Consider the following 115,343-nt stretch of genomic DNA (forward strand, 5'->3'; position numbering starts at 1 on the left):
TCGAAAGCGTGCTTGCGCAGATAAACGGCCAGCGGCTCACGAATCTTGCGATGGTCGTCGACCACCAGGACGCGCGGTGCAGAGAATGGAGAAGTCGGATTCATGCTGGCTCGAGGCAGTCGCAGCCTGGGCGACAAGGATGTCTATGCAGAGGATTATCATTTGCATGCCGATGATACGCCAGAGCCCGCTGCAACTGCAGCGGCGTCGCGTCGCAGGCGGCGTATCTGCTTCATTTGATGACGCACGGTTTCGGCCACACGCGCCTCGGCTTATGATGCCCGCCATGATCAAAGACCCGTTCCAACGCCTGAACCTCGACCGCGAGGTGCTCAGCGTCAGCCAGCTCAACAACCGCGCACGCCTGCTGCTCGAAGATGTCTTCGGCGGCATCTGGGTAGAAGGCGAGATTTCCAACCTGGCGCGGCCGGCCTCCGGGCATATTTACTTCACCCTCAAGGACAGTCAGGCCCAGGTGCGCTGTGCGCTGTTCCGACAGAACGCTGCGCGGGTACGCCAGGCACTGCGTGACGGCCTGGCGGTCAAGGTGCGCGGCAAGGTTTCGCTGTTCGAGGGTCGTGGCGACTATCAGTTGATTCTCGACTCCGTGGAGCCGGCCGGTGACGGCGCCCTGCGCCTGGCCTTCGAGGCCCTGAAGGAGAAGCTTGGCGCCGAAGGCCTGTTCGCCGCCGAACGCAAGAGCCCCCTGCCCGCTCACCCCCGGCGCATCGGCATCATCAGCTCGCCCACCGGCGCGGTGATACGCGACATCATCAGCGTGTTTCGCCGCCGTGCGCCGCAGGTCGAACTGAGCCTGATCCCTACCGCCGTACAGGGCCGCGAGGCCACCGCGCAGATCGTCCGCGCCTTGAAGCTGGCGGATGCCCAGGGCTTCGATGCACTGATCCTCGCTCGTGGCGGTGGCTCGCTGGAGGATCTCTGGTGCTTCAACGAAGAGGCCGTGGCGCGCGCCGTGGATGCCTGCGTCACGCCCATCGTCAGTGCGGTCGGCCATGAAACCGATGTGTCGATCAGCGATTTCGTCGCCGATGTACGCGCCCCTACACCGTCAGCCGCAGCCGAACTGCTGGCGCCCCATAGCGATGACCTGGTGCAGCGGGTCACAGTACTGCAACGCCGTCTCACCCTGGCCATCAATGGCCGCCTGGCCCGTGAACGCATGCGCCTCGAGGGCCTTACCCGGCGCATGCGCCACCCCGGCGAGCGACTGCGCCAGCAGGCCCAGCGCCTCGACGATCTCGACATGCGCCTGCGCCGCGCCTATGTGCAGCAGGTCAATGGGCGCGCCCACAAGCTCGCGCAGCTGCAGGCGCGCCTGGCCGGGCAGCATCCGGGGCGTCACCTCAAGCTGCTGCGCCAGCGCCTCGACAGCCTCGCCGAGCGTCTGCCAAGGGCCATGAAAGAAGGGCTCAAGGCGCGCCGCCTGCTGCTGCAGAGCCAGATGCAGACGCTGCACGTGGTCAGCCCGCTGGCCACCCTCGGCCGCGGTTACAGCATCCTGCTCGACGACCGTGGCCGGGCCATCCGCAGCGCCGCCGCCACCCAACCAGGGCAACGCCTCAAGGCGCGCCTGGGCGAAGGCGAGCTGGATGTACGCGTCGAAGACAACCACGTTGCACCGGTCACACTTTCGCTGCTGGACTGACATCGATAAGGAAACCCCATGCGCTCCCTGCTGTTGCTGCTCACCCTCTGCCTCGCCCTGCCCGCTCACGCCGAAGGCTTTATCAGCCGCCTGTTGAACAAACCGGTGCCCGGTGGCGTTGCCGTGGTCGACCTCGGCGCCTCGGCCAGTGCGCCCAGCGCTACCTACCAGGGCAAACCGGTGCTGGTGGTGCATGAAGATCAGCAGCGCTGGATCGCCATCGTCGGCATCCCGCTGAGCGTCAAACCCGGCACCCAGCAGATCGAATCGGGCGGCCAGCGCCTGAGTTTTCAGGTAGGCAGCAAGACCTACGTCGAGCAGCGCATCACCATCAAGAACCAGCAGCAGGTCAATCCCAACGCCAAGAACCTCGCGCGCATCGAGCGGGAGCTGGCCGAACAGACCCGCGCCTACCAGCAGTTCAGCCCGCGCCAGCCCAGCAACCTGATGTTCGACAAGCCGGTCAACGGCCCGCTGTCCAGCCCGTTCGGGCTGCGCCGCTTCTTCAATGGCGAGGAGCGCAACCCGCACTCCGGACTGGATTTCGCTGCCAATCGCGGTACGCCGATCAAGGCACCGGCGGCCGGCAAGGTAATCCTGGTGGGCGACTATTTCTTCAACGGCAAGACCGTTTTCGTCGACCACGGCCAGGGCCTGATCAGCATGTTCTGTCACCTGTCGGAGATCGGCGTGAAGGTCGGCGACGAGCTGCCGCGCGGCGGCGTGCTTGGCAAGGTCGGTGCTACGGGCCGCGCGACCGGGCCGCACCTGCACTGGAACGTCAGCCTCAACGACGCACGAGTCGACCCAGCGATCTTCATTGGCGCTTTCAAGCCTTAACCCGCGCCCGGCGTTGGCGTGTAGAGTGACGACTACTCGCTGATCGCCTGCATGCAGCGCTGCAGATGGCTATCGGCGTCCTCACCGACCGGGAGCCATGATGATCACCGTCCATCACCTGAACAACTCGCGCTCGCAGCGCATTCTCTGGCTGCTCGAAGAACTGGGCGTGGAGTATCAGATCCAGCGTTACGAGCGCGACCCGAAGACCATGCTCGCCCCGCCAGAATTGCGCGCCGTGCATCCGCTGGGCAAGTCGCCGGTGATTACCGACGGTGACCTGACGGTGGCCGAGTCCGGCGCCATCATCGACTACCTGGCTAACCGCTATGGCCCAGCCCTGCTGCCGCCTGCAGACAGCCCCGAGCGCCTGCGCTGCAACTACTGGCTGCATTACGCGGAAGGCTCGGCGATGCCGCCGCTGCTGCTCAAGCTGGTGTTCGACAAGGTGGAAAGCAGCCCGATGCCCTTCTTCGTCAAACCCATCGCCCGCGGCATTGCGCAGAAGGTCAAGAAGGCATTTGTGACCCCACAACTGCAGCTGCATCTGGACTATCTGGAAGGCGAACTGGGCAAGAGCACCTGGTTCGCCGGTGAGCAGTTCAGCGTTGCCGATATTCAGATGAGTTTCCCACTGGAGGCGGCCACGTCGCGAGGCGGTCTGGATGCCAGCCGCCCTCGGCTTAAGGCCTTCCTCGAACGTATTCATGCCCGCCCCGCCTACCAGCGCGCTCTGGAAAGAGGTGGGGAATACGCCTACGCCAGTTAAAGCACCGGCCAGCCTTACATTGCGTACCACGGCCCGTCAGGACTAATCACCCCGCAGCCCAACAAGCAAAGACTCGGGCTCCAGCGTCCTGTTCCTCGCCGCGAATCGAGCTCAACCCTAGACCTGAGAGGCAAGCGTAATGCCCACGCTCGCCCACTTGCAGCCTGCGTTTGCTATGGTACGTGCCCGCCGCGATCCGAGCCTCGCCTCGGACAGTCAATGAAACAAGCGAGAAACGCGATGAAAGAGCACTACCAGTCCACCCTCGAGTGGCTGCAACACTACCCCGAACTGCACACGCTGATCAGCCTAGCCCTGCTGGTAATAGGCGCCTGGCTGGCCAACTGGATCGTCAAGCGCATTCTGGTGCGCGGCCTTTACCGTGGCTTGCGATCCACCAGCATGGGCCAGGACAAGGCCCTGGCCGATTCCCATGTAGTACGCCGCCTGGCCAACATCGTGCCGGCGCTGATTATCACCAGCGGCATCAAGGTCGTCCCGCACCTGCCTACTGCCGTGGTCACGGTGGTGGATAACGTCTGCAGCGCCTTCATTATCCTGACCATCGCCCTGGCCATCGGCGGTGTGCTGAACCTGTTCAACACCCTGTACCAACGCCGGCCGAGCGCGCACCTGAAACCCATCAAGGGTTACATCCAGGTGGTCACCATCGTCATCTATGCGATTGCCGCAATCCTGATGGTCGCGACGCTGATCGACCGCTCGCCGCTGATTCTGCTCTCGGGCCTCGGCGCTATGGCCGCGGTACTGATGTTGATTTTCCAGGACACCCTGCTTTCACTGGTGGCCAGCGTGCAGATTTCTTCCAGCGATATCGTTCGTGTCGGCGATTGGATCGAAATGCCGCAGCTCAATGCAGACGGCGACGTGATCGACATTGCCCTGCACACCGTCAAGGTGCAGAACTGGGACAAGACCATCACCACCATCCCGACCAAGCGCCTGATAAGCGATCCGTTCAAGAACTATCGGGGCATGCAGGAATCTGGCGGCCGTCGCATCAAACGCAGCCTATTCCTGGATCAGACCAGCGTGCGTTTTCTCAGCCCGGAAGAGATCGCCCACCTACAGCGCTTCCTGCTACTCGGTCAGTACCTGAGCAGCAAGCAGAGCGAGTTGCTGAGTTGGAACACCGAGCTGGCCGAAGCTGCACAGGAGCCCGCCAACACACGCCGGGTCACCAACCTCGGCACCTTCCGCGCCTATGTTGAGCACTACTTGCGCCAGCACCCGGGCATCAACCAGAACATGACGCAGATCGTTCGCCAACTGCAGCCCACCGGCGACGGCCTGCCGCTGGAGCTGTACTGCTTCACCAATACCGTGGCGTGGGTGCCGTACGAGGGGTATCAATCGGATATCTTCGACCACCTGCTGGCGATCCTTCCGGAGTTCGGTCTGCGCGTATTCCAGCACCCGAGCGGCGCCGACATGCGCGAGCTGCGGCCGACCCTACAAGCCGGTAGCTGACGGAGCAAAACCTGGCGTGGCACCACGCCAGGTTGCCTGCCGCAATGCAAAAGCTGAAATAACCAAATTACCGCAATAAAAAATCATCTATGACCAAGTCTTGGTGGCTTTCACCAATTTCCAAGACAGGCTTGCCAGCTTTCCCCTCACTGGGTAGGGTTAGCCACATGAATACCTCGCAAACCCTCATCCTCCTCCGGCAACACGCCAATCTATGCCTGGTCGCCCAGCGACTGCGCTAGGGTCTGTTGGCGCCCAAGTACGTCGGCAAACCCGCTCCCCGCTTATCCCCTCTTCATCTTTTTGTTTTCAGTTCGGCCGTTGCCGGCCTTCGTCTTCAGGAATTTTCCATGAGCATGCTCAAAGACCCATCGAACAAGTACCGCGCCTTCACCCCGATCAACATCCCAGATCGCACCTGGCCGGACAAGATCATCGACCAGGCGCCGATCTGGCTGTCCACTGACCTGCGTGATGGCAATCAGTCGCTGATCGAGCCGATGGATGCCGAGAAGAAGATGCGCTTCTTCAAGTGCCTGCTCGCCGTGGGCCTGAAAGAAATCGAAGTGGGCTTTCCGTCCGCCTCGCAGACCGATTTCGACTTCGTGCGCGAACTGATCGAAGGCGGCCACATCCCGGATGACGTCACCATCCAGGTACTGACCCAGGCTCGCGACGACCTTATCGAGCGCACCTTCGAATCGCTCAAGGGCGCCAAGAAGGCCATCGTTCATTACTACAACGCCTGCGCGCCGAGCTTCCGCAAGATCGTCTTCAACCAGGACAAGGCTGGCGTCAAAGCCATTGCCGTTTCCGCAGGCACCACCATCAAGCGCCTGGCCGAAGCCGCACCGGAAACCGCATGGGGCTTCGAGTACTCGCCTGAAGTGTTCAGCTCCACCGAAATCGATTTCGCCGTCGAGGTGTGCAACGCGGTGATCGGGGTGTTCCAGCCGACCCCGGCGAACAAGCTGATCCTCAACCTGCCGGCCACCATCGAGAACGCCACGCCGAACAACTACGCCGACCAGATCGAGTGGTTCGGCCGGCACGTCGACAAGCGCGACAGCGTGCTGATCAGCCTGCACACCCACAACGACCGTGGCACCGGCGTGGCGGCTACCGAGCTGGGCCTGATGGCGGGCGCCGACCGTGTCGAAGGCTGCCTGTTCGGCAACGGCGAGCGCACCGGCAACGTGTGCCTGGTGACCGTGGCGCTGAACCTCTACACCCAAGGCATCGACCCGCAGTTGGACTTCTCCGACATCGACGCCGTGCGCAAGGTGGTCGAAGACTGCAACCAGATTCCGGTGCACCCGCGTCACCCCTATGTCGGTGACCTGGTACACACCGCCTTCTCCGGCTCGCACCAGGACGCCATCCGCAAGGGCTTCGCCCAGCAGAAGGAAGGCCAGGTCTGGGAAGTGCCCTACCTGCCAATCGACCCGGCCGACATCGGCCGCGATTACGAGGCAGTGATTCGTGTCAACAGCCAGTCCGGCAAGGGTGGCATCACCTTCCTGCTCGAGCAGGAGTACGGCATCAACCTGCCGCGTCGCATGCAGATCGAGTTCAGCCAGGTGGTTCAGGGCGAAACCGATCGCCTTGGCCTGGAAATGACTGCCGGGCAGATTCACGGTTTGCTCGAGCGTGAATACCTGCAAGCCAAGGCACCTTACGAGTTGAAAGGTCACCGCCTGCAGGAAGAGAACGGCGACAGCAACGTCGAGGTGCAAGTGCAGGTAGACGGCGCCGTGCAACGCTGGAGCGGTGCTGGCAAGGGTGCACTGGAAGCACTGGTATCGAGCGTACCGCTGTCGGTGGAGATCATGGATTACCACGAGCACGCTATAGGCGCTGGCGCCAACGCCAAGGCGGCCTGCTACATCGAGATCCGCCTCGACGGCCAACGCCCGCTGCACGGCATCGGCATCGACGAGAACATCACCACCGCAAGCTTCCGCGCCCTGTTCAGCGCACTCAACCGCGCCATTCGCCAAGCCGACGGGAAAACCCAGGCAGCCTGACGATTAGCCGGTAACGCACAAAGGGACGCCTCGGCGTCCCTTTGTCGTTTCTGAAGCGATGGCTGTAGCGATGGTTCTGTAGCCTGGGTCGAGCGCAGCGACACCCGGGGAAATCTCCTGGGTATCGCTTCGCTCAACACCAGGCTACGGTCTGTTAGCGCTCAACCCAGGCTACCAGCAGGCTCTTTCACGGGCTTCACCTGCCGCTGCAGGGTGTTGCCGAGGAAGAATGCCGGGGACTGCCAGCGGGCGATGAACATCAGCACCAGGCCCAGCAGCAGAATCACCACGGCGATCACGAACACCAGGCCGAGCCCAGCGATGTGGGAGCCACTACCGAAGTCTGGCGACATGCTGTCGAAAGTGGTCTGCCAGAAGATGATCGACAGCATCACCGCCCCCACCAACGGGCACAGCCCTCGCATGAAAAAGTGGCGGACGCTGTCGAACAGGCTGTGGCGGAAATACCAGACGCAGGCAAAGGCGGTCAGCGCGTAGTAGAAGCAGATCATCATGCCCAGCGCGGTGATGGTATCGGCCAGCACGTTTTCGCTCAGGGTGCGCATGGTCACGTAGAACACTGCCGTGGCGATGCCTGCAGCGATGGTCGCGTAACGTGGCGTCTGCGAAAGCGGATGCACGCTGGCGAAACGCTTCGGCACCGCCCGGTAATACCCCATCGCCAGCAACGTACGCGCAGGCGAAATGAAGGTGGATTGCAGGGACGCCGCCGTGCTCGCCAGCACCGCGATGGACATCAGGATAGCCAACGGCCCCATCACCGGGCCAGCCAGGTGGGCGAAGACGTTTTCCTGGATCTGCGCATTGCCCAGGCCGAGGCCGGTATCGCCGGTGCCCGCGAACTGCAGGGTAGCCGCCGCAGTGAACAGGTAGAGGGCGAGGATAAGCAGCACGGTGATGGTCGCCGCGCGCCCAGGCACCTTCTCGCTGCCCACCGATTCTTCGCTGACCGTCAGGCAGACATCCCAACCCCAGAAGATGAAGATCGACAGCGACAGACCGGCGGCGAAGGCAGAGAACGAGTCGATGTTGAACGGGTTGAACCACTCGGGATGGAAGACCACCGGCGAGCTGTCCGGCGCAGCGGCGAAGGCGGCCAGCGCGAAACCGATCAGCACCACCAGTTGCAAGGCAACCAGCGTGTACTGCACGCCCATGGTCATGCCGATACCGCGGCAGCACACCCACACCGCCATGGCGATGAAGATGCAGCAGGTGACGATGTTCACCAGCAGGTTCTGGGTAAGACCCGCCAGCCAATCCAGCCCGGTCAGTTGGGCGAGAAACAGGTAGAAGAAGTCCACCGCGATGCCCGCCAGATTGGAGAGCACGATGGTCGTGGCAGTGACCAGCCCCCAACCACCAATCCAGCCGATCATCGGCCCGAACGCCCGTGCAGACCAGGTGAACGAGGTGCCGCTGTCCGGCTCGGCCGCGTTGAGCTCCCGATAACCGAGTGCCACCAGCAGCATCGGCAGGAAGCCGACGATGAACACAGCAGGCAGGTAGACACCGACTTCACGGACGGTCGGGCCAAGGGCGCCGGTCAGCGTATAGACCGGCGCGATGGTGGAAATGCCCAACACCACGCAGGCCAACAGCCCGACCTTGCCCTGCGCCAGCCCCTTGGCGGAAGCTCCGGCTACAGGTGTTCCCTGGACGGTCGATGATTCACTCATAAGCCTCTGCCAGCATTTTGGAATTGTTCGTCAGAGCGCCTCGAACCTGACAGGGTTCAGGCGGATTCAGCGTGTTTACCGTGTCAGTGCATATGCCTGGCACGCATCGCGGAAGGCCTGGAACAGCTTCAGCGACTCGGGGTTTTCGCTGAACCGCCATTCCGGGTGCCACTGCACGCCGATCAGGAAACCAGGCGAATTCGCTATCGATACCGCCTCTACCAGGCCATCCGGTGCCTGAGCCTCGATGCGCAGGCTGTCAGCCAGGCGATCGATGCCCTGGCTGTGCAGGGAGTTGACCTGAAACTGCGCCGGCAAGCCGATACGCTCGAACGCCCCGCCCGGCTGCACGGTTACCGCGTGCTGCGCTGCGTACTGCTCGGCAACCGACTCGCGCTGCGGCTCACGATGATCCAGATAGCCCGGCAACTCCTGGACACGCTGGTGCAGGGTGCCACCCAGCGTCACGTTGAGCTCCTGGAAGCCCCGGCAGATGCAGAACACCGGTACGCCCTTCTCGATGGCCAGACGCAGCAACGGCAAGGTATTGGCGTCGCGACGTGGATCGTGCTGAGTGCCTTCCAGGCTAGGCGTGCCCTGGTAATGACGCGGCTCGACGTTGGAGGGCGAGCCGGTGAACAGGATGCCATCCAACTGATCGAGCAACTGATGCGGATCACTCGGCGTGCTGCGCGCAGGCAATACCAGCGGCAGGCCAGCGTAAGCCGCCGCCTCGACGTATTTATCGCCTACGGTGTGCGAATCGTATTTACCAAGTTGCTGCCGGCAGGCAGTAACGCCGATCAGGGGCATGCGGGTCATGGTTTTTTCTCCGGAAAAGCCTGCCAGCGGCTCACGCCGGCAGGCACAGCATCAGATACCGAGGCGATCACGCAACTGGTAGTAAACGGCGCCCAGGGCCGTGAACGGCACCCGCAGCAACTGCCCGCCAGGGAACGGGTAATGCGGCAGCTCGGCAAAAGCGTCGAAGCGCTCGGCCTGGCCGCGCAGTGCCTCGGCCAGTACCTTGCCGGCCAGGTGCGTATAGGTCACGCCATGGCCACTGCAACCCTGGGAGTAGTAGATGTTGTCGCCGATACGACCGACCTGCGGCAGGCGCGACAGGGTCAGCAGGAAGTTGCCCGTCCAGGTGTAATCGATCTTTACGTCCTTGAGCTGCGGGAAGGTCTTGAGCAGCTTGGGTCGGATGATCGCTTCGATGTCCGCCGGGTCACGGGCGCCGTAGACCACGCCGCCGCCGTAGATCAGGCGCTTGTCGGCGCTCAGGCGGTAATAGTCGAGCAGGTAGTTGCAGTCTTCCACGCAATAATCCTGCGGCAACAGGCTATGGGCCAGCTCGTCCGACAGCGGCTCGGTGGTCAGTACCTGAGTACCGCAGGGCATCGATTTAGCTGCCAGTTCCGGCATCAAGCCGCCCAGGTAGGCGTTGCCCGCCACCACCACGAACTTGGCCTTCACCTGCCCGTTCGGCGTGTGCACCACCGGCTGCGGGCCACGGTCGATGCGGGTCGCCGGGCTCTGCTCGTAGATCGCACCGCCCAGGGAGGCCACCGCAGCGGCTTCCCCCAGAGCCAGGTTGAGCGGATGGATATGACCGCCGCTCATGTCCAGCATGCCGCCGACATAACGGTCGGTGCCGACCACTTCGCGGATGCGCCGCTCGTCCATCAGCTCCAGCTGGGTATGGCCGTAGCGCTCCCACAGCTTCTTCTGAGACTCGAGATGGCCCAACTGCTTCGGGGTGATGGCAGCGAATACGCCACCGTCCTTCAGATCGCACTGGATGTTGTACTTGGCGACCCGCTCACGAATGATGCGCCCGCCTTCGAAGGCCATCTCGCCGAGCAGTTGTGCCTGACGCGCGCCGACCTGACGTTCGATGACGTCGATGTCGCGGCTGTAACTGTTGACGATCTGCCCGCCGTTGCGCCCCGAGGCGCCGAAGCCGACCTTGGCAGCTTCCAGCACGGTGACGCGAAAGCCATGCTCGAGCAGGAACAGCGCCGTGGACAGCCCGGTATAACCGGCGCCGATGACGCAGACATCGGTCTCGACGGATTCGCCGAGCATGGGGTAATCGACTCGCGGATTGCGCGAGGCGGCGTAGTAACTATCGACGTGTTGAGTCATGCGAAACTCCCTAAAACCATCAAAGCGCGCAATCGTGATGAAGCCGGCTGCCGGCCTGCCGCACTAGCGTCGGCAAGAGACAAGCGGTTTCTAGTTCGGTGTACTTGGCTAAGGCCGCGCGGCCGTCAGCGTCGTGGCAAGCCCCGTCGTAAAGGCCGGGGCTGGCATACAGGCGGCGCGACGTTAGCAGCCGGTGAGGCTGCGCCGCTCCGTCAGACCGTATGCAGGTACCAGTTGTATTCGAGGTCGGAAATGGTCGTCTCGAACTCGTGCATTTCCGCTTCCTTACAGGCGACGAAAATGTCGATGTACTCCGGGCGGATGTACTTGTTCATCACTTCGCTGTCGTCGAGCTGGCGCAAGGCGTCACGCAGGTTGTTCGGCAGGCTCTGTTCCAACTGCTCGTAGGAGTTGCCCTCGATCGGCTCACCCGGCTCCAACTGGTTGGTCAGGCCGTGGTGAATACCGGCGAGGATCGACGCCATCATCAGGTACGGGTTGGCATCGGCGCCTGCTACGCGGTGCTCGATACGGATGGCATCGCTGCTGCCGGTCGGCACGCGTACCGCCACGGTACGGTTGTCCAGGCCCCAGCTCGGCGCGTTGGGCACGTAGAACTGCGCACCAAAACGGCGATACGAGTTGACGTTCGGGCACAGGAAGGCCATCGAAGCAGGCATGGTTTCCAGGATGCCGGCGATGGCATGGCGCAGCGGGGCGTGCTGCTCCGGGTCTTCGGTGGCGAAGATGTTCTGGCCGGTCTTCTTGTCCAGCAGCGAGATGTGCACGTGCAGACCGTTACCCGCCTGGCCCGGATAGGGCTTGGCCATGAAGGTCGAGTCCATCTCGTGGTCGTAGGCGATGTTCTTGATCAGGCGCTTGAGCAGCACAGCGTAGTCGCAGGCCTTGATGGCGTCTTCGACGTGGTGCAGGTTGACCTCGAACTGCGCCGGGGCACTTTCCTTGACGATGGCGTCGGCCGGCAAGTCTTGCTCCTTGGCGGCTTCGAGCATGTCCTGCAGGCAGTCGACGTACTCGTCGAGATCGTCGATCAGGTAGACCTGCGTGGAGATCGGGCGCTTGCCGGAGATCGGCGAACGCGGCGGCTGCGGACGGCCGTTCACGTTCTCTTGGTCGATCAAGTAGAACTCCAGTTCGAAGGCGGCACAGATGGTCAGGCCCAGCTCGTCGAACTTCTCCACCACTTGGCGTAGCACTTCGCGAGGGTCAGCGAAGAACGGCTTGCCATCCAGCTCGTGCATGGTCATCAGCAATTGCGCGGTTGGGCGCTTCTGCCAAGGCTCCTTGCACAGGGTATCGGGGATTGGGTAGCAGATGCGGTCGGAGTCGCCGATATCCAGACCAAGGCCGGTGCTTTCTACGGTCGAACCGTTGATGTCCAGCGCGAACAGCGACGCGGGCAGATTGATGCCCTTTTCATAGACCTTGTGCAGGCTGGCGCGCTCAACACGCTTGCCGCGCACGATGCCATTCATGTCGGTGATCAGCAGGTCGACGTACTGGATCTCCGGGTGATCCTTGAGAAAGGTGTTCGCCTCGTTGAGCTGGACGACACGGGGGGTAACCGAAGTCATGGGACGCATTCCTTTTGGCTCGGCGCGCCCGCGGAAGATATCTCACGAGCCTGGCGCCTCTTTATTCTGAGTATCCGCAGCGCGGATTTGATTCAAGGCAACGGTCTGAGTATAAGTGGGCGATTACGCAACCGATACTGGCATTTAGACAATTCATGATTGCATCAACGCAATATGAGATCAGCCATGCCGATCTTGCCCTGGTACTCGCTCTGATACGCGGGCGCTCTCTAGCGCGGGCCGCAGAACAATTGCATGTGGACGTTTCCACGGTGTTTCGCGCCATCCGTAAATTGGAGGCCAGCCTCGGGGTTGCACTGTTCGAAAAAAGCCGCCGTGGTTATATGCCGACACAAAGCGCTCAGGCGCTGGCCGAGCAGGCCGAGCGCGCTGAACAAGCTCTGGATGCGGCGCGCATCGCCTTGCAACACGGTGAGAAAGTCATCAGTGGCACCGTGCGCCTGACCTGCACCGACGCGGTGCTGCAAAACTTACTACTGCCCAGCCTGGCCGAACTGATGCCACGCTACCCGGCGTTGTCTGTGGAGCTGACGACCACCAACACCTTCGCCAACCTCAGCCGCCGCGACGCCGACATTGCCCTGCGCCTGTCCAACACTCCCCCCGAGCACCTGGTCGGCCGACATCTGGGGCACACCGCCTACTACATCTGCGGTCGCCCCGAATACCGCGAACTCTTCCTGCAAGCGCCCACTGCGCTGCCGTGGATCACCCCGGACGACTCCATGTCCGACCACATCACCGTGGCTTGGCGGCATCAGGCTCACCCCAGCCTGATGCCGCGCTACCGCTGTAGCAGCATGTCGGCGCTGGCCACACTGGTGCAAGCCGGCCTCGGCGTTGCCGCCCTGCCCGACTTCATGGCTCACAGCCTGGATGGCGTGGAACGCCTGAGCGACGCGTTGGTCGATTGCAATACTGACCTGTGGCTACTGACCCGCCCCGATTGCCTGGCCCTGCGCTCGGTACAAACGCTGTTCGATGAGCTCACGCCGCTGCTGCGCGCCCGTCTCAATAGCCGATAAGCCCGCATCCGTAGCCTGGGTGTAGCGCAGCGATACCCGGGAAAGCCTTGGCTCGCCCCAGGCGACGAAACCGCATGCCTGCTTGCTCGTTCCCACGCTCCGCGTGGTGACCAGACACGGGCGCTCCGCCCCCTGCGCGCCTGCCAGGAAAACCGCACGAAGAGCGTCCTGCCAAGGCATTCCCACCTCGTGCGTAAATAAGCATCGGTGGAGGATCAGGACAGAGCGCAGCAGGATTGTGCAATCGACAATCGAGCGTCCGGCGCTACGCTTATCATCCCCCGCGGCCAACGCAGCCGCATTGCAAACGATAGGAATTGCCCATGACCACCATTCTCGGCTACGCCGCCCAGGACTCCAGCAAACCTCTCGCGCCCCATCGCTTTCAGCGTCGCGCCGTCGGTACCCACGACGTGCAGATCGACATTCTCTACTGCGGCGTCTGCCACTCCGACCTGCACACAGCGCGCAACGAGTGGAAGAACACCCTCTACCCGTCAGTACCGGGCCACGAGATCGTCGGCAAGGTCACCGCAGTGGGCAGCGCCGTAACGACCTTCAAGGTCGGTGATCTGGCTGGCGTCGGCTGCATGGTCGACAGCTGCCAGAGCTGCCCATCCTGCTCCGAAGGGCTGGAGCAATATTGCGAGAGCGGTTTCACCGGCACCTACAACGGCCCGGTATTCGGTGGCGAAAACACCTTTGGTGGCTACTCCGACAACATCGTCGTCGACCAGAAATTCGTCCTGCGCATTAGCCACACCGACAACCTGGCCGCCGTCGCACCGCTGCTGTGCGCAGGCATCACCACCTACTCGCCGCTGCGCCAGTGGAATGTCCAGCCCGGTGACAAAGTCGGCGTGGTCGGCCTTGGTGGCCTTGGCCACATGGCCGTCAAAATCGCCGCCGCCATGGGCGCTCACGTGGTGCTGTTCACCACCTCGCCGAACAAGCGTGAAGACGCCCTACGCCTCGGCGCGGCCGAAGTGGTGGTATCGAAGAATGCCGACGAGATGGCCGCCCACGCCAACAGCTTCGACTTCATCCTCAACACCGTTGCCGCGCCGCACAACCTGGACGCCTTCCTCGGGCTGCTCAAGCGCGACGCCACCATGACCCTGGTCGGCGCACCGGACTCACCGCACCCGTCGCCGGAAGTATTCGGGCTGATCTTCAAGCGCCGCCGCCTGGCCGGCTCGCTGATCGGCGGCATCGCCGAGACCCAGGAGATGCTGGATTTCTGCGCCGAGCACGGCATCGTTTCGGAAATCGAGATGATCGATATCCAGAACATCAACGAAGCCTACGAGCGCATGCTCAAGAGTGACGTGAAATACCGCTTCGTGATCGACATGGCCTCCCTGGCCAAGGACGAGCACGCCGCGTAACGCAGGCCAATCGTCACCCGCGACCGGCCCGGTTTCGCCCTCGCGAACCGGGCCGGTCGCGTTTCTGCGGTATGCCTGCGCTTAGCCAAGGCGTTTACCAGGCGAACCTCGCAGACGGTCGGGCGGTCACACGCTGACGCCCCATCAACTCGAGGAGCATTCGATGTCCAAACGCACTCTCGGTCAGTCCGGCCTCCAGGTTTCGCCCATCGCCTTCGGTGGCAACGTATTCGGCTGGACGCTGGACGAAGCGCAGTCCTTCGCCATGCTCGACGCCATCGTCGACAACGGCCTGGACTTCATCGACACCGCCGACATGTACTCGGCCTGGGCCCCCGGCCACCAGGGCGGCGAGTCGGAAAGCATCATCGGCAAATGGTTGAAACGCAGCGGCAAGCGCGAACGTATCGTGCTGGCGACCAAGGTCGGGATGGAAATGGGCCACGGCGGCAAAGGCCTCAAGGCGGACTACATCCAGAAAGCCGTGGAGGACTCGCTCAAACGCCTGCAGACCGACTACATCGACCTGTATCAGGCCCATCAGGACGATGCCGACACCCCTCTGGAAGAAACCCTGGGCGCCTTCTCCCGCCTGATCAAGCAAGGCAAGGTGCGGGTAATCGGCGCTTCCAACTACAGCGGCGAGCGCTTGCGCGAAGCGCATCAGGTGGCGCAGCGCCTGGGCGTGCCGAGCTACCAGAGCCTGCAGCCGCACTACAACCTGCACGAGCGCAAGACCTATGAAGAGGAGCTGGAGTCGGTGGTGCAGGAACTCGGCATCGGGGTGATCAGCTACTTTTCCCTGGCCAGCGGCTTTCTCACCGGCAAATACCGCACCCGCGACGATATCGCTGGCGCCCGCGCCGACATGGTCAAGGGCTACATGGACGAACGCGGCGTCACCATCCTCTCCGCGCTCGATGAAGTCGCCGCAGCCCGTGACGCGACGCCGGCCCAGGTCGCCCTCGCCTGGCTGATCGCCCGTCCGAGCATCACCGCGCCCATCGCCAGTGCCACGTCGAGCCGGCAGCTGGCCGATCTGGTCGCCGCCACCCGCCTGCACTTGAGCGCCGACGAAGTGACCATGCTCAACCAGGCCAGCGCGTACTGAGGCAATAAAGTAAACGCGCCCTTGCCGTAGGATGGCGTCGAGCGAAGCGATACCCATCAAGGGCTAATCGCAAGGCCCCACAGGTTAGCGCCTGAAATTGTGATTCGCTTCCGCCGAACGGCTTTTGATGGCTATGTGCTATGTGGTTTAATTCGCGGCCTTAAACGACGTTCTTCTTTCAGGGATGAAACTATGGTCTTCCGCAATGGATCTGCGGTGGTATGCCTCTGCCTGTCCAGCTGGTCGCTCCCCGTATCGGCACAGACGCCTCCCATCGATCTGCCCGCGAACCGACCCACGCCGCTGACGCAGGATCTGATCCGCGACCGTCAGGAGCGCCTGCTGGACGAGCAGCAGCAGCGCCTGCAGGAGTTGCAGCAGTTACCCGGCAAGCGCGCCGAGTTGACTGTGCCACCGGTTGCCAAAGACGAGCGCTGCTTCGCCATCGATCAAATCGAGATATCGGGCGCCAGCCTGCTGTCCGAGGCTGACCGCAGCAGCATTCTCGCTCCGTTCGCAGACAAGTGCCTGGGCGTCAGCCAGCTCAACGAACTGCTCAAGGCGATCACCAACCATTACGTTGATCGCGGTTACGTCACCACCCGGGCCTACTTACCGCAGCAGGATCTGTCGGCCCGTACCTTGAAGATCACCGTGGTCGAAGGCCGCCTCGAAGGCCTCGACAGCTCCGCCCTGGCCAGCGACCGCGAACTGGCGATGAGCTTTCCTGGCGAAGCGGGCGAGATCCTCAACCTACGCGAGCTGGAGCAACTGGTCGACAACCTCAACCGCCTGCCGTCGCGTCCGGCCCAGTTGGAACTGGTTCCCGGCCAGCAGGTGGGCGGCAGCCGGGTAGGCCTCAAAGGCGAGCGCAGCAAGCCCTGGCACGCCAACATCAATCGCCACAACGATGGCCAGCGCAGCACCGGTGAGCAGCAGTGGGGCCTGGGCCTGACTTGGGACAGCCCGCTGGGCCTGGCCGATCAATTGAGCCTGCGCGCCAGCCGCGATGCAGTCAGCGACAGCTACCGCCACTCCCATGCGCAGAGCCTGTCCTACAGCATCCCCTATGGTTGGTGGCGCATGGACTACAGCTACAGCCAGAGTTACTACCGCACCCTGGGCCAGAGCAATGGCTTTCCCTTCGAGACCGATGGCGACAGCCAGCAGCATGCCCTGCGCGCCGAGCGCGTGCTGCACCGTGACAGCGTCAGCAAGACTGCCTTCAACACCGGCATAAGCCATGTGCGTACCAACAACTTCATCCTCGGCAACCGCATCGATCCGTCGAGCAATCGCTTAAGCGAATGGCAACTGGGTTTCAATCATGGCCGACGTGTTGGCACTGCCTTCGTCAACGCCGATATCGGCTGGCAGCGTGGCATCGGCGCCCTGGATGCGCAGAACAACGGTGATCCGCGCGGTGACGCACCCGTGGCGCGCTACAACAAATACAGCCTGACCCTCAGCTACCTGCAGCCTTTCAGCCTGTGGGGCGAGCGCTTCAGTTTCGACAGCCTGGCCACCGGCCAGAAAAGTGAAGACGTACTGTTTAGCTCGCAACGCATCAGCATTGGCGGGCTCAACTCGGTACGTGGCTTCAAGGATCAGTCCCTGTCGGGCGACAGCGGCGGTTACTGGCGCAACCAGTTGCGCTGAGCCCGCCCCGTCACCTGGGCACCGCTGCAACCCTTCGTGCAGCAATACGGTATGGCGCTGGCCTACGACGTTGGCGTTATCCAGCGCGGCGAGCACAACGGCCTCGCCAGCGGCCGCATGAGCGGCAACGCCGTGGAGTTCAGCGCCCGTGGTGAGCACCTGGCCGCCGCCGTGACCTTCGCCCATTCCCTGGAACGCCCCGATGTGATCACCGAGCGCGAGCGCCCGGTGTACTTCCGCCTCGACCTGTTCTTCTGACTTCTAATTCGTTTGCGCCCTGGAGCACACTGACATGGACGTTCGCAGCCCCATCTTCCAGAACATCGCCCTGATCGTTGCCGGCGTGATGTTCCTCAACCCCATCGTCGCTTCGGCAGCGCAACTGACCGTGGATGCCCAGGCGGGCGGCAATACCACCCTTGGCCAAGCCGGCAATGGTGTGCCGATCGTCAATATCGCCACGCCAAATGGCAGTGGTCTGTCGCACAACAAATTCACCGACTATAACGTCGGCCAGCAGGGCCTGATCCTCAACAACGGCGCCCAGGCGTTCGTGCCCAGCCAACTGGGCGGCTACATCACCGGCAACCAGAATCTCAAAAACGGTGCCGCTAATGTCATCCTCAACGAGGTCACCGGCAGCAACCGCAGTCAGCTCAAGGGCTATACGGAAGTGGCCGGGCAGCCTGCGCACGTCATAGTCGCCAACCCCCATGGCATCACCTGCGATGGCTGCGGTTTCATCAACACCCCGCGCGCGACCTTGACCACCGGTACACCGGTGATCGAGAACGGCCGACTGGGTGGCTTCAACGTCGACGGCGGTGATATCGCCATCGAAGGCGCCGGCCTCAACGCAAGCAACGTCGACCAGTTCGACCTGATCACCCGTAGCGCCAAGCTCAACGCCGAGATCCACGCCAAACGCCTGAACGTCATCACTGGCCGCAACGACGTGGATGCCGCCACTCTGCAGGCCACCGCCAAGGCCGACGACAGCAGCGATAAACCACAGCTGGCCATCGACAGCTCGGCCCTGGGCGGTATGTACGCCGGGGCGATTCGCCTGGTGGGTACCGAGGCTGGTGTGGGCGTGAAACTGGCCGGCGATATGGCCGCCAGTGCCGGTGATATTCAGATCGATGCCAACGGCAAGCTGACCCTTGGACAAACCTCCGCTAGCGGAAATCTTGCTATCGCAGCACAGGAGGTGGCGTTAAATGGCAAAACATACGCAGCAGGCAAAGTCGGTGTAGGTGCACAAGGCGAACTCAAGGTTCAGCAGAGCCTGGCTTCAGGCGGCGAGATGACCCTCGAGGGAGCGCAGATCTTCAACCTGGGGGTAATCGAAGCAGGTGTCGGCCCGGACAACAACCGAACCGCAGCCGACCTGAAAATTAGCGGCCAGGATGTGCGAAATTCCGGCACGTTGCTTGGAAACGGCCAACTGCACATCGAGGCTGTTCAGCGGCTAGATAACCAGGGAGGAACGCTTAGCGGCAATACGCTGACCCGAATTGAGACCGGGCACTTGCACAACCGACAGGGGCGTGTCCTAGGCCAGGCCAAGTTAGGCGTGGCCACTGGCAGTGTCGATAACCGCGAAGGGCAGGTTTCAGCCCGGCAGCTGGACATCAGCGTACGGAATGAGGGCGCACTAGATAATCGCCAAGGCAATATTTTCGCTGAAGAACGTCTTAATGTCGTCACCGGCAGCCTGAACAACAGTGACAAAGGCTCAGTGGCGAGTAAGGGGACACTGGACATTACGCTTAGCGGTCACCTGGATAACCATGCTCAAGGAACTCTAGCCAGCCAAGGTGCGCAGTCTATCCGTGCGTCCTCTGTCGACAACAGCAGCGACGGATTGATATCCAGCCGCTCCAGCCTAAGCGTGAGCGATGCAGCCATCGACAACCAGAATGGTCGGATTCTTGCTGATGATGCGATCAGTCTTAAGCAGGGCAACCTTAGTAACCAGGGAGGTGTGCTCAGTGGTAAGACACGTATCGACCTTGATCTTGCCCACCTGGACAATCGTAACCAAGGCCGCGTGAGTGCGAAGGGTGATCTAGAGGCTAGGGTCGGCCATCTTGAACAGAGGGGCGGCGGCGAACTGCTCAGCCAGGGAAATCTGAGCCTTGACGCGACCAAGATCGACAACCGAGAGGGCGGTTTGATTGGTGCGGTCGAGGGCTTACAGATCAGCGCTCGCGAGGCATTGCTCAACGCCGCAGGTGAAATCTCCACGCCGGGCAAAGCCCTCATCCGAGTGCAATCTGACGATAGCCAATCTACCGCAGTGCTGAACAACAGTGATGCTGGGTTGATCGTTGGTGATCAAAGCCTGGAGTTATATGCCCAGAGGTTACTAAACAATGCCAAGGGTGTGCTTTCAGGCCGCGATGGTCTGACTCTAAGTAGCGGCAGCCTGGACAATAGTGCCGGTGGTACCCTGACTAGTCGTAATGCGGTCGATGTGAAAGTCGATGGGATTTTGGCTAACCATGATCAAGGCAAGATTCTAAGTGGCGCTAAGTTGCACCTTGAGGCTGGTAGCATCGACAACGGAGCGGGTGGCCTACTTTCCAGCGCCTCCTCACTTAATGTAAAGGTTGGAGACCTGAATAACCAAGGCGGCACGGTTGTAAGCGATCGCCAACTGACCATCCAAAGCAGCAGTTTGGATAACGGCAATGCTGGCGCGATAAGTAGCGGTCAAGCACTGGATATTAAAACCGGGCAGATTGATAACAATAACCAAGGGCTCATCACTGCAACAGACAGTGTTACGGTGAGTGCCAGCCAGTTGAACAACCAGGATCATGGTGTTATCGCATCCAAGGGAGTCGTTGAGGTAACAGCCAGCGCTTTAAATCAACATGGTGGCGGCCAACTGATCAGCGAAACTGCGCTGACCCTCGACTTGCAAGGTGGCGATCTCGACAACAGCAGCAAAGGGCTGATCACCACACCAGGTGCATTGCTGTTGAGAAACCTCGGTAAGGTCAACAACAACGCTGGTGGTGAAATCTCCAGTAATCAAGGATTCCGACTCCAGGCCCGGGAACTCGAGAACCGAGGCGGCAGTGTTATCAGTGCTCAAGATTTGCAATTGCAGATTAGTCAGGCGCTGATAAACAGCCTCAAGGGTGTGCTTTCGGCCAACCATTTGAAAGTTACAGCTGGCAGGCTGGACAACTCATCTGCCGGCGTATTGGCTAGCAAAAGTGACATACAGCTAATGCTCACTGGCGCGCTGTTGAATAGCGATCATGGCCTCATTTCTGCAACTCATGATTTGAGTATTGAGAGCAGTTCGCTGGACAACAGCAACGAGGGTGTTCTGGTAAGTGATGGGGCCATGGAGGTGGTCACCGGAACGCTGAACAACCAGGCTGGCCGTCTGCTTAGCCATTCAGTGCTGGATATCAATTCCGGGAATCTCGACAACCGTGGTGGAGTTTTAAGCAGCCGAGAGGCCTTCACACTCAATGCTGGCTCTGTAGATAACCGTGACAACGGTTTAATCACGAGCGCCGACGCCCTTAATCTCACGGCTACTCGCCTAGATTCCAGTCGGCATCTTGGCAGCCGCGGTGGCGAACTGTCCGCTAAGAAAGACATGCAACTGACGGTGACTGAACTGATTCAGCGACAAGGTCGCCTGATCGGTGAAGCGGGTGTGAACATCGACCTTAACGGCGGCGACCTGGACAACCGCGGTGGCTTGCTCACTGCCAACGGGCCACTAGGCCTGCAGGCACTGGGCAAGCTGGACAACCGCGATGGTGGGGAGATTTCCAGCAAGCTGGGTTACCTGCTGCGCGCTAGTACCCTCGACAACGGCGAGCAGGGTCGCATCATCAGCGCCGGTCAGCTTGACCTCGACGTTGGCAATGGAACTCTGCGCAACGCCTCAGGCGGACTGATCTCCGGTTGGCAAGGTGTGCAGATCGCCGCAGGCAACTTGGACAACAACGTGGGCGGCACCGTGTCCAGTCGCGAGGGAGCACTGAGCGTAAAACTCGCTGGCGGCCAGCGCATACTGAACAACAGCGATGAAGGTGCCCTAGTCAGCAAGGGCGTGCTCGAAGTCGAAGCCGCCAGTCTCAACAATAGCACCAAGGGTATCGTCTCCAGTGGCGGTGACCTCGACCTTCGCCTGACCGGCACCCTCGACAACAGCGACGACGGTCAGATCGACACCCAGGGCGCCCTGACGGTTAATGCCGATACGGTGAACAACAACGCCGGAAAGATCGGCAGTAGCAAAGCCGCTAGCCTGAATGCGGCCACACTAGACAACCGTGCCGGACAGCTCGCTAGCAACGCGGCGCTCGGCATCGCACTCAGCGGCAATCTGCTCAATGACCAGCTGGGTAAACTGGCTAGCGTCGGCCCTTTGGTGCTTAAAGCAAATGCCATCGACAACCAGAACGGCAGCCTGATTAGCCAGAGCCTTCTCGACTTAACTGCCATCACCCTGAACAACGCTAACGGCGGCATCATTGCTGCGCAAACTGGCTTGAACTTGCTGCTGACCGGCGGCCTAAACAATGCCAGCAGCGGCATGATCCATAGCCAGCAGGGCTCCATCGGCATCCGCGCGCAACGGATCGATAACACCGCTGGCATCTTGAGCAGCCAGGGAGATCTACTCCTTGCTCTGGATGGCCAGTTGGATAATCAGAAAGGTCAGATCCAGAGCCGTGACGGCAATCTAGACGTGCAACGCGTCACGAGTGTCGATAACCGTGACGGTGTGCTCAGCAGTCTCAGCGGCTGGCTCAAACTGATCAGTGCAGGGCTTTTCGACAACGACGGCGGTACCACACAGGCACAGACGCTCGGCGTCAGTGCCCAGGGGGTGAACAACCGTGGTGGGCATATCTCGGCCTCGACCGGCAGCACCTCGATTGATCTGGGCGACGCCACTTTCAACAACCAGGGTGGTGGTCTGTATGCCCACCTGTTGCTCGACCTCGTTGCAGGCGACTTCAACAATCAGGGCTCAGCCCCGGGACAGGGTGGCAAGGTCGCGGCCGGGCGGATCGACTTCGGCCTGTCGGGGACTTTGAACAACGCTTACGGCATTGCTGAAAGTACAAGCAGCCTGAGCTTGGTTATCGCTGGTCTCGACAACCGCTTCGGCAGTCTGCGAGCACTGGGCAGCACCGGCGATACCCATATCTCAGCTAATAGCCTGGACAACCGCGATGGTCGCATCGAAACCGCAAATACGGATCTTACGCTCGACGCCGACAGCCTGCAGAACCACGGTGGCAGCATCCTCCATGTGGGCACAGGAAAATTCGGGCTGAGTGCCGCTCAGGTGTTGGGCGCAGGCGGAGATCTGATTACCAACGGTTCGTTGAGATTGACTGCCGATAGTTGGATCAATAGCGGAGTACTGCAAGCTGGTCGATTAGAGCTGAACATCGGCAATTTCACTCAAACTGCCTCTGGCCAGTTGTTAGCCAGTCATTCACTTACCGGCACCGGAGGCACTTGGGTAAACGATGGTTTGCTTGCCAGCGATGGTACTTTCAGCCTCGACCTGACAGGTACCTACAGCGGTGCAGGGCAATTGAACAGCTTAGGTGACTTGAGCTTGAAGGCAGCCGGTATTGATCTGGCGGCAGATGGTCGTATCAGGGGCGGAGCTGTGAGCACCATCGGTAGCACCGGAACGCTGACCAATCGTGGGAGGTTGACCTCGGCAGGTGCTCTGACTGTTAAAGCGAACGTATTAAATAATTACGGCACCTTGGGCGGTGGCGAAACGCTCAAAATCTATTCGCCGACCATAACCAACGAGAATGGCCTTATTTTCAGCTCTGGAAACATGGCGCTCCGGGTGGATGATCTTACTAATAGATATGCAGACATATACGGTCTTGGCGAAATTGACGTTGCCAGTGATGATTATGGAACATGGTCAAGGGAGTTTAGCAACCTATCCGGAAATGTAGAAAGTGGTGGTGATTTAACGATTAAGTCGAGACTTCTTGAAAACAAGAAAGATCAGTTTGAAGTTGTGCACGTTAACAAGTCATCGGCAATAGGAATTCGTTGCTCTTCTTGCTCAAGCTCTCTTGGTGTAGTGGATAGAAATTCACATTTAGTTTGGGTTAGCGAGTTCGAAACTCAGATCCTAGAAGATTCGCCAAGCGCCAATATTGTCTCGGGGCGAGACTTTCAATTGGATGCTCAAGAGTTTTTAAACTCTGCTTCTCAAGTGAGCGCCGGGAGAGATTTCATTGCCCGCGTGGGAAGTTTTGAGAATTCATCTATCGCCACCAATAGCGGAACTAATTATAAATATATAAAGCTGAATCCGTCGATGGACATGTGGCGGCAAATAGTAAGCTATAACTCTTACAATGATGCTAGTTATGCACGTGATTTTCGATTCTGGAATTCTTCAGGAGTTGAGTCGAGGGTTAGGCCTTTTACTCGCGTAACGGGTGGTGAACCAGCTGGTCGAGACAGATATCAGCGTATCGGGACATTTGAGATATTTTTAGGTTCTAACTATGTTAAGCATCCAGATGCAAATGACCTGGTTATGGAAGGGGGTAAGTACTCTTCAGGTATAAGGGTTGATGCGCCAGGTTTTATTAAAAATGCGACTCCGTTTTCTGATTTTACTGTGGGTAGCACTGGCTCTGGAGCAGCTCAGGCGGTGATACAGGCTGGGCGGAATATTAACATTACGGCGTCCGATAAAATTTCAAATGGCGTAGAACAGGCTGGCTCGACGCCTGGGGAGACTGCGCAAAGAGTTGTTGAAACTAGCGTTAGTAAGTCAGCTAGAACTGTTTTTTATCTCAATAAACAGCTTCCTCCTGATCTACAACAAAAACAGGTAAACCCATTATCGCTTCCCGGCTTCGTTTTGCCCCAGGGTAGCAATGGACTATTTCGTCTGAGCGATCAGACAAGTACCTCTTTGAGCTCCAGCACCGTCCAGGGTGTGCCTGCCGGGGCTAGCCAGGCCAGCTATCAAACTTCGCCGAGCTTCAGTGCCGGCAAAGCCTCTCAGGCTCCCGAGACCATCACCGCTAAACCTCTGAATACACAAAACGATCAGGGTGCAGCGGGTTTGCCAGGTATTGATTTATCCGAAGTGGTAGGCGTTCAAAGTTTGCCTGTCGCATCGGCCCCGCCCGTCCGCCATAAGTATCTGATCGAAACCAATCCTGTGCTGACGGACTTCAAACAATTTGTGAGCTCGGATTATCTGTTAGGCAATCTTGGCTATGACCCCGATAATTCGCAAAAGCGTTTGGGCGACGGTTTGTATGAGCAGCGCCTTGTACGCGAAGCCATAGTAGCGCGCACTGGCCAGCGCTATCTGGCAGGGTTGACCAGCGATGAGGCGATGTTCCGTTATCTAATGGATAACGCTGTTGCGAGCAAGGATCGACTGAACCTAAGCCTGGGAGTGACCTTGAGCGCTGAGCAAGTGGCGGCGCTAACTCATGACATCGTTTGGCTGGAAGAGCACGAAGTCGCGGGTGAGAAGGTACTAGTGCCGGTACTTTACCTGGCTCAGGCGGAGGGTCGTCTGGCGGCCAATGGAGCGCTGATTCAAGGTAGCGAGGTTAAGCTGATCAGCGGCGGTGAGCTGCTCAACCAGGGCACTCTGCGTGCGAGCGAAAACCTCACGGCCACTGCAGGCAACATCACTAACGCCGGCCTGTTAGAGGCCAGCAACCGTTTGCAGCTATTGGCCACAGAAAGTATCCGAAACGCCATGGGCGGCATCATTGCTGGGCGTGATGTAGGTCTTACCGCACAGGCCGGCGATATCATTAATGACCGCAGCGTGACACGTCATGAAGTCAGTTATGGCGGGCACCGGACTGTTCAGGACTTTGCCGATAACGCTGCGCGAATCGAGGCAGTTAATAATCTTCAGATTGTTGCTGGCCGCGACGTTCGAAATGTTGGTAGTTCCCTGGATAGCCATGGTGATTTGGGGATCGCTGCTGGCCGTGACGTAAACATCACCTCGATAGAGTCCCGTGTCAGCCGGTCGATTGGTAGCCGCTTCCTTGATGAGCGAGTCACTCAGCTCGGGGCGGAGGTTAAGGCTGGGCAGGATCTGGATATCCGCTCCGGGCGTGATCTGGCAGTAGTCGCTAGCCAAGTCAATGCATTGCGCGATCTGGACATGAAGGCTGGTGAGGATCTGTTGATCAGTTCAGCCGCCAATGAAAGCCACTTTCTGTCACGCAGCAAGAAAATCACCCAGAGCCGTGATCAGATCACTCAGCAATCGAGCGATATTCAGGCCGGTCGTAACCTCAGCCTCGAAGCCGGCAATGACCTGACCGTCGCGGCGAGCAATGTGCGTGCTGAAAACGACGTGGATATCGATGCCGGCAACGACGTACAGGTGCTCTCGGCCAAGGATGAAAGTGCCTCCTACTACTTCAAGAAGAAAAAGGCTCCTTCGGACGCAGCAAGACCACGCAGACTGAAAGCTACGACAGCACCAACGTCGCCTCGGTGATCGAGGCGGGCAACGACCTCACCATCAATACCAGCAAGGCTACTAACGGCGCCCTGAATCTTGATGGTGGTCGTGACGTCACCGTCATCGGCAGCCAGCTCACTGCGGGTAACGACCTACTGGTTGGCGGCACAGGCGATGTGGCCGTGCTGTCCGGTGTCGAAGAGCATGGCTCCTACTCGAAGAAAACCAAATCCGGCTTCCTCGGCCTCTCGAAGAGTGGCAGCAGCCAGCTCAAGACCAGTGCCACCCAGGTCGGCAGTGAACTGGAAGCGGGTAACGACGTGGTTATCGCGGCGGGTAACGATATTCGCCTGCGCGCCAGCACCACCGATGCAGGAAACGACGTCGAGCTGCGCGCAGGGCTGGTGAAGGACACGGGTGATATCAACCTGGTAGCGGCCAATGACAAAGCGTATAGCCTACAGCAGGAATATAAGCAGAAAGTTGGCCCTTCCTTGTCTGGCGGAATGTTGTCATTCGCGTCGGCTAAGAAGACAGGGCAGGAAGCGCAGAGTAGTACTAGCGTTGGTAGCCAGGTTAGTGCAGAGCGAGATGCCACCCTTAATGCCGAACGCGACATCAATATTGTTGGCAGTGGTGTCAGCGCCGGGCGGAATGTAGCGCTAGGCGCTGGCCGCGATGTAAATATTGTCGCGAGCTCCAGTGAGAGCGCTCAAAAGGTATGGGAGGAAAGTCAACGCATTGGCATCGCGCTGGGTATGAAGTCTTCATCTCCCTATACATCTGAGGAAGAGCGCATCTATGTCGGCGATGCTTACGAGGCGACCAAGAACATTCTTGGGGTTAATACGCAAAGTGTAGCGCCCTCATTGATTCAATCCGGTCAAGATATGCTTATCGACGCCGGGCGCGATGTCCAAGTCAACGGATCGCAGCTGCTATCAGGTGGTGATGCGAAGATCGAGGCTACTCGTGATATTCGAATCGCTTCTTCAACACAAACGCATGAAATCACCGAGACCGACAAGACTCAAAACTACGGTGGTGGATTACTGAAGAGTCCCGCAAAGGGTCCTGCCGGTGTCGGGGTGATGCACGATGTGGATTATCTGGATGGCTACAATCGTGCAACGCAGCAGATAGAAATCCAAAGCGCTATTTCCGCCGAAGGCGATTTAACTCTCAAGAGCGGCCGTGACACTGAAATAGCTGGTGCCAACCTCGTGGCGGATAGCGTCAAGATCGACGCTGGTCGTGATATTCACATCCACAGTCCTGAGAATAAAGACGTACTGTATCGCGATGTTATGCAGGGAGGCGTAGGCCTTGCTGTTGGCTTACGCCCGCACGAAGAGCGTGCGGACATTACGTCACCCAGTATTCAACCTAGCAGTATCGTCGCTACATCTGGTGATATCACGTTAAGCGCTGGACAGGATGTGAAGGCTCAAGGGGCCGCGTTGCTCGCGGATCGCGATGTGGTTGTTGAGGCCGTACGTGATGCATTGTTGAACGGTGCGTCGGTCTCGTATGAAAACCGTAATGACGTAGTCAGCAACTCCATGGCTTCGGTTGATAGAACCCATACCGATTTCAACTCCACCGCGAGTGCGCCGCTGGAAATCCAGGCTGGTCGAGATATTTCCATAAGTGCCGGCCAGGATGTCATTGCCAAAAATCTCCAAGCTGAAGCCGGCCGCGATATAGACGTAATCGCTGGGCGAGATCTGACTGTTGGTGCTACACATCGTGATCGTAATAACACTACCAATAGCCTAGGGATCAAAGGAGATATATTTGGTCTGGGTGAGATGGCGCGTGCATTTAGCGAAGGTAAATCCGCCAGTGAGATTTTAAGTGCGGCCGCTCAATCGAACCCTCTGCTGAACAACATTAATAACATCGCCAAGACCGATGAAAACGAGGATAAGTGGCAAAACGCCGCCGTGCTGGGCTATCGGTTGTATAGCAACAACCCTTCTGCTGGCAGTGGTGAGTCAACTGGGAGCGATACAGCTGCGACCTATGGCTTTGACCTGAGCAGCGGTATCAATGGCCGACTCGGTTACCAACGCAGCCAGTCAGAATGGAATGAGCAAAGCGGGAGCCAGTTGGCGGCTGGTCGTGACATTTATCTGGAGGCCGGAAGAGACCTCGCTCTTAAAGACGGCACCCAAGTTAGCGCTGTGCGAGAAGCCTATCTCGTTGGTGGTCGCGACATCATCATCCGTTCTGCTGAGCACGCTAGCAAGGAGCGCTCCAGCGGCGGTGGCGTGACTGTCGGTTACAACGGCGGTTTCTATTTCGGTGCTGATGGAAATGCAAGCCGTGGTGACAGTGAGCAATACCAAAATGCGAGCGTAACTGCCGGCCAGGCTCTCGTTACTGATAGTGGACGCGATACCACGATCATCGGAGGCAATTTGCATGGCGGCAACGTGCAAATGTCTGTCGGGCGTAATTTGGATCTGATCAGTGAGCAAGGGGCGATAGATCAAAAAAGCGCCAGCGCCTCTTTCACTGTCGGTAGTCAGTACAGCGCCAATGCAAGCGGAAGTACTCGTGATCGCTTAGCGGTTGATAGGCCCGCCACCATCACAGCCGATGATCGCTTGCATATCGATGTTGCACAAAACACCCACCTCAAGGGCAGTCAGATCGATAGCACGACCGGCAATCTGGTGCTCGTTACGGAAACGCTAACACATGAAGACCTGAAAAACAGTGACAAGGCAGGCCAGGGTAGCTTCAGCTATAGCGGCTCTAGCGACGGCGATACTTGGGGCAACAAGGGTAAAGCCCAAGAGGGTACCGGCTTCAACGCAGGCGTTCCTATTGCCAAATTCGAAGGGGGCGATACCAAGGCAGCAATAGGCGAAGGAGCTATTCGTAATCATGAAGGCGAAGAGCTGCAAACTGACATCAGTCGTGACGTTGCAGGAGCGCATGAAGAGACTGATAGCGCAGCAATCAGTCAATACAGCGCGAAAAGCGAACTGTTAGGGATCGCAGCGCAGAAAGGGTTTGAAGCTGTTGGTGATTATGCATCTAAGAAATTAGGTGAGGCGCGTAAGCAAGAAACCTATTCAGACCTCTTGACGCTACGTGCCGAGAAAGCCCGCTCTGAAGGAGATGTTGCCACTGCAGAGCGCTACGAAGCTGAGGCACGTGAGCTCAAAGAAGCAGCTTCCTCAGTAAGAGACCTTTGGGCGGATGGAGGAACAGCGAAGGTCGCCTTACACGCTTTGGTCGGTGGGGTAATTACAAATCTAGCTGGCGGTAGTGTCACAACTGGCGCGTTAGGCGCAGGAGCTGCCGAAGCGTCCCACCAGTACCTCAAAGATCTACCAAGAGATGCTCAAGTTATTGGCAGTACCGTTATAGGTGCCGTAGCTGCTGCTGCAGCTGGTGGCAGCGCTACATCTGGAGGCGCTGTCGCGACAGAAGGAACAGTTCACAACTACTTGGCGCATTGGCAAGAACGGGAGCGCGAGAAGCAACTAGAGAGCTGCGTTGACGCTTGGTGCCGGCTAAAAATTTCGACCTACTGGGAGTTAGTTAGTGCTCAGCAAGACCTGGGAGTTGGCATCGGTGTTGGAGCGGGGATTGGAGTAGTCGCATGGGACACCGTTGAAGGGATTGTACAGGTCGCAACGCATTTTAAAGAAACTGTGGATGGATTGAATGCGATCCTCAACGATCCAGACGTACGGGCTTCCGTCAAAGCGGAAATCCTAGCGGGCTATGAAGAGCGCTTGAACCGCTTAGGACAAGCCAGAGAGGATGCCAACTGGGATGGTGCAATTACGAATGGCGTCGAAGGCGGGCGTTTAGCTGCTGATATAGTTGGTGCTGTAACTGCCGTTCAGGGGGCTGCAAAGCTTATAGGGAAGCTTCCTGCAGCCACACGCGGCACGTTGGCACTACTAAGCCCTACACAGGAAAGTGGCCAGTGGTTTAAAATTGCTACCACTGAAGATATAGCTTTAGTTAGAAATAAGTATGGGGTACCTGAAGGTGATACAATTGCTGTTGCGCGCACTGATATCCCAGGTCTCGATAATGACTTATTTGAGGGGCTTTCCCCAAGATTAAGGAAGCAGGCTAGCTTGCCTAGTTTAGATGAACTTTATGGAGCTGACAGAGCCGTTAAGTCCCCTTATAACAACCCTCTTTTTACGAGACATGCGGAAGAAGACATTTTAAACAATATGGCTCATAAGATTGACTTGACAGCACTGAATAGTGAACAGCTTGCAGGGAAGGTTATAGACCTGAAGATATCTAACATGTCTGGTGTTTGTAATAAGTGCAGTGCAGGATTAGGCGGTACCAGTGAGGTTTCTGGTGTTTTAAAGCAGTTTAGCGAGCGTTATCCTTCAGTCATTGTTCGAGTCACCGCGGATGGTTCGAAAGCAATGCCTAACAAACTTACAGTGCTTGTGCAGGGTGGAAAAATTGTTAACTGATAAAGATAATAGCGAATTATTGCGTCAGCCATGGGCTAGGAAAGCATCTGTTTTGCTTTTGGCAGCGGAGAGAATTTTAAATAATTTAAGCGCCGCACCCGAGACTTATAATGTATGCCAGACGGCAATAAACAAGTGCTGGCTGTGGCTGTCTGATCGGCTGGTGGTTTCAGCTCGTGATCTTTCATATTATATTGATGATGAAGATCTCCAAGGAGGTTGCTTAAATGAAAAAAAATTTACCGATGGAGGTGTAGAGCAAAATACCTTGATATTTACACTCATGGTTGTCGGTTTTTTTGCTAATAGATCTTATGTTGTTTCGGGCATTCCAGAAGAGATGTCAGAGCCTGTGTGCGAGGCTGATGATAACTTACTATCTTTCTTTTTTGATTTCTCTAACAGCCTCGGTGTTGAAGATTTCTTGAAATCTCACCTAATCGGAATTGATGTAAATAGTTAAACACCTTATCCTAGCGATTTTTTTAAAAGGAAAAGAGGAGAAGGGGGACAGATTTATTAGTCAAAAATAAATCCGCCCCTTTCTTGTCCCTTTCTTATTTTCGCGTGAATACAAGCAATACTTTAGTAGCTAAGCCACGGTGGTAACCAACATCAAACCATCTCGGGTTTCCCAATCTCCATACAGATCAGTAACAACTCGCACCAGCTAGCCGTTGCGAATCACCGCAACTCGAACGGATCAGCATCCTGATGAGCTGGAAAACGCTCGCGATAGGCAGTCAATGCAGCGCCATCGAGGCTCTGATGGAACACGCCGGCCTTGTCGTGTGCATCGAGCAGGCTGTCGCCCTGGAAGTCCAGCACCTGGGAGTCGCCGCTGTAGGGGTGATTCTTGCCGTCCACACCGATGCGGTTCACCGCTGCCACGTAGCACAGGTTCTCGATCGCCCGGGCCGGCAGTAGCCGGTTCCAGTGCAGACGCCGCGCCGCGGGCCAGTTGGCGGTGTAGAGCAGCAGGTCGGTGCCCTGAGGATCACGGCTCCAGACCGGGAAGCGCAGGTCGTAGCAGATCAGTGGCCGCACTCGCCAGCCCTTGACCTCGAATACCTCCTGCCGGTCACCGGCCGCGTAGTGCTCGTGCTCCCCGGCCATGCGAAACAGGTGGCGCTTGTCGTAATGCGCCAGCGAACCATCGGGTCGCGCCCACAGCAGGCGGTTGCGATAACTGCCGTCGGCGGCCTGGATGATCAGGCTGCCAGTGATCACTGCGCCGACCCGCTGTGCCTGCGCGCTGAGCCAGCGGCTGGTGGGGCCGCCTTCCGGTTCGGCCAGCTCGGCCGACTGCATGGAAAAGCCGGTGCTGAACATCTCCGGCAGTACGACCAGATCGGCGCCAGCAGCCTGTTGCAGTTGCGCTTCGAAATGCCCGCGATTGGCCTCGGGATCGTGCCAGGCGAGGTCGCTCTGGATCAGCGCCAGTTGCAGATTGGTTGTTTCGCTCATCAATGCCTCTCTTGCTGGATGCGGTTCCGTGCGATGTGAATAAAGCTGCGTTGTCCAGTTGTAGGAGCTGCGACCCCGCAGCGATTATCGTCACGCCCGCGATTCTGCGTGATGGCCACCACCATCGCGCCGGGGGCGGCGCTCCTACAGTTCGCTTCCCCGCGGCGCAATTATATCTGCCGTAGTTTTTCCGCCGCCTGGCGCAGGGTCTCTTCACGCTTGGCGAAACAGAAGCGCACAAGACGCTGCGCCGGATCTGGCGTCTGGCAGAACACCGACACGGGAATCGCCGCCACGCCGTGCTCACGGGTCAGCCATTGGGCCATGGCCACGTCGTCCAGATCAGGGCGGATCACCGAATAGTCGGCCAGTTGGAAATAGGTGCCCGGCGTGCGGCTGAAGGTGAAGCGCGAGTCCCCCAGCAGGTCGCAGAACAGATCGCGCTTGGCCTGGTAGAAGCCGGGGAGTTCGTCCACGTGCTCGGGGCAGGCGGCCATGAAGTCCGCCAGCGCCCACTGCAGCGGGGTCACGCCGCAGAAACTGACGTATTGATGAACCTTGCGCAGCTCGGCGCTCAGCGCGGGTGGCGCCACCACATAACCGGTCTTCCAGCCGGTGACGTGATAGGTCTTGCCGAAGGAGCTGACCACGAAGGCGCGGGCATAGAGTTCGTCATGGCTCAGCACACTGGCGTGCTGGCGACCATCGAACACCAGGTGCTCGTAGACTTCGTCGCTGATCAGATAGATGTCACGGTCGCGGATCAACGCGGCCAGGCGATCCAGTTCTTCGCGGCTGATCAGCACACCGCTGGGGTTGTGCGGTGTATTGAGGATGATCAGCCGGGTACGCGGGCTCAGCGCCGCTTCCAGCCGTTGCCAGTCGATGGCGAAATCGCCGCTGGCCAACGGGACATGCACGCAGCGGCCCCCAGCCAGGGTGACGCCCGGGTCGTAACTGTCGTAGCTCGGGTCGAAGACGATCACTTCGTCGCCGGGGTGAATCAGCGCCTGGATCGCGCAGAAGATCGCCTGGGTCGCGCCGGGCGTGACGGTCACCTCACTGTCCACACCGACCTGGCGGCCATACAGGCGCGCGATCTTCAGGGAGATCTGCTCGCGCAGCGCCGGCAGGCCGGTCATCGGCGCGTACTGATTGTGCCCGGCAGCGATATGCCGGTTGACGGCCTCGCGCAGTGCCTCGGGGCCATCGTAATCGGGAAAGCCCTGGGACAGGTTGATGGCGCCGGTCTGGGCGGCGAGCTGGGACATGGTGGTGAAGATGGTGGTGCCGATCGACGGCAATTTGCTGGTGAACATCGCAGCGTCCTGGGCAATTAGGGCAGACGCCGAGGATAGCCGATGGCGTGAAGCCCACGCACCCGGTAATAATCGCAGGCCAACCGATGAGAAGCCCATGAACGTCGAAGACCTGCGCCTGTTCGTCACTACCCTCGACACCGGCAGTTTCACCGCAGCCGCCGATGCCCTCGGCGTCACCAAACAGTACGTCAGTCGGCGTGTCGCCGCGCTCGAGGCACTGCTCGGCGTGCGCCTGCTCAACCGCACCACGCGGCGCCTGCAGGCCACCGAACTGGGCCTGCTGCTGCATGACAAGGCCACCACCATCCTGGCCGACCTGCGCGACGCTCAGGAACTGGTGTCGGCCCAGGGGGCTTCGCTGCGCGGCACCCTGCGGGTCAGTGCGCCGATGACCTTCGCGACCCTGCACCTGAGCCACCTGTTGCCGCTGTTCATGCAGCAGCACCCGCACATCAATCTGGAAATCGACCTCAATGATCGTGCCGTCGACCTGCTCGCCGACGGCTACGACATGTCGATCCGCATCGGCACGCTGGAAGACTCCAGCCTGATCGCCAAGCGCCTGACCGACATGCAGACCATTCTCTGCGCCAGCCCGGCCTATCTTCACGAGCACGGCACGCCGGAAAACCTCGATGATCTGCAGCGGCATGCCTGCTTGCTTTACGGCCATAGCCGGCATGTCGAATGGCGCCTGCGCGATCAGGGCAAGGCCCGCAACCTGACCATGCGTGGTCAGCTGCGCGCCAACAATGGCGAACTGATCCGTGATGCAGCCATCGCCGGCATGGGCGTCGCCTACCTGCCCACCTTCATTGTCGGTCAGGCGCTGGAAAGTGGCGCACTGGTTCCCATACTCGACAAGCACTGGCCAGCTGCGGCGGCGGTCTACGCGGTGTATCCGCAACACCGGCAATCTGCGCGGGCGGTGCAGGTGTTCTCGGATTTCATCAAGGAACAGGTTCAACACATGGGCGATTGAGCCCTGGATAATAGTCAACCCAAAGAAGACAATCATTCCAATTTCAGCCGGTTAATCAATCCACAGATAGTCAGTAGACTTCTCCCATGCCGCCGAATCAGGCAGCGATCATCAACAGGAGGATTCATCATGCTGGCTATCCGTAAATCGACCGATCGTGGCCACGCCAACCATGGCTGGCTCAACTCCTTTCACACCTTCTCTTTCGCCAGTTACAACAACCCGAAAGAAAGGGGCTTCTCCGACCTGCTGGTCATCAACGACGACACCGTGGCTGCCGGCCAGGGCTTCGGCGAGCACCCGCACCGCAACATGGAGATTTTCTCCTACGTGCTGCAAGGCGCCCTGGAGCACAAGGACAGCCTAGGCACCGGCTCGGTGATCCGCCCTGGAGACGTGCAACTGATGAGCGCCGGCACCGGTGTTTCGCACAGCGAGTTCAACCACTCGCCCAGCGACTCGGTGCACTTCCTGCAAATCTGGATAGTGCCGAGCGAGCGTCAGGCCGAGCCACGCTATCAGCAGGAGCACTTCAGCGAAGCGCAGAAACGCGGTCGCCTGCAGTTGATCATTTCGCCGGACGGCGCCGATGGCTCGCTGACCGTGCGGCAGAATGCGCGGGTGTATGCCGGGTTGTTCGACGGCGCCGAGCAGGCTCAGTTGCAGCTCGACGAGAACCGCTACGCCTACGTTCACGTGGCTCGCGGCAACATCGAACTGAACGGCCAGCCGTTGCAGGCCGGCGATGGTGTACGGCTGCGCGATGTGCGTGATCTGCACCTGAGCAACGGCGAACAGGCCGAAGTGCTGGTGTTCGATCTGCGCCCCAACGAACTGCCGTCGCTGTCCTGACAGGCAGTAGCCCGGCGTTGAACGAAGCGATACCCGGGGGGAGTCCCCTGGGTGTCGCTGCCCGCTTTCGTAGCCTGTCGCTGAGCGGAGCGATGCGCGGGGAGCGCTGCTCGGTCTTGCTGGCTTGAGTAGAGCGGATACCGCTTCCTGGGTTTCGCTTCGCTCTACGCCAGGCTACCAATGCCAATCGCGGCTCTTGTCGCTATCCCCTAGGCGCCCCTATACGCCTGCCTTAGAATGAGCCTCCGCCGCTCGCCGGCCATCCGCTCAGTCGAAATCCCATGCGTTGGTTGCTCGCCTTCACCCTGCTCTCTCTGACCTTCGCTGGCCAGGCTGCCACCTCGCCTGCCTCTCCCGCCGCGACCGTCGACAAGATCCTGGTGGAAAAATCCCAGCGCCGGCTGCTCTTGATCAGCCAGGGTGAAACCCTCAAGTCGTATCGCATTTCCCTGGGCAAGCAGCCCGTGGGCGCCAAGCAGCGCGAAGGCGACTTGCGCACACCAGAAGGTTTCTACTGGATCGACTGGCGCCGCAAGAGCGAGAACTACCAGCTGTCCCTGCACATTTCCTACCCCAACGCCCGCGATCAGACCCAGGCGAAAGCCGCCGGAGTAAAGCCGGGCAGCATGATCATGATCCACGGTACGCCAGTGGACGACGAATACCCCGAGTGGTTCTTCCACACCCTGGACTGGACAGAAGGTTGCATCGCCATGAAGAACGCCGATATGCGCGAGGTCTGGGCAATGGTGAAGGACGGCACGCTGATCGAGATTCGCCCCTGAGAACCTATCCAAAGTCTGCTGCGCGTCGGCCCTGCTGCGTAAAAACAGGCTCGGACTGCTCATTTACAACGCGTAAACTCCGCGTCCTCGCCTGTTTTTGCCTTGCATGGCTCTAGCTCGCGAGACTTTGAAAAGGCTCTTAGGCGAGGCGCTTACCAGCGGATGCTGCGCGCCACCTCGGTGCCGCCCGGCGCCAGCCATTGCGCACTGACCAGCACCGGTTGCAGTGCCGCGCCGGGTTCGACTCGCCCCGTCAACCTGGCCTGCCGGGCGAGCAGATCAGCCGCCAGGTCGGCCTGATGCTGACCAGCCAAGCTCAACTGCCCAGCCAACTTCCAGCCGGCGCGGCAATCGAGCGTCACACGCGCTTGTCCCAGGTCCAGCTGCCAGGGCGCCAGCAGCGCTAGACCCTCTCCCTGTAAATTCCCGTTGGCTGACAGGCAGCGTGTTCCACTGCCCTGCAACTCGATGCTGCCCTGCCACTGCCCTGCCAAGCGGTAACCGGTTACGAACGTATGTAGATCGCTGGCGGGTTGCAACGAGGCATGCCAGGCCCAGGGCCAGCCGGACACCTGCAGTTGCCAGCGCTGCCCCTGATATCCAGCACTCGCCTGCGCGCTGAGCCGCCAGGGTTGCCAATTCCAGCGCAACGGGCCGAGATCGCCCAGGCGCTCGGCCTGCCCCTGCCAGATACTGCCGCTGATGCCTGCCAGCGGCACGGACAGCGGCGCCAACAGCCAGCGGGCGGGCAGCTCGACCAGCAGCGTCATGACAAAGACCAGCAACGCCCACAGCCAACGACGCCGCGTCATCGTTGCAACGCCAATTCGAAGTGCAACGCCGACTCGCCACGCTGCAGGCCCCAACGCAGCGGCCGTGCGCCTTCTCGTTCCAGCTGCAGGAGCCAGTCCTGCAGCACGCGCTCATCTTTCAACTGGCCGCGCACCAGCCACTCTTCGCTGCCGGGGTCCAGGGTTTCGATGCTGATTTCACGGGCCTTGGCGGCCTGCTGCAGGTCATCGGCGGTCAACGTCCTCTCGGCACGCAGCGCCAGGGCCGACTGAGCCAGCGTCTGCCACTGGCCGAACGCCTGCCAGTGCTGCCGGCCTTCACGCCAGGCCAGCAGCGCCAGCAACACGGCGACGATCACGACCGCCAGCAACCGCATACCGCGGCGCTCAAGATTCAGATTCATGATGCGGCTCCCAGGTCGAAGGTCAGATTAAGCTCGTCGCTTGCCTCGCTCACCTGCACCGCTACGCCTATGGCGCTGGCCATCGCCTGCCAGGGTGACTCGTCGATGACCTCATGCCCTTGCAGGCGCAGCGTCCAACGCTGACCGTCGAAGTGAGCAGCGCTCAATTGCCAGCTACCGTTGGCGCGCAGCCAGCCATCGAGTTCGGTCTGCAGGTGCTCCAGTTGCCGCAAGCGAAGCTGTCGTTCATCTGCCCCCTGGCGTTGCTGCTTCAACCGTTGCGCCGCGTCACGGGCAGAAGCGACTGGCCCGACCACTTCTTCCACCTGCGTTTGATAGATGCCCTGCTGCCGCCACTGCTGGCTGGACCACAGGCCAACCCAGAGCACGGCCAGGGCCAGACAGGCGGCAGGCAGGCGCCATAGACCAGGGCCCATCTGGCGAACCTGGCGTTTGGCGCGGCGGCGCTCGAACAGAGTCGGCAGGCCATCCAGCGCGGCGAAACGCTCAGGCCAAGTCCCCTCGAGCGCCTGCATCTCGAGTTCTCCCCAAATGCCACTGGGTGCTGCTGCCTGAAGCTCGATGGGCCAGGCCAGCCAGTGCTGACGTGCCTCGGCGCTGCTACCCACGAACAGGCTCAACCGCGCGTCCCGTTGCCAGCACCATCCAGTGCCTGGATACGGCGCCGGCAGCAGTTGGAACTCCGCCCAGCAGCGCTGCACGTCGAGCTGCCACGCAGCACACTGGTCGAGCCAGCCATCCAGCAGCGCCTGGTCGACGCAGACCAGTTGTAGGGAGCCGGGCTCACGGCCCAGGCATCCGCAGGCCGTCGTCTGAGCGTTCTGCAGCAGGCGATCCTCGAGCAACAACGGCCACTCGTGGCGTTTCAGCCCCGGCGGCGCGGGTACCTGAAAATGGCTGCACAGCTCACCCGGCAGCACCAGCGCCACCCGCGCGCCAGCAATTGGGGGCGGCGCGCCAGAACCAGAGGCCTGCACGTGCCCCAGCTCAATCTGCGCCCACTGCCAGGCCTCGCCATGGGTACCTGGGCGCAGTAACAGCCAGGGACGTGCCGCGCGGCGGCGCCAGCGTTCACGCTTCATGAGCGGCCCCAAGGCAAGGCAAACGTACAAACATAGGGTGCTCCATCACGCTGAAAAGTCAGGCGCACGCCCCTGTCCGGGCGCAACCTGTCCGTAGATGGCCAGGCCAGCCAGCGGCTGTCCTGGCGAAAGGTAAAACTCACCGACTCCACCCGATCCAACTGCTCGCGCAGTGTCCAGACCGGTGCGGCCGCGGCGTACAGATCACTGGATGCCTGCAGCAGCAGATGCTGGCTGCGACGGTCGTAAACGAGGCGCTGACGCTGCAGGCGTGCGCCACCTTCTGCGCTTGGCCAGGCGCCCAGCGCCACCCATTGCAGTTGCAGTTCATCCGGCTTCCAGTCCAGCCAGTTCAAGGCGAGCGGCAAGCGCCGCTCATGCAGCTGACGCAGCACGGTGGTATCGAAACGACGCTCCAGCGCCAGACAAAAATCCAGTACCGGCATGCCTGGCGAGCCCTGTGACAAGCGCTCGCGAACGTTGATCCAGCCATTGACCAAGGCAGCCAGAAGCACACCGAGCAAGGCGGTGAGCGCCAGGGCGACCAGCAGCTCCACCAGGGTCAGGCCACGTTGCCACGTCCTCACGGGCGCACCAGAAACAGTTGATACAGCCCCAGCGACTCGCGGCGATCGCCATCAGCGAACAGGCTCAACTCGGCACGCCGCAGATCCCGTACACCGGTGCCCTGCATTTGCAGTTGCCAGTGGCAGTTCCCGTGGCCCTGGACGAGAACCCCGGTGAGGCTGTTCTGCGCAGGCCATAGCTGCTCGACCGCGAAACGTGCCTCCAGCTCACGAGCACACAACGCCCCCAGTTGATGCTGCTGAACGCTCTGCTGCACGGCCAGGCGCTGGCGCAGGACCTGGCTGCTCATGACCGCCAGCGTGGCGGCGATACCCAGGGCGACCGTCACTTCAAGCAGGGTGAAACCCCGTTGGCGCTTCATGGCAGCGACGTCCGCTGCAAGCGACCGGCGCTGTCCCACTGCCACTGTTCACCGCCCTCCGGCCATTGCCAGCGCAGCGCCTGCGGACGACCGACACCGTTTGGCGTGAAGACCAGACGCGGCTCACCAGCAGCCGGCCAGTCAGGTCTCAGCGCCGCCGGCCACTCGCCCAGCGCTACCGGCTCGACCTGCCAACGCAGTAGATCGTTCTCCCGCACCTGGCGCACGAACTCCGGGCGCAGGCCATTCCAGCGCAGGCCATGAATCTGCCCGGCGTGCAGCGCCACTCCCGCCTGGGTGCGGCTGGCGGCGGCAAGGCGTTCCAGCGCCTGCTGCGCCGGCGCCTGGCCGCTGTCGAGCCAGGCCACGCTGAGGCTGGTCAGCAGGCCGGCGATGAACAGCACGACCAACAGCTCCAGCAGGCTGAACCCGCGCTGCGCAGGCGTAGGGTGGATGACGCGCTTTTCATCCAGCATGGCGGCAGTGGAACGGTGGACGGGTGAAGCGTCGTCCACCCTACGTTGGTTGACTACCATCGCGTTCTGGCAAAGGGTCATAAGCCGCAGCTCAAAGATTCCAGTTGCCCAGGTCGCCATCGATGCCTTCGCCGCCATCGACACCATCGGCACCCAACGAATAGATATCGACCCGGCCGTGCTCTCCCGGGCTGCGGTACTGGTAAGCATTGCCCCAGGGTCCTGCGGCAGGCGGCGGATGTAACCGTCGGCGCGCCAGGAGCGCGGCAGCGGTTCGACGGTGGGCTTGGTCACCAATGCCGCAAGCCCCTGCTCGTTGCTGGGGAAGCGCAGGTTGTCGAGGCGGTACATGTCCAGGGCCTGCTCGAAGGTCGACAGGTCGGCCATCACCTTCTGCTTCATGGCCTTGTCCTGGCTGCCCAGAACGCTGGGCGCGACCACGGCGATCAGCAGCCCCATGATGAAGATCACCACCATGATTTCCATCAGGGTGAAGCCCCGTTGAGTGAAACGATTGCTGCGCATGATGGCTCTCCTCATCACAGTGTCAGGCCCTGATTGAGCTGCATGATTGGCAGCAGCACGGCCATTACGATGAACAGCACCACGCCGCCCATCACCAGAATCATCAAGGGTTCGAATAGCGCCATGGCGGTGTCCACCTGGCGGGCGAAGCCACGCTCCTGGTTGTCCGCCACGCGTTCGAGCATGTCCGGCAAGGTGCCGCTGGCTTCGCCACTGGCGACCATGTTCAGCAGCAACGGAGGAAAATGGCCGCTGGCCTCCAGGGCGCGGTGCAGGCTGACGCCGCCCTTCACCTCGCTGCCGACCCGTTCCAGCGCCAAACGGATACGCCGGTTGTTGACCGTGGCGGTCGCCACCTGCAGGGCTTCCAGCAGCGGCACACCACTGCCGGCGAGGATCGCCAGGCTGCGCGACAGCCGCGCGCTCTCCAGCACCTGCAACAGCACGCCGACCTGGGGCAGGCGCAGTAGCAGATCATCGCGGCGCAGGCACCAGTGCGGCTTGCGCAGCAGCAGCCTGCCGACCAACGCTGCCAGCAGTGCCGCGCCCAGCAACCACGGGCCAAGCAGCACCAGCGTATTACTGATGCCGATCAGCAGCGTGGTGATCCACGGCAGGCTCTGCCCGGCATGGGCGAACTGTTCGGTGAGCTTGGGCACCACGAAGGTCATCAGGCCGATCACCACGGCCAGGGAAACGCCCATCAGCACGGCCGGATAGATCAGCGCGGTGCGGGCCTTGTGCTGTTGCCGCTGGACCTGTTCCAGGTGCTCGGCCAGGCGTTCAAGTACCTGGGCCAGGCGACCGGAGCGCTCGCCCGCCTCGACCAGCGCGCAATACAGCGTCGAGAACACCCCGCCCTGACGCGCCAGGCTGCGGGCCAGGCCAACGCCCTCGGCGAGGGAGCCGCGCACCGCCACCAGCAGGCTGCGCAGGGCTGGCTGGACCAGTTGCCGTTCCAGAGTGCCGAGTGCATCGACCAGCGGAATGCCTGCGCCGGTGAGAGTCGCCAGTTGCCGGGTCAGCTCGCACAACTGCGCGCGGCTGACCCGCTGACGACGTGGCTGCCGGCTTTGCGGGTCGTGACGGTGCAGCTCACGGGCGAACAGACCACTCTCGCGTAATAGCTGCCGGGCGTGGCGCTCGCTGTCCGCCTGCAGACTGGCCTTGTGCGGTTTGCCGGCCAGGTCGACGGCGTGATAGCGATAGGTCGGCATACTCAGCCCTGCACCGCGCGCAGCACTTCGGCGAGGCTGGTGTCGCCGCGTGCCAGGCAGTCGCAGGCCATGGCCGACAGGCTCTGCCGTCGATCCTCGAGGTAGGCCTGCATGCTCACCTCGCTGGCGCCGCTGTACAGCAGCGCGATCAGCCCGGCATCCAGTTCGATGAATTCGTAGAGCCCCAGGCGGCCCTGATAGCCGCTACCCTGGCACTGCTCGCAACCGACTGGATGAAAGCTGTGTTCGAGGTCGGCCAGCTCCGGCATCAACTGCCGTTCGGCGTCCTGCAAGGGTCGACGCTCGGCACAGCTGCACAGGCGGCGAACCAGGCGCTGGGCGAGCACGCCACGCAGGCAGGAGGCGATCAGGAAGGGCTCGATGCCCATGTCGCGCAGCCGCGTCACGGCGCCCACTGCGCTGTTGGTATGCAGGGTCGACAACACCAGATGCCCGGTGAGACTGGCCTGCACGGCGATCTGTGCGGTCTCCCGATCACGGATTTCGCCGAGCATGATCACGTCCGGATCCTGGCGCAGGATCGCTCGCAAGCCAGTAGCGAAGGTCAGCCCGGCACGCGGGTTGATGGCGGTCTGGCCGATACCGGTGATGGCGTATTCCACCGGGTCTTCGACGGTGAGGATATTGCGGCTGCCGTCATTCAGGCTGTTGAGGCTGGCGTACAGGGTGGTGGTCTTGCCCGAGCCGGTTGGCCCGGTGCTCAGCACGATGCCGTTGGGGCGGCCCAGACAGGCACGCAGGCCCTGCTCCACCGCAGGCGGCATGCCCAGATTGGGCAACGCCAGCAGGCTGGCCTGCTTGTCCAGCACGCGCATCACCACCCGCTCGCCGTGAATGCCCGGCAGCGTGGAAACCCGTACGTCGACTTCGCGACCAGCAGCCCGCAGGGTGATACGACCGTCTTGGGGCTGGCGTTTTTCGGCGATGTCCAGCCGCGCCATAACCTTGATCCGCGACACCAGCATGGCCGACAACGCCCGTGGCGGGCGCAGGACTTCGCGCAGATGGCCGTCGATGCGCAGGCGCACCACCAGACTCTGCTCGAAGGTTTCGATATGGATATCCGAGGCCTGCAACTGCAGCGCCTGGGCGAACAGGCCGTTGATCAGGCGGATCACCGGCGCCTCGTCATCGCTCTCGAGCAGATCCTCGATGCGCGGCATGTCATTCATCAGGCTGTCGAGATCGACCTGCTCGCCGATGCCCTCGATCAGCGCCGCGTTCGCCCCCTCGCCGGCCTGATACAGCAGGCCGAGACGTTGCTCGAACTCGGCCCGCGGCAAGCGACACACCGATCCGGGCGCGCCTTCGACACGCAGCAACTCCTGCAGTTGATCGCTATCGGCGTCATCGCACAGCCACAGGCTCCAGCCGTCATCAGCCGGCACCCAAGCCACGCCGGTCTGACGAGCCAGGCGATAGGGCAACAGGCTCATTACCAGAAGCCCTCGTCGAGGCGCGCGCGGCTGGCCGGAAAGAGCTGCTGCAGCCTGGCGTCGCCGTCCAGTGCGGGTAGTTTGAGCGCCGTTTCGCGTTGCAGGTTCTGGTATTTGTCGGCACTGAAACTGGCGATGCTCGGCCCGTCACGCAGAATGCGCGGACGAATGAACACCATCAGATTCTGCTTCACGCCGCTCTTGCCCGTGGAGCGAAACAGCCGGCCGAGCCCGGGAATGTCACCTAGCAACGGCACCTTCTGATCCCTGCTGCTAACTTCATCGCTGATCAGCCCGCCGAGAATGATCAGGCCGTTGTCCTCGACCATCACCTTGGTCTTGATCTCGCGCTTGTTGGTGATCACGTCGCTGGCCGAGGCGAAGTCGGCGATCGACGAAACTTCCTGGACGATATCCAGGCGCACGCTGTTGTCGATATTGATCTGCGGCTTGATGCGCAGCTTCACACCGACTTCGCGGCGCTCGATGGTCTGGTACGGGTTGCTGTTGTTCTGGGTCACCGAGCCGGTGACGAAGGGCACTTCCTGGCCAACCAGAATCGACGCCTCGGCGTTGTCCAGGGTCAGCAGGGTCGGCGTGGACAGCAGGTTGAAGCCGCTCTTGCTCTTCAGCGCGTTGAGCAGCACCGCGAAATTGAACCCTCCACCGAAATGGCCGATGCCGGCGGTCGCGCCGTTGACACCCGAAAGCAGCTCACCGAGAGCGGCGTTGTCACCACTGGCCGCGGCACCGGCGATACCCGCGATGTTCGCGCCGCCCGCACTGAAGTTGACCACCCCGGCGCCAAGTTTCTCGTCGGCGAACAGCCATTGCACGCCCAGCTCCTCGGCACGGGAATCGGAGACCTCGGCGATGATCGCCTCGACCACCACCTGGGCGCGGCGGATGTCCAGTTGCTCGACGATGGAGCGGTAGGCCGCCAGCTCGCTGTCCGGGCCGACCATCACCACCGCGTTGGTACCCTCCTCGTACTCCAGGCGCACGCCCGAATCACTGATCGGCAAGCGCGCAGCCTGGGCGCCCTCCGCCCCCTCGCCGGGTGCCTGTGGCGCCTCCTGACTGAGGCCGCGCAGCACCTTGACCACCTCACTGGCGTTGGCATGGCGCAGGTAGATCACCTGGGTATTGGAGCTGCGCAGCTCGCCACCCGGCCGGTTCAGCTGCGCCAGCAAGGCGCGCACCCGTTCGCGGCTGTCGGCACTGCCGCGCACCAGCAAGGCGTTGCTGCGCGGGTCGGCGATCACCTGGGCGCTGTCGCCGCCCTTCTCGCTGGCCAGCAGGCGAGTGATCAGCACGCTGGTATCGGCAGCGCTGGCATGCTGCAAGGGCATCACCTGCAACGGCTCGTCACTGACCTGATCGAGCTCGGCCAGCAGGCGATCGATTCGTTCCAGATTGCTGCGCCAGTCGGTGACCACCAGCAGGTTGGCGGCAGGATACGGCGTGATGACGCCCACCCGTGGGTCGATCAGCGGCTTGAGGATGCCGAGCAACTGTTCGCTGGCCGCATTGCGCACGCTGAACACCCGGGTGGCGATACCGTCGCCGCCGGCCTGCTGCCCGCCACTGGGGTCCACGGGCACCGGTTCCAGACGTGCGGCCTGATCGGGGAGAATCTTCACGCTGCCGTTAGGCAGGTTGACCGCGGCAAATCCCTGGGCACGCAACTGGGCGAGAAAGATGTCGTAGATCGCTTCGCTGTCATGGCGCTCGACCGTGCGCACGGTGACCTTGCCCTTGACCCGCGGGTCGACGATGAAGGTCGTCCCGGTGATCTGCGACACGCTGTCGATGAACTCGCTGAGCTCGGTGTCGACGAAGTTCACTTCGTATAGCGGCGACTCGGCGACCGGCAGATCCAGCACGTCATCGGCCAGAATCTGGGTAGCGCCCAAGGCCAGCAGAGCGGCCAGGCAATAGCGAACGATCATCTCTTATCCTTGCCGCTTGAAGCCGGTCACGGCAGGCCGTGGCGGCCAGGGCAAGCGCTCGCGCCGCCCCTGGTTATCGAAAATCAGCCCCGTCTCGTCGATGTCCTGCAGCACGACGCCGGGCCCCAGGCGTTGCCCACGGCTGAAGCTGCGCACTTGCTGGCCATAGCGCAGCACCACCACCGAGGCGCTCAGCGGCACGGCACGCAGGCTGCCGAGGTACTGAACCGGCAGGCGCGTCAACGGCAATGCACCGCTGTCGGCGGTCACTTGCCAGTGGCCCACCAGCAGCCCCGGCAGCGCGGCCGTATCGACAGCAACGGCACGGGCCGGCTGCGGTTCACGGCTGAGTTGCAGCACGCACTGCGCCGCCAGCCAGGCACCGAGGGTCAGCCACAGGCCGCCCCACAATCGCTGTGCGCTGATCAACTGACGCCTCTGGGATGCCATCCGGGATGCCCTTGCACATAACGCACGCTGGGCAGATGCAGAGCAGGTAACTGCCAACCGCTCGATTGCGTGACCAACCACGCCTCGACGCGCTGCCACAGCGGTTCACCGGCGTTGGCGTCGTAGGCCATGGAAATACTGCGGCACAGGCCGTGGAGCGGAGCTAGGCCGGAAACACGCTTGCCGGTCGGGCTGTAATTGACCTGCCAGGTTTGCCCCTGCCAACGCGGCAGATCACGACTGTTGTCGAGCAACAAGGGGTTGCCGAACAGCTGATCCGCTGCACTCTCCAGCACGCCTTCGAGAGCCTTGAGCGGCGCTTCCACGACGGGAGCCGGATAGCCACCAGTCAGGCTGATCAGGTGTTCACGGGTGATCGCCTGGCCGGCGGCAACCGGGCTGTCATAACGCAGACCGGGCAACAGCACCTGCATCTGGCCGTCATCGGACAGCGCCTGATGCAAAAGGCGATCCCAGCTGCCACCGCGGGTATCGCGGCGCCACAGCGCTTGTGGCGCCTTCGCCAGAGGCTGATCGAGCCAGGCGGCGTGAGGCGCTCGCTGGCCTTGCAGCTGGGTACGCAAGCGTGCGGCGTGCGCCTGGCCCGCCGGTGAAAGCAACTGCTCGAACGCGGGGTGAAAACGCGCAACGAACTGCCATTGCCCGGCCTGCCGCTGGCACCCAATATGAAAGGCACCGCTGGCCCGACAGCCACCGAGCACTACCGGCACCAGCCTGCCGCTGGTCTGCAGCACCTCGATCGGCGCCGGCCAGAAATCCTGCCCGCGGGCACACAACAGCAGATCGGCATCGCTCAGCCGCTCGGCCAGCCAGAGGCCGGGCCCGGTACCCACATCGGCCAGGGCGATGATCAGATCGGCCTGGGCACGTGCTTTCTTGAAGGCCGGCAGCAGCGATTGGTACCACTGTTTCAGGGAGGCGTTCTGATCGGCGGCATAAGGGTCGGTCACCCCGACGACCGCGATCCGCACCCCGGCGCGCCGGATGATGGTGAAGGGTTCGATGCCCAACGTTTGTGACTGGGCGTCTGCCAGGCCGGCGCCGACGACGGGCCGAGCGAAATGCCGATAAAGACCAGCGCAGCGTTGCGGCCACAGCACGCGCTCATCGCTGCTGACCCGCACCTCGCTGCCAAGCAGTTGGCTGCCCTGTGCGCCACTGCTTCCCTGCGTCAGATAAGCCAGGCCACTGCCGTTCCAGCCCTGACCGTTTTCCAGAGTCAGGCAGCGCTCGGCACCGTGGCGCTGGCGCAGCTCTTCCAGCAAGGCACCCAACACTGCATAGCCGCCCGTGCTGACACCTTCGGCCAGACGTGCATCGAGCAGTGGATTGAGTTCGCTGCGCGACTGGTGGGCATTGCTGCCACTGAGCCAGGGCGCTCGCCCAAGGTGCGAAACCGGTCCCAGCCGAGTCGCAGGCACTACCGGTTGGCCAGGCTGGCGGGCATCCAGCGTATCGGCGAAATACAGCAATTCCAGTTCGGATTGTCCGTCCTGACGCGGGGTCGCGAAGCCCGAGCAGGCGCCAAGCAAAGGCGTCATTGCACCGATGCCCATCCAGCTCATCACTTCACGTCTGCCGATGTTCGTCATCGCCCCACCCGCCTCACCTTTATGCATTGTCGGGGCGGGATACTGGGCAGCTTATGTGACAGTTTAATGGCGGTTATTCGACAGCCCCCGCCTGACCGCCAATGGAAAAAATCAGATAAATCAGAAAGGTAGCGTCACAAAGCTTTCAATAGCCGTTAACAGAACTGCCAGAAAATCATCACATTCGGTCTCTAAAGTCCCGGTTTCCTCAAGCCGCTTCAACAGAAAAAGGACATGACCTGATGAGTCGAGATACCGGCGATAACCTGGACCGTAACCCCAGTGGCAACCTGCCGATGGCATCGGTTCTGGATTCGTACCTGAGCCGCCGCAGCGTGATGCGCGGTGGCCTGGGCGCCGCGATCGCCATGATCGCGGGCACCGGCCTCACCGGCTGTTTTGACAGCGGCGGTTCCAGCAACGACAGCCCCTCCACCGAGCCACCAGCGGAGCCGAAACTGGCCCTCGGCTTCCAGTCCATTGCCGGCTCGCGCACCGATGCCTGTGTGGTAGCTGCCGGTTACAGCGCCTATGTGCTGGCCCCCTGGGGAACGCCGTTCAACAGCGCCGGTGGCACCTGGCAAGCCGATGGCAGCAACACCTCCATCGAGCAGGAAAACTCGGCAGGCATGCACCACGACGGCATGCACTTCTTCCCCATCAACGGCAGCTCCGATGATGGCCTGCTGGCGATCAACTACGAGTACATCGACGAAGACGCCTTGCACCCGAACGGCCAGACCTTCGTCAACGGTCAGCGCCCGGCCGAGGAAGTACGCAAGGAGATCAACGCACACGGCGCTGGCGTCATCCGCATCAGCAAGGTCAGCGGCCGCTGGCAGGTGGTCGATAACGATCCGCTGAACCGCCGCTTCACCACCGCCACCGTCATGGACATCTCCGGCCCGATGCGCGGCACCGATCACGTCAAGACCAAGTTCTCCACCGCCGGCACCGAGACCCGCGGCACCAACAACAACTGTGGCAACGGTTACACCCCGTGGGGCACCTACCTGACCTGCGAAGAGAACTGGCCGTCGATCTTCATCAACACCGGCAACCGCCCTGCCGATCAGGCGCGTATCGGTGTCAGCACCGGCACAGGCCGCTATAGCTGGGAAACCGCTGCCGGGGATGCGTCGGAACAGGACGACGAATTCACCCGCTTCAACATCACCCCGAGCGGCGCATCGGCGACCGACGACTACCGCAACGAAGCCAGCACCTATGGCTACATCGTCGAGATCGACCCGTACGACTCCAGCACCCGCGCCGTGAAGCGTACCGCCCTGGGCCGCATCCGCCACGAAGGCTGCTGGCCGGCACTGCCGGTAGTCGGCAAGCCAGTGGTGTTCTACACCGGCGACGATTCCAACAACGAGTACCTGTACAAGTTCGTCTCCGACGCGATGTGGGATGCTGCCGACGCCAACCCGAGCGATCGCCTGGCCACCGGCGCCAAGTACATGGACAGCGGCACTCTCTACGTCGCACGTTTCGACGCCGACGGCAGCGGTCTATGGATCCCGCTGGTAGCCGCCACGCCGACCAACGATGGCAGCACCCTGGGCACCAAGTTCACTGACCTGCCGGGCATTATCCTCAACACCCGAGGCGCAGCCGATGCCGTGGGCGCGACGCCGATGGATCGACCGGAGTGGACCGCCGTCAACCCGCTCAATGGCGACGTCTACCTGACCCTGACCAACAACAGCGCACGCACTGCGGCGGCAGTTGACGCTGCCAACCCACGCGGCCCGAACCGTCACGGCCATGTGATCCGCTGGCATGACAGCGACGATCAGCTCAGCTTCGCCTGGGACATCTTCGTATTCGGCGCCAACGCCTCGGGCACGCCCGATATCAACCGCTCCGGCCTGACCGAACTCAACCAGTTCGCCAGCCCGGACGGCATGAGCTTCGACAGCCGCGGGATTCTCTGGATCCAGACCGATAACGGCGAATCGAGCGTGACCAGCTACACCAACGACCAGATGCTGGCGGTAATCCCCACCAACCTGGTCGACGCCAACGGCGAGCAGGTACCGGTCAACGCGCAAAACCAGGCGGATCTGCGCCGTTTCTTCGTCGGCCCCAACGGCAGCGAAGTGACCGGCATCGCCTTCACGCCGGACAACAAGACGATCTTCGTCAATATCCAGCATCCGGGTAACTGGCCATCCACCGACGTCGCCACGGACGAAACACCAGCCAGCACCAGCGTCCGCCCACGTGCTTCCACGGTGGTGATCCAGCGCAACGACGGCGGCGAAATCGGCGTCTGACCTACCCACGCGGCACGGGGTCATCCCGTGCCATCTCTCTTTGCCTGGATCGAGCTCCTCGACGTCCAGGCCCTTCTTTCCGTGTATCGCCACGCTCGACACCGGCTACCAAAACACCCGGTGCGCAGCCTGCGATTGGTGGCAACGGCATGCCCATCTGCTCGCATCGCCCGCAAGCGGACTCCTACGGATTAGATCACCATGCATCGTAGGAGCCGCGACCCTGCGGCGAATGGTGGCAACAACGCGGACGTTCAGAATGGCTACCAGCGCATTCGCGCCGAGGTCGACGCTCCCACAAATGTGGTGCCGGACGCTCCTCTTGCAGGCGCCTCGATATTGTAGGAGCCGGCTTGCCGGCGATCCGCGAACGCCCTGTCAATTCATCTGAACAACCGCTTCGTAGCCTGCGATTGGTCGCATCGCCCGCAAGCGGGCTCCTACGCAAGTAGGCGACTTGCGCTACAAAGCGAACGGCAAGGGTTCGCGGCTGATCACTTGCACTCGCTGCACCGGCACCTGTGCGTGCCAGCGCACCACGCCCTGAGCCTGCACCTGGAACTGGCTGCTGATCAGCCGGCCATCCTGCTCGAATTCGAGCTGCAGCATGAAATCACCGCTGTTGAGCAGTAACCCTTCGCTCAAGCGCTCGAAGGTCGGGTCGTCCACGGCGCCCACTGCTTCGCGCAAGGCGGCCACGTCACGGTAACCATTGGCTGGTCGGCCGGTGATGATGCGAGTCAGCAGCGAGCGCGCGAACTCACCTTCGTAGAGGGCATCGAGCAGAGGCAAATGTTCAAGGCTCAAGGCATTGGCATTCAACCGCCAGCCCGACGTCTGCGGCAGCGCACAGAGCTGGGGATAACGCTGCTGTCGCCCAGGTTGCGGCGTGAGCAGCAGATTCAGTTCGCTCATGTCCACCATGGGCTGATTGGCGGCGAGCCGAGGCGGCGTCTGGCGCAGGTACTGGTCGCTTTCGGCGCCGTGCAGGCGGCTCTGGCCGTCGCTGTCGATCCAGTCGGCCAGGGCATGCACCAGTTGTTCGGCGGCCAGGTCGTCACCGAGCAGGTACTGCAGCTGACGCTCGGCACGCTCAGCCTCCTGGCCGGCCAGCGCATTGACGTTGAAGCAACTGTGCAGATCGCGGATGCGCAAGGTCGCCGCACCGCCAGCAAAATCGTAACGCAGCGGCTGCCCACGCAGGGCTTGCCAGAAAAGCGGGCTCTGCCGCCAAGCCGGATCCCTGAGGGCTTGCTCGGCGAAGGCCAGACCGGCGACTTCCATTGCCCGTGCTTGAATTCGCTGCTGCTGCAAGCGCACCGCATCGACCTGCTGCCGCCCCTGTTGCACCATCCACGCCAGCCCACCGGCGAGCATGGCCAAGGCCACCAGTACCATCAATAACGCTGCGCCGCGCTGCCGTCTGCCCCCCATCGCTCACCCCTCGAACCAAGAGTCGACAGTCAACAGGCTGAATGTTGCAGAGACGTGGCAAACGCCCCTTTTCGTCATCACCACGTCACCGTAGCGTCATAAAGCGCAGGCAAATTAGTCCTTCAATTTCATAGTGTTGGAGATTCGCAATGGGCGGCATCGGTATCTGGCAACTGGTCATCGTGCTGTTGATCGTATTCTTGCTGTTCGGCAGCAAACGTCTGAAGACGCTGGGTGGCGATCTTGGAGAAACCATCCAGGGCTTCCGCAAATCCATGGCCAGTAACAGTGAAACAGACGAGACGCCCGCGCAGGTGCAACAACAGGCGCCGTTGCCGGGAGCCGCTCAACAGTCCCACACCCAAGCGGATCGTCAGGCCTGATGTTCGAAGTAGGCTTCACCGAACTACTGCTGGTGAGTGTTGTGGCGCTACTGGTGCTAGGCCCGGAACGCCTGCCGGTCGCAGCCCGTACGCTGGGTCGCGGCCTTGGCCAGGCAAAGCGGGCGATGGGCATGCTGCGCGATCAGGTCGAACGTGAACTGGATGCCCAGGCCGTAAGCAAGGAACTGGACGCTGCGCCGTTGCGGCAACTGGAGCAGGAGCTGCGTCGCAATATCAACCTCCAAGCAGAGCAGCAGCCGACGGCTGCCAAACCCGAGGGCACAATATGAGCAACATGCCAGTGACCGCCCACCTGGGAGAACTGCGCAAGCGACTGGTACGCTGCCTGCTGGTTATTGTGCTGGCGTTCCTGGGGCTGTTTCCGTTCGCGCAGACGCTCTACACGCTGATCTCCGAACCGCTGCGCCGCTACCTGCCAGAAGGCGCGAGCATGATCGCCACCAGCGTGACGTCGCCCTTCCTGGCGCCATTCAAGCTGACCATGATGGTCGCCGTATTCATCTCCATGCCCGTGCTGCTGCATCAGGCCTGGGGGTTCGTGGCGCCGGGGCTGTATCGCCGCGAGCGGCGCATCGCGGTACCTCTGCTGGTCTCGAGCATTCTGCTGTTCTATGCAGGCATGGCCTTCGCGTTCTTCGCGGTGTTCCCGATGATGTTTGGCTTCTTCGCCAGCGTCACGCCGGACGGCGTGGAAATGATGACCGATATCGCCCTGTACCTGGACTTCATCCTGGCGCTGTTCCTGGCATTCGGATTGGCCTTCGAAATTCCGGTGGCCACCTTCATCATCGTCTGGGCCGGGCTGACGGATGTCGACACGCTGCGCCGTAGCCGGCCTTACGTGATCGTCGGCTGCTTCGTGGTGGGCATGTTGCTGACCCCACCCGACGTGTTCTCGCAAACCATGTTGGCAGTGCCGATGTGGCTGCTGTTCGAGGTCGGCCTGCTCGCCTGCGGCAGCATCCAGCGTCGGCCCGAGCAGGAAAGCGAGCAGGAATTGGCAGTCACCGATTAAGGCTCGAAATGGGCGCCTCGAGCGCGGCAAAGATTGCGGAAGTCGATCTATCGATAGCCTGCTGGCGGGCAGCAGGCTGAGTCAGAACTGCAGATCGGACAAACGCCACACTTCGAAAGCGGGCATTTCGTAAGGATGGTTTTTCTTCATTGCCTTGACCGCGTTGTGGATCAGCTCATCGGCGACCACCAGTTCGACTTTCCACTCCGCGAGCGTTGCCAGCTCTCCGCTCTGACCAATGAACGGCGTGCTGCCCTCAAGCGGGCGAAACTGGCCGCGGCCAAGCGTTTGCCAACAGCATTGCTCGTACTCGCCGATACGCCCGCCGCCCGCTACAAATACGGCCGACTTCACGCTTTCCAGATGACTTTCCGGAACGTAGAAACAAAATTTGTACATCAACTACTCCGCTGCAAGTCGCTGAAAACAATAAGCTAATCATGTCACAGAATAATGGCACATTGACACATCCGATGCGTGACACAGCCGACACTGCTGACATATTCAGACTCGCTTCAGGAGGCACCGTTCCCGGCTAGAAAGACGTTGTAATGGGATTGGGCGATGCGTCGCACACTTCGCCTGAAGGCATTGTGGGTCGCAGCGATGGTGGGTTAAGGCGCGACGAAGACCCTGTGGTTTCCCGAGGAGGGTCAGATACCTCCCTTACCCTGCGGATATAGACTTATACGTAGCGCTGAAACGAAAAACGCCAGGCAATGCCTGGCGTTTTTCTTGTCACCGACTGTGGATCAGTCGACCCACACCCGCGCATTGCGGAACATGCGCAGCCAGCCGCCGTCTTCCTGCCAGTCATCCGGGCGCCAGGAGTTCTGCACGGCGCGGAACACGCGCTCCGGGTGCGGCATCATGATGGTCACGCGACCGTCACGGCTGGTGAGGCCGGTGATCCCGCGCGGCGAGCCGTTGGGGTTGGCCGGGTAGTTTTCGGTGACCTTGCCGTGGTTGTCGACAAAACGCATTGCGACGGTGCCGGACAGGTCGGCTTCCAGCAGTGCCTCTTCGCTCTCGAACTCGGCATGACCTTCACCGTGGGCGATAGCGATTGGCATGCGCGAACCTGCCATGCCGCGCAGGAAGATCGATGCCGACTCCTGCACCTGAACCATGGCGACGCGGGCTTCGAACTGCTCGGAACGGTTGCGCACGAAGTGCGGCCAGAACTCGCTGCCCGGAATCAGCTCGTGCAGGTTGGAGAGCATCTGGCAGCCGTTGCACACGCCAAGGGTGAAGCTGTCCTTGCGCTCGAAGAAGCCCTGGAAGGCATCGCGGGCACGGGCGTTGAACAATGCCGACTTGGCCCAGCCTTCACCAGCGCCGAGCACGTCGCCATAAGAGAAGCCACCACAGGCGACCAGGCCCTTGAAGTCGTTCAGGTCGACACGACCGGCGAGGATGTCGCTCATGTGCACGTCCAGCGCAGCGAAACCGGCGCGGTCGAAGGCCGCGGCCATTTCCACCTGACCGTTGACGCCCTGCTCACGCAGCACGGCAACCTGCGGACGCACCCCCTTCTTGATGTAAGGCGCGGCGATGTTGTCGTTGACGTCGAAGCCAAGCTTGACGCTCAGGCCAGGGTTGTCTTCTTCCAGCAGCGCATCGAACTCTTGATCCGCGCAGTCGACGTTGTCACGCAGACGCTGAATGCGGTGGCTGGTTTCAGCCCACTGACGCTGCAGCAGGCGACGCTGACCAGTGAACACCGGCTGGTCGTTGAAACTGATGGCAACATCGCCGTTGTTGACCGGCTGACCGATCACCGCGACACAGTCGGCGAGGCCGGCAGCACTGAACTGCGCCAGCACATCCGGGGTGGCGTCCTGACGAACCTGGATCAGCGCACCGAGCTCTTCGTTGAAGAGGATGGCCGCCAGCTCCTCGCGGCTCTCGGCCAGGCCGTCGAGCTGTAGGTTCAGGCCGCAATGACCGGCGAAGGCCATTTCCAGCGCGCTGACCAGCAGGCCGCCATCGGAGCGGTCATGGTAGGCCAGCAGGTGACCGTCGGCGTTGAGGCCCTGGATCACCGCGAAGAACGCCTTGAGGTCTTCGGCGTCGTCGACGTCCGGCGCCTGACGGCCCAGCTGGCTGTACACCTGGGCGAGGATCGAAGCGCCCATGCGGTTCTGGCCACGGCCGAGGTCGATCAGGATCAGATCGGTCTCGCCCTTGTCCATGCGCAGCTCGGGCGTCAGGGTCTTGCGCACATCGGCGACCGGCGCGAAACCGGTGACGATCAGCGACAGCGGCGAGGTGACGCTCTTCTCTGCGCCCTCTTCGCTCCACTTGGTCTTCATCGACATCGAGTCCTTGCCCACCGGAATGGTCAGACCCAGCTCGGGGCACAGCTCCATGCCGACGGCTTTCACCGTGTCGTACAGACGCGCGTCTTCACCCGGGTGACCCGCAGCAGACATCCAGTTGGCGGACAGTTTGATGTCGGACAGTTTCTCGATACGCGAAGCAGCGATGTTGGTCAGGGTTTCACCGATGGCCATGCGACCGGACGCCGGGGCATCCAGCAGTGCCAGCGGCGTGCGCTCGCCCATCGCCATGGCTTCACCGGTGTAGACGTCGAAGCTGGTGGCGGTGACGGCGACGTCGGCCACCGGAACCTGCCAAGGGCCAACCATCTGATCACGGGCAACCAGGCCGGTGATGGTGCGGTCGCCGATGGTGATCAGGAAGCTCTTGCTGGCCACGGCCGGGTGGCGCAATACGCGCTCGGCGGCTTCGGTGATGTCCAGGGTGCTCGGGTCGAAGTCATCGCCCAGCTCGGCTTCACGGGTTACCGAGCGGTGCATACGCGGCGGCTTGCCGAGCAGCACTTCCAGTGGCATGTCCACCGGGGTGTTGCCGAAATGGCTGTCGGTTACGGTCAGTTGCGGCTCTTCGGTGGCTTCACCGACTACCGCGAACGGGCAGCGCTCGCGCTCGCAGATGGCCTGGAAGCGGTCGAAATCGACAGCGCTGACGGCCAGTACGTAACGTTCCTGGGACTCGTTGCTCCAGATCTCGTGCGGGGCCATGCCCGGCTCGTCGTTGGGCACGTTGCGCAGTTCGAAGCGACCACCGCGGCCACCATCGTTGACCAGTTCCGGGAAGGCGTTGGAGATGCCACCCGCGCCAACGTCATGGATGAAAGCGATGGGGTTCTGGTCGCCCAGCTGCCAGCAGCGGTCGATGACCTCCTGGCAACGGCGTTCCATTTCCGGGTTCTCGCGCTGTACCGAGGCGAAATCCAGATCGGCCGAGCTGGCACCGGTGGCGACCGACGAAGCGGCGCCGCCGCCCAGACCGATCAGCATGGCCGGGCCGCCGAGCACGATCAACTTGGCACCAACGGTGATTTCGGCCTTCTGCACGTGATCTTCACGAATGTTGCCCATGCCACCGGCGAGCATGATCGGCTTGTGATAGCCGCGCACTTCATCGCCATGGGGGGTGCTGATCGACTGTTCGAAGGTACGGAAGTAGCCGGTCAGCGCCGGACGACCGAATTCGTTGTTGAACGCAGCGCCGCCCAGTGGGCCTTCGATCATGATGTCCAGCGGCGTGACGATGCGCTCAGGCTTGCCGTAGGCCTGTTCCCAAGGCTGTTCGAAGCCGGGGATGTTCAGGTTGGAGACGGTGAAACCGGTCAGGCCGGCTTTCGGCTTGGCGCCGCGACCGGTAGCGCCCTCGTCGCGAATCTCGCCGCCAGAACCGGTGGAAGCACCCGAGAACGGCGAGATGGCCGTCGGGTGGTTGTGGGTTTCCACTTTCATCAGGATATGCACCGGCTCCTGCACCGCACCGTACTGGCGGGTTTCAGGATTCGGGAAGAAACGCCCGGCGGTGTGGCCGACGATGACCGACGCGTTGTCCTTATAAGCGGACAGCACGTTTTCGCTGTTCATCTGGTAGGTGTTCTTGATCATGCCGAACAGGGATTTTTCTTGGGCTTGGCCGTCGATGTCCCAGCTGGCATTGAAGATCTTGTGGCGGCAATGCTCGGAGTTGGCCTGGGCGAACATCATCAGTTCGATGTCGTGCGGGTTGCGCTTCAGGCCCTGGAAGGCCTCGACCAAATAATCGATTTCGTCTTCGGCCAGGGCCAGGCCCAACTCGGTGTTGGCCTTTTCCAGCGCGGCACGACCGCCACCGAGGATATCCACGGCGCTCAGCGGCTTGGGCTCGGCATGGCTGAACAGCTTGGCGGCGTCTTCCAGGTTGCTCAGCACCAGTTGGGTCATGCGGTCATGCAGGATGGCGGCCGCCTGCTGCACATCGGCGTCGCTCAGCTCGCCCGAGACGTAATAGGCGATACCCCGCTCCAGGCGGCGAATCTTGCCGAGACCGCAGTTGAGGGCGATGTCACTGGCCTTGCTCGACCAGGGCGAAATGGTGCCAAAACGCGGGATGGTCAGCAGTAGACGACCGCTTGGCTCCTGCACCGGCACACTCGGGCCGTACTTCAGCAAACGGGCCAGCACTTGCTCTTCATCGGCACTCAACGCACCGTCGACATCGGCAAAGTGTGCGAACTCGGCGTAAAGGCCGGTCACAGCGGGAACCTTGCCGGTCAGTTGCTCGAGCAATTTACCGTGACGAAAAGCAGAAAGGGCGGGAGCGCCGCGCAGGATCAACATCGGGGACAGCCTCTGGGAAGGGGGTGTACTTTGAGGCCGCATATTCTAGCCTAAAGCGTCGTTCGCGGCACGCCCGCTCGCGCCGTGCGGCGATTGGCGGGTGACGAGCGAAATACGTCGAAAAAAGCACGTTTGCCTAGCAGAGCGCGGCTTCGCTGTCCAGATATGGAACGGCACGACGTTGGCGTATACTGCGCCGATGCCCTCCCCTTACCTGATTGGCAAGCGCTACGCCGGCTGGCTCTCGGCGATCGGATTACTCCTGATGCTCAGCGGCTGCGCGGAACCTCCCAGCAGCCTTGAGCGTATCAAGGAGGAAGGCGTGCTGCGCGTGATAACCCGCAACAGCCCGGCTACCTACTTCCAGGATCGTAACGGCGAAACCGGCTTCGAGTACGAGCTGGTCAAGCGCTTCGCCGACGACCTCGACGTAAAACTGGAAATCCAGACCGCCGACAACCTCGACGACTTATTTTCCCGCCTAGGCCAGCCCAACGGCCCAGTGCTGGCTGCCGCCGGCCTTGTGGAAAGCCAGGGGCGCCAGCAAAGTGCGCGCTTCTCCGTGCCCTATCTGGAAGTCACCCCGCAGATCGTCTACCGCAACGGCCAACGTCGCCCGAGCCGCCCTGCGGATCTGGTCGGCAAGCGCATTCTGGTGCTCAAGGGCAGTAGCCATGCCGAACAGCTGGCCGCGCTGAAGATCGAGGAACCAGAGCTGCAGTACGAGGAATCGGCCGATGTGGAAGTGGTCGACCTGCTGCGCATGGTGGATGAAGGGCAGATCGACCTGACCCTGGTCGACTCCAACGAGCTGGCCATGAACCAGGTGTATTTCCCCAACGTGCGCGTTGGCTTCGACCTCGGCGATTCGCGCAACCTGGGCTGGGCCGTTGCCCAGGGCGAAGACACCAGCCTGCTCGATCAGGTCGACGGTTTTCTGCGCCGCTCTCAGGACAACGGCAGCCTGCAACGTCTGAAGGAGCGCTACTACGGCCACGTCGATGTACTCGGCTACGTCGGCGCCTATACCTTCGCCCAGCATCTGCAGCAACGCCTGCCGCGTTACGAAAAACACTTCCGCAAGGCGGCACAGGAAAACGATCTGGACTGGCGCATGCTCGCTGCCGTGGGCTATCAGGAATCGCTCTGGCAGCCCGGCGCCACCTCCAAGACTGGCGTACGCGGCCTGATGATGCTGACCCTGCGCACCGCCCAGGCGATGGGCGTGTCCGACCGCCTCAACCCTCAGCAGAGCATCCAGGGCGGCGCCAAGTACCTGGTGCACGTCAAGGAACAACTGCCAGACAGTATTCAGGAACCGGATCGCACCTGGTTCGCCCTCGCTTCATACAACGTGGGCGGCGGGCATTTGGAAGACGCCCGCAAGCTGACCGAAGCCGAGGGGCTTGATCCCAACAAGTGGCTCGACGTGCAGAAGATCCTGCCACGCCTGTCGCAGAAGCAGTGGTACAGCAAAACCCGCTACGGCTACGCCCGCGGCGGCGAACCAGTGCACTTCGTGCGCAACATCCGCCGTTACTACGACATCCTCACCTGGGTGACCCAACCGCAACTGGAAGGCAGCCAAGTCGCTGAAAGCGGGCTACACGTACCCGGCGTGGTCAAGGATCACCCAGAAGAGCAGGACAAGACGCCGCTCTAAGAACGCTCGATACCATGCGCCTGTCACGGCCACATGGCGTCGCTAACGAACGCTTTTCATCACGTCGATAAATCCCCTCAACGCTGCCGATACGTGGCGATGGCCCGGGTAATACAGACGCAGCCCGCCAACCTGCGGCGACCAGCCCTCCAGCAGGGCGATCAGCCCCCCTCCTCCAACCATCGCTGTGCCGCCATTTCCGGCACATAGGCGATGCCCAACCCGTTGACCGCGGCTTCGATCATCAGTTGCGTATGGTTAAGAGTCATGGCGCCGGGCACGTCGACGACAATCTCCTGCCCGCGCTGCTCGAATTCCCAGCGGTACAGCTTGCCACTCGGCAGGCGCTGACGAATGCAGCGATGCGCGCGCAAGTCCTCGGGTGTTTGCGGCCTACCGGCGCTAGCCAGATAACCCGGGGCAGCCACTGCCAGGAAACGAAAATCTTCACTCAGGGCGACTGCGATCATGTCCTGCGGCACAGCCTCTTGCAGCCGAATGCCGGCATCGAAGCCCTCGCGCACGACATCCACCAGTTGACCATCGGTGACCAGATCCAGTGAAACCTGCGGATAACGCTCCAGGAAGGTCGGCACCACTCGCCTGAGCAATACGCGCATGGCCTCCTCGCCGCCGTTGATGCGCAAGGTTCCGGTGACATGACCACCCTCTTCGGTCAGCGCATCGATGGCTTGATCCAACCCCTGCAATACCGGCACCAAGCGCTGCAGAAAATGCTCGCCTGCCTCAGTCGGCGCCACGCTACGTGTCGTGCAGTGCAGTAGGCGGACACCCAGCCTGCGCTCCAGCGCGGCAATCACGTGGCTGAGCGAAGAGCGGGAGATCCCCAGTTCATCGGCAGCCTTGCGAAAGCTGCGGTGCTGCGCCACGGCCATCAATGCGGTGAGATCGGTCAGCGTCGGCCTATTCATTGTTCACTCCCATTCACCAGCTCATGCGGATTAAAGCCGATTATCTCAACAGGGTGAATGATTACAGTGATCTGAACTCACCAAAGAGCGCTAACCATGAACAAGACTTGGCTTATCACTGGAGCCACATCCGGACTTGGCAAAATAATGACCCGCAAACTGCTGGAGCGCGGTGACCGGGTAATCGCCACAGCACGCCGCTGCGAGGCCTTGCAGGATCTACTGAGCGCTTACGGGGAACACCTTCAGGTACTGCCGCTTGACCTGACCGATACCTCACAGATTCATAGCCTGATCGATCACGCCTTCGAGCGTTTCGGCCGTATCGACGTGATCGTCAGCAACGCGGGCTACGGCCTGTTCGGTGCCAGCGAACAGGTAAGCGACGAACAGATCGACCGGCTGCTGGCCACCAACCTGACCGGCTCGATCCAGTTGATCCGCAGCAGCCTGGCGCACCTGCGCGCTCAGGGCGGCGGGCGCATCGTCCAGGTGTCATCCGAGGGTGGGCAGATTGCCTATCCCGGCTTCAGCCTCTATCACGCCAGCAAATGGGGTATCGAAGGCTTCGTCGAGGCCGTGGCGCAGGAGGTAGCACCGTTCGGGATCGACTTCATCCTCGCCGAACCGGGCCCTACCCGCACGAACTTCGCCGCGGCGCTCGATCTGGCAACTCCTTCCGGCGTTTACCAGGACACACCGGCAGGCAAGGTTCACGAGATGATCGCCACAGGCGCATTCGAGATCCGTGGAGATGCCACTAATACGGTCGACGCGATCATACAGGCGGCCGACTCGGCTCATCCTCCCCTGCGGCTGGCTCTGGGCAGTACTGCCTACGAAAACATCCATCGCGCGCTGACCCAGCGCCTCGAATCGCTCGAAGCCCAGCGCGCTGTAGCCTTTTCAGCCGACAGCCAAGGAGCCTGAGATGAGTCTGTATCAGTTAGTCCGAATGACCATAGCCGCTGCACTCGTGCTGGGCGGCGCGAGCAGCGTGGCCGCGCAGGAACCTAACAGGGTCGCCGGCACCTGGAACCTGATCGCCGCCACAATTGAAATCGATGGCATGACGTCTTACCCCTACGGGCCCGAGCCACGCGGCAGACTGGTCTTCACACCGGATATGTACTTCGTGGAATTCCTGCACGACCCACGCATTCCACGCTTCCAGTCCAACGAACGTGGCAGAGGAACCGACGCGGAAAATCGCGCCGTCATAGCAGGCAGTCTGGCGTTGTATGGCCGCTATACCATCGATGCACAAGGCAACTTCAGCGGCAATACCGTGGAGGGTTCATCGTTCCCGAACTGGATCGGCGACGTGCGGACGACCCGGGAACTGCGCATGGACGTACAAGGCAACCAGATGATCGAAAGCTTCCATCGCCCTGGAGGCGCAAAGGTCAGAATCGTTTTCGAGCGTGCCGATTAGCTGCCCGACAGCCTACCCCCAACTAACGATGCCACAGGGAGCGAACCCATCGGGTAGCAGTCTGGTTGCCATTCGCGCAGAAACTCTACGCCTGTTTCTTCGCTATCAGCGAGCTGCCTGCGGCCGATCTTCCGCGATTGCTTTACGCACATCCCCCGCCAGGCTGAAATCGAATGCCTGCTGCACATCCAGCTGTTTCGGTAGCACGCCATGGCGGTGGAAGAAGTCTGCGGCTTTCTGCAGGCTGGTCGCGACTTCCTCGTCCAGTGCGGCGGGCTGGATGCGCGCCTCTTCCACCCAGCGCCGGGCGACGTTCTGGGGAATATTGAGGTCTTCGGACAGCGAGTCAGCCATTTGCTTTGGATGGGCAAGCGCCCACTGCTGGGCCTTGGCCAGGCGAACCAGCAGGTCGCCGATGGCGGCTTTCTTGTCGGCATCCGCCAGGGCTTTTTCGCTGGCCAGGGCGTAGGAATAGCCGCTCATGATGCCGCGCCCATCAGCAATCACCCGCGCGTTGTCGATCAGGATGGCATTGGAGGTGTAGGGTTCCCACGGCACCCAGGCATCCACTGAGCCACGCACTAGCGCGGCACGACCATCGACCGGCCCCAGGAAGGAGAAGGTCACGTCCTTGTCGGTCAGGCCGTTCTTCTCCAGCAGACCAAGAGCCAGAAAATGCCCCCAGCCGCCACGATTCACGGCAATGCGTTTGCCTTTGAGATCCTTCACGCTCTGCGCGGTTGAACCCTCAGGCACCACCAGGGCCACGGTCGCGGTGTTGTAGCGCCAGGCACCTACTGCCTTCAACTGGGCACCGGCAGCATGTACGAACAGAAACGGGATATCGCCGGTGAAGCCAACGTCAAGGGCATTGGCATTCAGCGCTTCGAGCACTGGGGCACCGGCAGCGAACGGTGTCAGCTCGACCTTGTAATCGAGGTTCTCCAGCTCGCCCGAAGCGCGCAGCGAGGCGTAGCGATCACCCTTCACATCGCCGAGGCGAATGGTGACGGGCTCGGCGGCCTGCAACAAACTGCTGAACGACAAGGCGGCGAGAAGAGATGTGACGGTAAAACGGATACGGGACATGTGACAGACTCCAATGGCGATTACGCGACGAAAGCGGCTGCGTGGGTACGCTCACTGGGCTCGAAAGAAACGGTCATGATGTTGCCTGCTCCGCCGGTACGGTGGCAGGCCCTGGCTTACTTGAAGGCGCTGCCAAAAGAGGTGTCGATAACCGCCTTGGTGTCGAATGCCTTGGGCAATGCGCCGGTTTCGACGAGGAAGTCGGCGGTGTCCTGATAATCACGGGCTGCCTGCTCATCCACCGGGCCGACGCTCATGTTGGCCTGGCCGATCCAGTGGCGGGACACGGCAGGATCCAGATTGGCCTTCTTCGCCCACAAATCCGCGTAGGTTTCCTTGTTCGCCTCAACCCAGGCGCGGGCCTTCTGCAGGCGACCGAGGAAATCGGTGATAGCGGCCCGTTTCGTATCCAGCGTATCGGCGTTGGCGGCGATACTCGACAGCCCCGGCATCAGGTCGCGGGCGGTGATGATCGGCTTGGCGCCGGAAAACACGATCTGCTGGGAGATGTAGGGTTCCCACACCGGGAACGCGTCGATACTGCCCTGTGGCAACGCCGCAGCAGCGTCGATGGGCATCAGTTTGACGAACTCCACGTAGTCGCGGGGTAGCCCGGCTTTCTCCAGCGCCCGCAGGGTCAACTGCTGGCTCCAAGCTCCCGGCCAGTAAGCGACCTTTTTGCCTTTCAGGTCAGCGATGGTCTTGGCTGGCGAATCCTTGGGCACCAGCAGCGCGATGGTGTCCGGGTTCTGCCGCGATACGCCGATCAGCTTCACTGGCGCGCCCTTGGCAGCCAGGAAGATAAATCCCGAATCACCGAGAAAGCCCAGATCCAGCGCGCCAGCATCCAGGCCTTCCGCAACCGGCGCGGCGGACTGGAAGTGCTTCCAGTCGACCTTGTAGGGCGCGCCCTCCAGCACACCGGATGCCTCCACCGAAGCGCGGACGTTGTAGTAGTTCTGGTCACCCACGCGCAGGGTGATCTGCTCGGCCGCCTGAACCAGAGGCGCGGCCAGGAACGCGCCAGCCAGCGCGGTGCGCAACAGTGCGGACAATTTCATTGCAAGGTTTCCTCAGGAAGGTTGCCCAGACGGGCGATATGTTCATGAATGGCAGGGATCAGTCCCTGGCCATAGGTGATGGCGTCGCCCAATGGGTCGAAACCACGAATCAGAAAGGTGGAAACCCCGAGCTTGTAGTACTCACCCAACGCCGCGGCGACCTGCTCGGGCGTGCCGACCAGTGAGGTAGAGTTCCAGCGCGCGCCGGTCAGCCGGGCGACGCCCATCCACAAGCGGCTGTCCAGTACCTCGCCTTGCCCCGCAGCCGCCAACAGGCGCTGCGAACCGACGTTTTCGGGGGCGTGCTCGGTGAGTGGCAAGCCCAGGCGAATCCGATTTTCGCGAATCTGTTCGAGTATCTCGGCAGCACGCTTCCAGGCGGCCTCTTCGGTGTCGGCGACGATGGGCCGGAATGACACCGAAAACCTCGGTGTACGGCCTTGCAGGGCGGCTGCAGTTCGCACGCTGGCAACCTGTTCGGCTACCGACGCCAGGGGCTCGCCCCAGAGCATGTAGGTGTCGGCATGCTGCGCTGCGACCTGCACCGCCGCTGTCGACGCACCGCTGAAATAGATCGGGATGTGCGGCCGCTGAGTGCAGCGCACTGCCGGCGAAGCACCCTGAAAGCGATAGAAGTCACCACTGAAATCCACCGGCTGCTCGGCCGTCCAGATCGCCTTCAGCGCCCGCAGGTATTCGTCGGTACGGGCATAACGTTGAGCGTGACTGAGATAATCGCCGTCGCGCTGCAGATCCTCGTCATTGCCGCCACTGACCACGTTGAGCGCCAGGCGCCCACCGCTGAACTGATCCAGCGTGGCGAGCTGCCGGGCTGCCAGAGGCGGCGCGATCACCCCCGGTCGATAAGCCAGCAGAATGCCCAGCTTGCGAGTCGCGGCGGCGGCAAAGGAGCTGACCACCGCGCCTTCCGGGCCGTTGGAAAAGTAGCCGACCAGTACGCGGTCGAAGCCTGCCGCCTCATGGGCCTGGGCAAACCGGGCGACGAACGCCGGATCCACCGCATCGCCCAGTGGCTGATCCACTTCCGAAGCCGGTGCAGCCGTAATCATGCCGATGATTTCAACGCTCATGTCGCAATTCCTGTCACGTGGTCATGTCCGGGAGCCAAGGTTCTGCAGACGCTCACTTATAATTAAAACGTCTTTACTGGCCAATTTTTATAAATTTATAGATAGACAGGAAGGAAATGAAATTCATTTTAGGAATATCCTAATATGCAAAATAATCAAAAATAGCGAGACAGGCTCAAGCCAGGGCTACGCCCACGTGGTGATGATGGAAATGACCCGATCATGAGCGACGGATGAACAGCGCAGGGGGAGAAGGCAAGCCGAGCGACCCACCAAAAAATTACTCAATTCGCATATTAGCTTATGCATAAATTGAATTTTTATAATCAATAGCGGATTGCTACCTTAGGCTTCGAACCGCTACGGATTACCCGCCATGAGTCACCCCACACAGCCGCAACGCCTGAACATCTTCGTTACCGGACTCTCGGAACTGCTGAGTAGCGAGCCCGATGAGGGCACCCTGATCGAACGCGGTGGTGAGCTGCTGCAGCAACTGGTCAACCATGACGACTGGTTGCCGAACGAACTCGCGCAGCCCAGCAGCGAGCGCTACCAGCAGTACCTGCTGCACCTTGACCCAGCGCGGCGTTTCTCGGTGGTCAGCTTCGTCTGGGGCCCAGGGCAAAGCACACCGGTGCACGACCACCGCGTGTGGGGGTTGATCGGCATGCTGCGTGGCGCCGAGGATTCCCAGGGATTCAGCCGCCAGGCCGACGGCAGCCTGCACGCCGATGGCGACGTCGTGCGCCTCGAGCCCGGCCAGGTAGAAGCGGTATCGCCGCGCATCGGCGACATCCATCAAGTCAGCAATGCCTTCGATGATCGCGTGTCGATCAGCATCCACGTCTACGGTGCCGACATCGGTGCGGTGCATCGCGCCGTGTACCGCGAAGACGGCAGCGAAAAACTGTTCATCTCCGGCTACTCCACACCTCCTTCCATTGCCCAGCGGCAGCCTGCCCAACACGAGTCCTGAACCATGAGCCAAGTCGACACCCGCTCTTTCGCCGATATCCGCACCGCCCTGCTGCAACAGCAGGAAGTCGCCCTTATCGATGTGCGCGAAGAAGCGCCCTTTGCCGAAGAACATCCACTGTTCGCCGCCAATATCCCGCTGTCCAAGCTCGAGCTGGAAATCTACGCGCGGGTGCCGCGCCGCGACACCGCGATCACCGTTTATGACGATGGCGAAGGTCTGGCCCAGGTAGCCGCTGAACGCCTGCTGCAACTTGGTTACAGCGACGTAGCCCTCCTGGAGGGCCAGTTGGCCGGCTGGCGCAACGCCGGTGGCGAGCTGTTTCGCGACGTCAACGTACCGAGCAAGGCCTTTGGCGAACTGGTGGAAAGCCAACGCCACACGCCATCGCTGGCCGCCGAAGAGGTACAGGCGCTGCTCGATGCCAAGGCCGACGTGGTGGTGCTCGACGCCCGCCGCTTCGACGAATACCAGACCATGAGCATCCCCAGCGGAATCAGCGTACCGGGTGCCGAGCTGGTGCTGCGCGCCCGCGAGCTGGCGCCTGATCCGGCCACGCAGATCATCGTCAACTGCGCGGGGCGCACCCGCAGCATCATCGGTACCCAGTCGCTGGTGAATGCCGGCGTGCCCAACCCGGTCGCCGCGCTGCGCAACGGCACCATCGGCTGGACTCTGGCTGGTCAGCAGCTGGAACATGGCCAGAGCCGCCGCTTCGGCGAGGTGAGCGCGAAAAACCATGAGCAGGCTGCACGCTCGGCACGCGCCGTGGCCGACAAGGCCGGCGTCGGCCGTGCCACGCTCGAACACCTGAGCCATTGGCAGGCACAACCAGCGCGCACCACTTACCTGTTCGACGTGCGCACACCGGAAGAATACGAATCTGGCCACCTGCCCGGCTCACGCTCCACGCCCGGTGGCCAACTGGTACAGGAAACCGATCACTTCGCCAGCGTACGCGGTGCGCGCATCGTGCTCGCCGATGACGACGGCGTGCGCGCCAACATGAGCGCCTCCTGGCTGGCCCAACTGGGCTGGGAGGTGCACGTGCTGGACAACCTGCCACAGAACGCTTTCAGCGAAACCGGCGCCTGGCCTGTTCCTCTGCCCGCTCTGCCGCAGGCCGAGGAAATCAGCCCGCAGACTTTGCAAACCTGGCTGGCAGCAGGCGATACCGTGGTGATCGACTTCACCACCAGCGCCAACCACGTCAAACGCCACATCGCCGGCGCTCACTGGGCTATCCGCGCACAACTGCCGCAGGCTCTGGAAAACCTGCCGGTGGCCGAGCGTTACGTACTCACCTGCGGCAGCAGCCTGCTGGCCCGCTTCGTGGTCAGCGAATTGCACACACTGACCGGCAAACCGGTGTTCCTGCTCGCGGGTGGCAACGCTGCCTGGTTCGCCGCCGGCCTATCCGACGAATCCGGCGAACAGCACCTGGCCGTGCCACGCAGCGACCGCTACTGCCGCCCCTACGAAGGCACGGACAACCCACGCGAAGCGATGCAGGGTTATCTGGACTGGGAGTTCGGCCTGGTCGAGCAACTGGGCCGGGATGGGACACACGGGTTCAGGGTGATCTGATTTCTCGGTGGATCACGCTCCATTGATCCACCGGCCCATTTCAGCAATGGCTACTGCGCCCACCCTGCAAGCTGTGTGAGCGCAATCAGAACTCCAGCGTACTGGACACTTGAACCTGGCGCGGATCACCCACCGAGACGTTAAGGGTGTTCACCGACGAGCTGTAGTAGGTCTTGTCGAACAGGTTCTTGACGTTGAGCTGCAGCTTGAGCTTGTTGTCGCCGAGTCGGGTGTCGTAACTGGCGAAGGCGTCGGCCACCGTATAGGAAGGCAGGGTGAAGGTGTTGCCCGCATCGCCTTCCCGCTCGCCGACGTAACGCGCACCGGCACCTGCACGCAGGCGGTCGCCGCCGAACAGCGCGCCGAAGTCGTAGACAGCGGAAAGCGAACCGGTCTGCCGGGCGACGTTCTGCAGCCCGTTACCCTTGAGATCCGGATCTTTGGTGACTTCAGCATCGGTCAGCGCGAACGTGCCGATCAGGCTGAGGCTGTCAGTCAGTTGCCCGGTAACGTCCAGTTCCACACCGCGGGAGCGCACTTCGCCAGCGCCGGTAGCGATGGTTTCAGTGCCAATGGTCTGGGTGACGAGGACGTTTTCCTTGACGATATCGAACAGCGCCAGCGTACCGGTAATGCGCCCCGGCATATCCAGCTTGGCGCCGAGTTCCCAGGATTTACCCTCCTCCGGCGGCACGCCATTGATGGTCACGCCGTTGCTCAACGGTGCAATCGTCGAGTTGGGCTTGAAGGACTCGGTATAACCGCCGTACAGCGACAGCTCGTCGTTGAGCTTGTAGACGAGACCCACGCGAGGCACCCAGACCTGGCCGTCGATATCGGTGTTCTTGTTGAACGGCCGTCCACGCCCGGCAAGTTGGTCATACAGCTGATAGCGGGCGCCAGCGACGAAGATCCACTGCTCGTTGAGGTGGATGGAGTCCTGAATGAAAGCTGACTGGGTGACCACACGATCAGTCTGGTCGCTGTCCGAAGCAGCCACCGTCGTCGGCACAGGTACCACGCCGTAGACAGGATTGAACGGATCGAAGCGAATGCCGGTGTTCTGACGCAGCAGGTCGGCGCGATAGAACTTGCGGTACTCGTGATCCACGCCCATCAGGAGATCGTGCTGCATCCCGCCGAGCATCACCTTGCCGTCCAGGTCGAAGGTGGCGAAGTGCGAGGTGCTGACCGCGCCCTGGGTGCCGTCCAGGCGCCTGGTGTAAGTGCCGTCGCTCTCTGCGCGGAAGATTCGCGCCTGGTAATCGTCATAACGATCGCGGTTGTAGCTGTAGGCGAAGTGGGCCTTCCAGTCTTCGTTGAGCTGATGGGACAGGTCGAAGATGGTCAGATGCGAGCGGCCGTCAGTGATGTTGTAAGCCTCGTCCAGACGGCGCTCGGCAGGAACGTTCAGGGGTTTGCCGTCACGGAACACCGTGCCGCGATCGAAAGGCACCGAATATTCGCGGTACTCATGGCTAAGGGTCACCGTGGTGTCCTCGCCGTACCATGCAAGCGAGGGCGCAAAGGTCTTGTCGCGGTTATTGCCGAAGCTGCGCCAGTAGTCGGCGTCGTCGTAATCGGCGACCAACCGATAGGCCAGGCCTGTTTCGCCCAGCGGGCCGGTGACATCGAGGGTGCCGCCACTGCCGTTCTTGCCGTGGCCGAAGGTCGAGGCACGGCCGGTGATGGCGCGGTAGCTTTCCAGCTGCGGCTTCTTGCTGACCACGTTGATCACACCACCCGGATCGAGAATACCGTAGAGCATCGACGACGGCCCTTTGAGCACTTCGACCCGCTCGGCGGTGGCGGTGAAATTGCGGCCCTGGATGGTGCGCATGCCATCACGCAGGATGGAGCCGTCACGGTTGTCACCGAAGCCGCGCTTCATCACCGCATCGAGCGTGCTACCCAGGGTATTGGACTGGGTGATGCCACTGACGTTGGCCAGGGCATCGTCGAGATTCTGGGGTTGCTGATCCTGCAGCACCTGCGCCGGCACCACGGCAACGGCCTGGGGAATCTCCAGCAACGGCGTGTCGCTGCGCATCAGCGAGGTGGTTTCAGGTGGCTGATAGCTGTAGGCCGTGCTGCGTTGCGACTGAATGTTCACGGCATCCAGATTGACCGCGCCCTCGCTGCGCAGCGCCTGCAGCGCCACGGTATTGGTACCGGCCTGGCGGTAGGTGAAGCCGGAGCCGGCCAGCAAACGGGCCAGCGCCTGCTCGACGCTCATGCGCCCCTGCAGCGCCGGAGCCTGCACGGCGTAAGGCGCTTCGTCGGTGTATACCAGGTTGAGTCCGGTGGTTCGGCTGAACGCGTCGAGTGCCTGCGGTAGCGGTTGCGCCGGTATGGCGAACGCGTAGGTCGCCGCCTGATCGGCAACGGCCTGGGCTAGCGCGGGCTGAGCCAGTGGCAGCATACCTGCGCTCAGCAGCAGCGCCGCCAGGCCCACATGTTTCAAGGTGGCATCCTGCCGACGCATGGTGCGGTGATTCATGGCTTTGTTCATCCCGGGTGCTGGTTCTCGTTGCGAAAAAGTCGCATTCAAAGCAGTACACGGATGCCGACAGGGTTTACCTCATCCTCCAGCGAAATTATTTTCAGCGCAGGATGATCAGCCGCCCCAGCACCTTGTGTTGCTCGAAGCCGACCACCGCCTGCAGGGCATCGAGAATGGCCTGGGGATTCTGGCTGGCGAAGCTGCCACTGACCCGCTGCTCACGCAGCTCATCGCTGAGCAGCACTATGCGGCCTGGGTAATAGCGGCGTAGCTCGGCCACCACCTCGCCCAAGGGTGCGCGATAGAAACTCAGGCGACCATCACGCCAAGACGTTAGCGCGTCGACATCGACACCCTGCAGCGTGCCGCTGACCCCATCGGCAAAACTCAGTTGCTGGCCGGCAGTGAGTACCCTCGCCGTGTCCGCGGGGCCACCGCGGACGGCCACTCGGCCCTGCATCACCGAAACCCGCGCGCCGTCATCGAGCCGGCGTACTTCGAAACGTGTGCCGAGCACCCGCGCTTCGCCACCGGCAGCCGCCACGGTGAAGGGAATATCTCCTGGCACCACGCTGAAATACGCCGCGCCGCGCCGCAGCTCGATGTGCCGCTCGCCTGCGCCATATTCGACGGCGATGGCGCTGTCGGCATCCAGCACCACGGTGGAGCCATCGCTCAACGTCACGCTGCGCAGCTGCCCGGGCGCCGAGACAATATCCGCGCCCAGGTCATCGACCCAGCGCAGTGGCTGCCACCCGCCTCCCCAGACCACCAGCAGCAGGCAGGCGGCCAGCGCCAATGCCGAAGCCCAATACGGGCGCCTGCTCGTCGGCGGGCGCAGGTACTGCTGCAGGGCGGCAGCCTCTTCCTCGGCGAGGTGCTGGGCAGCAGGGCGGCTCAGGTGCCAGAGCGACTGCATGCGCACGAAGGTATCGACATGCTCGGGCGCGGCGGCCAGCCACTGTTCGAAGGCCATCTGCACCTTGTCGCCCGGCTGGCCCTGCAAACGGCCGAGCCACAGCCAGGCGTCCTGCTCGATGCGCGACAGTGACTCCTCCTGTAGATATGACTCGTGACTCATGGCGCGGCGCTTCCGTGTGAGTGGCTGGCCGGCGTGTCGATGACGCTGGCCTTGCAGGCTTCCAGGGCGCGCATCATATGTTTTTCCACGGCGCTCTGGGAAAGCGCCATGCTGCGGGCGATCTGCCCGTAGGTCTGACCGTGAATGCGATTGAGCAGGAAGATATGCCGGGTTCGCTCCGGCAGCCGCCGCAGCGCGGCCTCCACGCGGCGCAGATCGCTGCCAGCCTCCAGAGCCGCGTCCGGGGAAACGCTGCTGTCGCCACGCTGTTCGGGCAGCAGCCCGGCTTCGTTGCGAGTGCGCGCGCCCTCGCTGCGCAAATGATCGATGGCCAGGTTGTGGGCGCTGCGGATCAGGTAACTGCCCATGTCCTCGAGCGGCGCACTGGGCCGTCGCCAGAAACGCAGGAACAGCTCCTGCACCAGATCCGCTGCGGTCGCCCGGCAACCGACGCGCCGCCGCAACACCGCTTCCATCTGTTCACGACGGGCGAGAAAGGTGCGCAGGAAGGCATCGCGCTGTACCGGCTCCGTCGCGGACGGATCGGGCTGGCGAGGCTTGGGCGAAGACGGCTGGTCGACCATGAAGTGGAGTTGCTCGTGAAAATGCGCCAGAAGCGTGGCGGCAATTCGGCGAATGATAATGCTTATCAACAAATACTGATAGCGTCACGATGACAGGTAAGTGGAACGATAACGCGCCATGGGCGGCCTAAAAGCCTGCTCACAAACGGAGTTGCCCATGACCTTTTCCATCGTTGCACGCTGCCCGCGCACCGGCCAGTTCGGGGTTGCCGCCGCTACCGCCATGCCTGCCGTTGGCAAACTGCTCAGCCACGCCGCCGCGGGAGCTGGCGCAGTGGCGACCCAGGCGCAGGTCAACCCGTACCTGGGGCTCGATGGCTTGGCGCTGTTACGCCAGGGCCATTCGGCCCCCGCCGCCTTGAAACGCTTGATGGAAACCGACCCGTGCATGGAGCTGCGCCAGCTGGCGTTGATCGACCGCGAAGGCGACAGCGTCTGCTGGACGGGCGAAGAATGCCTGCCATGGGCCGGCTCGCTCTCTGGCGAACAGTTTTCCGTGCAGGGCAATCGCCTGGTCGGGCCACAAGTGCTGGACGCCGTAGCGGATGCCTTTCGCCATGGCGAGAATCGCCCGCTGGTCGAGCGGCTGATCAGTGGGTTAGAAGCTGGAGACGCCCGTGGCGGTGATCGGCATGGCGAGTCCTCGGCGGTGATCTATATCGTCGACCGCGAGGAGTATCCGCTGTGGGATATTCGCGTCGATCATCACCTCGACCCGGTCGCCGAGCTGTGGCGCCTGCACGGCGTATTCGCGCGCGAAGTGCTGCCGGAAATACTCGCCATGCCGACCCGCGAGAACCCGGCCGGCAAGGCGGCCGAAGATTCGGTCTGAAAGATCGCCGCCAACCGGAAAAACCGCCCGCCTCCCCTATCGATGGAGCACAGGCTAAGGTGTAGGCCACCCCCTTCCCACGGAGAACATCATGAGCAAGCGCGCCCTGATTCTGATCGACATCCAGAACGACTACTTCGCTGACGGCAAATGGCCGCTGCATGGTATCGACGCGGCCACCGAAAATGCCGTTCGTGTACTGGCCGCAGCCCGCGCGGCGGGTGATACGGTCATACACGTGCGTCACGAATTCGAAGGCGACGGTGCGCCCTTCTTCGCCGCAGGATCCACGGGTGCGCATATCCATGCCAGCGTGCAGCCGCTGCCGGGTGAGAGCGTGGTGCTCAAGCACAAGGTCAACGCGTTTCGCGACACCGACCTGAAGGCGCAACTCGACAAGGCGGGTATCGAACAGATCACCCTGGTCGGCGCCATGAGCCATATGTGCATCGATGCCGCCGCCCGCGCCAGCGCGGACTTCGGCTACACCACCACGGTGATCCATGACGCCTGCGCGACACGCGATCAGGAATTCGAAGGCAGCAACGTCCCTGCAGCCCAGGTGCAGGCAGCCTATATGGCCGCGCTGGCATTCGCCTATGCGACCGTTATCTCGACCGAGCAATACCTGGCGAGCTGAGCGGCAAACCGTAGCCTGTGGTTGAGCGTAGCGATACCCAGGGAGATCGCTCCCGGGTATCGCTACCCTCAACGCCGGGCTACCGACGGAAAAAGACCGTAGGAGCTGGCTTGCCAGCGAATCGATCTCTGCCCCAGCACCAGCATGGAATCCGTCACCGCTTTCGCCGGCAGGACTGAGCGCGCCCGACTCCTTCAAAGCGCGCGGAGCCTCAGGCCAGCTCTTTGCGCAGCTGACGGGCGGCGGCGACCATGTTGACCAGCGCGGCTTCGGTCTCCGGCCAGCCGCGGGTTTTCAGGCCACAATCGGGGTTCACCCACAGGCGTTCGGCAGGGATGCGGCGCACGGCCTTGCGCATCAGCTTGACCATTTCGGCCGTGTCCGGCACTCGCGGCGAGTGGATGTCGTAGACGCCCGGACCGATTTCGTTGGGGTACTCGAAGGCCTCGAAGGCTTGCAGCAACTCCATGTCCGAGCGCGAGGTTTCGATAGTGATCACGTCCGCATCCATGGCGGCGATGGACTCGATCACATCGTTGAATTCGCTGTAGCACATGTGGGTGTGGATCTGCGTTTCGTCACGCACTCCACTGGCACACAGCCGGAACGACTCCGTGGCCCAGTCCAGGTACTGCTGCCAGTCAGCCTTACGCAGCGGCAGCCCCTCGCGGAATGCCGCTTCGTCGATCTGCACGATACGGATGCCGGCATGCTCGAGGTCGACCACTTCGTCGCGAATCGCCAGGGCCAACTGCCGGGCCTGCACTTCGCGGCTTACGTCTTCGCGTGGGAACGACCACATCAGCATGGTCACCGGGCCCGTGAGCATGCCCTTCATCACCTTGCCCGTGAGGCTCTGCGCATACCGGATCCACTCCACGGTCATGGCCTGGGGTCGGCTCAGGTCGCCAACGATCACCGCCGGTTTCACGCAACGCGAACCGTAGCTCTGCACCCAGCCGAAACGGGTGAACAGGTAGCCGTCCAACTGCTCGGCGAAGTACTCGACCATGTCGTTGCGCTCGGCCTCGCCGTGCACCAGCACGTCGAGCCCCAGGCGTTCCTGAATCTCCACCGCATGGCGAATCTCGCTGTGCATGGCGTCGGTGTAGTCACCCAGCGACAGCTTGCCTTGCTTGAAGGCCTGGCGCGCCAGGCGAATCGCCGCGGTCTGCGGGAACGAGCCGATGGTGGTGGTCGGGAACGGCGGCAGATCGAGGCCGGCTCGTTGCTTGGCGATGCGCTCGGCGAACGGCGCCCCACGCTGGCTATCGCGGGTGGTCACAGCGGCCAGGCGCGCCTGCACCTGCGGCTTGTGGATACGTGGTGACGCCGCTCGACTGGCCTGCACGGTGCGGCTCTCGGCCAACGCGGCGCGCACGTCGGGAGCGTCCGGCTGATTGACGGCGCGAGCCAGCAGCGCCACCTCGGCACATTTCTGCGTGGCGAAGGCCAGCCAGCCTTTCAGTTCGGCATCCAGTTGATCTTCACGCTGCAAATCGACAGGGCTGTGCAACAACGAGCAGGACGGCGCGATCCACAGGCGTTCGCCAAGCCGGCTGTGCGCATGGCCGATCACCGCCAGGGCGCTTTCCAGATCGCAGCGCCACACGTTGCGGCCATTGACCACGCCGAGGGACAGCACCTTGTAGGCCGGCAGGCGGTCGAGGATGGTCGGGTACTGCTGTGGCGCACGCACCAGGTCGATGTGCAGGCCGTCCACCGGCAGGTTGGCCGCCAGACCTAGGTTCTCTTCGAGGCCGCCGAAGTAGGTGGCGACCAGCTTCTTCAGCGGTTCGCGCTGCAGACTGTTGTAGGCACGCTCGAACGCGTTCTTCCACTCCTGAGGCAGGTCGAGCACCAGAATCGGCTCGTCGATCTGCACCCATTCCACGCCCTGTTCGGCCAGACGACGGAATATCTGCCCGTAGAGCGGCAGCAAACGTTCGAGCAACTCCAGCTTGTCGAAACCCTGGGCCTCGCCCTTGAGCTTGCCCAACCACAGGTAGGTCAGCGGGCCGATCACCACCGGCTTGACGTTGTGGCCCAGGGCACGGGCCTCATCCACTTCCTCAAACAGTTGCTCCCAGCTGAGGGCGAACTGCTGGTCTGCAGTGAACTCGGGCACCAGGTAGTGGTAGTTGGTATCGAACCACTTGGTCATCTCTTGGGCATGGGCGCCGCCGCAACAACTGTCGCCACTCACCCCGCGGGCCATGGCGAACAGGGTATCCACGGTCGGCTTGCCGCTGGCAGGCCGGAAACGCTCGGGTATCACTCCGAAGGTCAGGGAATGGGCCAGCACCTGGTCGTACCAGGCGAAGTCGCCGACCGGCAGCAGCTCGATACCGGCATCCTTCTGCACCTGCCAGTGCCGGGCACGCAACTCACTGCCCACGGCACGCAGGCCGGCTTCGTCCAGCTCGCCTTTCCAGAAAGCCTCCTGGGCTTTCTTCAGTTCGCGGTCACGTCCGATTCGGGGGAATCCGAGGCTGTGTGCCAGGGCCATGGCGGTATCTCCAATGCATAAATGATGGCGTGCATTGTCGAGGCCGCGACCGAGTGAAACAAACTCAATCGATTAACGTTAAAAACAAGTTTTACTCACGTTGATCACGCGCGGCTCATCCCGGCCATCCACTTGAGGCCTCAGCCGGAGTCGGGCAAGCTGGCCTCTGCGCCTTGGACGAAACCGGCATGCCAGATATCCCCGACGACCCCGCCCAGACCGAACGCACCCGCGAAACCGTGCTGCGCTATCACTACAGCTGGAAGTACCGTGATCTGGATGCGGTGATGGCGCTCTATCATCCAGAGGTCGAGTACAACGACTTCTTCCTCAACCGCAGCATGGGCCTGGCCGAACTGCGCGACTACGTGCTCAGCACAATGCCGCGCCACCCGGACGAAGCGCTGGAACACACCGACCGCATCCGCATCGACGGCCATACCGCATTCATCCAGTACCGCACCACGCTGCATGGCGGCGAGGGCCTGGTGTCGTTCCGCACCGCTGAAGCCATCACCGTGCGCGACGGGCTGATCTGGCGGGTCAACGAATACGCCTCGCTGGTGCATGAAGGTCAGGACACGCGGCCACCGATACAGACCAGCGCGGCGATCAGCAAACTGGGCCTGTCGACCCGCCAGCTGGGCTTCATGGCGCAGGCAGCCTACAGGACTATTTCCAGCGCCGGCAGCCCTTTCTCGACCCAGCCCTGAGCCTGCAGCAGGTGGCCAGCGCCACTGGCTACAGCCGCAATCAGATTTCCTACCTGCTCAACCAGGTGCTCGGCCAGAGCTTCTACCGCTACGTCAACCAGGCGCGCCTGCAGCACCTGCTGCAACGCCTGCAGGCAGGCAACGACCTGCGGCGCATGGACGAGCTGGCCTTCGAAGCCGGCTTCAATTCCCTGACCGCCTTCTACAGCACCTTTCGCCGCCACACCGGCCTGTCACCCAAGGCCTACCTAAAAGACCTCTACGCGCGGGTACGCGCGCAAGACAACGCCTGATCGGGCTTCTAGTCTTGCTGCATACATTCTGCGTGGAAGCGGTGCATGAACGACTGGCGCAATATCAGCCTGTGGATGGATCAACTGGATGAGCCGCTGACACCGCGCCCATCGCTGCAAGGCGATATCCAGGCAGATGTCGCCATCATCGGCGCGGGCTACACCGGCCTGTGGACGGCCTACTACCTCAAGCGCCAGGCTCCCGAGCTGCGCATCGTCATCGTCGAGGCGAAGATCGCCGGCTTCGGTGCATCCGGGCGCAATGGCGGCTGGCTGATGGGCAACCTGCTCGGCGAGGATCGCCTGCTTTCCGGCCTGACCCCGCAGGCCCGGCGTGAATCCTACGACCTGCTGCATGGCATTCCCGATGAAGTCGGCCAGGTGCTACAACGCGAAGGGATCGACTGTGATTACCGCAAGGGCGGCGTGCTGTATTGCGCGGCCCGCTACCCGGAGCAGGAACTGCGCCTGCGCGAGTACCTGCGCGGCTATCGCGAAGAAGGCCTGGGTGACGATGACTACCGCTGGCTGCCCGCCGAAGAACTCGCCCAGCAACTGCGCATCCCCGGCGCCTATGGCGCACTTTACACGCCACACTGCGCGACCATTCAGCCGGCCCGGCTGGTGCGCGGCCTGGCCCGCTGCGTGGAAGCGCTGGGCGTGAGCATTTACGAAGGCACGCCGGCCCTGAGCTGGCAGGCCGGCAGCGTGCGCTGCGAAGCGGGCGAAGTGCGTGCAGATTGGATCATGCCTGCAGTGGAAGGCTACGCCGCCAACCTGCCGCCGCTCGGCCGCCATCAGATTCCGGTGCAGAGCCTGATCGTCGCCACCGAGCCACTGTCCGCCTCGACCTGGGCGGAGATCGGCCTGGAGCGCGGCCAAGCCTTCTGCGAGACCAGCCGCCAGGTCACCTATGGCCAGCGCAGCCGCGATGACCGTCTGATCTTCGGCGCTCGCGGCGGCTATCGCTTCGGTAGCCGCCTGCGCAGCGACTTCAACCTCAACGACGAAGAACGTGGCCTGCGCCGCTACCTGTTCAGCGAATTGTTTCCACAACTGCGCAATGTGCGCATCACCCACGCCTGGGGCGGCAACCTGGGCATGGCGCGGCACTTCCATCCGCACATGCTCTGCGACCGCGGCAACGGTATCGCCCTTTCCGGTGGTTACGGTGGTGAGGGCGTAGGCGCCAGCAACCTCGGCGGACGCACCCTGGCCGACCTGATCCTCGGCAACGACACCCTGCTCACCCGCCAGCCCTGGGTGCGTCACGACACCCGTGTGCAGGACTTGCCGCGCTGGGAACCGGAGCCCTGCCGCTGGCTCGGCTACAACGCCATCATCCGCAGCTTCGTGCGCGAGGACAAACTGCTGGCTGACCCATCCAGCCGCCCGTGGCAGCGCTACATGGCGCAGCGCGTGGCCAGCCTGATGGAAGGCTTCATGAAGTGAACACCCTCATCCGCCACTCAGGTTGCAAGCCATGACCATCACCCACTTTCGTAATACCGACAGCGTCGCACTCGACCAACACAACCCGGTCGCGGTGCCGCTCAGCGAGCCCGCCGCCGTCACTTCGGTGACCTGCTTGGAGCGCGACGACGGCGTGGAAACCGGCATCTGGGAATGCACGCCCGGGCGCTGGCGCCGACAAATCGTGCAACAAGAGTTCTGCCACTTCATCGCCGGGCGTTGTACGTTCATCCCCGACGTAGGCGAGCCGATCGAAATAAAAGCCGGCGACGCGCTGATGTTGCCGGCCAACACCACTGGCGTGTGGGACATACAAGAAACGCTGCGTAAAACCTATGTACTGATTTTCTGACTGCTGCCTCCAAAACATCGACAACAACAGTTGAGGTCTCCCATGCTGAAATCGCTCATCCCGCTCATGCTCGTCGCCTCGGTCAGCCAGGCAGCGCAGGACGTACGCATCTACAACTGGACGGACTACATCGCTCCCGACACCCTGAAGAGCTTCCAACAGGCCAGCGGCGTAACACCCCACTACGACGTCTACGACAGCAACGAAACCCTCGACGCCAAGCTGATGGCCGGCCGCTCCGGCTATGACGTGGTCTTCCCCTCCAACCACTTCATGGCCCGGCAGATTCAAGGCGGCGCGCTCAAGGAGCTGGACAAGAGCCAGCTGCCCAACTGGCAGAACCTCAACCCGACGCTGCTCAAGGCCCTGGAAGGTAACGATCCGGGCAACCACCATGGTTTCCCCTACCTGTGGGGCAGTACCGGCATCGGCTACAACGTCGAGAAGGTCAAGGCCGTACTCGGCGACGACGTACCGCTGGACTCCTGGGATCTGATCTTCAAGCCCGAATTGATGGCCAAACTGAGCAAGTGCGGCGTGGCGATTCTCGACAACGGCCCGGAAATGCTGCCCATCGCCCTGCACTACCTGGGCCTGCCGCACCACAGCCAGAAGCCCGAGGACTACAAGAAGGCCGAAGCGCTGCTGATGGAGATGCGCAAGAACGTCGCCTACTTCCACTCATCCAAATACGTGGGTGAACTGGCCAATGGCGACGTCTGCATGGCGGTGGGTTTCTCAGGCGACATCATGCAGGCCAGCGCCCGCGCCAAAGAGGCCGGCAACGGCGTCGACATCGCCTACGTGATCCCCAAGGAAGGCGCGCCGATGTGGTTCGACATGGTCGCCATCCCCAAGGACGCGCCCAACGAAAAGGCCGCCTACGCCTTCATGAACTATCTGCTGGAGCCCAAAGTGATCGCCGGCATCAGTGACTACGTTCACTACGCCAACGGCAACAGCAAGGCCGACGCGCTGGTCGACCCGGCACTCAAGGCTGACACCACCGTCTACCCGCCCGATGACGTTATGGAAAAGCTCTATGCGCTGGAAGCCATGCCACTGAACATCGACCGCATCCGCACGCGGATCTGGACGAAAGTGAAGAGCGGTACCTGAGGTATCTGACGTAACGGCGAAGGGCTGGCGTTCGCAATGAGCGCCAGCCCAGCCGTCAGATCCACAGATCGTTTATCGCCGTACGCTCACCGCCCTCCTCTCCGGTATTCAGCACACCCCGCGGCTCGATGAGCATCAGCTTCACCTCTCGTTCGGCGTAAGGCTTGTGCTCCACACCCTTGGGCACCACGTACAGCTCGCCGCTACCAAGCGTTACCTGCCCGTCACGGAAATCGAGTCGCAATTGCCCATCGAGGACGAAAAAGGCTTCGTCTGTCTCGGCATGGGAATGCCAGATGAAATCGCCCTGCAGGCGCACGACCTTGAACTGGTAGTCGTTCATTTCCGCGACCACTCTGGGTGACCACTGATCGTGGATCAGGGCCAACTTCTGCTCGAGATTGACGGGGTGTTTCGACAACGGATTCTGGCTGGGCATGGGCGGCTCCTCGGTTGGTTTTCACCACTCTAGCGAGGCGCCGGAGCGCTATCTTGTACGATCCTGCAACCTGACCATGCTCAGCCAGCGAGCCGGGGACAGGCCAAAGCTTTTGACGAAATGACGCGTCATGTGGCTCTGGTCGAAGAATCCGGCGATCAGCGCCGCGTCGGCCATGCCGATACCCGCCAACGCCAGCTCACGGCAGCGATCCAGCCGACGCATCGTCACATAGCGGTAAGGGCTGGTGCCGAACAGCGCGCGAAAATCCCGGGAAAGACTCCAGCGCTCGCGCCCGCTGACATGCTCCAGCTCGTCCAGGGTGATGCTCGCGCCATTGCGGCTGTGGATGTACTCCCTGGCCCGCTGCGCAGCGGGATAATCGAACGCGCGACGCCCGCGACTCTTGCCGGCCACCGCATCCAGCGCGCGAGCGAGGTCATAGATGGCATCGTCTTCCTCCAGCGGCTCGAGAGGATGATCCATCGCCTGCATGAACGTCTCGGTGGCCCAGCGCAGACGCGCGTCATCGCTGAGCCCACCAGCGATGAAGGGCAGCGGTTTGCCGCCCAGCACCTGCTGGATCAGCACGGGATCGATATAGAGCATGCGATAGCGAAAACCGTCCTCGGTGCCCGCCATGCCGTCGTGCAGCTCATCCGGATGCAACACCAGCGTGCCGCCAGGAAGGCTGTGACGCATGGCCCGCCGGTAACGAAAACTCTGCACGCCGGACAGCGTGCGGCCAATGGCGTAAGAGTCGTGGCGATGCGGGTCGTAGCCATGGCCGCTGAAATACGCCTCGATACGTTCCACCCGACCCGGAACGTGACTGCGCAGCACCCAGTCTCGGCCGTTCGTATCTGTGCCCATGGCTCGACTCCCCTGCCGCTGCGCTATCTGACGCCGCAACAGTAAATCGACTTGGGCTGGAAGTCTCTTGCCGTGTGCTTCCGGCTGAAAACAAACGGCGGCTAGCGGGGGCTCTCCGCTGTGGCCTGCTCGTCCTCGTCTCGGCGGTGCAACCACTGATACAGCGCTGGCAGCACCAGCAGGGTCAGTGCGGTGGAGGAAAGAATTCCGCCGATCACCACGGTCGCCAATGGCCGCTGAACTTCGGCACCCGTACCGGTGGCCAATGCCATGGGCACGAACCCCAGCGAGGCGACCAGGGCGGTCATCAACACAGGCCGCAAGCGTGTCAGGGCTCCCTCGGTGATCGCAGCAGATAACGGGCGCCCTTCTTCGCGCAGGCTACGGATGAAGGCGATCATCACCAGGCCGTTGAGAACGGCCACCCCGGATAATGCGATAAACCCTACGCCTGCAGAGATCGACAGGGGAATATCACGTAACCACAGCGCCATCACACCGCCAGTCAGTGCGAAGGGAATACCGGTGAAGACCACCAGGCCATCCTTGAGGTTGTTGAACATCATGAACAGCAAAGTCAGAACCAACAGCAGTGCAACCGGCACCACGATCTGCAGCCGCTTGGCCGCTGACTGCAGCTGCTCGAACTGGCCGCCCCAGGTCGTCCAGTAGCCAGTGGGTATCTGCACGCCTTGCTCGATACGTTGCCCGGCTTCCTCCACGAACGAGCCCAGGTCACGACCGCGAACGTTGGCACTGACCACCACCAGGCGCTTGCCGTTTTCACGACTGACCTGGTTGGGGCCCAGCACCAGGTCGAGGCTGGCGACATCCGCCAGGGTAATGAACTCGATCTGATCCGCCACACTGCCAGGGCGCGGCGGAATGGGGATGAGCAGGCGCGACAAGCCGTCCACGTCGGTGCGCAATTGATCGGACAGACGCACGACGATAGCGAAGCGGCGGTCGCCCTCGAACACGGTACCGGCCTGCTGCCCGCCCACTGCGAAGGCGATGGTGTCCTGCACGTCGCCGATGTTCAGGCCGTAGCGCGCGACTTTTTCGCGGTCGACGTTGATGGTCAGCATCGGCAAGCCGGACGTCTGCTCGACCTTGACCTCGGAAGCACCGCTGATCGATTCCAGCACCTCGGAGATTTCGCCAGCGGTCTTGTTGAGTACGTCCATGTCGTCACCGAACACCTTGACCGCCACGTCGCTCCTCACCCCGGAAATTAGCTCGTTGAAGCGCAGTTGAATCGGCTGCGACAGCTCGTAGTTGCTCCCGGCCACCGTGGCACTGACACGCTGCAGATCGGCAATCAGGGCTTCCCGTGACTTGTCTGGATCCGGCCACTGTTCTTTGGGCTTGAGCATCACGTAAGCGTCGGAAATATTCGGCGGCATCGGGTCGGCGGCGATCTCCGCGGTGCCGGTTCGGGCGAAGACGCGCTCGATCTCCGGCATGTTTTCCATCAGCGCGGTTTCCAGACGGCGCTGCATTTCCACCGACTGCGTCAGGCTGGTTCCGGGTACCCGCAACGCCTGCAGGGCGAAGTCGCCCTCGCTCAGGCTGGGCACGAACTCACTGCCCATGCGCGTGGCGACCAGGCCGGAGAGTGCGACCACCAGCAGAGCGGCGGCGAACACCGGGGTACGATGGCTCATCACCCACGCCAGCACTGGCTGGTAAGCGCGGCGCGCCGAGCGCATGACCATGCCCTCCTCTTCCTTCACCTTGCCGGTGATGAACAGCGCAATGGCGGCGGGCACGAAGGTCACGGAAAGGATCATCGCCCCCAGCAGCGCGATCACCACCGTGAATGCCATGGGGTGGAACATCTTGCCCTCGACCCCGGTGAGGGCAAAGATCGGCAGGTAAACGACCATGATGATCAACTGACCGAAGATCAACGGACGCCTGGCCTCCCTGGACGCCGCGAACACCTCGCGGAAGCGCTCCGCGCGGGTCAGCATGCGGCCGTGGTGCTGCTGAGCATGGGCCAGCCGGCGGATCGAGTTTTCCACGATCACCACCGCACCATCGACGATGATGCCGAAGTCCAGCGCCCCCAGGCTCATGAGGTTGGCGCTGACGTTGTTGGCGAACATCCCGGTGAAGGTGAACAGCATCGACAGCGGAATCACCATGGCGGTGATGATCGCCGCACGGATATTGCCCAGGAACAGGAACAGCACCGCGATGACCAGAATCGCCCCCTCGATGAGGTTCTTCTTGACGGTGGCGATGGCCTTGTCGACCAGGTTGGTTCGGTCATACACGGCGACCGCCACTACCCCTTTCGGCAGCGAGCGGTTGATCTCCACCAGCTTGGCCGATACGGCCTGAGACACGCTGCGGCTGTTCTCGCCGATCAGCATGAACACGGTGCCGAGAACCACTTCACGGCCGTTCTCGGTCGCCGCGCCGGTGCGCAGTTCGCGGCCAATCTGCACGTCCGCCACGTCACTGACGCGAATCGGCGTGCCGCCGGCGTTCGAAACGATGATGTTGGCGATGTCTTTCTCGTCCGACACCTGCCCCGGTGCGCGAACCACCAGCTGTTCGCCGTTACGCTCGATGAACCCCGCGCCCACGTTGGCATTGTTGCGTTCGAGCGCAGTGATCAGGTCGCTCAGGGTCAGCCGGTAGGCGGCCAGCCGGCGGGGATCCGGGGCGACCTGAAACTCCTTGGCGAAACCGCCGATGGTGTTTATCTCCGCAACGCCGGGCACGTTGCGCAATTGCGGCTTGATGATCCAGTCCTGGATGACCCGCAGATCGGTGGCGGTATAGGCGCTACCGTCCTCCTTGGTGGCACCGGGCTGGGCTTCGACGGTCCACAGAAAGATCTCCCCCAGCCCTGTGGAAATCGGCCCCATGGCCGTTTCCGCATTGACGGGAAGTTGTGCGCGGGCCATCTGCAGGCGTTCGTTGACCAGTTGCCTGGCGAAGTACAGATCCGTACCGTCTTCGAAAATCACTGTGACCTGTGAAAACCCGGAGCGCGACAGAGAACGTGTCTGTATCAGTTGCGGCAGCCCAGCCATCGCGGTTTCGATGGGAAAGGTCACGCGCTGCTCGGTTTCCTGCGGCGAAAAACCTGCAGCAGCGGTATTGATCTGCACCTGGACGTTGGTGATATCGGGGACGGCATCAATCGGCAGCTTCTGATAGCTGGCGATCCCCACACCGGCCATCCCGAGTACGAAAAGCAGCACGACAAAGCGCTGCTCGATGGCGAATTGGATAATACGCTCGAACATTAGATTTCTCGCTGGTGGCCGTCAGTGGGCGTGGTCTGCAGAGCCTTTACCAAACTCGGACTTGAGGATGAAGCTGCCCTGCGATGCAACCGCGACGCCGGCACTCAAGCCCTGCGTGACCTCGACGAAACCATCGCTGGTCACCCCCAGCGTTACCGGCTGGGCAACGAATCCTTTCTCGACCCTGACGAATACCTGGGTCTGCTCATCGATACGCTGCACGGCTGCGGCCGGAATAGTGACGGCCACTTCACGGGATGCGGTCGCCACCTCGATGGCGACGGGTAAGCCAGGCCGCCAGGCACCATCGGGGTTGGTCAGCACCGCGCGGGCGGTCGCGGTGCGCGTCTGCTGGCCCAGCAGGCTGCCAATGTAGGAAATACTGCCCTCCACTTGGGTCTGCAGTTCAGGTGACAACACCTGAACCGTCTTGCCGACCTGAATGGCCGCCAGATCCTTTGGCGCGACGTTGAACGTGGCCCACACATGATTCAGATCGGTGAGCGTGAAGGCGTTGCTCGATGCATCGACCACCTCACCCAGCACGAAATGCTTCTCCACGACGGTGCCGTCGAACGGTGCACGCAGCTCGTAGCGATTGCCCTGGGATAACGCCCCTTGCCCACCCAGCGCGTTGATCTTCTGCTGGGCATTGCCGAGGGCGATATCCGCCTCCTGCGAGAGCTGGCGTGCCTGCAGATAGTCCTGCTCGGCGGAGATGCCGTCCTTCCATAGCTGCTTCTCGCGGTCGAGGGTGGTTCTGGCCAACTCGCTACGGCGCTGTGCTGCCGCAAGCTCGCTGCGCTGATCGGAAATCTGCTGGCTGGCGATGACCGCCAGCGTCTGGCCCTTGTGCACCATGTCGCCGAGATTGACGGGCACACTTTCAACCACGCCGGCAATGCGGGGTACCACATGGGCGGTACGATCCTCGTCGAAGCGGATTTCTCCAGGCAGTCGGGCCGTGGAATCGATGATCCGAGGTTGCGATTTCTCGCTCTGGATGCCTGCAATCTTTATCTGCTGCTCGGTCAGTTCGAGCAGCCCTTCGGTCTTCGCGTAGGCGAACTCAAGGGTTTGTTCTGCGCTTCGCACGGTGATTTTCGCGTCGAAGAAATGCGGCTCAGCGATGCCCACCGGACTGACAAATGCAGCCTTCTGCGGCGTGAATGCGAGCGTAACCTGCTCACCCGAGGCACGTGTCGCGTCGAGGGTGACAGAGGTATTCGCTGACGGCGTAATGGGCTTGCCATCTTTCAACAGGTAAATGGAGATCGGCTTCGAACCGTCCTCACTTTCGGGGGCTACCAGCTCCAGGCTGACGGCACCCTGGGTATGGATTTCACCGCCGTTGGGCCCAGCCTGCTGCTCGTCATGCCCACTCTCGCTGTCGGCATGCCCCTCTTCGGCGTGGCTGGCGGCGTCCTCGCTCGCGTGATCGGCCGAGCGTTCATTCAGGTACCAGGCGCCACCACCGGCCACACCAATCCCAAGGGCGAGGCTGATCGCCAAGGCCAATTTCTTACTCATGAATACTCCCGAATGGATAAGCCGGGCGCCTACCGAAGCAGTAGGCGCCCCATGGCGATTCTGAAAATGAAAATCTGCGTGATGAGTGCCGAGGCTCACTCGACAGCGGTGACGTCACCGAGGATGCGTTCGAGCTGCACCCACGACTCGGTGGCCGCAGACAACGCCTGGATGTATTGCGCGCGCGACTGGATCAACGTGCGCTGCGCGTCGAGCACATCGAGGAAGCCGAACTTGCCCATCTCGAAACCACGCGCGGTGCTTTCGACGGCGCTCTGAGCCGAGGGCAGAATCATCGATTCGAAGGAGCGGATTTCCTCTTTGGCCATCAGCCACTGATCCGCCGAGGTGGCGATTTCGTTGCGCAGCCGCAGCTCGGTGGCATTGCGCTGGTCACGGCTCTGGTCGGCACGACGCGCCGCCGCGAGGATATTTCCCTGGTTGCGGTTGAAGAGCGGCAAGGGCATGGACAGCCCGACCAGGTTCACGCGCTCGCGGTCGGCAGCGCTGTACTGGCTGCCGATGCTGACGTCCAGGTCGGGGATACGCTGCGTTCTTTCCAGAGCGAAGGAGGCTTCCTGCTGCTCGATGGCCAGCCTCGCAGAACGCAACTCGGCACTGCCGCCAAGTGCCGACAGCAAACGGGAAACGGACGGCAGCTCCGGAATACGGGTCGCATCACCTTGCAGCCGAAGCGTGTCGGCAACCTCTTCCTCGCCCAGAACGAGGCGCAGACGAGCCTGTGCAATGCCCTGATCACGGCTGGCTCGGCTGGACTCCAGCTGTAGTTCGGCAAGTTGCACCTGGGCACGCGTCAGCTCTATCGGTGAAACCTTGCCGGCCTTGACCCGGCCTTGCGCAATGCCGAGCGCGCGCTGCGCGACTTCACGGGACTCATTGGCCAGCTCGACCCGCATGCCGGCCTGCAGGGCTGCGTAAAAAGCCTGGATAACGTCCGCCCTCAGCGCGTTGCGACTCTGCTCTACCGTGAGGGCAGCGACATCCATGCCACGCTCGGCGAGATCGACACGCGCCCCGCGCTTGCCGCCCAGTTCGATGGGCTGGGTCAGTTGCACGGTGGTGGTTCGGGTATCGCTGCGGGTGTCTTCAACCTCCCACGACAACTGCGGGTTGGGCAGCAACCCGGCCTGTTTGCGTTCGGCCTTGCTGATGTCCAGCTCCCAGCCGGCAGCGGCCAACGTGGGGTTGTTCTGTTGGGAAAGCCGCAGCGCCTCAGGCAGCGTCAGAGCCGCGGCACTGGCATTGGCCTCCCCCGCCCACAGAAAAACCGTCGCGGCGAGCACCAGCGTTATGCCCCGTGAACATCCCAAAAAACCTGGATTGGCAGACAATGGTTAAGCCCTCAATCAATACAGTGTCGACACCACAAGTGCGGCAGCCGAACGACCGATGACTATTCGAAGTAGTGATTGGGGCTAAATCTAATTAGGCGCGCTTATCGCCAAGGTGACCGCAAGATTACAAATATGTAATCCACTCTTTCGGCAAAAACTTTTGCATTAAGATCGCCTCGCCAAATAACCCTGCCGGCAAGCACTCATGTCGCTTGGTGACTCGCAAGCCCAGCGTCCGTACGAACGGAACAGAGCCGTCACAGGGCTGCGTCAGGTTGCCACAGCCCCCGTAAATAGCGGCCAAGAGCCTTTACCCTTGAGTGACTACAGGGTTTAGAATTTCTTGATCCACCCTAGCGTTTCGTCCCCAAGAATAACGATCAGAACAATCACCGAATCAATCCCTTCAGGACACTAACAATGCGAATCCTAATTATCGAGGATGAGCCTAAAACTGCCGAATACCTCCATCAAGGCCTTAGCGAAAGCGGTTATGTGGTAGATAGAGCAGCAACAGGTATCGACGGTTTACATCTGGTCAAACAACATATTTATGATTTGGTAATACTCGATGTGAACCTGCCGGAAATGGATGGCTGGGGGGTTCTCGAGAACATCAGGCGCAGCACCAGCACCCGCGTCATCATGCTGACGGCGCGCGGCAGGCTGGCCGACAAGATCAGAGGGCTGGATCTTGGCGCAGACGACTATCTGGTAAAGCCGTTCGAGTTCCCCGAGCTGCTGGCCAGGGTCAGGTCACTGCTGCGACGAACCGAGCAAACCCATGTACCAGACGTCTTAAAGGTGGCCGATCTCGAGCTCGATCCAGGCCGCCATCGGGCCTTTCGTGGCGCTCAGCGAATCGACCTGACGACCAAGGAGTTCGCGCTGCTTCACCTGCTGATGCGCCGTTCGGGTGAAGTGCTTTCCCGTACGCAAATCATCTCACTGGTGTGGGACATGAACTTCGATTGCGACACCAACGTCGTCGAGGTCTCCATTCGACGCCTGCGCGCCAAGATCGACGACCCCTTCGAGCACAAGCTGATCCACACCCTCAGAGGTGTTGGCTACGTGCTCGAGGAGCGCTCATGAAGCCCGCCAGTCTGTCCATGCGCCTCGGCCTCTCGGTAGTGTTCATGGGCGCAGCATTGGTGGTTCTGCTGACCATACTGGCCTACTTCGCACTGACCCACGAGCTGTCTTCACTGGCGACCGAAAGCCTGCGCGGCAAGCTGAGCCAGATAGAACACAGGCTGGCCGAAGACAAGCTGACCACGCGTAACCTGAGAGACAAACCACATGAACTGCTCGACCTGGTGCTCGGCCACGACAACCTGCGCTTGACCCTCTATGAATCAGGCGCCGAGGTGCGCGAGCTGCTCAGCATCAACGATCTGCCCGCGGCCTTACCTGCCAATGACACGGCGCTGGGTAAAATCACCTATGGCAAAAGCACTGATAGCCGCGACCACAACATCCTCATTGCCACGACGGCGATGCGCCTGGTCGATGGCAACAAGATCATCGTGCGCCTTGCGATGGATCGCACCAACGACGAAGACCTGCTCAGCGCCTACTTCAAATACACCCTGAGTGCATTGCCGTTCGTGCTCCTGCTCATCGGAGGTGGAGCTTGGTGGGTGGTGCAGCGCGGGCTCAAACCGCTGAAGCGCTTCGGCAAGATAGCCGCACTGGTCTCCACCCAGAATCTGACCCACCGCATACCGGTTGAGCGCCTTCCCAAAGAGCTGGGTGAGCTGGCCGAAGGCATCAACTTCATGCTTCATCGTCTCGATGGCGGCGTTCAACAGCTCTCGCAGTTCTCCGACGACCTCGCGCACGAGTTGCGCTCTCCGCTCTCCAATCTGATGGGCAAAGCGCAGGTTTCGCTGTCCAGGCAACGCACTCCGGAAGAGTACAAGGCGGTTCTTGAAAGCAGCATCGAAGAGCTCGAAAGAGTCGCCCGCATCGTCTCCGACATGCTGTTCATCGCCCACGTCAGCCACCCGGCCGCGCTGGTGAAATTCGAAAGCATCAGCCTGGGCGATGAAGTGAGCCGGGTTGTCGATCTGTTCCACACATCAGCGGAAGAAAAGCACATAACCCTCGCCGTCAAAGGTACCGGCGCAGTGCGAGGTGATCGGCTGATGATCCAGCGCGCCATTTCCAACCTGCTCTCCAACGCGGTCAGACACACGCCGACAGGCAACACCATCGACCTGAACATCGAAGAGCGCGAAGGCTCGACGATACTGTCCATCCGCAACCCCGGTAGCGGCATACCGCAGCAGCACCTGCCGCATATCTTCGAGCGTTTCTATCGCGTCGACGCCAGCCGGTGTCGGGCAGATGGCGGTACGGGGCTGGGACTGTCCATCGTGCGTTCGATCATGAGCCTGCACCACGGTAGTGTCGGGGTTGACTCCACCGTTGGTGAGACGACTGTCTTCCAGTTGACGTTTCCACGTTAGAACTTCCTGATTATTGAATACGTTCCGCCAGGCGCCTTCCTGTCAACAATGTAATATTCACGCCACGCTGGCGATAGCATCGGCAACAGATAATGACTGCACATTTAAAGAGGAGTGCAGTTATGAAAGTGAGTAAGTATCTGGTTGCCTTTGTCCTGCTGAGCGGTGCGTCTTTTGCTCAAGCCAAAGTATCTGTCGAGAAACTCCACGAGAAGTACCAGAACGAAAGCAGCGCGATCATGCAGGAGTACGCGGCGAGCACGGGCAAGCCCGCCCCGCTGATTCGTGACTATGCCTATGGCATGAAAATCGACGTGGCGAAGTTGGTGCACACGACAGAAGACATCAGCACCTGCGGCAACTTCAAGAAGATCATGAGTTATGAAGACTCGCAAGGATCGTTGCATTCCGTGCGCTATACGATGCCAGGACAATGCGTCAACCAGCGATGATACAGAAGTGCTGTATATGAAAGCCGCCTCTTCAGGCGGCTTTTTAATGGCTGCGACTCAGTAGTCCCTGCACATGGGAAATGGCAACACCGAAGTTATCGAGCGAACATAAAAAAGGCGCCCACCAGGGGCGCCAGGATTCACCTCTTCCAAAGGAGCATGAATGCTTCAAAGGTGAATAGGGTGAGCGCTCGAAGAACTCCGAACGCTGCAAGGGACATGCAATGACTATATCCGGCGAAGATAACAAGAGCGTTGTTGGAACATTACAATCCTGCAATCAATCACTAGTTACCTTTACATACACAGCACCTACTAGAGAACGCTGAGTGGGTATTCGACTATCAAGCGAACTTCGTCCAGATCCGACTCGAACTGAGTCGCCCGTGTGTTGGCCTGACGAATGCGAAAGCTCATATCCTTGAGCGATCCAGTCTGCACGATGTATTTGGCTTCGAAGTCCCTCTCCCAGCGCTTTTGGTCGGTCAACGGATTGCCGTCTGCATCCCGGCGCATGTAGACGCTGTTGGCATTGGAATAGTCGGCGTCCGTTCCTTTGCCATACCGCGCCATGAAGGACAGCCCTGGCACGCCGTAGGGCGCCATGCTGAGGTCGTAACGGAGCATCCAGGACTTTTCCTTGGGCGAGTTGAAGTCGCTGTACTGGATCGAGTTGTCGAGGTAGATGGAGTCGGCCTGGCGCAGGTAATCGAAGTCGTCGTCACCATTGTTGCGCTGGTGCGTCAGCGCCAGTGTGTGAGCACCGAACTGCACGCCAAGCTTGCCGCTCCAGATGCTGTTGTTGAATTCACCCAGTTGCTGGGAGCCTTCGTCTACCGCCTTGTAATAATTGAAGCCACCGATCAGTGCCACCTCATCGCTGATCGGGTAGCGCAGGGACGTACCCACGTAGTACTGATCCCAGGCGTCTTTCAGTCGGCTGCTGTAAGCGCTGAAGCTGATGTTTTCATTCAGGCTGTAATCACCACCGAAGTAGCCGACCCACGGCGAATCGACACCGCCCGCGTAAAAGGTCGCAAAGTTGTCGCGCATGTTGCTCGACACCGGCTGGCTCATCGAGTGCAAACGACCACCCTGCAAGGTCAGCCCATCCAGGCTGTTGTTGACGAAGGTAACCCCGCGGAAAGACTCGGGTAACAATCGCGAGTCACCGTAATGAACGACCGGCGTGGCAGGAAATACATCACCGACCTTCACCGTGGTATCGAATGCCCGCGCCTTCAGTGCGCCACCGACCTTGCTGTAGTCGTCGCGCGCCTCGCCATCGCGATCCACCGGCAGAACATCGAACGAACTGCGCCCGCCATTGCGGCCACCGCCGGTGTCGAGCTTGATACCGAGCATGGCAAAGGCATCGACGCCAAAACCAACGGTGCCCTGGGTGAACCCAGACTCGAATTTGCCAATGATGCCGTATGCCCAGGCCTCGGAATAACCGGCACCACCCGGCGCGGTTTCGCCGTTGCGATGATCACGGTTGAAATAGAAATTACGGTTGAGGATGCTCAAACTACTGCCTTCGATGAACCCCTCCTTCTGCTCATCCGCAATTGCACAATTGCTTCCAACGATCGCTGACATGACGGCAAGCGACAGTGCGGCTTTTTTCTTCATGGTTGCTCCAGACGTTAGGGCAGTTTTCTTATAGATAGGTGGCACTTTTGTAATTCGTGAAACATTGGCCAAACGCTATCTTCCGCCCGGGAGCTAACGCCAAGGTGATGGGGAAATTACAATTCTGAAAGGAATGAGTAGCCACGCGAACCATGCGTTGACGGCCACTTTTACGGGGTGCCTGCCATTACGAGAGTGAGCAGGAAGTTGCCCGCGAGTAGTCTGAAGACCGGGCCTACTGCAATTGAAAACGGCCTTGCAAGGCGAGCATTGCTCTGGCGGCGATGCGGATATCGATGGGCTTCAAGGAGGGTTGGGTCTGACGCCCGCTTGGTGCCGATCAGCGAATTGGCGATTTCGCGGTGAACGGCGGGTTGTATGGGAAATCCCCGGGGCGGCTTGCCCGCCCCGGGGTTCACGGTTTACTGATTACGCGTCACGCGCCAGATGGTATTGGCGAGGTCGTCGGCGATGATCAGTGCGCCTTTCGGGTCGACGGTGACGCCCACCGGCCGGCCGCGGGTTTTGCCCTCGTCGGTGCGGAAGCCCGTGGCGAAGTCGATCGGCTCACCCGCCGGACGCCCGTCATTGAACGGCACGAAGATCACCTTGTAGCCCACCGGATTGTCACGGTTCCAGCTGCCGTGCTCACCGACGAAAACGCCGTTGGCGAACTGCTCGCCCATCTCCGGGATGGAGAAGTCGACACCCAGCGCGGCGACGTGGGAGCCAAGGCTGTAGTCCGGTTTGATGGCACTTGCCGCCTTGTCCGGGTTACCCGGCTTCACGCGCGTATCAACTGTCGTGCCCCAGTAGCTGTAGGGCCAGCCATAGAACTCGCCTTCACGCACCGAGGTCAGGTAATCCGGCACCAGATCCGGGCCCAGCTCATCGCGCTCGTTGACCACGGCCCACAGCTGCCCGGTCTCAGGCTGAATGGTCAGCGCCGTGGGGTTACGCAAACCGGTCGCGTAAGGCTTGTGAGCGCCGGTCTCGGCGTCGACCTGCCAGACCAGCGCGCGGTCGGCTTCGACTTCCATGCCGCGCTCGCCAATATTGCTGTTGGAGCCGATCCCCACGTACAAGTACCGACCGTCCTCGCTGATGGTCAGCGCCTTGGTCCAGTGATGGTTGATCGCCGACGGTAGGTCGGTGACCTTGGTCGGTGGGCCACCGGCTTCGGTCTGCCCAGCTTCATAATCGAAGCTGACCAGCGCATCCTGGTTGGCGACGTATAACTTGCCCTCGAAGAAGGCCAGGCCGTATGGCGCGTTGAGGTTTTCAGCGAACACCGTCTGAACCTCGTAGGTGCCGTCGCCATCGGCGTCACGCAGCAGTGTCAGGCGATTGCCACTTTTGACCTTGGTATTGCCCTGAGCCTTGATATAACCCGCGATCACGTCCTTGGGCTTGAGCTTCGCAGCGTTGCCGCCGCGGCCTTCGGCGACGAGGATATCGCCATTGGGCAGCACAAGCGTCTGACGCGGAATACGCAGGTCGGTGGCGATCGCCGTGACACTGAAACCCTCGGGCACGGTAGGCTTTTGATCGCCCCACTCCTCTGGTTCGGCGATCTTCATGCTGGGTAAAAAACCGCGTTGTGGTTCCGGCAGTTTGGGATCCGGGCCACGATCCATGGTGGTATCCGCTTCGCCGCCGCAGGCGCTCAGCAACAGCGCCATGCTCAGGACAGTCAGTGAGCTTGCAGTTCTCATTCGACACCTCCCGAACGCAGGCCGCTAAGACCGATCCACGCCGTAATGGTGATCAACAGGGTCACTATCACCGACAGCACCAGGCTCGCCGGCATGATGGCCCAGGCGTCCTTGGCGTGCTCGAAGGCGTTGACCAGCCCAAGCACCCAGGTAATCAGCAACAGCAGGAAGTACATGACCGGGCGCCCGGCCTTGCGGTCGGCACGGATCAGATTGACCAGCGCGAACAGCAACGCCAGACCGGAGAACAACAACCCACCAGCGATTAGCCAGGCGGCGAAGTTGCTCCACTGGATCTGGAAGGTCTTGTAGTAGGCGATGTCGCTCAGCAAGGCGCCGAGAAACAGGGGGACGGCTCCGGCAAGCAGGATCGCATGTAGCGGGCTTGGCGTGCGTCGATAGACGGGGTGGGTGGTAACGGTCACGGCGGCTCCTTATCGTTCAGCGACACTGGATCGAGGCTCGGTACGAATGCACCTGCCCGTCAGGCTCGCGCTGACTGCGCATAGGAAAGGATCGTGTCGCTGGAGCGTTAGTTCACATCCATTTCCCGACCGAAATATTTTGAAAAATCGGCGGTATTGCCCAACAGAGAATCGCCCACAACCGGTTGCCTGGAGTGAAAGTGCCAGGCAACCGCTTGCACCTCAACTTGCAGTACTGCTGCATCATCGGCGTATGCAGCAGTCGTTCAGGGCTTGGACAGATAGCCCGGCAGTGCCTCTACCCACTCGAGCCACCGCGCGACGTGGTGGTACGGGCTGAGATCCACACCGCCTTCAGGCGCCAGCACGACGTAAGGGTAAACCGCACAATCGGCGCCACCCGCCTGGTCACCTGCGCAAGCCCGAGCAACCTGCGCAGCGCTCCGACCATCGACACACCGCAATCACTGAGCGAGCACGCCTGCATCGCGCTGGCCTCGCAAGGCCGCCACTGCTACTACCGCCACAAGGGCAAGGAACTCGCCGAAACCATCACGCCTAGGCTGGTATGCAATCAGATCCGCGCTGCCAGCCAGGCCAGCGTGGAAGGGTTAGCAGGCCGTTGAAAAACGTTGGCGAGGCAGCCAGCGCAAGGCAAAAACAGGCGAAAAAGCGGAGTTTACGTGTTGTAAATGAGCATTTTGAGCCTGTTTTTAACGCCGCGATGGCCACGCAGGTAGTTTTTCAACAGCCTGTTAGGCATCACCCGGCTAATGCATTACCAGGTAGCGGACGAGCTCGCCAATGGCCGCCTGGTGAGAGTCCTAGAGGATTTCGAACCGGCGGATTTGCCGATCCAATTGGTCTACCCGCATTCCCTGCAGCTCTCTCCGCGGGTGCGCGCATTCGTGGAATGGGCATGCCCGCAGCTGGAGAGGTTTGTGCCGGATCCTTGCAGCCCATGACGATCAGCCCAGCAACCCCTTGAAGAACTGTGAGGCGTTTTCGTCGAGGGTGGCGATGTCGTAGCCGCCTTCCTGCACCACCACGCAGGGCAGGCCAAGGGCGCGGATGCGACGCCCCAGTTCCCTGAAGCCGGCATGGCTTACCGAGACCTTGGACTGCGGGTCGTTCTCGTAGATGTCGAAGCCCAGCGAGAGCACCAACACCTGCGGCGCGAAGTCGCGAAGGGCCTGCTCGGCCTGGCCGAGGTAGGTGAAGAAATCCGCCTCGGACGCGCCGTGGGGCATCGGCAGGTTGAGGTTGTAGCCCTCACCTGGACCACTGCCCTTCTCGTCATCGAAACCTGCCACCACCGGGTAGAAGTTGGTCGGGTCGCCGTGGATGGAGATGTACTGCACGTCGTCACGCTCGTAGAAGATCTCCTGGATACCCTGACCGTGGTGCATGTCGGTATCGAGGATGGTCACCCTGTCGAAGCGCGCCCTGAGCACTTCTGCGGCAATGGCGGCGTTATTGAGGAAGCAGAAGCCACCGGCTCCTTCGGCACGGGCGTGATGGCCCGGCGGGCGGCACAGGGCATAGGCCTGAGGCTCGCCGTCACTCACTGCAACAGCGGCAGCGACGGCGGACTGCGCCGACCAGTAAGCCGCTTGCCAGGTATGCTCACCGATAGGGCAACTGCCGTCGGCCAGGTAGCGCGCGGTCTTGCCGAGGATGCCGCGCAGCGGATTGTTCTCGCGGATGAAGATATTCGACATCACCTCGTCGCCCCAGTCTTCGTCCACCTCGTGCCACTGCGTGTAGGCGTCTCGCAAGTACTCCAGATACGCGCTGCTGTGCACGACGTTCAGCGGCGCGAGGCCGTGATCCTCGGGTTCGATCAGCGCGAAGCCGAGCTGGCGCGCCATGGCCAGCAGCGGATCGATACGCGCCGGTACTTCCTGGGGCTCGCGCATCTGCCCGCGGGACAGGTAGGAGCATGGGTGATGCAGACGTTGGTGCGGATGGAAGAAAGTCTTCATGGCGATTCTCGTCAAAAGCGTTGGTCTTGCGGTGCCGGCGGCCAGCACCGGGGCTGACGGCCAGCAGCGCCTGTCGTTTCAGTAGCCCAGTTCGGCGTCGACCTGATTGTTCAAGGGCAGGCCGGCGTTCAGGCGTTCGAGGTTGCCGGCGATCTGGCTGGCGATGCAGGCATCGGAGGCGGCAGAGGCCATGTGCGGCGTCACCCACACACCGAGCGCCTGCCACAAGGGCGAATCCACGCGCAGCGGCTCTTCGGCGAACACATCCAACAGCGCGCCGCGCAGCTGACCGCTGGCCAGCGCTTCGAGCAGATGGCTCTCTTCGACGTGCTCGCCGCGGCCGCAGTTGATCAGTGCCGCCCCTTCGGCCATGCGTGCAAACACCACGTTGTTGAGCAGACCGCGGGTCGCGGGCGTCAGCGGCAGCAGATTGACCAGCAGGTCGAGGCCATCGAGAAATTCGGGCAGCGACGTGTCCCCGGCGAAGGTGGCGACATCCGGGAGCTGCCGCGCGGTGCGGGCCCAGCCACGAACGGTGTAGCCCGCCTGCGCCAGCCGCGAGGCCACTGGCGTACCGATGGAGCCCAGGCCCATGACGCCAACCTTGAAGTCCCGCGCGGCTCGTTGCACCGGCCGCTGCCACTGCCGGGCCTGGCGACCATTGAGCACTTGATCGAAGCCGCGGTGAAAATGCAGCACGCCCCAATGCACGTATTCGGCCATGCCCTGGCTATGATCCGGATCCACCACGCGGCAGACGGGAATCGAACGTGGCCGCGAAAGGTCATGTTCCAGATGATCCACGCCCGAGCCGATAGAGTGGATCAGCCGCAGCGCCGGCAGCCGGCCCAGGCTTCCGGCAGCGGGATACCAGCACACCGCGACCTCGGCCTGCTCGGCGCCCTCCTCGCCTGGGCGCAACACCTGCAGATGCGGCGCATGTCGAGTGAACAGACCGGCCAGCCAGTCCTCCAGTTTCGGCTCTCGGCAGAGCAATACGATGCGCGCCATGAGCCTAGCTGCACCAATCGTTGCGCTGATCGTCGATCAGGCTCAGGGCGGCCTGCCAGGCCAGGTCGATGATGCCCTCGACGCCATCGCGGGAGAACTGCGCCGCGGTATGCCGGCACACTTCTTCACTGGGGATGTTCAACGCCACGCCTGCCGCCATCGCCTGAATCTGCGCCTGGCAGGCACGCTCGAGGAAATAGATCTCGTGGAATGCATGCGCCACACTCTGACCGCCGGCCAGCAAGCCGTGGTTACGCAGAATCATCGCATTGTGCGTGCCCAAGTCGGCGACCAGGCGAGCACGCTCATCCAGCGACAGCGCGATGCCTTCGTAGGTGTGATACGCCAGGTTGCCGTAGAACTTCAGGGCATGCTGGGTGAGCGGCAACAGGCCGTCACGCTGGGCAGCCACGGCCATTCCAGCGGCGGTGTGAGTGTGCACGATGCACTGCATGTCCGGCCGTGCAGCGTGGATCGCCGAGTGGATGACGAAGCCGGCGGCGTTGACCCGGCCCTGGCCATCCAGACGATCCACGACATTGCCGTGCAGGTCGATCAGCACCAGATCGCTGGCGCGCATCTTCTCGAAGGCAACGCCGTAGCGGTTGATCAGAAAGTGATGCTCGGGGCCTGGCACGCGCAGGGTGATGTGCGTGTCGATCAGGTCGGTCATGCGGTAGTAGGCGACCAGCCGGTACAGCGCGGCCAGGTCGCAACGGGCCTGCCATTCGACCTCGGTGAGGGTATCGGGTTTGCTCATGGGGTAACGGCCTCCGGGTTGGACAGGCTGACGGTTTGCCGCTCGCTGGCGCGCAGGTGGGCCAGGCCGATGACGCCAACCAGCGACATCAGCGCGAGGACGCTGAAGAACAGCGCCAGCGGCCACCATTGCCCGGCGTACTGCCCGGCCAGGTAGGTGCCGATCAGCGGCGTCAAACCACCGGTCAGGCCGCTGCCCAGTTGATAGGCAATCGAAATGCCGGAGTAACGCACCTGCGCTGCAAAGGCTTCGGCCATGTAGCCGGCGATCGCCGAATACAGCGCCGCCAACAGCAATACGGCCAGGGCGATACCCGCCGTCATGTAGATCAGGTTGCCGGTCTGCACCAGCAGGAACATCGGGTACGGCACCAGCATGCACAGGCCCGCCACCCATTTGAGGAAGCGCCCCTCACCAAAGCGCTCGGCGAGCAGTGCCGAACACGGCTGGGAGAGGAACTGCAGAATGGTCACCAGGAACAGGCAATCGAGAATGGTCGACTTGGATATGCCCTGATACTGCGTCACGTAGGTGATCATGAAGGTGTTGGTGAAGAAGAACCCGCCGGAACCGATGGTCACCGCCAAAGCGGCGAACAGGATCTGCCGCCAGCTATGGCGGATGACATCCTTGACCGGGCTCTTGGAGGTCTGCTTCTGCTCCTTGACCTTGGCGAACTCCGGCGACTCGGGAACACCGAAGCGGATGAACAGCCCCACCATCATCAGCACGCCACTCAGCAGGAACGGCACGCGCCAGCCCCAGCTCATCAGCGCGTCCTGATCCATCTCGCTGATGGCGCGAAAGGCGATCAGCGCCAGCAGCAGGCCAGCCGGACTACCCAGTTGGGCGAAGGAGGCAAAGAACACCTTGCGGCCCTTGGGCGCGTGCTCGCTGGCCATCAGCACCGCGCCGCCCCACTCGCCACCCACCGAAATACCCTGCAGGAAGCGCAGCGCGACCAGTCCGATCGGGCCCCAGATACCGGCCTGGGCGTAGGTTGGCAGCAGGCCGATGCAAGTGGTCGCCACGCCCATCAGCACCATGGTGAACAGCAGCATCTTCTTACGCCCGAGACGATCCCCGAGATGACCGAACACCACCCCGGCGAACGGCCGCGCGATAAAGCCCACGGCGAAGGTGGCGAAGGCCGCCATGGTGCTCAGCACCGCGTTGTCACTGGGGAAGAACAGCTGCCCCAACACCAGCGCGGCGGCGAAGGCGTAGATATAGAAATCGTAGAACTCGATCGTGGTGCCAATGAAGGCAGCCGCCGCGGCACGGCGCGGCGTGGAGGTGGGTGTAGTCATCGCAAGCTCCCGGATTCGTTTTTATAGGCAGGAGGAAAAGCACATCCCCGGTACGGGATCGGTCGCACTCTGGCGGTGCATTGCCAGATCATGCCCCCGCACCTATGCTAAGCAAAGCTTCTAATATCAATACTCAAGTATAAGCACGACGGATAATCAAAAACCCATGAACCCCGGCCATCGCAACCCCGAGGCCCGTCGCTTCCTCAACGACCGGCTGGACTGGAACCTGCTGCGTACCTTTCTGGTGATCGGCCAGGAAGGCAGCATCAGCCGCGCCGCAGCCCGCCTGCACCTGAGTCAGCCGGCGGTCAGCCAGGCCCTCAAACGCCTCGAGGAACAGCTGGAAAGCGCCTTGGTAATTCGCAGTGGCCCACGCATCGCGCTGTCCAGGGCCGGCGAGGAAGTCATGCAGATCGCTGCCGAACTCTACGGCACCGTCTCGCGCCTCGGCCCGGCGCTGGACGCCCCGGAGGAAAACGTTGCCGGCAAGATCCGCATGCTGATGATCAGCCGTATCCAATCGAGCTTCTACGACGACTTCCTGGCCAACTTCCATGTCGACTACCCCAGGGTCGAGTTCGAATTCGACGTGCTGCGCAGCTCCGACGTGGTAAGCGCGCTGCTGCAGAAAACCGCCTCCTTCGGCCTGAGCCTGTGCCGAACGCCGCAGTCACGCCTGGAACAACGGGTGATGCTCAAGCAACGCTATGCGTTCTTCTGCGGCAAGCGCCACCCCCTGTTCGGGCGCAAGAACCTGAAACTCGGCGACCTGCAAAGCGAGAACTTCGTCAGTTTCACCAGCGACCAGATCGGCGGCAACCTCTCGCCACTGACTATCTTCAGGGATCAGCAGGGCTTCACCGGCCGCATCGTGGCCTCCTCGCCGAGCCTCGACGAAATACGCCGCCTGGTCGCCGCCGGCTATGGCATCGGCTGCCTGCCGGAACATATCGTCGCCAAGGACGTGCAGGCCGGCGAAGTCTGGCGCCTGCCGCCTGCCGAGGGCGTCATCGACGTGGACGTCTACCTGCTCTGGAACCGCGACCAGAAACGCACCCACGCCGAAGCGATCTTCCTGGAGCGCTTCGAGCAGGCGTTACGGGCGACAGAGTTGCAGGATCGGTTTTGAGCCGCGATGCAGGGGCAACACCGCCTGCATCAGCCTTGCGCGCCGACTAGAGAAATTCCACCCCTTCGCACTTGTAGGCTCCGATGAACAGGTCGTCGGTGAGAATCTCACCGTCGAGGTTGAAGCAGAACAGGTAACTCTCGGTGCGATCACCGATCTCCACGCTCTTGAGGCCGATGCATTCGTTGGGGTGGCCGGGTACCAGCTTGAACGAGGAAATGCCGCGCTCGGGCACTCGTTCACCAATCTCCAGCACTTGAATGTCGCTAAAATCCTCACTGGCGATTACCAGCTTGTTGCTACCTCTCTCGCGACCGTCGACCTCCTCATCGAAGGGCTCGGTAGATACCTTGCGGGGGAAAAACAGCCATTGGCGTCGGTACGGATGCCACTCAGCCGCCTCATGGATCACGTACCCCTGCTCGCCCACGCCCAGCGCTTCGCGGATCAGTGCATAACGATCCTGCCAATCGATGCTCTGCAGGCCGTAGTCACGGCCGACCACCTTCACCCACTCCTCCTCGGGACGCTTGCCGTGGCTACCGACTACCAGGTGATCGCCCCAGAGCGTGGCCCATTCGCTCTTGAAGCCCTTGAAGCGTTCATCGCCGCTGCCGGTCATGAGGATCTGTCGCGGGATCAGCTGGTTGTGCTCGCGTATCTCGCAGACTAGACCGGTGCGGTCGTCGAAGGTCAGCAGGCGCTTGCCGAACATCACCAACTCGGAGAATTCCGCACCCCGACCGCCTTCGGCGATCAAGCTGACCAGCTGGAATTCGCCACCTTGCTCGGGCAAGATTTCCTCGAAGCGATAATGCGCGCGACCCGCTTCGTCAACAACGCGGTGCAGGCGGTCATGCCGCAAGGTCGAGCGCCAGGCGACCTGACCATCTTCCAGTTCGATCTGCGAGGCATGGTCTTCGTCGGTGATGATCGCCAGCAAGTATTCATTGGTCTGGTCATCGTATCGCTCCAGGCGCTGGCGGTCGGCATCGAAGTGGGTCATTTGGGTAGTACCTTTACTGGATTGCAACGGCAGACCCCCGTCACGGCACCTCAGTTCAGAACAGTTGCAACGGCTCAGCGATTTCGAGGCCTTGGGCAGCACACAGAGAGATTCGTCATGCGCAAGCAGCATCACTTTCGCGACAGCAAAGACGGCCTGCTGGCCTGGGATGTCCTGCCTCTTTTCGCTTAGGTTGAGGTTGTCGCCCTCACCCGGCCCGCTTTCAAAAACGGAGGTTCAGAGCTGCAGCAAAAATAAATCTAACCCTTCAGCCGGTTCGCGGAGCTGCCCACGCGCTGGGCATTTGTGCAAGACTTCTTGTGCTAAATCCAGCGCCGCACCTGGGCCTGATAAGCCGTAAAAGACGCCCCGAAGCGCTCCGACAAGACACGTTCCTCCGGTGCGATCTGGAAGCGGTTGATGTAGACGATGAACCCGACTACGCCGATGACCGCTTGTGGCGTGCCGAGAACGATCGCCCACGACAGCAGTACGACAGCAAAGCCCAGATACATCGGGTTGCGGCTGTGCCGATAGATGCCGGTGCTGACCAGACTGGTAACCTCCTGCGGTACCAGCGGGTTGACGGTGGTGCGCGCTCGACGAAAGCTGTTTACCCCTGCCAGGCAGACCGCGACGCCCAACAGTAATAACGGCAAGGCGATAACCAGTCGTGCCGCTGAAACATGGCCAAACGCGTCCGCCGAACTGAGCCACATCAGCACTGCAAACACGCAGGCAACAAGCACAGGCGGGAAACGGTTGTTCAGAAAATCCATCTTGAAAACTCCTTGGCCTCGTAATCAGACAGCCCCTTGGGAACCGTGGACATCCTCCAGCCGTACCCACAAGGTAATTATCGAGCGCTCTTGTCGAGCTCGCTTCTGATCAGGTCGTAAAGCTGCTGGGCACCGAACTGGGTGAGCGGGCGACCATTCACGAAGAACGTCGGCGTGCCGCGTACGCCCAGGCGCTGGGCGTCAGCAGTATCCTTTTCCAGCGCGGCAGCGATCTCAGCCGACATCATGTCCTCACGGGCCTTCGGCACATCCAGCCCGGCACGCTCCGCTGCCTGCCAGGCGGCAATGACCTGAGGGTCGTCATGCCAGGCAGGCTGAGAATCCAGCACGGCCTCGATTACTGGAATGAACAGATCCTGCTTTCTCGCCGCTTCGATGATCCGTGCGGTTTCTTCCGAGCCCTTATGGTTGAGCACATAGCGCAGAACCAGCCTGATATCCCCTGGGTGCTTGTCCATCATCTGTTTGACGATTGGATAGAACGCCCTGCACGCCTCGCATGAGGGGTCGAAAAACTCGACGACTGTCACGCTCGCATTGGCAGGGCCGAAGCTTGGTGAATGAAACCGCACCAGGTTCGCAGCACGCGGTGCCTCGGTGGCGGCTGTATCAGCCGGAACCGGCTGGTAGGCAGGTGCTTCCTCTCTCGGATAGAGAAACCCCGCAAGAGCGAAGCCAATGACAGCAAGGACGATAACGGCAACGACCACGATACGGCGACTCATGCAACTGACCTCCGGCGAACGAGCAAAAGTAGAACAGCGATCAAGCTGAAGACCCCAAGGGACAGCAAAGGCAGCGGCACGCTGCCGAGTACCGTCATGTCTGCACCAGAGCAAGACGGGCCCATGCCGCAGGGTTTGATGGCTTCGGGGATGACTCGGAAATACAGCAGGTTGTGGTACAGCGCGACCAGCAGACCGGCGATGGCGACAGGCAGGGCATAACGCCAGACACCTGCATCGGACAGGTAGCAGGCGACCCCCAGGATGACCACCAGCGGAAACATGAAGGCACGCTGAAACCAGCACAGGTTGCAGGGAACCTGCCCCATGACCTCACCAACGAACAGCACCGCCAGCGTGGCAAGCAGCGCCAATAGCCAGGCAGTGAGTAACAGAGACCAAACGCTAGACCTGAGGTGGTTCATACACATCCCGTATTGCTGGCCACAGCAGGCAACGACTTGCGCTGCTGCCAAATGATGGCGGGCAACATAAAGGCTGTAGCGACTACAGAGTCAACTGTTTTGGAGGCTGATTACGCCCCGCTATCTTCGCTGCCTCTCTGAATGCGAGCGCCGATTCGCCACCTGCAATACGCCGAAAGTGCTCTGCCCGTACTTGGCCCGATAAACTGCCCCAAAAATACAAAACCCCTGACTCGTGGCTAAGTGCAGGGGTTTTGTATTAGGTACGAGATGCCTTTGGTGAGGGCATCAGGGCAGTGTTTTAGCGGCTAACCACCTCCATCGACTTCACCGCCACTACCTTGGCCTGCCTCAACGCGTGCTCGACCACGACGGTTTCAATATTGCGAACGCTGGTTCCCAAGCGTTTCTTGGCTACCGCAAGACCGTATGCAGCAAGCTCATCGCTAGGGATATCGCTGGCCATAAGCGGCACTTGAACCATCAGCACACCATCGCTCAGTACCGTTACCTGAAGGTTCAACAGCTGCCCATTGGCCAACGTGACGACCCCCTCCACCGACCTGGAGCCAGAGCGTTGCAGCACAGGCGCCTGGCGGCTTCCGGTATCGGCCAGTTCCAGCGTGATGCTATTGCCCATGTCAGTCGCGGCGTACTGACCTTCTGCACTTAGCGGCTCACCCGAACGGGTTCGATAAATTGCCAGACTTTTACGCACTGCGGGCTCTGAGCGACCATCGAGCAGCGCCAGGCTCATCCTGCCGTTACCAGTTAGAACAGCATCCTGAAGAACCAACGCGTCACCCATGCCGATGCTTGCTGGGGTCGTTGCTAGGCTGGGCGTATCGCTGAACAGCGCCGTAGACAGAATCGGCTGAACAGTGGCTTGGCCCTCCACGATCACCTGATTATCAGGCCGCTTAACCGCTACGCCAGTGCCATTAACGCCTTCCGGTGCATTGATCAAACCAACCGGTGTGAAGAATGGCGGCTGAATGCTGGCGACGCCGATCACTGGCTGATCAGCCAACAGATAGTTGGATGCGTCGCCACCCTGCAGTTGCAAATCGGTAACGCTTACAGTTTTCCCTTGGCCCGCCGTCGGTGTTTCAAACGCAGCGTTCCCCGTTGCACCGACAGCATCGCCGACAACGATACCGTCAACAGTGATATCCCGGATGATGGCCGTGCTACTGCCGTCGTACGGCTTGTCGGCAATATCAACCCTGACAGTCACCACCTTACGGTCGATATCGGCGGTGCCGATCTGCGCATCGGTGTCGAATGCGTAGTTGTTCGCCTCATCGCCGGTCAGGGCGATGCCCGAGCCGGTAACCGATTTATCCTGCCCCGCATTCTTGTCGATGAACGCGCCCTTGTCGCCACTGCCGGTGACCTTGCCCTGGTCGCCATCGACGATGCCGATCAGCGAGATATTGCTCAGGTCAGCCACCGTGGTGCCGTCGTAGATTTTGTTGGCTACGTCGGCGGTCGCGGTCAGGGTCTTGCGGTCGATGTCGGCGGTACCGATTTGCGCATCGGTGTCGAATGCGTAGTTGTTCGCCTCGTCGCCGGTCAAGGCAATGCCCGAGCCGGTAACAGACTTGCCTTCGCCCGCGTTCTTGTCGATGAAAGCACCTTTGTCGCCACTGCCGGTGACTTTGCCTTGATCACCATCGACGATACCAACCAGCGAGATATTGCTCAGATCAGCAACCGTGGTGCCGTCGTAGGTTTTGTTGGCCACATCGGCGGTTGCGGTCAGGGTTTTACGTTCAATGTCGGCGGTGCCAATCTGTGCATCAGTATCGAACGCGTAGTTGTTCGCCTCGTCACCAGTGAGCGCAATGCCCGAGCCGGTGACCGATTTGTGCTGGCCTGCATTCTTGTCGATGAATGCGCCGGTGCCACCACTGGTGTTCACCTTGCTTTCATCACCGTCGACGATGCCGATCAGCGAGATATTGCTCAGATCAGCAACCGTGGTGCCGTCGTAGGTTTTGTTGGCCACATCGGCGGTTGCGGTCAGGGTTTTGCGGTCGATGTCGGCGGTGCCGATTTGCGCATCGGTATCGAACGCGTAGTTGTTCGCCTCGTCGCCGGTCAGGGCGATGCCCGAGCCGGTAACCGATTTGTCCTGACCTGCGTTCTTGTCGATAAAGGCGCCGGTGCCACTGGTGCTCACCTTGCTTTCATCACCGTCAACGATGCCGATCAGTGAGATATTGCTCAGGTCAGCAACCGTAGTGCCGTCGTAAGTTTTGTTGGCTACGTCAGCGGTCGCGGTCAGGGTTTTACGGTCGATATCGGCGGTGCCGATTTGTGCATCGGTGTCGAATGCGTAGTTGTTCGCCTCGTCGCCGGTCAGCGCAATGCCCGATCCGGAGACCGATTTGTCCTGACCTGCGTTCTTGTCGATAAAGGCGCCGGTGCTACCACTGGTGTTCACTTTGCTTTCATCACCGTCGACGATGCCGATAAGCGAGATATTGCTCAGGTCAGCAACCGTGGTGCCGTCGTAGGTTTTGTTGGCTACGTCGGCGGTCGCAGTCAGGGTTTTGCGGTCGATGTCGGCGGTGCCGATTTGCGCATCGGTATCGAATGCATAGTTGTTCGCCTCATCGCCGGTCAGCGCGATGCCCGAGCCGGTAACCGATTTGTCCTGGCCTGCGTTCTTGTCGATGAACGCGCCTTTATCGCCAGTGCCGGTGACCTTGCCTTGGTCGCCACTTACGATGCCAACCAGCGAGATATTGCTCAGGTCAGCAGTGGTAGTGCCGTCGTAGGTTTTGTTGGCTACGTCGGCGGTCGCGGTCAAGGTTTTACGGTCGATCTGCCCCACATCACCACTTACGCTGGAGGCGTCGACCTGGTAGCCGTACACCTTGACGTTTCCATTGGTCGCCTCGGAAACCTCGACGTCGTCTACCGTTACGCCCTTTCCGGCGCCGGCATTCTTGTCGGTGTAATAGGCATTACCAAACGAGAGCACGTCGATGGTGTCGCCATCGATTGCGCCGCTCATGTCAAAGTTTGCATTGTTGACGGTCGCGGCGGTGTCGCCGTCATAGGTCTTGCGAACCTCTCCCTGCAGCTCAACCTTCACCTTCGGTGCGTAGCTGTACAGGTGTCCATTGCCGCTACCCAGCACCGTATCGCCATACTGCGCGGCGTACTGTTTGAAAGCGACATCCAGGCCGCCACGCGTATCGTCCAGAGGGCTGCTGGAATAGGTGAGCCAGCGGCCGTTGTCGGTAACCAGCGCGTTGGCGCCCGCGTTGTTGACGAGGTTACGCTCGGCGACCAATACGACGGCGTCGCCGCTGCCCTGAGCGGTGACTGTGCCGCCGCTGCCGATGACGATATCGCCGGTGCCAGCCTGGGCGATGATGTGTCCGCTGGCGTCAGTGTTGCGCAGCGCGCCATCGATCTGGATATCACCGTTGAGCAGCGTCAGGTTGTTGTTGGCGCTGAAGCCAAAGCCGGAAGCTTCAACGGTCGTGGTACCCGTACCGTCGGCACGGCCGATGGTGAGGTTCTTGATTCCCACCAGTTTGCTGATATCAGTCGCGGGCGCACTCGCATCCAGGAAGATGCCGCCACCAGCGTTACCGCTGCTGCTGTCCAGCTGGATATTGGTCGTCGCGTCGTAGGGCTCCAGGCGAATGCTTGCCGTGGACAGGTTCTGCAAGGTCGCCTGGCTGAAGTCGACGTTGTTGGCGCGCAGGGTCAGCAGGTCAGTGCCAGTGTCCAGATTGACCGTGCTGGTGAAGTTGATTGCGCCGTCGGTGTAAACGGAAGCGCCCCCCTTCATTGTCAGGGGTGTACTGAAGTTCACGTCGCCACTGAGGCTGAGGAGACCACCGAGAATCTTGTTACCTGTAGAGGCACCCAAACCTTGGCCGCCCGCTGCGTTAATGGCATCACCAAAGTACAGGCGGCCATTACCCAAGACCATATCACCCAACAGTGTCGCACTACCGTTGTTACCTGAACCAAAGGAGATATATAAGTTGCCACCCTCGGTATTGATAGGTGTGTTCAGGGTGAAATGCCCCTGTCCGCCGACATCCGAGTCACCAGAAAGGCGTACATACCCCCCATTGGTAGAAATCGCGCCGCCAACCGTTAAACCATCTGCGCCCAGCAAAGTGATACTACCTGCTCCAGGCGTACCGCTACCGATCACAGCCACGTTGTGAGAGGGAATATCTGCAATCGACGGATTAACACCCTGACCTAGTGCGGTGAGGTTGAATACGTTGCTGATAGAACCAGTCCCAACACCACCGGACTGAAAATAAATACTTCCAGTCCCTGATACAACGAGACCGTTCTGGTTGTTATCAAATTTTATATCACCCCGGTTACCAGACCCGGTTACTGCATCGCGAATAACTTCTGCACGGAAGCTCACGTCTTCCTGCATGCTGATGGTGCCATCGCCGCCATTGAGATTCAGATCCGCGAACTGGATGCTGTTAGTGGCCTGCATCAGCACGTTGGCCGTCTGCTCCTCCAGCGTCTTCTCGTACACCGTCACGGCACCGCTGCCGTTCGACCAGTCGCCACTGGTGCCGCTGCCACCGGAAACGATGATGGTGGTCGGATCGAGCAACAGATCACCCGTACGCCCCTTGGCTGCACGCGCGTCGGTCTTGCCCGCATACTGAAGCGTTTGCTTGCCAGACACTTCAGCCTTGCCGCCGTTACCTGCCTGCTCACCACCACGGATCGAGATGTCGCCCGCGAAACGGTTGTCACCGTCCGACCAGAACACCACCGTGCCGCCATCACCGGCCTGGGTCGCGTCGGCTTTGACCTTCACGCTGCGCTCGACCGTCACCTGCGAGGCATTGGCCACGCTGGCATCCTTGCCCTGCCAGCCGCCACCGACCTTGATCGTGCCGCCACCTGCCGCGCCGCTGGCATCCAGCTGCGCATCGGCAATGGCGATACGCTCGCCCGTCACGACGATGTCGCCGCCCTTGCCATGCACGGAGGAAGCGTCGAGCGTACCTGCGATTTGCGTGAGGCCACCCTCGGCATCACCATCCAGAAGAATGCGCCCACCACGCTCCACCAGGCCGTTGGCTTCGATGATGCCGGTGTTGTTGATCACGCTGTTCAAAGCAGCATCAGCCGATCGCGCACTCAACGCCACCAGGCCGCCGTCGGCGCTGATGTGACCTTCGTTTTTAACCAGAGCATCGAGCACACCACGCTCGATGTTGACACCGACCAGGCCGTCGCCCTGGAAGTCCAGTGTCACCTTGTCGCCAGCTGCCATTACCGTGCTGCCACCCGGCGTCTGGATCGTCCCGCTGTTACCAACCTGGGGGCCGACCAAAGCGACCACGCCACCTTTCGCTGCATTGATGGTGCCCTGGTTGAGCACTGCGCCCGCACCGGCACCGCCGTTCAAGGTGGTTTTACCGGCGAGGAAATCCTGGTCGCTGATCTGCAGCGAAGAGGCAACCAGCCCACCGACGTTGACCTCGGCGCCCTTGCCGATCACCACGCCGTTCGGGTTGAGCAGCCACACCTGGCCATTGGCATCGAGCTTGCCAAGGATCTGGCTGGCATTACCGCCACCGATCACGCGGTTCAGGGCAATGCTGTCGACGCCAGGCTGGTGGAACGTGACACTGGCATCGCTGCCGATATCGAAGCTATTCCAGTTGGTAACCAGCTTGCCACTGTGCTGATCGATAACCATATGGCTACCGTTCTGAGAAATATTACCGCTGCCACCGACGATGGCTCCTCCAGTCGGAAGGTCGGCCGCCAGGGCCATGCCGCTGCCCAGCAGACCGACAGCGGCGAGGAAACCGATGGCGCCGCCGCGCTTGCCGCGTGAGGTGGAATGTTCTGCTACAGCGACGAATGCCTGATCGGCATCGCTCCAGACCAGACGGTAAAGATGGTTCAACGAAGCCCGCTTCATGATGTGCTCCTAAAATTCTTAAATAACCGCAATGACTTGATCAGAATGCGTACGAGGCTTGAATCCAGGCGCGCCAGTCGCTGGCACGGCTGTCTGCATCCAGGCCGGACAAACCACGACCTGGGTTGTTATCGAGCGTGCGCGCGACAGCGGTACGGACACTGAAATCACCCGCCCACAGGTTGGCGCCTATGCCCACGGCATGCAGGTCGTAGCGGTTGGTGTCGCCGGTATTGTTGATCGAACCAGGCCAGGGGTTCTCGTGCAGCCAGACACGGCCGGTGTCGAAGAACCCAAGCCCCTGCAGTGTCACGCCGGGCAGGTTCAGATCGAGGTTGCGGCGCAGTTCAAGGGTGGCCAGCCAGCCATGATCCGCAGAGGCTTCGCCGACCGGATAAGCACGTACACCGGCTGGGCCACCCAGCAGGAATTTCTCGGAAGAGTCGAGGTTGTCACTGGCCCACTGAGCTGAAATGCCGCCGAACAACGTCCACGGGCTCGCGGCACCCAGGCTCTGCAAGCGCGACACGCGCAGGTTCAGCTTATGGAAGCTGCCATCGCTGTCAGCGCTCACGCTGTCGGCGAACTGGTCGTCACGGTTGCCGGACAGGTCGAGCTCACCCAGCGTCAAGGCCAGCATGGCGTCGGTCACGCCGCCGCCGGCAAAGCCGTCAAAACGGTTACCACTCATGGCCAGAACGATATTGTTCAATTCCCGATCGCGCAGATTGGTACCCAGCGCACGATCCTCCAGCGCCTTGTACTCGTAGGTCGCCGATAGATTGAGGTTCTCCAGTCGCGAGCGAATCAGCGGGTAGCTCAAGCCCAGCGAACCGCTGCGCGCAGTACCGCGCAGATCGAGGGGGCGGAATTGCTCCTGGTCGACGTCATAACGCAGGTAAGAGCCCGCGGCATTCAGACGTAGCCCGGAAGCGGTCAGCGGCAGGCTGTAGGAGCCACCGACAATATCGCTACCAGTGCTTTTGCTGACGCCGATATTCAGTTGATCACCAATGCCCAGCGGATCGTTGAAGCTCAACTGTGCATTGGCGCGCGCCGTGCCGGTGCTGCGATTGCCATAGTTGTCAGTCGACACGCCACCATTGAGCAGCGGGCCCTGTTTGGCATTTATCAACAGGCGACTGGTGCCGGGCTCGACGCCGCGCTCCAGCGCCGACTGGGCACTGATGCCCGGCTGATCGTTGATCAGCAGCAACGCCCGCTCCAGATCTTCGACGCGCAACACCTCGCCTTCGGCAAGGGCGCTGTCGGCGATCCCATGCAAACGCTCGTGGCTGCTGCGGGTAGCGCCGCTCATTTCGATGCGCGAGGCCCCGGACTGCAAGCGGCCCTTGACCAGGGCGATCTCCAGCTGGCCTTCGGTGAGATCCTGACGCGGCAGATAAGCACGAGCCAGTACATAGCCGCGGCCACGAAGATAACGAGTAAGGCTGTCGACAAGTTGCTGAAGACCGGCATGGTCGAGGGTCTTGCCCAGAACGGGTTTGATCAGCTCTTGCAGATTCTCGGCTTCGGCCAGCGCGGTATCTCCGCTGAAACGGATTGCCTTGAGCTGCACCCGAAGGCCGGAATCCCCTGGCTGGTTGGTACCCGATGGCAGTTCGAAGGCAGCTGGCGGCTGAGTGGAGCGAGGTTCGGAAGGTTGGGTCTGCTGGTGCTCGTTAAGTAACTGCCCTGCGTCGGGCACAGCCTGCGCAAACACCAGCGGGGCAGCACTGGAACCCGCCAGAACGACGGCGCAATACAGCAGATGCTTGCCCGCGCGAACGGAATCCTTGTGAGGAACTGGCATCGTACAACTCCATGAAATTTGGGAAACCAACCATCGGGTCAAGCCGATGGATGAAGAGCCCGCGGAGTCTACTCACGCCATGAACGATCAAATTTTGCCCAACCGGATGGGACTTTTGCCGCAGCGGATATCCGTGATTATTTTGCAAAGCAGGCCGAATGAGAGCGGTGAGCGGGCTACCTCGAAGCGAACTCACGTACGCGGCTGTGCAGCCTGAGAAGGCGCCCGGATGAATCGCGAGCAGCGCTAGTACTGAGCTCGCCAGGTCATGCCGAGACTGCGCTGCGGGCCCGGTAAAACACCGTAATCTCCAGAGCCCAGGGTGGCGTACACCGCACTGGCATAATCCTGGTCGAACAGGTTTTTAGCCCATAGCTCGAGTGCCCACTGCTGATCGATACGGCCTATGCCGATACGCAGATCGGTCAGCCCGTAGGCAGGCTGATAACTGCCGGCACCTCGTTCCAGAACCCCGTATGAACCACTGCGCCAGCTGTAATCCAGCGCCCCAAACAACGCCAAGCCGAGCGCCAATGGTCGTTGGTAATTCAAGCCGGTTGCCGCGCTCCACTGCGGTGCATTGAACAGCCGCTTGCCCGAAAGATCACACGACAATGCTGCGCTTTGCGGCGCGCAGGGCGCGTTCTCGAACGAGCGGTAGCGTGCATCGCTCAAGGCGGCAGCAAGATGCCACTGCCAATGGCCACTCAACAGCACTCGACTATCGAGCTCCACACCGCGCAGGCGTACCTTGCCCACGTTGATAAGGCTGTCGCGCAGTGGCGGTGACAGATCATCGACCGCCTTGCTGTTGCTCAATGCCTGGTAGTCGTCGACGTCCGTTTGGTAGAACGCCATGTCTACAAGCAGCCGCTCCTGCCACCAGCGGCTTTTGAAGCCAACCTCCATCGAGGTAGCCCGCTCCGGGCCGAATGTAGGTGGCACCTGCTGCCCCGTCACTTCGAGGTTGATGCCGCCGGCCTTGTAGCCTCGTGACCAGTTGGCATAGCCAGTAACCGCATCGGTCAATTGATAGCTGATCGCTAACTGCCCGGAAAGGTTATGTTCCTCGATGCTGTTGCGGCGCAGGTACTGGCCGCCCAGCGCAACATCGCGCAGCAGCGTGCCACCGAGCTGCGACACCAGATCGCTGCCGAGCGGAGCCAGGCCATCAACGGATCGGGTAATACGCCCGCGCTTGCGCTCGCGGGTATAACGCAGCCCCGGCGTGATGGCGAGTCGCTCAGTGGGGCTCCAGGTGAATTGCCCGAACACCGCCTGACTGTCGCTTTTCTGCTCCCCGCGAATATCCTGATGGGCGCCTTGCAGCAAGGTCGACGGCACCATGCCAGGGGTTACGCCAAGCGACGTCAGTTCCGCACGGTCGCCAAGAAAGAATGCCGCGGCATCAGGGCCAAATCGCACATCACTCTGGCGCTGAAAGCGTTGCCGCAGGTAGTAGAGACCCAGCACATAATCGAACTTTTCATCGAGCGTCTGCGCAAGGCGTAGTTCCTGGCTGAACTGGCGATGGTCGATATCCACGGCCGAACGAGCTATCGACAGCGCCATACTGTCGGCGTCGCTCTTGCTGTCATAGGCCCAATCCCGATAGCCCGAGATGCTGCTCAGGGTTATGTCGTGATCGAGATGGTTGTCGAGTAGCAGCGTCAGACCGCGTTGCCGGGTCTCCAGGCGGTTGGCTTCATCGTGATCGATGCGGCGGGCGTAGGGGTCTACAGGAGGCGGCGAATACCCGACAAAGGCGGCACGCTGACGAGTCACCGCACTCAGGTTGCTGGCAACCAGCACTGCGCTCTCATCCTGCACGGCATACTCACCGATCAACCGAGCACTGAAGAACTCGTTGGGCTCCCACAGTAACTGCCCTCGCCCGCCCTGCCTGTCTTCACCTGCTACTGCACGGCCGCTATAGCGATTCTCGATGGCGCCGTCGCGCGCAGCGTCGTAGAGGCTCAACCTGCCAGCCAGCACTTCATCGATTAGCGGGCCTGACAGGCTCGCACGGTATTGGCGCAGGCCGTCCTGGCCCATGCTCACCTCGGCACTCCCCTCGCTGACGAAGCTGGGTGCCCGGCTGAGGATATTGATCGCGCCTGCCGTGGCGTTCTTTCCATACAACGTGCCCTGCGGGCCGCGCAGCACTTCGACCCGCTCTATATCGCCAAGATCCTGCAGGGACATGCCCTGGCGACCGAGATAAACGCCGTCCGAGAATACCGCCACGCTGCCATCGAGCCCGTCGTTAGCGGAGCTCGACCCCAGCCCACGGATTCCGTAGGCGGCATAGCGAGGGTTGGGAGCGCTGAGCGTCAACCCGGGAATGCGCGCAGCCAGCGCATTCATAGTATCCAGGCCGGCCCCGCCAAACTGCGCTCCCTCAACCACAACGAGACTGATCGGTACCTCCTGCACACGTTCTTCACGATGACGAGCGCTGACATTGATTTCATCGAGTTGCAGGGCGGCAGTTTGTGCCCATACCGCGAACGGCGACATCAGGCCCAGCAGGTGCGGCAAGGTTCGTCTGAGCCTCATCATGCTGGCCCCTGCCGCTGTGCGCCGCTTCGGCTGAGGGTATCGATGCAGGCCATCAGATCCCGGCTCGATGCCGGTTTGAGCAACGTGGCATCGAAACGCAGTTGCGCTGACATGCCTGCCGGGCGCAACGCGGGCGCCGCCGAATACAGCAGCACTGGCAAATCGGGCCAGCTCAAGCGCAGGGTATGCAGCAGCTCCCAGCCGTCCATACCCGGCATGCGCTGATCGGTGACGAGCAGATCGGGCGTGTCGCGCTGCAACCATTCGAGCGCCTGAAGACCGTTCTCGGCGCAGTCCACATCGAACCCGTAACCGGACAGCAAATCGCACAACCACTCACGATTCTGCTGCAAGTCATCGACCAGCAGCACACGCCGGCCATTGCCCTCTACGTCGATGCCATGCTCGTCGATGAAGCTGCTTTCCAACTCATCTTCACCGGCCGGCTCCAACACCAGCTCGAACGCGAAACAACTGCCCCGTGGCTCCAGCCGTTCCAGCTTCAGTTCACTGCCCATATGGATCAGCAACTGAGTGACGATGGACAGCCCAAGCCCACTGCCGTCATAGGATTCGACACCTCGGCCACGCTGGAATGGCTTGAGCAACTGCTCTCCTGCATGAGGATCGATCCCGATGCCGCTGTCACTGATCTTGAGGCTCAGTCGCACCCGCCCGTCCGCTTCGGCACTGGCATCGACTTCAAAGCGAATCCAGCCGTCGTGGGTGAATTTCGCGGCATTACCCAGCAAGTTGAGTAATACCTGGCGCAAGCGGCGAAAATCCGCCCGCACCAATGCGGGTAGATCAGCGGCAAAACGGCACTCGAGCCGGTTGTTCTGCCGTGCAGCCAGAAAGGCCACCTCTTCTTCCAGCTCGCGCAGGAAGCCGTAGAGATAACCTGGCGCCAGCGTCAACTCCAACTGCTGCAGCTCGCTGCGGGAAAACTCCAGCAACTCGTCGATCAGCTCCAGCTGTTGCCGAGCATTGCGTTCGATTTTGTGGGGAAAATCATCACGTGCGACACCTGCCTGAACGAGGCGCGCGTAATCGATGATGCTCACCAGCGGGGAGCGCAGGTCATGGCTGATTCGCGCCATCAGCGTACTGCGGGCACGCAGCGACTCGCGCAGCTGGCTGGTGCGCAAGGCGACGGTACTCTCCAGCCTTTCCTGCTCGGCCTTTTGCTGGCGCTCCAGGGCGGTCAGTGCGCGCTTTTCCCTTCGCCGGCTACGGCTGACTTCGGTGATCAGCGTGCAGACCAGTATCGCCACCCCCGGCAACGTCGAGGACAAGCTCAACACACTGCCGCGGGCCTGCCAGGGCAACTGGTCGAGTTGCAGGACATAGCGCACCAGGAACTGCAGCAGCATGAAACCAGGCACTGCCCAGGCCATCCAGCTGAGCGGCAGGCCTCTTCGCCAGGCCGTAAACAGTGTCGCAGGCAGCAGCAGATAAGCGGCGACCCGCGTGCACCACTCAGCAAGCGGTCGCCCCTGGGCCGAATCGACCAGAAGGCCCCAGAGGCACGCACAGATGAATAGCAGCAGGATCAGATCGTAGAGCCTGCCCCAACGCGCAGGCAGGCGGCGAACCTGTAACAGTTCGCGGGCGTAAGCCAGGAAAAACAGAAAAGACAGTACGCTCAACAGCGACCATATGGGCAGACTCCAGGGCATCAGCGCAGGCCAGGTAATCAGATAGCCACTGGCGACCCAGGTCACCGTGACGTAACTGAATACGGTTGCCGCGTGAACCGCCAGCAACCGAGAGCGCACGATCCAGCCGACGACCAGACTGAAAGGCACCACCAACAGCACGATACCGAGGGTGATACCGTCACCCAGCGAAACCCGCTGTCTGTCTTTAAGCAGAGCGGTTTCACTCCACAGAACCGGGTGCAACAGCAGCAGCGTGGGCGTGGTGACCCTTACCAGTACCTGAGCGCGTTCACCTGGTTCGAGCACCAGCTCGAACACCGGCTGGCGCTCGGCTAGCGGCCATTGCTCGAGCGGATACGCCGCACCGGCAACTTGCGTTTGCCAACTGGCACCGCGCAACACATGCAACTGAATGTCGTGCAGCCGCGGTTCGCCGACGGTCAACCAACGCTGGCAGATTCGGGTATCTCGATTCTCGACCTCGAAGCGTAGCCAAAAGGCTGAATGGCTGTACTCCTGCCCAAGCAGCTCAGGCGATGCCGGGCTGAATTTCGAGGCGGGCAGCTGGGAAACCTGCAAGGCATCGAGCCTGGCGTCGGAATCCTCGAGCATCTGTATCTGTGGTGCCAAATCCACACGTGCAGCCTGGCAGGCGTCGACGGCCCATACCAGAGGACTGCACAGGCACATGAGCACCAGCAGCAAAGCACTGAGCCAAACCCTGCTCATGCCCACACAGGAGCGAAGGGGTGAGCACGGTGCCGCATCGGATGAGCCATAGCGATCATCGTACTGGGATGAGCCTTGCATAATGACTAGTCCGCATCAGTTCGCTGCGACGAACCCTTGTTATGGGCTTGCTGGCGATACTGGCTTGGCGTCATGCCCACGCGCTCTCGAAATGCCGTAGTGAAATTGCAGGCGCTGCGAAACCCGACCTGATCGGCAATGTCCTGAATATCCATCGCACTCTCGGCCAGCAGTTCCTGGCCACGCCGCAACCGGGCTTCGCGAATGTAGGCAAACACCGTACAGCCCAGATGCTCGCGAAAAATGCTCGAAAGCCGCTTTTCGTGGGTACCCGTCTTGCGGGCAAGCTCTGCCAGGGAAGGCATATCATCGAGGTGCTGAGCGATCAAGCGCATGGCCACACGCAACGAAACCTGGTCATCACTGCCCGGCTCTGCGGGAAGCTGGGTTTGCTCGGGCGCCGTTTCACGCCATGCCAGTTGCAGGTGGATTCGGATGCGCGCCAGAACTTCCTGAGGGTCGCAGCCTTTCAAGACGTAATCGACGCTCCCCAATGACAACCCCTCGAGTCGCTCCTCCACAGCTGCGGAGGAGGTCAGGAATATGATGGGAACGCGGCAGGTTGCAGGCGCCTCGCGCAACAAGCGGCAGAGGGTAAACCCATCCATACCAGGCATGCGGACGTCGAGCAGAATCAGGTCGGGCTTTAGCGACAGGGCACGCTGGTAGCCCTGACGGGCGTCGCTGGCCATGGACAACTGCCAGGCTTGCTGACGCAGCACGACGACCAACCCCCGTATTTCCTCGGGCGAATCGTCTATCAG

Annotated in this window: 82 protein-coding genes and 6 pseudogenes (2 of these 88 cut by a window edge); 36 read left to right on the top strand and 52 right to left on the bottom strand. The window is 61.4% G+C overall.

The genetic code is table 11. The features are described 5' to 3' along the window. Positions 1-104, bottom strand: partial view of a response regulator transcription factor gene (locus tag ACZ0AI_RS10535; protein WP_463565701.1) — the 5' portion only. It extends 649 nt beyond the left edge of the window; only the first 104 of its 753 coding nucleotides appear in the window; the start codon lies at positions 102-104; its stop codon lies beyond the left edge, outside the window. Between the two features lie 182 nt (positions 105-286). Here ACZ0AI_RS10535 and xseA point away from each other — a divergent pair, with 182 nt between their 5' ends. The 5 genes from xseA (at position 287) to leuA (ending at position 6,793) form a co-directional block, all read left to right on the top strand. Further along, positions 287-1,666, top strand: a complete 1,380-nt coding sequence (gene xseA, locus ACZ0AI_RS10540; RefSeq protein ID WP_463565702.1) for an exodeoxyribonuclease VII large subunit — start codon at positions 287-289, stop codon at positions 1,664-1,666. A gap of 18 nt (positions 1,667-1,684) precedes the next feature. Beyond that, on the top strand, positions 1,685-2,506 hold the full coding sequence (locus ACZ0AI_RS10545) for a peptidoglycan DD-metalloendopeptidase family protein (RefSeq protein WP_463565703.1): 822 nt from the start codon (positions 1,685-1,687) through the stop codon (positions 2,504-2,506). 100 nt (positions 2,507-2,606) lie between these two features. After that, positions 2,607-3,275 carry a glutathione S-transferase gene (locus tag ACZ0AI_RS10550; RefSeq protein ID WP_463565704.1) on the top strand — a complete coding sequence of 223 codons (669 nt, stop codon included), beginning with the start codon at positions 2,607-2,609 and terminating at the stop codon, positions 3,273-3,275. Positions 3,276-3,515: 240 nt separating this feature from the next. Further along, on the top strand, positions 3,516-4,766 hold the full coding sequence (locus ACZ0AI_RS10555) for a mechanosensitive ion channel family protein (protein ID WP_463565705.1): 1,251 nt from the start codon (positions 3,516-3,518) through the stop codon (positions 4,764-4,766). A gap of 350 nt (positions 4,767-5,116) precedes the next feature. Then, complete coding sequence (gene leuA / locus ACZ0AI_RS10560; protein WP_225834213.1) at positions 5,117-6,793, top strand: 2-isopropylmalate synthase; 1,677 nt, start codon at positions 5,117-5,119, stop codon at positions 6,791-6,793. A gap of 161 nt (positions 6,794-6,954) precedes the next feature. Here the strand turns inward: leuA and ACZ0AI_RS10565 are convergent, their stop codons facing one another. From ACZ0AI_RS10565 to ACZ0AI_RS10580, 4 genes are all read right to left on the bottom strand, one after another. Next, entirely contained in the window at positions 6,955-8,493 is a 1,539-nt protein-coding gene (locus tag ACZ0AI_RS10565; RefSeq protein WP_463565706.1) for an APC family permease, read from the bottom strand. A 75-nt stretch (positions 8,494-8,568) separates the two neighbouring features. Then, positions 8,569-9,315 (bottom strand): gamma-glutamyl-gamma-aminobutyrate hydrolase family protein, encoded by a 747-nt coding sequence (locus ACZ0AI_RS10570; protein WP_463565707.1) that lies wholly within the window; start codon positions 9,313-9,315, stop codon positions 8,569-8,571. Positions 9,316-9,366: 51 nt separating this feature from the next. After that, positions 9,367-10,644: an NAD(P)/FAD-dependent oxidoreductase gene (locus tag ACZ0AI_RS10575; protein ID WP_463565708.1), complete on the bottom strand. Its 1,278-nt coding sequence runs from the start codon at positions 10,642-10,644 to the stop codon at positions 9,367-9,369. Positions 10,645-10,856: 212 nt separating this feature from the next. Beyond that, positions 10,857-12,239, bottom strand: coding sequence for a glutamine synthetase family protein (locus ACZ0AI_RS10580; protein ID WP_225834220.1), 1,383 nt, complete (start codon positions 12,237-12,239; stop codon positions 10,857-10,859). Positions 12,240-12,394: 155 nt separating this feature from the next. Here ACZ0AI_RS10580 and ACZ0AI_RS10585 point away from each other — a divergent pair, with 155 nt between their 5' ends. The 7 genes and pseudogenes from ACZ0AI_RS10585 to ACZ0AI_RS10615 all read left to right on the top strand — a co-directional run bounded on the left by ACZ0AI_RS10585 (position 12,395) and on the right by ACZ0AI_RS10615 (position 30,863). Next, positions 12,395-13,285, top strand: a complete 891-nt coding sequence (locus ACZ0AI_RS10585) for a LysR family transcriptional regulator (RefSeq protein ID WP_463565709.1) — start codon at positions 12,395-12,397, stop codon at positions 13,283-13,285. Between the two features lie 323 nt (positions 13,286-13,608). Next, positions 13,609-14,673 carry an NAD(P)-dependent alcohol dehydrogenase gene (locus ACZ0AI_RS10590; RefSeq protein WP_463565710.1) on the top strand — a complete coding sequence of 355 codons (1,065 nt, stop codon included), beginning with the start codon at positions 13,609-13,611 and terminating at the stop codon, positions 14,671-14,673. A 163-nt stretch (positions 14,674-14,836) separates the two neighbouring features. Further along, complete coding sequence (locus ACZ0AI_RS10595; RefSeq protein ID WP_463565711.1) at positions 14,837-15,784, top strand: aldo/keto reductase; 948 nt, start codon at positions 14,837-14,839, stop codon at positions 15,782-15,784. Positions 15,785-15,976: 192 nt separating this feature from the next. Beyond that, a pseudogene (locus ACZ0AI_RS10600) lies at positions 15,977-17,701 on the top strand (ShlB/FhaC/HecB family hemolysin secretion/activation protein). 34 nt (positions 17,702-17,735) lie between these two features. Next, positions 17,736-25,967 carry a two-partner secretion domain-containing protein gene (locus ACZ0AI_RS10605; protein WP_463569997.1) on the top strand — a complete coding sequence of 2,744 codons (8,232 nt, stop codon included), beginning with the start codon at positions 17,736-17,738 and terminating at the stop codon, positions 25,965-25,967. Further along, positions 25,964-30,400, top strand: a complete 4,437-nt coding sequence (locus ACZ0AI_RS10610) for a hemagglutinin repeat-containing protein (RefSeq protein ID WP_463569999.1) — start codon at positions 25,964-25,966, stop codon at positions 30,398-30,400. Before ACZ0AI_RS10605 ends, ACZ0AI_RS10610 begins: the two co-directional genes overlap by 4 nt. Next, the gene (locus tag ACZ0AI_RS10615) at positions 30,390-30,863 is read left to right on the top strand and encodes an Imm6 family immunity protein (protein WP_463566127.1); all 474 of its coding nucleotides are present in this window, start codon (positions 30,390-30,392) and stop codon (positions 30,861-30,863) included. The genes ACZ0AI_RS10610 and ACZ0AI_RS10615 overlap by 11 nt, the downstream gene beginning before the upstream one ends. A gap of 221 nt (positions 30,864-31,084) precedes the next feature. Here the strand turns inward: ACZ0AI_RS10615 and ACZ0AI_RS10620 are convergent, their stop codons facing one another. Both ACZ0AI_RS10620 and ACZ0AI_RS10625 read right to left on the bottom strand, forming a co-directional pair. After that, positions 31,085-31,867, bottom strand: coding sequence for an amidohydrolase (locus ACZ0AI_RS10620; RefSeq protein WP_463565715.1), 783 nt, complete (start codon positions 31,865-31,867; stop codon positions 31,085-31,087). 170 nt (positions 31,868-32,037) lie between these two features. After that, on the bottom strand, positions 32,038-33,186 hold the full coding sequence (locus ACZ0AI_RS10625) for a pyridoxal phosphate-dependent aminotransferase (RefSeq protein ID WP_463565716.1): 1,149 nt from the start codon (positions 33,184-33,186) through the stop codon (positions 32,038-32,040). 97 nt (positions 33,187-33,283) lie between these two features. On the opposite strand from ACZ0AI_RS10625, the gene ACZ0AI_RS10630 reads away from it, so the two are divergent. The 3 genes from ACZ0AI_RS10630 (at position 33,284) to ACZ0AI_RS10640 (ending at position 35,808) form a co-directional block, all read left to right on the top strand. Continuing rightward, on the top strand, positions 33,284-34,171 hold the full coding sequence (locus ACZ0AI_RS10630; RefSeq protein WP_463565717.1) for a LysR family transcriptional regulator: 888 nt from the start codon (positions 33,284-33,286) through the stop codon (positions 34,169-34,171). A gap of 129 nt (positions 34,172-34,300) precedes the next feature. Next, positions 34,301-35,023 carry a pirin family protein gene (locus tag ACZ0AI_RS10635; RefSeq protein ID WP_463565718.1) on the top strand — a complete coding sequence of 241 codons (723 nt, stop codon included), beginning with the start codon at positions 34,301-34,303 and terminating at the stop codon, positions 35,021-35,023. A 281-nt stretch (positions 35,024-35,304) separates the two neighbouring features. Beyond that, positions 35,305-35,808 carry a L,D-transpeptidase family protein gene (locus ACZ0AI_RS10640; RefSeq protein WP_463565719.1) on the top strand — a complete coding sequence of 168 codons (504 nt, stop codon included), beginning with the start codon at positions 35,305-35,307 and terminating at the stop codon, positions 35,806-35,808. A 152-nt stretch (positions 35,809-35,960) separates the two neighbouring features. Here ACZ0AI_RS10640 and ACZ0AI_RS10645 read toward each other — a convergent pair whose 3' ends face one another. The 12 genes and pseudogenes from ACZ0AI_RS10645 to ACZ0AI_RS10700 form a co-directional block, all read right to left on the bottom strand. Then, positions 35,961-36,620 (bottom strand): hypothetical protein, encoded by a 660-nt coding sequence (locus ACZ0AI_RS10645; protein WP_463565720.1) that lies wholly within the window; start codon positions 36,618-36,620, stop codon positions 35,961-35,963. Beyond that, positions 36,617-37,003 carry a type II secretion system protein GspM gene (gene gspM / locus ACZ0AI_RS10650; protein ID WP_463565721.1) on the bottom strand — a complete coding sequence of 129 codons (387 nt, stop codon included), beginning with the start codon at positions 37,001-37,003 and terminating at the stop codon, positions 36,617-36,619. Before gspM ends, ACZ0AI_RS10645 begins: the two co-directional genes overlap by 4 nt. Then, entirely contained in the window at positions 37,000-38,106 is a 1,107-nt protein-coding gene (locus ACZ0AI_RS10655) for a type II secretion system protein GspL (RefSeq protein WP_463565722.1), read from the bottom strand. The genes gspM and ACZ0AI_RS10655 overlap by 4 nt, the downstream gene beginning before the upstream one ends. Further along, positions 38,103-38,693, bottom strand: coding sequence for a prepilin-type N-terminal cleavage/methylation domain-containing protein (locus ACZ0AI_RS10660; protein ID WP_225839319.1), 591 nt, complete (start codon positions 38,691-38,693; stop codon positions 38,103-38,105). Before ACZ0AI_RS10660 ends, ACZ0AI_RS10655 begins: the two co-directional genes overlap by 4 nt. Further along, positions 38,690-39,055: a type II secretion system protein gene (locus ACZ0AI_RS10665; protein WP_463565723.1), complete on the bottom strand. Its 366-nt coding sequence runs from the start codon at positions 39,053-39,055 to the stop codon at positions 38,690-38,692. Before ACZ0AI_RS10665 ends, ACZ0AI_RS10660 begins: the two co-directional genes overlap by 4 nt. Further along, entirely contained in the window at positions 39,052-39,531 is a 480-nt protein-coding gene (gene gspH, locus ACZ0AI_RS10670) for a type II secretion system minor pseudopilin GspH (RefSeq protein ID WP_463566093.1), read from the bottom strand. The genes ACZ0AI_RS10665 and gspH overlap by 4 nt, the downstream gene beginning before the upstream one ends. Positions 39,532-39,622: 91 nt before the next feature. Further along, positions 39,623-40,056, bottom strand: a pseudogene (gene gspG / locus ACZ0AI_RS10675) (type II secretion system major pseudopilin GspG). A 14-nt stretch (positions 40,057-40,070) separates the two neighbouring features. Further along, positions 40,071-41,273, bottom strand: coding sequence for a type II secretion system inner membrane protein GspF (gene gspF, locus ACZ0AI_RS10680; RefSeq protein WP_463565724.1), 1,203 nt, complete (start codon positions 41,271-41,273; stop codon positions 40,071-40,073). A 2-nt stretch (positions 41,274-41,275) separates the two neighbouring features. Then, positions 41,276-42,724: a GspE/PulE family protein gene (locus ACZ0AI_RS10685; protein WP_463566094.1), complete on the bottom strand. Its 1,449-nt coding sequence runs from the start codon at positions 42,722-42,724 to the stop codon at positions 41,276-41,278. Positions 42,725-42,729: 5 nt separating this feature from the next. Then, the gene (gene gspD, locus ACZ0AI_RS10690) at positions 42,730-44,664 is read right to left on the bottom strand and encodes a type II secretion system secretin GspD (protein ID WP_463566095.1); all 1,935 of its coding nucleotides are present in this window, start codon (positions 44,662-44,664) and stop codon (positions 42,730-42,732) included. 21 nt (positions 44,665-44,685) lie between these two features. Next, a complete protein-coding gene (locus tag ACZ0AI_RS10695) occupies positions 44,686-45,132 on the bottom strand; it encodes a pilus assembly protein PilZ (RefSeq protein WP_225839299.1) in 447 nt (148 codons plus the stop codon). Beyond that, positions 45,108-46,745: a bifunctional UDP-sugar hydrolase/5'-nucleotidase gene (locus tag ACZ0AI_RS10700; RefSeq protein WP_463565725.1), complete on the bottom strand. Its 1,638-nt coding sequence runs from the start codon at positions 46,743-46,745 to the stop codon at positions 45,108-45,110. Before ACZ0AI_RS10700 ends, ACZ0AI_RS10695 begins: the two co-directional genes overlap by 25 nt. Before the next feature lie 242 nt (positions 46,746-46,987). Here ACZ0AI_RS10700 and ACZ0AI_RS10705 point away from each other — a divergent pair, with 242 nt between their 5' ends. Continuing rightward, positions 46,988-49,030 (top strand): PhoX family protein, encoded by a 2,043-nt coding sequence (locus ACZ0AI_RS10705; protein ID WP_463565726.1) that lies wholly within the window; start codon positions 46,988-46,990, stop codon positions 49,028-49,030. A gap of 462 nt (positions 49,031-49,492) precedes the next feature. Here the strand turns inward: ACZ0AI_RS10705 and gspK are convergent, their stop codons facing one another. Then, positions 49,493-50,464: a type II secretion system minor pseudopilin GspK gene (gene gspK / locus ACZ0AI_RS10710; RefSeq protein ID WP_463565727.1), complete on the bottom strand. Its 972-nt coding sequence runs from the start codon at positions 50,462-50,464 to the stop codon at positions 49,493-49,495. A gap of 149 nt (positions 50,465-50,613) precedes the next feature. Here gspK and tatA point away from each other — a divergent pair, with 149 nt between their 5' ends. From tatA to tatC, 3 genes are read left to right on the top strand one after another with little or no spacing between them, the layout of a single operon-like run. Continuing rightward, the gene (tatA, locus tag ACZ0AI_RS10715; protein ID WP_463565728.1) at positions 50,614-50,847 is read left to right on the top strand and encodes a twin-arginine translocase TatA/TatE family subunit; all 234 of its coding nucleotides are present in this window, start codon (positions 50,614-50,616) and stop codon (positions 50,845-50,847) included. Continuing rightward, a complete protein-coding gene (tatB, locus tag ACZ0AI_RS10720) occupies positions 50,847-51,137 on the top strand; it encodes a Sec-independent protein translocase protein TatB (RefSeq protein WP_463565729.1) in 291 nt (96 codons plus the stop codon). The genes tatA and tatB overlap by 1 nt, the downstream gene beginning before the upstream one ends. After that, complete coding sequence (gene tatC / locus ACZ0AI_RS10725) at positions 51,134-51,883, top strand: twin-arginine translocase subunit TatC (protein WP_463565730.1); 750 nt, start codon at positions 51,134-51,136, stop codon at positions 51,881-51,883. The genes tatB and tatC overlap by 4 nt, the downstream gene beginning before the upstream one ends. 81 nt (positions 51,884-51,964) lie before the next feature. Here tatC and ACZ0AI_RS10730 read toward each other — a convergent pair whose 3' ends face one another. Both ACZ0AI_RS10730 and purL read right to left on the bottom strand, forming a co-directional pair. After that, positions 51,965-52,282 carry an NGG1p interacting factor NIF3 gene (locus ACZ0AI_RS10730; protein WP_463565731.1) on the bottom strand — a complete coding sequence of 106 codons (318 nt, stop codon included), beginning with the start codon at positions 52,280-52,282 and terminating at the stop codon, positions 51,965-51,967. A gap of 353 nt (positions 52,283-52,635) precedes the next feature. Then, positions 52,636-56,532 (bottom strand): phosphoribosylformylglycinamidine synthase, encoded by a 3,897-nt coding sequence (gene purL / locus ACZ0AI_RS10735; protein WP_463565732.1) that lies wholly within the window; start codon positions 56,530-56,532, stop codon positions 52,636-52,638. 199 nt (positions 56,533-56,731) lie between these two features. On the opposite strand from purL, the gene mltF reads away from it, so the two are divergent. After that, entirely contained in the window at positions 56,732-58,195 is a 1,464-nt protein-coding gene (mltF, locus tag ACZ0AI_RS10740) for a membrane-bound lytic murein transglycosylase MltF (RefSeq protein WP_463565733.1), read from the top strand. Between the two features lie 161 nt (positions 58,196-58,356). Here the strand turns inward: mltF and ACZ0AI_RS10745 are convergent, their stop codons facing one another. Then, entirely contained in the window at positions 58,357-59,127 is a 771-nt protein-coding gene (locus tag ACZ0AI_RS10745; protein WP_463570002.1) for a LysR family transcriptional regulator, read from the bottom strand. A 96-nt stretch (positions 59,128-59,223) separates the two neighbouring features. On the opposite strand from ACZ0AI_RS10745, the gene ACZ0AI_RS10750 reads away from it, so the two are divergent. Together ACZ0AI_RS10750 and ACZ0AI_RS10755 are read left to right on the top strand one after the other, a co-directional pair. Then, positions 59,224-60,057 carry an SDR family oxidoreductase gene (locus tag ACZ0AI_RS10750; RefSeq protein WP_463565735.1) on the top strand — a complete coding sequence of 278 codons (834 nt, stop codon included), beginning with the start codon at positions 59,224-59,226 and terminating at the stop codon, positions 60,055-60,057. A gap of 1 nt (position 60,058) precedes the next feature. Further along, entirely contained in the window at positions 60,059-60,562 is a 504-nt protein-coding gene (locus tag ACZ0AI_RS10755; protein WP_463565736.1) for a lipocalin-like domain-containing protein, read from the top strand. A gap of 105 nt (positions 60,563-60,667) precedes the next feature. Here the strand turns inward: ACZ0AI_RS10755 and ACZ0AI_RS10760 are convergent, their stop codons facing one another. The 3 genes from ACZ0AI_RS10760 to ACZ0AI_RS10770 form a co-directional block, all read right to left on the bottom strand. Further along, on the bottom strand, positions 60,668-61,651 hold the full coding sequence (locus ACZ0AI_RS10760) for an ABC transporter substrate-binding protein (RefSeq protein WP_463565737.1): 984 nt from the start codon (positions 61,649-61,651) through the stop codon (positions 60,668-60,670). A gap of 116 nt (positions 61,652-61,767) precedes the next feature. After that, on the bottom strand, positions 61,768-62,712 hold the full coding sequence (locus ACZ0AI_RS10765) for an ABC transporter substrate-binding protein (protein WP_463565738.1): 945 nt from the start codon (positions 62,710-62,712) through the stop codon (positions 61,768-61,770). Beyond that, on the bottom strand, positions 62,709-63,782 hold the full coding sequence (locus tag ACZ0AI_RS10770; protein ID WP_463566096.1) for an LLM class flavin-dependent oxidoreductase: 1,074 nt from the start codon (positions 63,780-63,782) through the stop codon (positions 62,709-62,711). Before ACZ0AI_RS10770 ends, ACZ0AI_RS10765 begins: the two co-directional genes overlap by 4 nt. A gap of 397 nt (positions 63,783-64,179) precedes the next feature. On the opposite strand from ACZ0AI_RS10770, the gene ACZ0AI_RS10775 reads away from it, so the two are divergent. Further along, positions 64,180-64,782 (top strand): cysteine dioxygenase family protein, encoded by a 603-nt coding sequence (locus ACZ0AI_RS10775; RefSeq protein WP_463565739.1) that lies wholly within the window; start codon positions 64,180-64,182, stop codon positions 64,780-64,782. A 3-nt stretch (positions 64,783-64,785) separates the two neighbouring features. Beyond that, positions 64,786-66,369, top strand: a complete 1,584-nt coding sequence (locus tag ACZ0AI_RS10780) for a rhodanese-related sulfurtransferase (RefSeq protein WP_463565740.1) — start codon at positions 64,786-64,788, stop codon at positions 66,367-66,369. Positions 66,370-66,454: 85 nt separating this feature from the next. Here ACZ0AI_RS10780 and ACZ0AI_RS10785 read toward each other — a convergent pair whose 3' ends face one another. The 3 genes from ACZ0AI_RS10785 to ACZ0AI_RS10795 all read right to left on the bottom strand — a co-directional run bounded on the left by ACZ0AI_RS10785 (position 66,455) and on the right by ACZ0AI_RS10795 (position 70,537). Next, positions 66,455-68,869 (bottom strand): TonB-dependent siderophore receptor, encoded by a 2,415-nt coding sequence (locus ACZ0AI_RS10785; RefSeq protein ID WP_463565741.1) that lies wholly within the window; start codon positions 68,867-68,869, stop codon positions 66,455-66,457. Between the two features lie 103 nt (positions 68,870-68,972). Beyond that, the gene (locus tag ACZ0AI_RS10790) at positions 68,973-69,953 is read right to left on the bottom strand and encodes a FecR family protein (protein ID WP_463565742.1); all 981 of its coding nucleotides are present in this window, start codon (positions 69,951-69,953) and stop codon (positions 68,973-68,975) included. After that, positions 69,950-70,537 (bottom strand): RNA polymerase sigma factor, encoded by a 588-nt coding sequence (locus tag ACZ0AI_RS10795; protein WP_463566097.1) that lies wholly within the window; start codon positions 70,535-70,537, stop codon positions 69,950-69,952. Before ACZ0AI_RS10795 ends, ACZ0AI_RS10790 begins: the two co-directional genes overlap by 4 nt. A gap of 157 nt (positions 70,538-70,694) precedes the next feature. Here ACZ0AI_RS10795 and ACZ0AI_RS10800 point away from each other — a divergent pair, with 157 nt between their 5' ends. Both ACZ0AI_RS10800 and ACZ0AI_RS10805 read left to right on the top strand, forming a co-directional pair. Further along, complete coding sequence (locus ACZ0AI_RS10800) at positions 70,695-71,369, top strand: DUF1028 domain-containing protein (RefSeq protein ID WP_463565743.1); 675 nt, start codon at positions 70,695-70,697, stop codon at positions 71,367-71,369. Between the two features lie 91 nt (positions 71,370-71,460). Continuing rightward, positions 71,461-72,009 (top strand): cysteine hydrolase family protein, encoded by a 549-nt coding sequence (locus tag ACZ0AI_RS10805; protein ID WP_463565744.1) that lies wholly within the window; start codon positions 71,461-71,463, stop codon positions 72,007-72,009. Between the two features lie 211 nt (positions 72,010-72,220). Here ACZ0AI_RS10805 and metE read toward each other — a convergent pair whose 3' ends face one another. After that, entirely contained in the window at positions 72,221-74,518 is a 2,298-nt protein-coding gene (gene metE, locus ACZ0AI_RS10810; protein ID WP_463565745.1) for a 5-methyltetrahydropteroyltriglutamate--homocysteine S-methyltransferase, read from the bottom strand. A 188-nt stretch (positions 74,519-74,706) separates the two neighbouring features. Here metE and ACZ0AI_RS10815 point away from each other — a divergent pair. The 4 genes and pseudogenes from ACZ0AI_RS10815 (at position 74,707) to ACZ0AI_RS10830 (ending at position 78,468) form a co-directional block, all read left to right on the top strand. Beyond that, positions 74,707-75,524, top strand: a pseudogene (locus ACZ0AI_RS10815) (AraC family transcriptional regulator). Between the two features lie 45 nt (positions 75,525-75,569). Next, positions 75,570-76,976, top strand: a complete 1,407-nt coding sequence (locus ACZ0AI_RS10820; RefSeq protein WP_463565746.1) for an NAD(P)/FAD-dependent oxidoreductase — start codon at positions 75,570-75,572, stop codon at positions 76,974-76,976. 31 nt (positions 76,977-77,007) lie between these two features. Next, on the top strand, positions 77,008-77,349 hold the full coding sequence (locus tag ACZ0AI_RS10825) for a cupin domain-containing protein (RefSeq protein ID WP_463565747.1): 342 nt from the start codon (positions 77,008-77,010) through the stop codon (positions 77,347-77,349). 42 nt (positions 77,350-77,391) lie between these two features. Beyond that, a complete protein-coding gene (locus ACZ0AI_RS10830) occupies positions 77,392-78,468 on the top strand; it encodes a polyamine ABC transporter substrate-binding protein (protein WP_463565748.1) in 1,077 nt (358 codons plus the stop codon). Positions 78,469-78,523: 55 nt separating this feature from the next. Here the strand turns inward: ACZ0AI_RS10830 and ACZ0AI_RS10835 are convergent, their stop codons facing one another. From ACZ0AI_RS10835 to ACZ0AI_RS10855, 5 genes are all read right to left on the bottom strand, one after another. Beyond that, positions 78,524-78,907, bottom strand: a complete 384-nt coding sequence (locus ACZ0AI_RS10835; protein ID WP_463565749.1) for a cupin domain-containing protein — start codon at positions 78,905-78,907, stop codon at positions 78,524-78,526. Between the two features lie 48 nt (positions 78,908-78,955). After that, on the bottom strand, positions 78,956-79,780 hold the full coding sequence (locus ACZ0AI_RS10840; RefSeq protein WP_463565750.1) for an AraC family transcriptional regulator: 825 nt from the start codon (positions 79,778-79,780) through the stop codon (positions 78,956-78,958). A gap of 101 nt (positions 79,781-79,881) precedes the next feature. Beyond that, the gene (locus ACZ0AI_RS10845; protein ID WP_463565751.1) at positions 79,882-83,046 is read right to left on the bottom strand and encodes a CusA/CzcA family heavy metal efflux RND transporter; all 3,165 of its coding nucleotides are present in this window, start codon (positions 83,044-83,046) and stop codon (positions 79,882-79,884) included. Positions 83,047-83,067: 21 nt separating this feature from the next. Then, complete coding sequence (locus ACZ0AI_RS10850; RefSeq protein WP_463565752.1) at positions 83,068-84,576, bottom strand: efflux RND transporter periplasmic adaptor subunit; 1,509 nt, start codon at positions 84,574-84,576, stop codon at positions 83,068-83,070. A gap of 95 nt (positions 84,577-84,671) precedes the next feature. Further along, positions 84,672-85,880 (bottom strand): TolC family protein, encoded by a 1,209-nt coding sequence (locus tag ACZ0AI_RS10855; RefSeq protein ID WP_463565753.1) that lies wholly within the window; start codon positions 85,878-85,880, stop codon positions 84,672-84,674. 471 nt (positions 85,881-86,351) lie between these two features. Between ACZ0AI_RS10855 and ACZ0AI_RS10860 the strand changes: the two genes are divergently transcribed. From ACZ0AI_RS10860 to ACZ0AI_RS10870, 3 genes are all read left to right on the top strand, one after another. Beyond that, positions 86,352-87,026 carry a heavy metal response regulator transcription factor gene (locus tag ACZ0AI_RS10860; protein WP_463565754.1) on the top strand — a complete coding sequence of 225 codons (675 nt, stop codon included), beginning with the start codon at positions 86,352-86,354 and terminating at the stop codon, positions 87,024-87,026. After that, positions 87,023-88,405: a heavy metal sensor histidine kinase gene (locus tag ACZ0AI_RS10865; protein WP_463565755.1), complete on the top strand. Its 1,383-nt coding sequence runs from the start codon at positions 87,023-87,025 to the stop codon at positions 88,403-88,405. Before ACZ0AI_RS10860 ends, ACZ0AI_RS10865 begins: the two co-directional genes overlap by 4 nt. Positions 88,406-88,527: 122 nt before the next feature. Further along, positions 88,528-88,857 (top strand): DUF2790 domain-containing protein, encoded by a 330-nt coding sequence (locus tag ACZ0AI_RS10870; RefSeq protein ID WP_463565756.1) that lies wholly within the window; start codon positions 88,528-88,530, stop codon positions 88,855-88,857. A gap of 315 nt (positions 88,858-89,172) precedes the next feature. Here ACZ0AI_RS10870 and ACZ0AI_RS10875 read toward each other — a convergent pair whose 3' ends face one another. The 4 genes and pseudogenes from ACZ0AI_RS10875 to ACZ0AI_RS10890 form a co-directional block, all read right to left on the bottom strand. Continuing rightward, positions 89,173-90,459 (bottom strand): OprD family porin, encoded by a 1,287-nt coding sequence (locus ACZ0AI_RS10875; RefSeq protein WP_463566098.1) that lies wholly within the window; start codon positions 90,457-90,459, stop codon positions 89,173-89,175. Positions 90,460-90,914: 455 nt separating this feature from the next. Beyond that, entirely contained in the window at positions 90,915-92,207 is a 1,293-nt protein-coding gene (locus tag ACZ0AI_RS10880; RefSeq protein WP_463565757.1) for a PQQ-dependent sugar dehydrogenase, read from the bottom strand. Further along, positions 92,204-92,632, bottom strand: a complete 429-nt coding sequence (locus ACZ0AI_RS10885) for a DUF2231 domain-containing protein (RefSeq protein ID WP_463565758.1) — start codon at positions 92,630-92,632, stop codon at positions 92,204-92,206. Before ACZ0AI_RS10885 ends, ACZ0AI_RS10880 begins: the two co-directional genes overlap by 4 nt. A gap of 266 nt (positions 92,633-92,898) precedes the next feature. Further along, positions 92,899-93,027: pseudogene (locus ACZ0AI_RS10890) on the bottom strand (glutathione S-transferase family protein); the annotation flags it as partial. Here ACZ0AI_RS10890 and ACZ0AI_RS10895 point away from each other — a divergent pair. Next, positions 93,010-93,243: pseudogene (locus ACZ0AI_RS10895) on the top strand (type 2 periplasmic-binding domain-containing protein); the annotation flags it as partial. The pseudogenes ACZ0AI_RS10890 and ACZ0AI_RS10895 overlap by 18 nt on opposite strands. Positions 93,244-93,387: 144 nt before the next feature. Next, positions 93,388-93,597: pseudogene (locus tag ACZ0AI_RS10900) on the top strand (LysR substrate-binding domain-containing protein); the annotation flags it as partial. A gap of 3 nt (positions 93,598-93,600) precedes the next feature. Here the strand turns inward: ACZ0AI_RS10900 and ACZ0AI_RS10905 are convergent. The 4 genes from ACZ0AI_RS10905 to ACZ0AI_RS10920 all read right to left on the bottom strand — a co-directional run bounded on the left by ACZ0AI_RS10905 (position 93,601) and on the right by ACZ0AI_RS10920 (position 97,698). Then, positions 93,601-94,617 carry a histone deacetylase family protein gene (locus ACZ0AI_RS10905; protein WP_463565759.1) on the bottom strand — a complete coding sequence of 339 codons (1,017 nt, stop codon included), beginning with the start codon at positions 94,615-94,617 and terminating at the stop codon, positions 93,601-93,603. A 78-nt stretch (positions 94,618-94,695) separates the two neighbouring features. Further along, positions 94,696-95,628 (bottom strand): 2-hydroxyacid dehydrogenase, encoded by a 933-nt coding sequence (locus tag ACZ0AI_RS10910; RefSeq protein WP_463565760.1) that lies wholly within the window; start codon positions 95,626-95,628, stop codon positions 94,696-94,698. A gap of 4 nt (positions 95,629-95,632) precedes the next feature. Beyond that, complete coding sequence (locus ACZ0AI_RS10915) at positions 95,633-96,388, bottom strand: class II aldolase/adducin family protein (protein ID WP_463565761.1); 756 nt, start codon at positions 96,386-96,388, stop codon at positions 95,633-95,635. After that, positions 96,385-97,698, bottom strand: coding sequence for an MFS transporter (locus ACZ0AI_RS10920; RefSeq protein WP_463565762.1), 1,314 nt, complete (start codon positions 97,696-97,698; stop codon positions 96,385-96,387). The genes ACZ0AI_RS10915 and ACZ0AI_RS10920 overlap by 4 nt, the downstream gene beginning before the upstream one ends. 166 nt (positions 97,699-97,864) lie before the next feature. Between ACZ0AI_RS10920 and ACZ0AI_RS10925 the strand changes: the two genes are divergently transcribed. Next, positions 97,865-98,830 carry a LysR family transcriptional regulator gene (locus tag ACZ0AI_RS10925; RefSeq protein WP_225839195.1) on the top strand — a complete coding sequence of 322 codons (966 nt, stop codon included), beginning with the start codon at positions 97,865-97,867 and terminating at the stop codon, positions 98,828-98,830. 46 nt (positions 98,831-98,876) lie between these two features. Here the strand turns inward: ACZ0AI_RS10925 and ACZ0AI_RS10930 are convergent, their stop codons facing one another. The 9 genes from ACZ0AI_RS10930 to ACZ0AI_RS10970 form a co-directional block, all read right to left on the bottom strand. Next, positions 98,877-99,836: a hypothetical protein gene (locus ACZ0AI_RS10930; RefSeq protein ID WP_225839193.1), complete on the bottom strand. Its 960-nt coding sequence runs from the start codon at positions 99,834-99,836 to the stop codon at positions 98,877-98,879. Between the two features lie 323 nt (positions 99,837-100,159). Then, positions 100,160-100,615 carry a methyltransferase family protein gene (locus ACZ0AI_RS10935; RefSeq protein WP_463565763.1) on the bottom strand — a complete coding sequence of 152 codons (456 nt, stop codon included), beginning with the start codon at positions 100,613-100,615 and terminating at the stop codon, positions 100,160-100,162. Positions 100,616-100,692: 77 nt separating this feature from the next. After that, the gene (locus tag ACZ0AI_RS10940; RefSeq protein WP_463565764.1) at positions 100,693-101,361 is read right to left on the bottom strand and encodes a DsbA family protein; all 669 of its coding nucleotides are present in this window, start codon (positions 101,359-101,361) and stop codon (positions 100,693-100,695) included. Then, positions 101,358-101,786 (bottom strand): disulfide bond formation protein B, encoded by a 429-nt coding sequence (locus ACZ0AI_RS10945; RefSeq protein WP_225839176.1) that lies wholly within the window; start codon positions 101,784-101,786, stop codon positions 101,358-101,360. The genes ACZ0AI_RS10940 and ACZ0AI_RS10945 overlap by 4 nt, the downstream gene beginning before the upstream one ends. Positions 101,787-102,087: 301 nt before the next feature. Beyond that, complete coding sequence (locus ACZ0AI_RS10950) at positions 102,088-107,733, bottom strand: YDG domain-containing protein (protein WP_463565765.1); 5,646 nt, start codon at positions 107,731-107,733, stop codon at positions 102,088-102,090. 40 nt (positions 107,734-107,773) lie between these two features. After that, entirely contained in the window at positions 107,774-109,546 is a 1,773-nt protein-coding gene (locus ACZ0AI_RS10955) for a ShlB/FhaC/HecB family hemolysin secretion/activation protein (protein ID WP_463565766.1), read from the bottom strand. 246 nt (positions 109,547-109,792) lie between these two features. Then, positions 109,793-112,108, bottom strand: coding sequence for a TonB-dependent receptor (locus tag ACZ0AI_RS10960; RefSeq protein WP_463565767.1), 2,316 nt, complete (start codon positions 112,106-112,108; stop codon positions 109,793-109,795). Beyond that, positions 112,105-114,498, bottom strand: coding sequence for a hybrid sensor histidine kinase/response regulator (locus ACZ0AI_RS10965; protein WP_463565768.1), 2,394 nt, complete (start codon positions 114,496-114,498; stop codon positions 112,105-112,107). Before ACZ0AI_RS10965 ends, ACZ0AI_RS10960 begins: the two co-directional genes overlap by 4 nt. An 86-nt stretch (positions 114,499-114,584) precedes the next feature. After that, positions 114,585-115,343, bottom strand: the 3' portion of a protein-coding gene (locus tag ACZ0AI_RS10970) for a response regulator transcription factor (RefSeq protein ID WP_463566099.1). It continues 36 nt past the right edge of the window; 759 of the gene's 795 nt are visible here — the last part of the coding sequence; the start codon falls outside the window, past its right edge; its stop codon occupies positions 114,585-114,587.

Source organism: Pseudomonas sp. AC355 (assembly GCF_979258205.1).

Coding starts and splice junctions, on each gene's coding strand:
- ACZ0AI_RS10940 (WP_463565764.1), bottom strand. CDS start 101,361: ATGAGTCGCCGTATCGTGGTCGTTGCCGTTATCGTCCTTGCTGTCATT.
- ACZ0AI_RS10635 (WP_463565718.1), top strand. CDS start 34,301: ATGCTGGCTATCCGTAAATCGACCGATCGTGGCCACGCCAACCATGGC.
- ACZ0AI_RS10575 (WP_463565708.1), bottom strand. CDS start 10,644: ATGACTCAACACGTCGATAGTTACTACGCCGCCTCGCGCAATCCGCGA.
- ACZ0AI_RS10570 (WP_463565707.1), bottom strand. CDS start 9,315: ATGACCCGCATGCCCCTGATCGGCGTTACTGCCTGCCGGCAGCAACTT.
- ACZ0AI_RS10955 (WP_463565766.1), bottom strand. CDS start 109,546: ATGCCAGTTCCTCACAAGGATTCCGTTCGCGCGGGCAAGCATCTGCTG.
- ACZ0AI_RS10790 (WP_463565742.1), bottom strand. CDS start 69,953: ATGAGTCACGAGTCATATCTACAGGAGGAGTCACTGTCGCGCATCGAG.
- ACZ0AI_RS10845 (WP_463565751.1), bottom strand. CDS start 83,046: ATGTTCGAGCGTATTATCCAATTCGCCATCGAGCAGCGCTTTGTCGTG.
- ACZ0AI_RS10785 (WP_463565741.1), bottom strand. CDS start 68,869: ATGAATCACCGCACCATGCGTCGGCAGGATGCCACCTTGAAACATGTG.
- ACZ0AI_RS10705 (WP_463565726.1), top strand. CDS start 46,988: ATGAGTCGAGATACCGGCGATAACCTGGACCGTAACCCCAGTGGCAAC.
- ACZ0AI_RS10870 (WP_463565756.1), top strand. CDS start 88,528: ATGAAAGTGAGTAAGTATCTGGTTGCCTTTGTCCTGCTGAGCGGTGCG.
- ACZ0AI_RS10805 (WP_463565744.1), top strand. CDS start 71,461: ATGAGCAAGCGCGCCCTGATTCTGATCGACATCCAGAACGACTACTTC.
- tatC (WP_463565730.1), top strand. CDS start 51,134: ATGAGCAACATGCCAGTGACCGCCCACCTGGGAGAACTGCGCAAGCGA.
- ACZ0AI_RS10965 (WP_463565768.1), bottom strand. CDS start 114,498: ATGAGCAGGGTTTGGCTCAGTGCTTTGCTGCTGGTGCTCATGTGCCTG.
- ACZ0AI_RS10850 (WP_463565752.1), bottom strand. CDS start 84,576: ATGAGTAAGAAATTGGCCTTGGCGATCAGCCTCGCCCTTGGGATTGGT.
- ACZ0AI_RS10565 (WP_463565706.1), bottom strand. CDS start 8,493: ATGAGTGAATCATCGACCGTCCAGGGAACACCTGTAGCCGGAGCTTCC.
- tatB (WP_463565729.1), top strand. CDS start 50,847: ATGTTCGAAGTAGGCTTCACCGAACTACTGCTGGTGAGTGTTGTGGCG.
- ACZ0AI_RS10585 (WP_463565709.1), top strand. CDS start 12,395: ATGATTGCATCAACGCAATATGAGATCAGCCATGCCGATCTTGCCCTG.
- ACZ0AI_RS10595 (WP_463565711.1), top strand. CDS start 14,837: ATGTCCAAACGCACTCTCGGTCAGTCCGGCCTCCAGGTTTCGCCCATC.
- ACZ0AI_RS10770 (WP_463566096.1), bottom strand. CDS start 63,782: ATGATTACGGCTGCACCGGCTTCGGAAGTGGATCAGCCACTGGGCGAT.
- ACZ0AI_RS10925 (WP_225839195.1), top strand. CDS start 97,865: ATGAACCCCGGCCATCGCAACCCCGAGGCCCGTCGCTTCCTCAACGAC.
- ACZ0AI_RS10605 (WP_463569997.1), top strand. CDS start 17,736: ATGGACGTTCGCAGCCCCATCTTCCAGAACATCGCCCTGATCGTTGCC.
- ACZ0AI_RS10905 (WP_463565759.1), bottom strand. CDS start 94,617: ATGAAGACTTTCTTCCATCCGCACCAACGTCTGCATCACCCATGCTCC.
- ACZ0AI_RS10665 (WP_463565723.1), bottom strand. CDS start 39,055: ATGAAGCGCCAACGGGGTTTCACCCTGCTTGAAGTGACGGTCGCCCTG.
- ACZ0AI_RS10655 (WP_463565722.1), bottom strand. CDS start 38,106: ATGAAGCGTGAACGCTGGCGCCGCCGCGCGGCACGTCCCTGGCTGTTA.
- purL (WP_463565732.1), bottom strand. CDS start 56,532: ATGTTGATCCTGCGCGGCGCTCCCGCCCTTTCTGCTTTTCGTCACGGT.
- gspK (WP_463565727.1), bottom strand. CDS start 50,464: ATGGGGGGCAGACGGCAGCGCGGCGCAGCGTTATTGATGGTACTGGTG.
- ACZ0AI_RS10555 (WP_463565705.1), top strand. CDS start 3,516: ATGAAAGAGCACTACCAGTCCACCCTCGAGTGGCTGCAACACTACCCC.
- ACZ0AI_RS10860 (WP_463565754.1), top strand. CDS start 86,352: ATGCGAATCCTAATTATCGAGGATGAGCCTAAAACTGCCGAATACCTC.
- ACZ0AI_RS10580 (WP_225834220.1), bottom strand. CDS start 12,239: ATGACTTCGGTTACCCCCCGTGTCGTCCAGCTCAACGAGGCGAACACC.
- ACZ0AI_RS10935 (WP_463565763.1), bottom strand. CDS start 100,615: ATGGATTTTCTGAACAACCGTTTCCCGCCTGTGCTTGTTGCCTGCGTG.
- xseA (WP_463565702.1), top strand. CDS start 287: ATGATCAAAGACCCGTTCCAACGCCTGAACCTCGACCGCGAGGTGCTC.
- ACZ0AI_RS10545 (WP_463565703.1), top strand. CDS start 1,685: ATGCGCTCCCTGCTGTTGCTGCTCACCCTCTGCCTCGCCCTGCCCGCT.
- ACZ0AI_RS10915 (WP_463565761.1), bottom strand. CDS start 96,388: ATGAGCAAACCCGATACCCTCACCGAGGTCGAATGGCAGGCCCGTTGC.
- ACZ0AI_RS10835 (WP_463565749.1), bottom strand. CDS start 78,907: ATGCCCAGCCAGAATCCGTTGTCGAAACACCCCGTCAATCTCGAGCAG.
- ACZ0AI_RS10775 (WP_463565739.1), top strand. CDS start 64,180: ATGAGTCACCCCACACAGCCGCAACGCCTGAACATCTTCGTTACCGGA.
- ACZ0AI_RS10695 (WP_225839299.1), bottom strand. CDS start 45,132: ATGGCATCCCAGAGGCGTCAGTTGATCAGCGCACAGCGATTGTGGGGC.
- ACZ0AI_RS10750 (WP_463565735.1), top strand. CDS start 59,224: ATGAACAAGACTTGGCTTATCACTGGAGCCACATCCGGACTTGGCAAA.
- ACZ0AI_RS10620 (WP_463565715.1), bottom strand. CDS start 31,867: ATGAGCGAAACAACCAATCTGCAACTGGCGCTGATCCAGAGCGACCTC.
- ACZ0AI_RS10700 (WP_463565725.1), bottom strand. CDS start 46,745: ATGACGAACATCGGCAGACGTGAAGTGATGAGCTGGATGGGCATCGGT.
- gspM (WP_463565721.1), bottom strand. CDS start 37,003: ATGAATCTGAATCTTGAGCGCCGCGGTATGCGGTTGCTGGCGGTCGTG.
- ACZ0AI_RS10760 (WP_463565737.1), bottom strand. CDS start 61,651: ATGTCCCGTATCCGTTTTACCGTCACATCTCTTCTCGCCGCCTTGTCG.
- ACZ0AI_RS10950 (WP_463565765.1), bottom strand. CDS start 107,733: ATGAAGCGGGCTTCGTTGAACCATCTTTACCGTCTGGTCTGGAGCGAT.
- mltF (WP_463565733.1), top strand. CDS start 56,732: ATGCCCTCCCCTTACCTGATTGGCAAGCGCTACGCCGGCTGGCTCTCG.
- ACZ0AI_RS10920 (WP_463565762.1), bottom strand. CDS start 97,698: ATGACTACACCCACCTCCACGCCGCGCCGTGCCGCGGCGGCTGCCTTC.
- ACZ0AI_RS10640 (WP_463565719.1), top strand. CDS start 35,305: ATGCGTTGGTTGCTCGCCTTCACCCTGCTCTCTCTGACCTTCGCTGGC.
- ACZ0AI_RS10865 (WP_463565755.1), top strand. CDS start 87,023: ATGAAGCCCGCCAGTCTGTCCATGCGCCTCGGCCTCTCGGTAGTGTTC.
- metE (WP_463565745.1), bottom strand. CDS start 74,518: ATGGCCCTGGCACACAGCCTCGGATTCCCCCGAATCGGACGTGACCGC.
- ACZ0AI_RS10840 (WP_463565750.1), bottom strand. CDS start 79,780: ATGGGCACAGATACGAACGGCCGAGACTGGGTGCTGCGCAGTCACGTT.
- ACZ0AI_RS10780 (WP_463565740.1), top strand. CDS start 64,786: ATGAGCCAAGTCGACACCCGCTCTTTCGCCGATATCCGCACCGCCCTG.
- ACZ0AI_RS10730 (WP_463565731.1), bottom strand. CDS start 52,282: ATGTACAAATTTTGTTTCTACGTTCCGGAAAGTCATCTGGAAAGCGTG.
- ACZ0AI_RS10880 (WP_463565757.1), bottom strand. CDS start 92,207: ATGAGAACTGCAAGCTCACTGACTGTCCTGAGCATGGCGCTGTTGCTG.
- ACZ0AI_RS10645 (WP_463565720.1), bottom strand. CDS start 36,620: ATGACGCGGCGTCGTTGGCTGTGGGCGTTGCTGGTCTTTGTCATGACG.
- ACZ0AI_RS10630 (WP_463565717.1), top strand. CDS start 33,284: ATGAACGTCGAAGACCTGCGCCTGTTCGTCACTACCCTCGACACCGGC.
- gspF (WP_463565724.1), bottom strand. CDS start 41,273: ATGCCGACCTATCGCTATCACGCCGTCGACCTGGCCGGCAAACCGCAC.
- ACZ0AI_RS10910 (WP_463565760.1), bottom strand. CDS start 95,628: ATGGCGCGCATCGTATTGCTCTGCCGAGAGCCGAAACTGGAGGACTGG.
- ACZ0AI_RS10830 (WP_463565748.1), top strand. CDS start 77,392: ATGCTGAAATCGCTCATCCCGCTCATGCTCGTCGCCTCGGTCAGCCAG.
- ACZ0AI_RS10625 (WP_463565716.1), bottom strand. CDS start 33,186: ATGTTCACCAGCAAATTGCCGTCGATCGGCACCACCATCTTCACCACC.
- ACZ0AI_RS10960 (WP_463565767.1), bottom strand. CDS start 112,108: ATGATGAGGCTCAGACGAACCTTGCCGCACCTGCTGGGCCTGATGTCG.
- ACZ0AI_RS10745 (WP_463570002.1), bottom strand. CDS start 59,127: ATGAATAGGCCGACGCTGACCGATCTCACCGCATTGATGGCCGTGGCG.
- tatA (WP_463565728.1), top strand. CDS start 50,614: ATGGGCGGCATCGGTATCTGGCAACTGGTCATCGTGCTGTTGATCGTA.
- ACZ0AI_RS10800 (WP_463565743.1), top strand. CDS start 70,695: ATGACCTTTTCCATCGTTGCACGCTGCCCGCGCACCGGCCAGTTCGGG.
- ACZ0AI_RS10765 (WP_463565738.1), bottom strand. CDS start 62,712: ATGAAATTGTCCGCACTGTTGCGCACCGCGCTGGCTGGCGCGTTCCTG.
- ACZ0AI_RS10825 (WP_463565747.1), top strand. CDS start 77,008: ATGACCATCACCCACTTTCGTAATACCGACAGCGTCGCACTCGACCAA.
- ACZ0AI_RS10590 (WP_463565710.1), top strand. CDS start 13,609: ATGACCACCATTCTCGGCTACGCCGCCCAGGACTCCAGCAAACCTCTC.
- ACZ0AI_RS10945 (WP_225839176.1), bottom strand. CDS start 101,786: ATGAACCACCTCAGGTCTAGCGTTTGGTCTCTGTTACTCACTGCCTGG.
- gspH (WP_463566093.1), bottom strand. CDS start 39,531: ATGCTGGATGAAAAGCGCGTCATCCACCCTACGCCTGCGCAGCGCGGG.
- ACZ0AI_RS10875 (WP_463566098.1), bottom strand. CDS start 90,459: ATGTCAGCGATCGTTGGAAGCAATTGTGCAATTGCGGATGAGCAGAAG.
- ACZ0AI_RS10755 (WP_463565736.1), top strand. CDS start 60,059: ATGAGTCTGTATCAGTTAGTCCGAATGACCATAGCCGCTGCACTCGTG.
- ACZ0AI_RS10820 (WP_463565746.1), top strand. CDS start 75,570: ATGAACGACTGGCGCAATATCAGCCTGTGGATGGATCAACTGGATGAG.
- ACZ0AI_RS10795 (WP_463566097.1), bottom strand. CDS start 70,537: ATGGTCGACCAGCCGTCTTCGCCCAAGCCTCGCCAGCCCGATCCGTCC.
- ACZ0AI_RS10550 (WP_463565704.1), top strand. CDS start 2,607: ATGATCACCGTCCATCACCTGAACAACTCGCGCTCGCAGCGCATTCTC.
- ACZ0AI_RS10930 (WP_225839193.1), bottom strand. CDS start 99,836: ATGACCCACTTCGATGCCGACCGCCAGCGCCTGGAGCGATACGATGAC.
- leuA (WP_225834213.1), top strand. CDS start 5,117: ATGAGCATGCTCAAAGACCCATCGAACAAGTACCGCGCCTTCACCCCG.